The 115,343-nt window shown below is 62.5% G+C and carries 102 protein-coding genes, 3 tRNA genes and 9 pseudogenes (2 of these 114 cut by a window edge); 72 read left to right on the plus strand and 42 right to left on the minus strand.

All coding sequences use genetic code 11. From position 1 onward, the window contains the following. On the minus strand, positions 1-759 hold the start of the coding sequence (gene glgB / locus BBBF_RS03665) for a 1,4-alpha-glucan branching protein GlgB (protein ID WP_003812706.1). It extends 1,497 nt beyond the left edge of the window; only the first 759 of its 2,256 coding nucleotides appear in the window; the start codon lies at positions 757-759; the stop codon falls past the left edge of the window. Between the two features lie 127 nt (positions 760-886). On the opposite strand from glgB, the gene BBBF_RS03670 reads away from it, so the two are divergent. Together BBBF_RS03670 and ispF are read left to right on the plus strand one after the other, a co-directional pair. Further along, positions 887-1,483, plus strand: a complete 597-nt coding sequence (locus tag BBBF_RS03670) for a CarD family transcriptional regulator (protein ID WP_003812708.1) — start codon at positions 887-889, stop codon at positions 1,481-1,483. Positions 1,484-1,501: 18 nt separating this feature from the next. After that, on the plus strand, positions 1,502-1,978 hold the full coding sequence (gene ispF / locus BBBF_RS03675; protein ID WP_013363366.1) for a 2-C-methyl-D-erythritol 2,4-cyclodiphosphate synthase: 477 nt from the start codon (positions 1,502-1,504) through the stop codon (positions 1,976-1,978). 93 nt (positions 1,979-2,071) lie between these two features. Here ispF and BBBF_RS03680 read toward each other — a convergent pair whose 3' ends face one another. From BBBF_RS03680 to BBBF_RS03690, 3 genes are all read right to left on the minus strand, one after another. Beyond that, the gene (locus BBBF_RS03680; RefSeq protein WP_003812712.1) at positions 2,072-2,908 is read right to left on the minus strand and encodes a metal ABC transporter permease; all 837 of its coding nucleotides are present in this window, start codon (positions 2,906-2,908) and stop codon (positions 2,072-2,074) included. Next, positions 2,905-3,795: an ABC transporter ATP-binding protein gene (locus tag BBBF_RS03685; RefSeq protein ID WP_013363367.1), complete on the minus strand. Its 891-nt coding sequence runs from the start codon at positions 3,793-3,795 to the stop codon at positions 2,905-2,907. Before BBBF_RS03685 ends, BBBF_RS03680 begins: the two co-directional genes overlap by 4 nt. Before the next feature lie 167 nt (positions 3,796-3,962). Beyond that, positions 3,963-5,006 (minus strand): metal ABC transporter solute-binding protein, Zn/Mn family, encoded by a 1,044-nt coding sequence (locus BBBF_RS03690; protein ID WP_033509424.1) that lies wholly within the window; start codon positions 5,004-5,006, stop codon positions 3,963-3,965. 113 nt (positions 5,007-5,119) lie between these two features. Between BBBF_RS03690 and BBBF_RS03695 the strand changes: the two genes are divergently transcribed. The 6 genes and pseudogenes from BBBF_RS03695 to pyk all read left to right on the plus strand — a co-directional run bounded on the left by BBBF_RS03695 (position 5,120) and on the right by pyk (position 13,460). Further along, complete coding sequence (locus BBBF_RS03695; RefSeq protein ID WP_021647438.1) at positions 5,120-5,995, plus strand: bifunctional methylenetetrahydrofolate dehydrogenase/methenyltetrahydrofolate cyclohydrolase; 876 nt, start codon at positions 5,120-5,122, stop codon at positions 5,993-5,995. Positions 5,996-6,142: 147 nt separating this feature from the next. Beyond that, on the plus strand, positions 6,143-7,615 hold the full coding sequence (gene rpsA, locus BBBF_RS03700; protein WP_021647437.1) for a 30S ribosomal protein S1: 1,473 nt from the start codon (positions 6,143-6,145) through the stop codon (positions 7,613-7,615). Positions 7,616-7,939: 324 nt separating this feature from the next. Continuing rightward, positions 7,940-8,548 (plus strand): dephospho-CoA kinase, encoded by a 609-nt coding sequence (gene coaE, locus BBBF_RS03705; RefSeq protein WP_003819783.1) that lies wholly within the window; start codon positions 7,940-7,942, stop codon positions 8,546-8,548. Positions 8,549-8,726: 178 nt separating this feature from the next. Further along, positions 8,727-10,838, plus strand: coding sequence for an excinuclease ABC subunit UvrB (gene uvrB / locus BBBF_RS03710; RefSeq protein WP_021647435.1), 2,112 nt, complete (start codon positions 8,727-8,729; stop codon positions 10,836-10,838). 47 nt (positions 10,839-10,885) lie between these two features. Further along, positions 10,886-11,876, plus strand: a pseudogene (locus BBBF_RS03715) (TerC family protein). A gap of 141 nt (positions 11,877-12,017) precedes the next feature. Continuing rightward, complete coding sequence (pyk, locus tag BBBF_RS03720; protein WP_021647432.1) at positions 12,018-13,460, plus strand: pyruvate kinase; 1,443 nt, start codon at positions 12,018-12,020, stop codon at positions 13,458-13,460. A 208-nt stretch (positions 13,461-13,668) separates the two neighbouring features. Here the strand turns inward: pyk and BBBF_RS03725 are convergent, their stop codons facing one another. Beyond that, complete coding sequence (locus BBBF_RS03725; protein ID WP_033509494.1) at positions 13,669-14,268, minus strand: NUDIX domain-containing protein; 600 nt, start codon at positions 14,266-14,268, stop codon at positions 13,669-13,671. A gap of 224 nt (positions 14,269-14,492) precedes the next feature. On the opposite strand from BBBF_RS03725, the gene BBBF_RS03730 reads away from it, so the two are divergent. From BBBF_RS03730 to glgX, 6 genes are all read left to right on the plus strand, one after another. After that, positions 14,493-14,566 (plus strand) — tRNA-Leu (locus BBBF_RS03730). 109 nt (positions 14,567-14,675) lie between these two features. Then, the gene (locus BBBF_RS03735; RefSeq protein WP_003812733.1) at positions 14,676-15,452 is read left to right on the plus strand and encodes an ANTAR domain-containing response regulator; all 777 of its coding nucleotides are present in this window, start codon (positions 14,676-14,678) and stop codon (positions 15,450-15,452) included. Continuing rightward, a complete protein-coding gene (gene polA / locus BBBF_RS03740; RefSeq protein ID WP_021647430.1) occupies positions 15,449-18,280 on the plus strand; it encodes a DNA polymerase I in 2,832 nt (943 codons plus the stop codon). Before BBBF_RS03735 ends, polA begins: the two co-directional genes overlap by 4 nt. Before the next feature lie 52 nt (positions 18,281-18,332). Beyond that, on the plus strand, positions 18,333-19,250 hold the full coding sequence (locus BBBF_RS03745; RefSeq protein ID WP_003812738.1) for a Nif3-like dinuclear metal center hexameric protein: 918 nt from the start codon (positions 18,333-18,335) through the stop codon (positions 19,248-19,250). A gap of 53 nt (positions 19,251-19,303) precedes the next feature. After that, positions 19,304-20,002, plus strand: a complete 699-nt coding sequence (locus tag BBBF_RS03750; protein WP_021647429.1) for an NUDIX hydrolase — start codon at positions 19,304-19,306, stop codon at positions 20,000-20,002. A 64-nt stretch (positions 20,003-20,066) separates the two neighbouring features. Beyond that, positions 20,067-22,238: a glycogen debranching protein GlgX gene (gene glgX, locus BBBF_RS03755; RefSeq protein WP_021647428.1), complete on the plus strand. Its 2,172-nt coding sequence runs from the start codon at positions 20,067-20,069 to the stop codon at positions 22,236-22,238. A 75-nt stretch (positions 22,239-22,313) separates the two neighbouring features. Here the strand turns inward: glgX and BBBF_RS03760 are convergent, their stop codons facing one another. Continuing rightward, positions 22,314-23,531 (minus strand): hypothetical protein, encoded by a 1,218-nt coding sequence (locus BBBF_RS03760; protein WP_021647427.1) that lies wholly within the window; start codon positions 23,529-23,531, stop codon positions 22,314-22,316. A gap of 489 nt (positions 23,532-24,020) precedes the next feature. On the opposite strand from BBBF_RS03760, the gene BBBF_RS03765 reads away from it, so the two are divergent. The 3 genes and pseudogenes from BBBF_RS03765 to BBBF_RS09810 all read left to right on the plus strand — a co-directional run. Further along, positions 24,021-24,094 (plus strand) — tRNA-Pro (locus BBBF_RS03765). 231 nt (positions 24,095-24,325) lie between these two features. Then, positions 24,326-24,493, plus strand: a complete 168-nt coding sequence (locus BBBF_RS10585; RefSeq protein ID WP_003812746.1) for a hypothetical protein — start codon at positions 24,326-24,328, stop codon at positions 24,491-24,493. A 132-nt stretch (positions 24,494-24,625) separates the two neighbouring features. Further along, positions 24,626-24,929, plus strand: a pseudogene (locus BBBF_RS09810) (transposase); the annotation flags it as partial. A 44-nt stretch (positions 24,930-24,973) separates the two neighbouring features. On the opposite strand, the pseudogene BBBF_RS10705 reads toward BBBF_RS09810, so the two are convergent. The 5 genes and pseudogenes from BBBF_RS10705 to BBBF_RS03790 form a co-directional block, all read right to left on the minus strand. Then, positions 24,974-25,081, minus strand: a pseudogene (locus BBBF_RS10705) (GNAT family N-acetyltransferase); the annotation flags it as partial. Between the two features lie 48 nt (positions 25,082-25,129). Then, the gene (locus tag BBBF_RS03775) at positions 25,130-25,360 is read right to left on the minus strand and encodes a GNAT family protein (protein ID WP_017143347.1); all 231 of its coding nucleotides are present in this window, start codon (positions 25,358-25,360) and stop codon (positions 25,130-25,132) included. A gap of 236 nt (positions 25,361-25,596) precedes the next feature. Beyond that, positions 25,597-25,794: a hypothetical protein gene (locus BBBF_RS03780; RefSeq protein WP_230306890.1), complete on the minus strand. Its 198-nt coding sequence runs from the start codon at positions 25,792-25,794 to the stop codon at positions 25,597-25,599. Between the two features lie 134 nt (positions 25,795-25,928). Further along, complete coding sequence (locus tag BBBF_RS03785; protein WP_003812752.1) at positions 25,929-26,366, minus strand: MarR family winged helix-turn-helix transcriptional regulator; 438 nt, start codon at positions 26,364-26,366, stop codon at positions 25,929-25,931. 113 nt (positions 26,367-26,479) lie between these two features. Further along, entirely contained in the window at positions 26,480-26,881 is a 402-nt protein-coding gene (locus BBBF_RS03790; protein WP_021648374.1) for a MerR family transcriptional regulator, read from the minus strand. A gap of 165 nt (positions 26,882-27,046) precedes the next feature. Here BBBF_RS03790 and BBBF_RS03795 point away from each other — a divergent pair, with 165 nt between their 5' ends. Both BBBF_RS03795 and BBBF_RS03800 read left to right on the plus strand, forming a co-directional pair. Then, entirely contained in the window at positions 27,047-27,907 is an 861-nt protein-coding gene (locus BBBF_RS03795) for an aldo/keto reductase (RefSeq protein WP_021648373.1), read from the plus strand. Between the two features lie 125 nt (positions 27,908-28,032). After that, entirely contained in the window at positions 28,033-28,581 is a 549-nt protein-coding gene (locus BBBF_RS03800) for a DJ-1/PfpI/YhbO family deglycase/protease (RefSeq protein WP_003812758.1), read from the plus strand. 94 nt (positions 28,582-28,675) lie between these two features. Here BBBF_RS03800 and BBBF_RS03805 read toward each other — a convergent pair whose 3' ends face one another. From BBBF_RS03805 to BBBF_RS03815, 3 genes are all read right to left on the minus strand, one after another. Then, entirely contained in the window at positions 28,676-29,383 is a 708-nt protein-coding gene (locus BBBF_RS03805; protein ID WP_021648372.1) for a PP2C family serine/threonine-protein phosphatase, read from the minus strand. A gap of 141 nt (positions 29,384-29,524) precedes the next feature. Continuing rightward, positions 29,525-30,337: a hypothetical protein gene (locus BBBF_RS03810; protein WP_003812763.1), complete on the minus strand. Its 813-nt coding sequence runs from the start codon at positions 30,335-30,337 to the stop codon at positions 29,525-29,527. 478 nt (positions 30,338-30,815) lie between these two features. Next, entirely contained in the window at positions 30,816-31,433 is a 618-nt protein-coding gene (locus BBBF_RS03815; RefSeq protein ID WP_003821085.1) for a Type 1 glutamine amidotransferase-like domain-containing protein, read from the minus strand. Positions 31,434-31,626: 193 nt separating this feature from the next. Between BBBF_RS03815 and aroA the strand changes: the two genes are divergently transcribed. Beyond that, positions 31,627-32,985 (plus strand): 3-phosphoshikimate 1-carboxyvinyltransferase, encoded by a 1,359-nt coding sequence (aroA, locus tag BBBF_RS03820; protein WP_179664896.1) that lies wholly within the window; start codon positions 31,627-31,629, stop codon positions 32,983-32,985. A 113-nt stretch (positions 32,986-33,098) separates the two neighbouring features. Here the strand turns inward: aroA and BBBF_RS03825 are convergent, their stop codons facing one another. The 7 genes and pseudogenes from BBBF_RS03825 to guaA all read right to left on the minus strand — a co-directional run bounded on the left by BBBF_RS03825 (position 33,099) and on the right by guaA (position 40,720). Then, entirely contained in the window at positions 33,099-34,328 is a 1,230-nt protein-coding gene (locus BBBF_RS03825; protein WP_003812773.1) for an acetate/propionate family kinase, read from the minus strand. A 281-nt stretch (positions 34,329-34,609) separates the two neighbouring features. Further along, on the minus strand, positions 34,610-36,280 hold the full coding sequence (gene pta / locus BBBF_RS03830; protein ID WP_003812775.1) for a phosphate acetyltransferase: 1,671 nt from the start codon (positions 36,278-36,280) through the stop codon (positions 34,610-34,612). 125 nt (positions 36,281-36,405) lie between these two features. Further along, a pseudogene (locus BBBF_RS03835) lies at positions 36,406-36,914 on the minus strand (DUF1846 domain-containing protein); the annotation flags it as partial. 502 nt (positions 36,915-37,416) lie between these two features. Then, complete coding sequence (locus BBBF_RS09815) at positions 37,417-38,124, minus strand: hypothetical protein (protein ID WP_126436134.1); 708 nt, start codon at positions 38,122-38,124, stop codon at positions 37,417-37,419. Positions 38,125-38,126: 2 nt separating this feature from the next. Further along, entirely contained in the window at positions 38,127-38,261 is a 135-nt protein-coding gene (locus BBBF_RS10065; protein WP_196488164.1) for a DUF4339 domain-containing protein, read from the minus strand. A gap of 19 nt (positions 38,262-38,280) precedes the next feature. Further along, a complete protein-coding gene (locus BBBF_RS10070) occupies positions 38,281-38,826 on the minus strand; it encodes a zinc-ribbon domain-containing protein (RefSeq protein WP_196488165.1) in 546 nt (181 codons plus the stop codon). Between the two features lie 331 nt (positions 38,827-39,157). Further along, the gene (gene guaA, locus BBBF_RS03840) at positions 39,158-40,720 is read right to left on the minus strand and encodes a glutamine-hydrolyzing GMP synthase (RefSeq protein WP_021648365.1); all 1,563 of its coding nucleotides are present in this window, start codon (positions 40,718-40,720) and stop codon (positions 39,158-39,160) included. 528 nt (positions 40,721-41,248) lie between these two features. Here guaA and BBBF_RS03845 point away from each other — a divergent pair. The 3 genes from BBBF_RS03845 to BBBF_RS03855 all read left to right on the plus strand — a co-directional run bounded on the left by BBBF_RS03845 (position 41,249) and on the right by BBBF_RS03855 (position 45,700). After that, positions 41,249-43,726, plus strand: a complete 2,478-nt coding sequence (locus tag BBBF_RS03845; RefSeq protein ID WP_003817358.1) for a phosphoketolase — start codon at positions 41,249-41,251, stop codon at positions 43,724-43,726. 247 nt (positions 43,727-43,973) lie between these two features. Beyond that, positions 43,974-45,026 carry an inorganic phosphate transporter gene (locus BBBF_RS03850; RefSeq protein WP_003817356.1) on the plus strand — a complete coding sequence of 351 codons (1,053 nt, stop codon included), beginning with the start codon at positions 43,974-43,976 and terminating at the stop codon, positions 45,024-45,026. A 50-nt stretch (positions 45,027-45,076) separates the two neighbouring features. After that, complete coding sequence (locus BBBF_RS03855; RefSeq protein ID WP_003812798.1) at positions 45,077-45,700, plus strand: DUF47 domain-containing protein; 624 nt, start codon at positions 45,077-45,079, stop codon at positions 45,698-45,700. A gap of 50 nt (positions 45,701-45,750) precedes the next feature. On the opposite strand, the gene BBBF_RS03860 is transcribed toward BBBF_RS03855, so the two are convergent. Further along, positions 45,751-46,443 carry a response regulator transcription factor gene (locus tag BBBF_RS03860; protein WP_021648363.1) on the minus strand — a complete coding sequence of 231 codons (693 nt, stop codon included), beginning with the start codon at positions 46,441-46,443 and terminating at the stop codon, positions 45,751-45,753. Beyond that, a complete protein-coding gene (locus BBBF_RS03865) occupies positions 46,440-47,723 on the minus strand; it encodes a sensor histidine kinase (protein ID WP_021648362.1) in 1,284 nt (427 codons plus the stop codon). Before BBBF_RS03865 ends, BBBF_RS03860 begins: the two co-directional genes overlap by 4 nt. A 62-nt stretch (positions 47,724-47,785) precedes the next feature. On the opposite strand from BBBF_RS03865, the gene BBBF_RS03870 reads away from it, so the two are divergent. The 4 genes from BBBF_RS03870 (at position 47,786) to BBBF_RS03885 (ending at position 51,970) form a co-directional block, all read left to right on the plus strand. Further along, positions 47,786-48,049, plus strand: a complete 264-nt coding sequence (locus BBBF_RS03870; RefSeq protein WP_003818979.1) for a cation transporting ATPase C-terminal domain-containing protein — start codon at positions 47,786-47,788, stop codon at positions 48,047-48,049. Between the two features lie 147 nt (positions 48,050-48,196). Further along, the gene (locus BBBF_RS03875; protein ID WP_013363387.1) at positions 48,197-49,180 is read left to right on the plus strand and encodes an ABC transporter ATP-binding protein; all 984 of its coding nucleotides are present in this window, start codon (positions 48,197-48,199) and stop codon (positions 49,178-49,180) included. A 116-nt stretch (positions 49,181-49,296) separates the two neighbouring features. Then, positions 49,297-50,544 (plus strand): ABC transporter permease, encoded by a 1,248-nt coding sequence (locus BBBF_RS03880; protein ID WP_003818976.1) that lies wholly within the window; start codon positions 49,297-49,299, stop codon positions 50,542-50,544. Continuing rightward, on the plus strand, positions 50,531-51,970 hold the full coding sequence (locus BBBF_RS03885; protein WP_003818975.1) for an ABC transporter permease: 1,440 nt from the start codon (positions 50,531-50,533) through the stop codon (positions 51,968-51,970). Before BBBF_RS03880 ends, BBBF_RS03885 begins: the two co-directional genes overlap by 14 nt. Before the next feature lie 5 nt (positions 51,971-51,975). Here BBBF_RS03885 and BBBF_RS03890 read toward each other — a convergent pair whose 3' ends face one another. Continuing rightward, entirely contained in the window at positions 51,976-53,454 is a 1,479-nt protein-coding gene (locus BBBF_RS03890; RefSeq protein WP_003812813.1) for an ATP-binding protein, read from the minus strand. Positions 53,455-53,626: 172 nt separating this feature from the next. Then, entirely contained in the window at positions 53,627-54,679 is a 1,053-nt protein-coding gene (locus BBBF_RS03895) for an IS30 family transposase (RefSeq protein WP_035139463.1), read from the minus strand. A gap of 150 nt (positions 54,680-54,829) precedes the next feature. Here BBBF_RS03895 and BBBF_RS03900 point away from each other — a divergent pair, with 150 nt between their 5' ends. Continuing rightward, positions 54,830-55,309, plus strand: coding sequence for a hypothetical protein (locus tag BBBF_RS03900; RefSeq protein ID WP_003818719.1), 480 nt, complete (start codon positions 54,830-54,832; stop codon positions 55,307-55,309). Between the two features lie 81 nt (positions 55,310-55,390). Here the strand turns inward: BBBF_RS03900 and BBBF_RS03905 are convergent, their stop codons facing one another. Together BBBF_RS03905 and BBBF_RS03910 are read right to left on the minus strand one after the other, a co-directional pair. Next, positions 55,391-55,843 (minus strand): hypothetical protein, encoded by a 453-nt coding sequence (locus BBBF_RS03905; protein ID WP_021647867.1) that lies wholly within the window; start codon positions 55,841-55,843, stop codon positions 55,391-55,393. A gap of 134 nt (positions 55,844-55,977) precedes the next feature. Next, positions 55,978-56,454, minus strand: a complete 477-nt coding sequence (locus tag BBBF_RS03910; protein WP_074740912.1) for a MobA/MobL family protein — start codon at positions 56,452-56,454, stop codon at positions 55,978-55,980. A 44-nt stretch (positions 56,455-56,498) separates the two neighbouring features. Between BBBF_RS03910 and BBBF_RS03920 the strand changes: the two are divergent. Beyond that, a pseudogene (locus tag BBBF_RS03920) lies at positions 56,499-57,774 on the plus strand (IS3 family transposase); the annotation flags it as partial. Between the two features lie 14 nt (positions 57,775-57,788). Then, positions 57,789-58,229 (plus strand): annotated as a pseudogene (locus BBBF_RS10250) (adenine-specific methyltransferase EcoRI family protein); the annotation flags it as partial. On the opposite strand, the gene BBBF_RS10255 reads toward BBBF_RS10250, so the two are convergent. Continuing rightward, positions 58,211-58,351 (minus strand): hypothetical protein, encoded by a 141-nt coding sequence (locus BBBF_RS10255; protein ID WP_101357251.1) that lies wholly within the window; start codon positions 58,349-58,351, stop codon positions 58,211-58,213. The pseudogene BBBF_RS10250 and the gene BBBF_RS10255 sit on opposite strands and share 19 nt — an antisense overlap. A gap of 231 nt (positions 58,352-58,582) precedes the next feature. On the opposite strand from BBBF_RS10255, the gene BBBF_RS03930 reads away from it, so the two are divergent. Then, complete coding sequence (locus BBBF_RS03930) at positions 58,583-58,837, plus strand: hypothetical protein (RefSeq protein WP_013363392.1); 255 nt, start codon at positions 58,583-58,585, stop codon at positions 58,835-58,837. A gap of 88 nt (positions 58,838-58,925) precedes the next feature. Here the strand turns inward: BBBF_RS03930 and BBBF_RS03935 are convergent, their stop codons facing one another. Both BBBF_RS03935 and BBBF_RS03940 read right to left on the minus strand, forming a co-directional pair. Continuing rightward, positions 58,926-59,540 carry an isochorismatase family protein gene (locus BBBF_RS03935; RefSeq protein ID WP_013363393.1) on the minus strand — a complete coding sequence of 205 codons (615 nt, stop codon included), beginning with the start codon at positions 59,538-59,540 and terminating at the stop codon, positions 58,926-58,928. Between the two features lie 107 nt (positions 59,541-59,647). Continuing rightward, entirely contained in the window at positions 59,648-59,929 is a 282-nt protein-coding gene (locus BBBF_RS03940; protein WP_003819638.1) for a hypothetical protein, read from the minus strand. A 571-nt stretch (positions 59,930-60,500) separates the two neighbouring features. Between BBBF_RS03940 and BBBF_RS10260 the strand changes: the two are divergent. Both BBBF_RS10260 and BBBF_RS03955 read left to right on the plus strand, forming a co-directional pair. Beyond that, positions 60,501-61,334 (plus strand): annotated as a pseudogene (locus BBBF_RS10260) (SIS domain-containing protein). Between the two features lie 21 nt (positions 61,335-61,355). Further along, the gene (locus BBBF_RS03955; protein WP_003816911.1) at positions 61,356-61,571 is read left to right on the plus strand and encodes a hypothetical protein; all 216 of its coding nucleotides are present in this window, start codon (positions 61,356-61,358) and stop codon (positions 61,569-61,571) included. A gap of 96 nt (positions 61,572-61,667) precedes the next feature. Here BBBF_RS03955 and BBBF_RS03960 read toward each other — a convergent pair whose 3' ends face one another. Together BBBF_RS03960 and BBBF_RS03965 are read right to left on the minus strand one after the other, a co-directional pair. After that, positions 61,668-63,023, minus strand: a complete 1,356-nt coding sequence (locus BBBF_RS03960) for a nucleobase:cation symporter-2 family protein (protein WP_021647876.1) — start codon at positions 63,021-63,023, stop codon at positions 61,668-61,670. 39 nt (positions 63,024-63,062) lie between these two features. After that, positions 63,063-63,644, minus strand: coding sequence for a xanthine phosphoribosyltransferase (locus BBBF_RS03965; RefSeq protein WP_003816915.1), 582 nt, complete (start codon positions 63,642-63,644; stop codon positions 63,063-63,065). 191 nt (positions 63,645-63,835) lie between these two features. Here BBBF_RS03965 and BBBF_RS03970 point away from each other — a divergent pair, with 191 nt between their 5' ends. The 6 genes from BBBF_RS03970 to rpsD all read left to right on the plus strand — a co-directional run bounded on the left by BBBF_RS03970 (position 63,836) and on the right by rpsD (position 71,997). Next, complete coding sequence (locus BBBF_RS03970) at positions 63,836-65,839, plus strand: acyltransferase family protein (RefSeq protein WP_021647877.1); 2,004 nt, start codon at positions 63,836-63,838, stop codon at positions 65,837-65,839. Between the two features lie 63 nt (positions 65,840-65,902). Next, complete coding sequence (locus tag BBBF_RS03975; RefSeq protein ID WP_021647878.1) at positions 65,903-68,560, plus strand: ATP-dependent helicase; 2,658 nt, start codon at positions 65,903-65,905, stop codon at positions 68,558-68,560. Between the two features lie 175 nt (positions 68,561-68,735). Beyond that, entirely contained in the window at positions 68,736-69,134 is a 399-nt protein-coding gene (locus BBBF_RS03980) for a DUF4418 family protein (protein ID WP_003816922.1), read from the plus strand. Beyond that, positions 69,131-70,345: an ABC transporter permease gene (locus BBBF_RS03985; protein WP_021647880.1), complete on the plus strand. Its 1,215-nt coding sequence runs from the start codon at positions 69,131-69,133 to the stop codon at positions 70,343-70,345. Before BBBF_RS03980 ends, BBBF_RS03985 begins: the two co-directional genes overlap by 4 nt. A 12-nt stretch (positions 70,346-70,357) precedes the next feature. Beyond that, entirely contained in the window at positions 70,358-71,167 is an 810-nt protein-coding gene (locus BBBF_RS03990) for an ABC transporter ATP-binding protein (protein WP_370622762.1), read from the plus strand. Between the two features lie 203 nt (positions 71,168-71,370). Further along, positions 71,371-71,997, plus strand: a complete 627-nt coding sequence (gene rpsD / locus BBBF_RS03995) for a 30S ribosomal protein S4 (RefSeq protein WP_003812853.1) — start codon at positions 71,371-71,373, stop codon at positions 71,995-71,997. Positions 71,998-72,131: 134 nt separating this feature from the next. Here the strand turns inward: rpsD and BBBF_RS04000 are convergent, their stop codons facing one another. Continuing rightward, on the minus strand, positions 72,132-74,117 hold the full coding sequence (locus tag BBBF_RS04000; RefSeq protein ID WP_021647881.1) for an acyltransferase family protein: 1,986 nt from the start codon (positions 74,115-74,117) through the stop codon (positions 72,132-72,134). 621 nt (positions 74,118-74,738) lie between these two features. Here BBBF_RS04000 and BBBF_RS04005 point away from each other — a divergent pair. From BBBF_RS04005 to mltG, 6 genes are all read left to right on the plus strand, one after another. Beyond that, a complete protein-coding gene (locus BBBF_RS04005; protein ID WP_003816928.1) occupies positions 74,739-75,413 on the plus strand; it encodes a histidine phosphatase family protein in 675 nt (224 codons plus the stop codon). A 120-nt stretch (positions 75,414-75,533) separates the two neighbouring features. Further along, positions 75,534-75,944: a DUF948 domain-containing protein gene (locus tag BBBF_RS04010; RefSeq protein ID WP_003812859.1), complete on the plus strand. Its 411-nt coding sequence runs from the start codon at positions 75,534-75,536 to the stop codon at positions 75,942-75,944. Continuing rightward, entirely contained in the window at positions 75,944-76,183 is a 240-nt protein-coding gene (locus BBBF_RS04015; RefSeq protein WP_003812861.1) for a hypothetical protein, read from the plus strand. Before BBBF_RS04010 ends, BBBF_RS04015 begins: the two co-directional genes overlap by 1 nt. Positions 76,184-76,296: 113 nt before the next feature. Further along, a complete protein-coding gene (alaS, locus tag BBBF_RS04020) occupies positions 76,297-78,975 on the plus strand; it encodes an alanine--tRNA ligase (protein WP_014760148.1) in 2,679 nt (892 codons plus the stop codon). 8 nt (positions 78,976-78,983) lie between these two features. After that, on the plus strand, positions 78,984-79,442 hold the full coding sequence (gene ruvX, locus BBBF_RS04025; RefSeq protein WP_003812865.1) for a Holliday junction resolvase RuvX: 459 nt from the start codon (positions 78,984-78,986) through the stop codon (positions 79,440-79,442). A gap of 11 nt (positions 79,443-79,453) precedes the next feature. Then, positions 79,454-80,641, plus strand: coding sequence for an endolytic transglycosylase MltG (gene mltG / locus BBBF_RS04030; RefSeq protein WP_014760149.1), 1,188 nt, complete (start codon positions 79,454-79,456; stop codon positions 80,639-80,641). On the opposite strand, the gene BBBF_RS04035 is transcribed toward mltG, so the two are convergent. Next, positions 80,638-81,108, minus strand: a complete 471-nt coding sequence (locus BBBF_RS04035) for a prepilin peptidase (protein ID WP_021648709.1) — start codon at positions 81,106-81,108, stop codon at positions 80,638-80,640. The two genes, mltG and BBBF_RS04035, sit on opposite strands and share 4 nt — an antisense overlap. Before the next feature lie 46 nt (positions 81,109-81,154). Here BBBF_RS04035 and aroC point away from each other — a divergent pair, with 46 nt between their 5' ends. The 4 genes from aroC (at position 81,155) to BBBF_RS04055 (ending at position 85,426) form a co-directional block, all read left to right on the plus strand. Then, positions 81,155-82,348, plus strand: coding sequence for a chorismate synthase (gene aroC / locus BBBF_RS04040; protein ID WP_003816938.1), 1,194 nt, complete (start codon positions 81,155-81,157; stop codon positions 82,346-82,348). A gap of 57 nt (positions 82,349-82,405) precedes the next feature. Then, entirely contained in the window at positions 82,406-84,028 is a 1,623-nt protein-coding gene (locus BBBF_RS04045) for a bifunctional shikimate kinase/3-dehydroquinate synthase (RefSeq protein WP_003819294.1), read from the plus strand. A gap of 89 nt (positions 84,029-84,117) precedes the next feature. Next, positions 84,118-84,561 (plus strand): type II 3-dehydroquinate dehydratase, encoded by a 444-nt coding sequence (aroQ, locus tag BBBF_RS04050; RefSeq protein ID WP_003816942.1) that lies wholly within the window; start codon positions 84,118-84,120, stop codon positions 84,559-84,561. Between the two features lie 85 nt (positions 84,562-84,646). Further along, on the plus strand, positions 84,647-85,426 hold the full coding sequence (locus BBBF_RS04055; RefSeq protein WP_003819295.1) for a hypothetical protein: 780 nt from the start codon (positions 84,647-84,649) through the stop codon (positions 85,424-85,426). 74 nt (positions 85,427-85,500) lie between these two features. On the opposite strand, the gene BBBF_RS04060 is transcribed toward BBBF_RS04055, so the two are convergent. Then, entirely contained in the window at positions 85,501-86,145 is a 645-nt protein-coding gene (locus BBBF_RS04060; protein WP_225840992.1) for a response regulator, read from the minus strand. A gap of 270 nt (positions 86,146-86,415) precedes the next feature. Next, on the minus strand, positions 86,416-87,075 hold the full coding sequence (locus tag BBBF_RS04065) for a sortase family protein (RefSeq protein ID WP_231855242.1): 660 nt from the start codon (positions 87,073-87,075) through the stop codon (positions 86,416-86,418). 113 nt (positions 87,076-87,188) lie between these two features. Between BBBF_RS04065 and BBBF_RS04070 the strand changes: the two genes are divergently transcribed. The 7 genes from BBBF_RS04070 (at position 87,189) to BBBF_RS04100 (ending at position 95,463) form a co-directional block, all read left to right on the plus strand. Further along, positions 87,189-88,856: a CTP synthase gene (locus tag BBBF_RS04070; RefSeq protein ID WP_021648706.1), complete on the plus strand. Its 1,668-nt coding sequence runs from the start codon at positions 87,189-87,191 to the stop codon at positions 88,854-88,856. A gap of 266 nt (positions 88,857-89,122) precedes the next feature. Then, positions 89,123-90,577 (plus strand): Fe-S cluster assembly protein SufB, encoded by a 1,455-nt coding sequence (gene sufB, locus BBBF_RS04075; protein ID WP_171023362.1) that lies wholly within the window; start codon positions 89,123-89,125, stop codon positions 90,575-90,577. 5 nt (positions 90,578-90,582) lie between these two features. Then, on the plus strand, positions 90,583-91,812 hold the full coding sequence (sufD, locus tag BBBF_RS04080) for a Fe-S cluster assembly protein SufD (RefSeq protein WP_003812883.1): 1,230 nt from the start codon (positions 90,583-90,585) through the stop codon (positions 91,810-91,812). A 2-nt stretch (positions 91,813-91,814) separates the two neighbouring features. Beyond that, positions 91,815-92,603: a Fe-S cluster assembly ATPase SufC gene (gene sufC, locus BBBF_RS04085; RefSeq protein ID WP_021648705.1), complete on the plus strand. Its 789-nt coding sequence runs from the start codon at positions 91,815-91,817 to the stop codon at positions 92,601-92,603. Between the two features lie 221 nt (positions 92,604-92,824). Next, the gene (locus tag BBBF_RS04090) at positions 92,825-94,096 is read left to right on the plus strand and encodes a cysteine desulfurase (protein WP_021648704.1); all 1,272 of its coding nucleotides are present in this window, start codon (positions 92,825-92,827) and stop codon (positions 94,094-94,096) included. Between the two features lie 155 nt (positions 94,097-94,251). Then, positions 94,252-94,800: a Fe-S cluster assembly sulfur transfer protein SufU gene (gene sufU, locus BBBF_RS04095; protein WP_021648703.1), complete on the plus strand. Its 549-nt coding sequence runs from the start codon at positions 94,252-94,254 to the stop codon at positions 94,798-94,800. Positions 94,801-94,878: 78 nt separating this feature from the next. Continuing rightward, positions 94,879-95,463 (plus strand): metal-sulfur cluster assembly factor, encoded by a 585-nt coding sequence (locus BBBF_RS04100; protein ID WP_003812893.1) that lies wholly within the window; start codon positions 94,879-94,881, stop codon positions 95,461-95,463. Positions 95,464-95,568: 105 nt separating this feature from the next. Here the strand turns inward: BBBF_RS04100 and glgC are convergent, their stop codons facing one another. The 3 genes from glgC to BBBF_RS04115 all read right to left on the minus strand — a co-directional run bounded on the left by glgC (position 95,569) and on the right by BBBF_RS04115 (position 98,065). Beyond that, the gene (gene glgC / locus BBBF_RS04105) at positions 95,569-96,840 is read right to left on the minus strand and encodes a glucose-1-phosphate adenylyltransferase (protein WP_256211209.1); all 1,272 of its coding nucleotides are present in this window, start codon (positions 96,838-96,840) and stop codon (positions 95,569-95,571) included. A gap of 141 nt (positions 96,841-96,981) precedes the next feature. Further along, a complete protein-coding gene (locus tag BBBF_RS04110; RefSeq protein ID WP_003812896.1) occupies positions 96,982-97,860 on the minus strand; it encodes a TrmH family RNA methyltransferase in 879 nt (292 codons plus the stop codon). Between the two features lie 114 nt (positions 97,861-97,974). Continuing rightward, positions 97,975-98,065: transfer RNA gene (locus tag BBBF_RS04115), tRNA-Leu, on the minus strand. 105 nt (positions 98,066-98,170) lie between these two features. On the opposite strand from BBBF_RS04115, the pseudogene BBBF_RS04120 reads away from it, so the two are divergent. The 6 genes and pseudogenes from BBBF_RS04120 to era all read left to right on the plus strand — a co-directional run bounded on the left by BBBF_RS04120 (position 98,171) and on the right by era (position 103,566). Continuing rightward, positions 98,171-98,964 (plus strand): annotated as a pseudogene (locus tag BBBF_RS04120) (16S rRNA (uracil(1498)-N(3))-methyltransferase). Positions 98,965-99,037: 73 nt separating this feature from the next. After that, on the plus strand, positions 99,038-99,376 hold the full coding sequence (locus BBBF_RS04125; protein ID WP_003812900.1) for a histidine triad nucleotide-binding protein: 339 nt from the start codon (positions 99,038-99,040) through the stop codon (positions 99,374-99,376). Between the two features lie 8 nt (positions 99,377-99,384). Continuing rightward, a complete protein-coding gene (locus tag BBBF_RS04130; RefSeq protein ID WP_003812902.1) occupies positions 99,385-100,470 on the plus strand; it encodes a PhoH family protein in 1,086 nt (361 codons plus the stop codon). Beyond that, complete coding sequence (gene ybeY / locus BBBF_RS04135; protein ID WP_003812903.1) at positions 100,467-101,012, plus strand: rRNA maturation RNase YbeY; 546 nt, start codon at positions 100,467-100,469, stop codon at positions 101,010-101,012. The genes BBBF_RS04130 and ybeY overlap by 4 nt, the downstream gene beginning before the upstream one ends. Before the next feature lie 76 nt (positions 101,013-101,088). After that, a complete protein-coding gene (locus BBBF_RS04140) occupies positions 101,089-102,507 on the plus strand; it encodes a hemolysin family protein (protein WP_003816896.1) in 1,419 nt (472 codons plus the stop codon). 87 nt (positions 102,508-102,594) lie between these two features. Next, positions 102,595-103,566 carry a GTPase Era gene (era, locus tag BBBF_RS04145; RefSeq protein ID WP_229026594.1) on the plus strand — a complete coding sequence of 324 codons (972 nt, stop codon included), beginning with the start codon at positions 102,595-102,597 and terminating at the stop codon, positions 103,564-103,566. Between the two features lie 100 nt (positions 103,567-103,666). Here era and BBBF_RS04150 read toward each other — a convergent pair whose 3' ends face one another. Beyond that, the gene (locus BBBF_RS04150; protein WP_014760159.1) at positions 103,667-105,703 is read right to left on the minus strand and encodes an AMP-dependent synthetase/ligase; all 2,037 of its coding nucleotides are present in this window, start codon (positions 105,701-105,703) and stop codon (positions 103,667-103,669) included. 219 nt (positions 105,704-105,922) lie between these two features. On the opposite strand from BBBF_RS04150, the gene BBBF_RS04155 reads away from it, so the two are divergent. Genes BBBF_RS04155 through BBBF_RS04165 form a run of 3 tightly spaced genes read left to right on the plus strand, consistent with a single transcriptional unit; the run spans position 105,923 to position 108,825 of the window. Next, a complete protein-coding gene (locus BBBF_RS04155; RefSeq protein WP_003816824.1) occupies positions 105,923-107,062 on the plus strand; it encodes an NAD(P) transhydrogenase subunit alpha in 1,140 nt (379 codons plus the stop codon). A 3-nt stretch (positions 107,063-107,065) separates the two neighbouring features. Beyond that, on the plus strand, positions 107,066-107,380 hold the full coding sequence (locus BBBF_RS04160; RefSeq protein WP_003816822.1) for an NAD(P) transhydrogenase subunit alpha part 2: 315 nt from the start codon (positions 107,066-107,068) through the stop codon (positions 107,378-107,380). Next, positions 107,380-108,825 carry an NAD(P)(+) transhydrogenase (Re/Si-specific) subunit beta gene (locus BBBF_RS04165; RefSeq protein WP_021648697.1) on the plus strand — a complete coding sequence of 482 codons (1,446 nt, stop codon included), beginning with the start codon at positions 107,380-107,382 and terminating at the stop codon, positions 108,823-108,825. Before BBBF_RS04160 ends, BBBF_RS04165 begins: the two co-directional genes overlap by 1 nt. 138 nt (positions 108,826-108,963) lie before the next feature. Here BBBF_RS04165 and BBBF_RS04170 read toward each other — a convergent pair whose 3' ends face one another. Beyond that, entirely contained in the window at positions 108,964-109,956 is a 993-nt protein-coding gene (locus tag BBBF_RS04170; RefSeq protein WP_021648696.1) for an alpha/beta hydrolase, read from the minus strand. A gap of 314 nt (positions 109,957-110,270) precedes the next feature. Between BBBF_RS04170 and BBBF_RS04175 the strand changes: the two genes are divergently transcribed. The 6 genes and pseudogenes from BBBF_RS04175 (at position 110,271) to BBBF_RS04200 (ending at position 114,177) form a co-directional block, all read left to right on the plus strand. Continuing rightward, positions 110,271-110,897, plus strand: a complete 627-nt coding sequence (locus BBBF_RS04175; RefSeq protein WP_021648694.1) for a 50S ribosomal protein L25/general stress protein Ctc — start codon at positions 110,271-110,273, stop codon at positions 110,895-110,897. 215 nt (positions 110,898-111,112) lie between these two features. Continuing rightward, entirely contained in the window at positions 111,113-112,240 is a 1,128-nt protein-coding gene (locus tag BBBF_RS04180) for a branched-chain amino acid aminotransferase (protein ID WP_003816817.1), read from the plus strand. 133 nt (positions 112,241-112,373) lie between these two features. Then, positions 112,374-112,715: pseudogene (locus BBBF_RS04185) on the plus strand (metallophosphoesterase family protein); the annotation flags it as partial. Positions 112,716-112,737: 22 nt separating this feature from the next. After that, entirely contained in the window at positions 112,738-113,181 is a 444-nt protein-coding gene (locus BBBF_RS04190) for an AAA family ATPase (RefSeq protein ID WP_003821036.1), read from the plus strand. Between the two features lie 11 nt (positions 113,182-113,192). After that, a complete protein-coding gene (locus BBBF_RS10515) occupies positions 113,193-113,327 on the plus strand; it encodes a hypothetical protein (RefSeq protein ID WP_003821038.1) in 135 nt (44 codons plus the stop codon). Positions 113,328-113,454: 127 nt separating this feature from the next. Further along, positions 113,455-114,177, plus strand: coding sequence for a trimeric intracellular cation channel family protein (locus BBBF_RS04200; protein WP_013389822.1), 723 nt, complete (start codon positions 113,455-113,457; stop codon positions 114,175-114,177). 137 nt (positions 114,178-114,314) lie between these two features. Here the strand turns inward: BBBF_RS04200 and rpsT are convergent, their stop codons facing one another. Beyond that, positions 114,315-114,575: a 30S ribosomal protein S20 gene (gene rpsT / locus BBBF_RS04205; protein ID WP_003812925.1), complete on the minus strand. Its 261-nt coding sequence runs from the start codon at positions 114,573-114,575 to the stop codon at positions 114,315-114,317. Positions 114,576-114,783: 208 nt separating this feature from the next. On the opposite strand from rpsT, the gene lepA reads away from it, so the two are divergent. After that, on the plus strand, positions 114,784-115,343 hold the beginning of the coding sequence (gene lepA, locus BBBF_RS04210) for a translation elongation factor 4 (protein WP_003812926.1). The gene runs 1,321 nt beyond the window's last position; 560 of the gene's 1,881 nt are visible here — the first part of the coding sequence; its start codon is at positions 114,784-114,786; its stop codon lies beyond the right edge, outside the window.

Below are 115,343 nucleotides of genomic sequence, written 5' to 3' on the forward strand. Positions count from 1 at the left end.
GTCCGATTCGACGACGATGGAGCCGGTCGCCGGCGGAATCTCGTGGGAGCGTTCCATCGGGTCGGCCTTCATCTTCCACTCGTGGTTCGCGTTGAGCAGCTCGTACTTGTAGACCTCGCCCGCCTTGACGCCGGGGATGAAGATCTCCCAGATGCCCGAGGAACCGAGCTCGCGCATGGCGTGGCGGCGGCCGTCCCAGGAGTTGAAGTTGCCGACCACGCGGACCGCGTGCGCGTTGGGCGCCCAGACGGTGAACGAGGTGCCCACGACCTGGTGGCCGGGAGCACCGTCGGCGCCGCCCATCGGGTCGTCGTAGCGGCGAACGCGCGCGCCCAGGGCCTCCCACAGGCGTTCGTGGCGGCCTTCCCCGAACAGGTAGGCGTCCATGTCGCCGATGGAGGGCAGGTAACGGTACGGGTCGTCCTCCATGACGGACTTGCCGCCCTCGTAGGTGGTGCATACACGGTAGTCGGGCACGGCCCAGCCGTCCGCGGTCTTTTCGGCCGCGATGACGGCCACGAAGACGCCGTTGAATTCGTGCCGGGCCTCGGCCGTTCCCTTCTGGGTGTATATGGTGACGCTCTTGGCCAGTGGCCTGAGCACTCGGATGGTGACGGTTCCGGCGTGGTCTCCGGAACCGAGGTGACCGCCCAGCACTTCGTGCGGGTTGTAGAACGTTGCATTGCTCACCGCGCTCAAATCACTTTGATTCACTGGCACGGGAGCGATATCTTCATTGATGTTCGTGTAAGTAGCCATAACACAGAGGGTAATACCTTCGGGGCACTATTGCGAGATTTTGGCGAGCCGTGTCCGGAGTGTTCCCATCGTCCCGGCTGTATGGCACAATACGTAAGGTTAAGTATATTGTTGTCACGGAGGATTCATGGGGTACAAGGTCGGCGATATGGTCGTCTATCCGCGTCATGGAGCGGCAAGGGTCGAGGCCATTACCGAACGGGTGGTCAAGGGCGTGAAGCGGGAATACTTGCAACTCACCGTGCTGTCTTCCGACGGTCTGGTCATCAATGTTCCCGTCGAGAACGCGCAGAAGGTCGGAGTGCGTGACATCGTCGACGCCAATGAGGTCGCCAAGGTCTTCGAGATCCTGCGTACGCCCATCGTCGAGAAGGAGATGAACTGGTCCCGCCGGTACAAGCTGAACGTCGAGAAGCTGGCGACCGGTGACGTCAACAAGATCGCCGAGGTCGTCCGCGACCTCGCCCAGCGCGACGTGGACGAGCACGGCCTGTCCGCCGGCGAGAAGCGGATGCTCACCCGCGCCCGCAGCATCCTGACCTCCGAGATCGCCCTGTCCGAAGACCTTGACGAGGCCGAGATCCAGCGTCTGCTCGACGTCAACCTCGGTTTCTCCGAGCCGAAGCCGGGCGACGAGAAGCATCACAGCGAGGCACCCGCCGAGCCTGCCGACCGGACCCTGGCCCGCATCGAATCCGAAAGCAAGAAGTCCCGGCGCAAGTAGCCGGCGACGAGCATGTCCATGAACGCTGTTCCAGCGATTGGTCAAGGGTTTGACGCGCATCGTTTCGCCGAGGATCCAGCCCGGCAGCTATGGCTCGCCGGGCTTTTATGGGATGGCGTCGGTATCGAGGGGGATTCGGACGGCGATGTGGCCGCCCACGCCCTGATCGATGCGCTGTTGTCCGCCGCTGGGCTGGGAGACATCGGCGGACTGTTCGGCGTGGGAGCCGATGCTCCGGGAGCCGGCATGCACGGCTGCGATATGTTGCGAAGAACCGTCGATGTATTGCGATCGCATGGAAGGATGCCATCCAGCGCCAGCGTGGTCATCATCGGCAATCGTCCGAAGATCGGGCGACGCCGGGAGGAAGCCGAGCGCGCACTGTCGGATGCCGTCGGATGCCGGGTGACGGTGACCGCCACGACCACCGACCATATGGGATTCACCGGCCGGGGCGAGGGAATCGCCGCCATCGCCAATGCGCTGGTGCTGTAATCGAGCGGAATCATGCGAATCTCAGCGGGGATTCGCATGATTCCGCTGGACAACGCCCGCATTCGCCCGATTCGCGGGCGTCGTCCAGAGTAATCAGCGATGACGCAGCGACGTCACGCCCTTGGCGATCGCCCAGAACAGCGTCGACAACGTGACGATGATGAAGCTCGGGGGAGCGGGGAACATCGCGGACAGCACCAGACCGCCCCAGATCGACACCAGGCACAGCACCGTCGCGATCACCATCGCCTTGAACGGCGAGGCGACGATGGCGTTCGCCGTGGCGGCCGGGGTGATGACCAGCGCAAAGATCAGCAGCGTACCCACCGCGGGGACCGCGATGGTGATGACGCCGGCCATGATCGCCATGAACGCAACGTTCATCAGCCCGATAGGCACACCCTTGGCCTGCGCCACCTGTTCGTCGACGGAGCTGAACAGCAGTGGCCGGTACACGATGGCCAGCACGGCGAGCAGGATCACGTCGAACACGGCGAAGCCAAGGATCTGATCGGTGGTTATAGTCAGGATCGAGCCGAACAGAATGGACTGCATCTGCTGTGACGCGGACGACGAGAGTCGGGCGAAGAACAGTCCGAGGCCGGTGGCGAAGGCGAGCACGGTGCCGGTGGCGATCTCCCGCTGCGTGGCGCGCTTGCCCAACGCTCCGATGACCAGCGCGCCGCCCAGCGCGAACACTCCCATGCCGAGCGAGACCGGCAGCCCCAGCAGCACCGCGCCGGTGGCGCCGGGCAGTCCGATATGGGCCAGCGCGTGCGCGGCGAACGTCGAATGGCGTGCGATGGTGAAATATCCCATCACGCCCGCGGCGAGCGAGATGCACAGGCCCGCGAGGAAGGCGTTGGTCATGAACGGGGCGGACAGGGTGTACATCCAGTCGGGATCGAAGGAGAAACTGATGCCGGTCATTGTGCCCGCCCTTTCCGCTCGTGGTATTCGTGATGGTGGAATTGTGCGACCTCGCTGGTGTCATGCGTGTCGGGAACGACGTCATCCGCCTCGTCGGGGGTGGGGGTGACGAACATGTCCCCCTGCGGCGTGGTGACGACCTGAACTTTGGTGCCGTACAGGTGCGTGAGCAGCTTGGAATCCAGCACGTCGTTCATCGCCGCGTAGTGAGGATGCCCGTCCAGCAGATAGACGGCGCCGGTCAGGATCGGCAGCAGCATATTGAGATCGTGCGCGACGACCTGGATCGTCATGCCGAGCTCCTTGTTGAGCCGTGCCAGCACATGCACCACGGCGCGCTGGCTGGCCAGGTCGAGATTCGCGAGCGGCTCGTCGAGCATGAGCAGTTTCGGGTCGCATACCAAGGCCTGCGCGATGGCGACGCGCTGGCGCAGACCGCCCGAAAGCTCGGACAGCCGGTAGTGGGCCTTGTCGGCGATGCCGGTGAAGGTCATGGCCTCCTTCACCTTCGCGCGTTGCGCCTTGGTGACGAAGTGGACGCCGAAACGGGTGCCGGTCAGGCCGAGCAGCACCGACTGCTCGGCGGTGAGATTGGAGTCGATATCCGAAGTGTAGCTTTGCGGTACGTACCCGATCTGGCGGTTCATCTCGCCTGCCGGGCGTCCGAGCACGTGCACGGTGCCCCCGGCGAGTGGGAGGAGGCCGAGCTCCGTTTTCATCATCGTGGTTTTGCCGGTGCCGTTCGTGCCGACTATGGCGGTGACCGAACCCGCCGGTATGGAGAAGTCGCCGTGTTGCCAGATCAGCCGTTCGCCGCGTTTCACCGAGGCGTTGCTGAACACGATGCAGTCGGGCCGTTGTTCCCGGTCGCCGCTGTTGCTGTGCATATGATTCATCGTCCTGTCTGTACGGGACCGGCATCACGTCCGCCGGTGCGACATGTACGGCAACGCATTATCGCAAAGGACTATGACAATCATTCTCATTAGCGGTGGCGGACTCATTAGCGGCGGAAGAGACGGCAATGGTAACGGTCTGGAGCGGGCGGGCGAACTCAGTTGCTGCTGCCGGCGCCGGTATCGCTTTTGTCGTCAGCACTGTTGCCGGCATCGTTCTTGGCGCTGGCGCCGTCTTTGCCGTCGGAACTGCCGCTTTCGTCGCTGTCGTCGATGATGGCGGGGGAGACGGTCTTGTCAAGCCGGGCCACCAGATCGGCGATCCAATCAGTCAGCGTCGTGTACGCCTGCGGCATCTGCTCACTGACGTCGAACACGGGGACGCCTGCCCGTCCGGCCGTCCCTGTCAGCATGTTGGTGGCGCCGCTGGATTCCTGCGTGTTGTTGACCAGCACGCTGATGCCTTGTGATTCGATCAGCGACTGGAATTCCTGCAGGTCGGCCGGGGCAGGTTCGCCGCCCGAGGCCGCGGATCGGGCGAACCCCTTGGGAGTGTCGTCCTGGAAGCCCATGTCCGACATCAGGTAGTACGCCACGGCCTCCGTCGCACCGTACGTGGCGTTCTTGTGGTTGGCGGCGAACTCGCCCATCGACTTCTCGATGGCCTTTTCCTCCTTTTGCCATGCCTTGAGGCGCGACTGGAACGCCTTCTTCTTGGCGGGGAGCGCCTTGGAAAATGCCTCCGTCAGTTCGGTCGCCATGCCGTTGCGGGCGTCCTTGGAGAACCATAGGTGGGGGTTGTCGCCTTCCATAGCTCCGACCGTCTCGGCGGCCGAGACTATGGTCGAGTTGCGGCCTACGGACTTGGTCGCCCATGAGTCGTATCCGGCGCCGTTCGACACGATGATCTGCGCTTTCTGCAGCTTGGCGACATCGGATGTTTTCGGTTCGAAATCATGCGCGTCCACATTCGTGGAGCTGAGGATGGAGGTGACGTTCACGTCGGTGCCGCCGATCTGCTCGGCGAGGGAGCCCCACTGGTTGATGGACGCGACGACGGTGATCGGTCCGGTCGGCTCCTTCGCGGAGGGCCGCTCGGATTGCGAGCCGCCGCCGGTGCCGCAGGCGCTCGACACCATCAGCATGCCTGTGGCGAGGATGGCGGCAATGCCGGTGACCAGACGATGCGGGTGAATGTTCATATCGCTGCCTTCTTCGAATATGCCGTCGACGGTCCGCCGTCGGATTGTCATTGACCTGAGTCCACGATAGCCTAACGCTACGAAGAATGAACGAACTCTAGGGAAGGACGCACATGACCATCAAACTCGATGGCAAGCGGGTCGCGGCCGAGGTCAAGGCGAACCTGGCGGAACGTGTTTCGACACTGAAGGAGCACGGCATCGTCCCCGGTCTGGGAACGTTGCTGGTCGGGGAGGATCCCGGTTCGATGAAATACGTCGCGGGCAAGCATGCCGACTGTGCGGAGGTCGGCATCCGTTCCATCCGGCGCGACCTTCCCGCCGACGCGAGTTTCGATGACATCGCCGCTGCGGTGCGCGACCTGAACGAGGATCCGGCCTGCACCGGCTACATCGTGCAGCTGCCGCTGCCGCGCGGCGTCGACGAGAACGCGATCATCGGTCTGATCGATCCCTCGAAGGATGCCGATGGCATGCACCCATACAATCTCGGCGAACTCGTGCTGCATGTGCAGGGCGACATCACGACCCCGCTGCCGTGCACGCCGCGCGGCGTCATCGAACTGCTCGATGCCTACGACATCGACCTGAACGGCAAGGAGGTGTGCGTGCTCGGGCGCGGCATCACCATCGGCCGCACGATCGGTCTGCTGCTGACGCGCAAGGCGGTCAACGCCACGGTCACCCTGTGCCACACCGGCACGCGCGACATCGCCGACCACATGCGTCGCGCCGATGTCATCATCGCGGCCATGGGGTCAGCCGGGTTCGTCAAGCCCGAAAACGTCAAGGACGGCGCCGTGCTGATGGACGTCGGCGTCTCCCGCGTGTTCGATGAGCAGGCTGGCCGTTTCCGCATCAAGGGAGACGTCGACAAGGCCTGTTATGACAAGGTTTCCGCATACTCTCCAAACCCCGGCGGCGTCGGTCCGATGACCCGCGCCATGCTGCTCGCCAACGTCGTGGAGATGGCCGAGAGGAAAATGTAGCCGAATTCGGGCGTGTCGCGCTGGTTTTTCCGCCCATTTTGGGCATGGCTGTAGGTATCCTGATAACTTGTGTGTGCTCATATGAGTGCACATGTATAACTGAATATCGAGTAATTATTCATCCACTATTAGAAACCATATATTTACATGGCAGAGAACAACACTGAAGTCACCAAGGTCGCCATCAACGACATTGGCACCGAAGAGGACTTCATCAAGGCAGTCGATTCCACCATCAAGAACTTCGACGATGGTGATCTGGTCGAAGGTACCGTCGTCAAGATCGATCACGACGAGGTCCTCCTGGATATCGGCTACAAGACCGAGGGCGTCATCCCCTCCCGCGAACTTTCCATCAAGAAGGACGTCGATCCTGACGAGGTCGTCGAGGTCGGCGACACCATCGAGGCCCTTGTCGTCACCAAGGAAGACAAGGAAGGTCGTCTGATCCTGTCCAAGAAGCGTGCCCAGTACGAGCGCGCCTGGGGCGACATCGAGAAGATCAAGGAAGCTGACGGCGTCGTCGAGGGCACCGTCATCGAAGCCGTCAAGGGCGGCCTCATCGTCGACATCGGTCTGCGTGGCTTCCTGCCCGCGTCCCTCGTCGAAATGCGTCGCGTTCGCGACCTCTCCCCGTACATCGGCCAGAAGATCAAGGCCAAGATCCTGGAGCTCGACAAGAACCGCAACAACGTGGTTCTGTCCCGCCGCCAGTACCTGGAGGAGACTCAGTCCGAAGTGCGCGAGACCTTCCTGTCCCAGCTCAAGAAGGGCCAGATCCGCGAGGGTGTCGTGTCCTCCATCGTCAACTTCGGCGCGTTCGTCGATCTGGGCGGCGTTGACGGCCTGATCCACGTCTCCGAGCTGTCTTGGAAGCACATCGACCATCCGTCCGAGGTCGTCAAGGTCGGCGACAAGGTCACCGTCGAGGTGCTCGACGTCGATCTCGACCGTGAGCGCATCTCCCTGTCCCTCAAGGCGACCCAGGAGGATCCGTGGCAGCGCTTCGCTCGCACCCACGTTCCCGGCCAGATTGTCAAGGGCAAGGTCACCAAGATTGTCCAGTTCGGTGTCTTCATCTCCGTCGAGGATGGCATCGAGGGCCTGGTGCACATCTCCGAGCTGGCGAACCGCCACGTGGAGAACCCGGAGACCGTCGTCAAGTCCGGCGAAGAGGTCTTCGTCAAGGTGATTGACGTCGATCTCGATCGTCGCCGCATCTCCCTGTCCCTCAAGCAGGCCAACGACTCCGTCGACCCGGCTTCCGAGGACTTCGATCCGGCTCTGTACGGCATGCCGGCAGAGTACGACGAGCAGGGCAACTACAAGTACCCCGAAGGCTTCGACCCGAACACCAACGAGTGGATCGCCGGTTACGAGAAGCAGCGCGAGGAATGGGAATCCCAGTACGCCGCCGCCCACGAACTGTGGGAGGAGCACAAGGCGTTCGTCGCCAAGGAGCTGGAGAACGCCGCGGCTTCCGCTGCCGAGGATGGCCAGGCTCCGAAGGAAGAGAAGGTCGAGGAGACCTCCACCTACTCTTCCGACAACTCCTCCACGGGTACTCTCGCCGACTCCGACCAGCTCGCCGCTCTGCGCGATCAGCTGCTCGGCAAGTGAGTCATCTCATCCCGAGAAGAAGTAGAATGCTGGTAGGATTTGCCGGCAGATAGAAAAACGGGAATCGCCCCATACGGGTGGTTCCCGTTTTTTCATATCCCGCTCCCGCCGGCGGGAGCGGTCGAGCATAGCGAGACTGAGGGTTGTCTTTGCGCGATGCCGGTCATCCTCACTTCCCGGCTGCCCTGAACAACCGCGACACGCCCGGATATCCAGCAAGCCTGCCATGCGCGAATCAGTGAAATGGCGGAATGCTGCGAGAGTCCAAAAAATCGCCTTCCATCTCTGCCACGAAACCGGGCGTGTCGCGAATAGCATGATGTCATGAGCATTCGTATCGGACTGACCGGAGGCATCGCCGCGGGCAAGAGCACCGTCGCCGCCCGGATGCGGGAACTCGGCGCGCTGGTCATCGACTATGACGGACTTGCGCATGAGATCGTTGCGCCCGGGGGAGTGGCGTTGCCACGGATCGCCGCCGTGTTCGGCCCGGACGCGCTGCTGGCCGACGGATCGCTCAATCGGGCGTGGCTCGCCGAGCGCGTGTTCGGCCGTGACGCCGCTCCCGGCGCACGCGAACGGTTGGACGACATCGAGCATCCTCTGATATATGCCGAAGCCGCACGGATGGAGCGACGGAATCCCGGCGCGAAGGTCATCGTCCATGACGTGCCGCTTCTCACAGAGGTGATCCGGTCGATTCCGTTCCAATTCGATCACATCGTCACGGTGGAGGCGCCGGAACAGATGCGCATCAGGCGCATGGTCGCGACGCGCGGCATGACCGAACGGCAGGCCGCAGACCGTATCCGCAGCCAATCGAGCACAGCCGAGCGCCGGGAGCTTGCCGACATCGTCATCGATTCCACCCGCCCGATCCCCGACATGCTGGCGCAGGTCGATGGGCTGTATCGCCGGTGGAAGGCTCACTGAATCATCCGCCCGTGAAAAGGTGTGAGCCCGGCAGCGCCGCAAAACGCACATGAAACCCGCCAAATCCCTGTATTTCCAAGGCATGCATGTTTTGTGCGATTGTGCTGTTTTGTGCGTTATCCTCGCACTTTTCTTATTGAGAACCGTTCGCTGAACGGATGGCGGTAAGCTGGAAGCCATGGGATTCAACATCGAGCGCGCCGACAAGCCATTCGTCGTCAAATCACCGTACAAGCCGTCCGGCGACCAGCCGCAGGCCATTGAGGAGCTGGCCACCCGCATCGAGAACGGCGAGAACGACGTGGTGCTCATGGGAGCCACCGGTACGGGCAAGACCGCGACGACCGCATGGCTCATCGAACGGCTGCAGCGGCCGACGCTCATCATCGAGCCGAACAAGACACTCGCCGCGCAGCTATGCGCCGAATTCCGCGAACTCATGCCCGACAACGCGGTCAGCTACTTCGTCAGCTACTACGACTACTACCAGCCCGAGGCGTATATACCGCAGACCGACACGTACATCGAGAAGGACTCCAACATCAACGACGATGTGGAGCGGTTGCGCCATCAGGCCACCGCGAACCTGCTCACGCGGCGTGACTGCGTGGTCGTCGCCACCGTTTCGTGCATCTACGGCCTCGGTACGCCGGAGGAGTACGCCGGCCGCATGCTGTTCCTCCAGGAAGGCCAGCAGATTGACCGCGATCAGCTGCTTCGCAAGTTCGTCGACATGCAGTACAAGCGCAACGACATCGCGTTCACGCGCGGCACGTTCCGCGTGCGTGGCGACACCGTCGAGATCATCCCGGTATATGAGGAGCTGGCTATCCGCATCGAGTTCTTCGGCGACGAGATCGACCGCATCTCCACGTTGCATCCGCTCACCGGTGACGTGATCGACCACGAGACCTCCGTGCACATCTTCCCCGCCTCGCATTACGTCGCAGGCCCCGAGCGCATGGAGCATGCGTTGAAGACCATCAAGGAGGAGCTGGACCAGCGCGTGGCCGAACTCAAGAAGCAGGGCAAGGAGCTGGAGGCGCAGCGCCTGACCATGCGCACCACATACGACCTGGAGATGCTGACACAGGTCGGCGTGTGCTCAGGCGTGGAGAACTATTCGCGGCATTTTGACAACCGCGCACCCGGTACGCCGCCGCACACGCTGCTCGACTTCTTCCCGGATGACTTCCTGCTGGTCATCGACGAGTCGCATGTCACCGTGCCGCAGATCGGCGCGATGTACGAGGGCGACGCGTCCCGCAAGCGCACGCTGGTCGAACATGGGTTCCGTCTGCCGTCCGCGATGGACAACCGCCCGCTCAAATGGCCGGAGTTCCTGGACCGCGTCGGGCAGACCGTATACCTGTCGGCGACACCCGGCGACTATGAGCTCGGTCTGTCGGACGGCGTGGTCGAGCAGATCATCCGACCGACCGGTCTGGTCGACCCGAAGATCGACGTGCGCCCGACCAAGGGGCAGATCGACGACCTGCTCGCCGAGATCAAGGACCGCGTCGACAAAAACGAGCGCACGCTGGTGACGACACTGACCAAGAAGATGGCCGAGGATCTGACCGACTACCTGCTGGAACGCGGCATCAAGGTCGAATACCTGCATTCCGACGTCGACACGCTGCGGCGCGTCGAACTGCTGCGCGAACTGCGCGAAGGCAAGATCGACGTCATCGTAGGCATCAACCTGCTGCGAGAGGGACTGGACCTGCCCGAGGTATCGCTGGTGGCCATCCTCGACGCCGACAAGGAGGGGTTCCTGCGCTCGTACCGCTCGCTGATCCAGACCATCGGTCGCGCGGCCCGCAACGTATCGGGCACGGTCATCATGTACGCCGACGAGACCACCGACGCGATGCGCAAGGCCATCGACGAGACCGACCGTCGCCGTGTGCGGCAGATCTCCTACAACAAGGAGCACGGCATCGACCCGAAGCCGCTCATCAAGAAGATCAGCGACGTCAACGACATGCTCGCCAAGGAGGACGTGGACACGGCCACGCTGCTCGAAGGCGGCTACCGCAACGCGGGCAAGGCCGGCAACACCCATCTGGGTGTGCCCTCCCTCGACGCCGCGGAGGCCGACAAGCGACATGAGGAGATACTCAAGGCGGGGCTTCCCGCGCAGGATCTCGCCGACCTTATCCGTCAGCTGAGCGAGCAGATGCACACCGCCGCCGAACAGCTCCAGTTCGAGCTCGCAGCACGCCTGCGCGACGAGATCCGCGACCTCAAGAAGGAACTGCGCCAGATGACGGAAGCGAACAAGTGAGCATTTCGTGACAGAGAGCGTCACAGCCCTTTCCTATGCTGGTAGACATGTCTGAAACCCCTGTCGCTTTTATGATCGCCACCTTTGCGGTGCTGATCGCGTTTTTCGTTGTGGATCTGTTCGTCATCGGCCGCAAGCCGCATGTGCCCAGCACCAAGGAGTGCGTGCAGCACATCGCCTTTTTCGTGGTCATGGCGCTGATTTTCGGCGGACTGGTATGGTGCTTTGCCGGTTCGAAGCCCGCGATCGAATTCTATTCGAGATGGCTCACCGAGTACTCGCTGAGCATCGACAACCTGTTCGTCTTCGTCATCATCATGTCGAACTTCGCCGTGCCGAAAGTGCTCCAGAAGTACGTGCTGTCCGTCGGCATCACCCGTCGCGCTGATTCTGCGCGGCTGCTTCATCCTGGTCGGCGCGGCCATTATTCAGCGGTTCACGTGGGTGTTCTTCCTGTTCGGCGCCTTCCTGATCTATACGGCGATCAAGCTGGTCGTCGGAGGCGATGATGATGAGGAATACCATGAGAACGGCCTGATCCGCATGCTGCGCAAGGTGATTCGCATCACCGATGATTATGACGGCGAGAAGCTGCGCACCGAGAAGGACGGCAAGTCGTACTGGACTCCGATGCTGATCGTGTTCCTGACCATCGGCACGACGGACGTCATGTTCGCGTTTGATTCCATTCCCGCGATCTTCGGCCTGACGAAGGATCCGTTCATCGTCTTCACGTCGAACGTGTTCGCTCTGCTGGGCCTGCAGCAGCTGTACTTCCTGCTGGGCGCACTGCTCGACAAGCTCGTCTACCTGCCGGTCGGGCTCGCGTTCGTGCTCGGCTTCATCGGCATCAAACTGGTGATGGAGGCGCTGAGCGGCAATACGCTGCCGTTCATCAACGGCGGTCACCCGGTCTCTTGGGTGCCCGAGGTACCGACGTGGGTGTCGCTGGTCGTGATCGTCGTCGCCATCGGATCGTCGGCCATCGCGAGCGTCATGAAGATGAAGTCGGTCGAGGCTGCGAAGAGCGAAGCCTGAGCCGCCCAAAAAATGTGAGCGCTCACAACACGCCCGTGAAAACAGTGGCTCACGTCGCCCAAACCTAGTACACTTGCCTGTGGCAGTGGAAGTCGCAAGACTTCTTCCTAGAAGAAATCACATAAGAATAGGTAGGCATTCATGCGTAAAGCCAAGATCGTAGACACCATCGGTCCTTCCACCGAGTCTCCCGAAGGCATCACCAAGCTGGTTGAGGCCGGTATGGACGTGGCCCGTCTGAACCGTTCCCACGGCACTCCGGAGGATCACCTCAAGGTCTACAACAACGTGCGCGCGGCCTCCAAGGCAACCGGTCGTAACGTCGCCGCCATGGTCGATCTCCAGGGCCCGAAGATCCGCTGCGGCTGGTTCAAGAAGAACGCCGAGGGCGAGGACAAGGTCCAGCTTGAGGAAGGCCAGGAGTTCATCATCACCGCCGACGATGTCGAGGGCGACGAGCACATCACCTCCACCACCTTCAAGGGCCTGCCCGGCGACTGCCACCCCGGCGACCCGATCCTGATCGACGACGGCAAGGTCCGTCTGGAGGTCACCAAGGTCGAGGGCAACAACGTGCACACCAAGGTCGTCGTTGCCGGCCCGGTCTCCTCCCACAAGGGCATCAACCTGCCCGGCGTGGCCGTGAGCCTGCCCGCCCTGACCGAGAAGGATGAGGCCGACCTGCGTTGGGCCATCCGCACCGGCGCCGACATCATCGCCATGTCCTTCGTGCGTTTCGCCACCGACATCGACCGCGCCCACGAGATCATGGACGAGGAAGGCCGTCGTATCCCGATCGTCGCCAAGATTGAGAAGCCGCAGGCTCTGGAGAACCTTGAGGACATCGTCAAGACGTTCGACGGCGTCATGGCCGCCCGTGGCGACATGGCCGTCGAGTGCCCGCTGGAAGAGGTCCCGCTGGCCACCAAGCGCATCATCGAGCTGGCCCGTCAGTACGCCAAGCCCGTCATCGTCGCCACCGAGGTCCTGGGCTCCATGGTCCACTCCCCGGTTCCGTCCCGTGCAGAGGCTTCCGACTGCGCCAACGCCGTGCTTGACGGCGCCGACGCCACGATGACCTCCAACGAGACCGCCGTCGGCGAGTACCCGACCGAGACCGTCGCCACGATGAGCCGCATCTCCGGCTTCGCCACCGAGCACGGCTTCGACCGCATCCCCGAGCTGAAGAACCTCGACATGTCCTCCACCGGCGCCGTTTCCTCCGCCGCCGTCGACCTGGCCGAGAAGCTCAACGCCAAGGCCATCGTCGCCTACACCCAGACCGGCAACACCGTGCACCGTGTGTCCCGCGAGCGTCCGGCCGCCCCGATCTACGGCCTGACCACCAACGAGCACACCTACCACTGGCTGGCCCTCTCCTGGGGCACCGAGGCCTTCCTGCTCGATGAGGACTACCACGACAAGACCCGCAAGGATCTCATGGCCTTCACCGACAAGGTCCTCAAGAACGCCGGCAAGGTCTCCGACGGCGACAAGATCGTCGTGCTGAGCTCCGCTCAGGGCGAGCACGCCGCTGGCAGCACCGACACCATCTACGTGCACACCGTCGGTGCCAACGACTGATTTCAGCCGATAGCAGATTCGGCTTCCGCTGTGTGACGACGGAAGCCGAATACTCATGCGTGAGCCCCCGCTCCGAAACGAGCGGGGGCTCACGCGCTTTCGCCAGGGAATCGCATCGGCTCAAGGACGATGCGGAAGGTCGTCGCGCGGATGCGGGGCAGATGCGCGACTGTCTCGTGCGGAAGGCGAACCGCACAATCTCACATGCTCACATGCCGATGTGCTCCAGCAGTCCCTCATGCAGGCGAAGGATCGCGATAATCGTCTTCGCATCAACGATGGTGCCGTTGGTCACCATCTCCATGGCCTCCTGTTGCGTGTACAGGCGTACCGCGGAACGTGGCGTCTCCGGGCCGATCGCGGAACGGTCCACCTCCTTGAGTCCTGTCGCCAGATACAGCGCGGTGTACTGCGAGGAGAAGCTGGGCGTGTTGATGAAGCGCGTGAACTGGGTGAGCTTCGAAGCCTCGTAGCCGACCTCCTCGCGCAGCTTGCGGCTTGCAACGTCCAGATACTGCTCGCTTGGCGCGTTGGCATGGCCTGCCGGAATCTCCAACGTCCAGCGATGGGTCGGGATGCGGTACTGCTCGACGAACGGAATCTTCCCGTCAGCGGTCACCGCAAGGACGCCGACGGTGTCCCCGTTGTTCTCATGCAGGATGAACCGTTCGAACTGGCCGACCTGCGCCGAACTGAACGCGACCCTGTCCACGTTGAAATAATGGGTCTCGACGATTTGCTTGCGGGACTCCTCCTTGACCGGTGTCGGACGCCACGGATCGAAGGGTCTGTAAGTGTCACTGTCCATGCTCATAAGCCTCACCTTTGATAGTTCTCTTATGTGTTTCCATTGTAGGTCCGCGCTGGTGAGTTGCGGGGATATTCGGCGCGGCGTTGATGCTACCGGCGTAAATCGCGTGCTGGGGCGTATGGTGTCCACGGAACCGGCGTGACTCGCTGGAATGATGCGCGGCACGCCTGCAATGGACGAATGACGTAGCGATATGCTAAACTATCGCGAGTGCCAGAAACGCCCTCGTATCCCAATTGGTAGAGGAAGCAGCCTCAAAATCTGCGCAGTGTGGGTTCGAGTCCCACCGAGGGCACGTTGCATTATCGGGTGAGCCACAGTGCCGCATCGCCGAATCTCTATGTTATCGTTATACATGAAGTTCTGTCGATGAATCACTGTGTCGTGGAAAAGAGGTTGTGAGCATGGTGGCAAGAAAGAAGACCTCAACGCAAGAGCAAGAGGGTCAGGTAGAGGAGGTGCTTTCCGCCGACGAGCTGAAGGCAGTCTCCGAAGGCGAGCCCGTCGAGAGCGCCGTGCACAAGAAGCGCACGGTCGTTGTCGCCGAGGACGAGTCGGTGAACCGCATGGATCTGGTGGCCATGCTGGAGGATAACGGGTATGAGGTCGTCGGCGAGGCGGCCAATGGTGAGGAGGCCGTCGATTTGACGCGCAAGTTCCGCCCGGATATCGTGTGCATGGACGTGAAGATGCCCCGTATGGACGGCATCGCCGCCGCCGGTGTCATCTGCGACGAGAACATCGCTCCCGTGGTGATGCTCACCGCGTTCTCGCAGCCCGACCTGGTCCGTCAGGCGACCGGTGCAGGTGCCATGGCCTACGTCACCAAGCCGTATGAGGAATCCAAGCTGCTGCCCGCCCTGGAAGTCGCGATGGGCCGTTTCTCCGAGATCAACGACCTGCTCGACAACGTCGAGACCAGCGAGAACAAGCTCAAGGAGACCGAAGAGCAGCTCAAGAAGGCCGAGGAGAAACTCAAGAAGGCCGAAGACACGCTGGAGGAGCGCAAGCTCGTCGACCGCGCCAAGGGCCTGCTCATGGACAAGGCGGACTTCTCCGAGCAGGGAGCCTTCCGCTGGATCCAGAAGACCTCGATGGATCAGCGCATCCCGAAGAAGCGTCTGGCCATGGCGATCATCGCCAAGTATGGCGATCCCAAGCCGTCGGAAGTAGGGGAATGAGCGAATCGCGCGACGACGCCCAGACGAAAACGCGTGGAACGTTGCTGGTGGTCGATGGCCACTCGCTTGCGTTCCGCGCGTTTTTCGCTTTACCGGCGGAAAATTTCAGTACTCAGGCCGGTCAGGCCACGAACGCGGTATGGGGTTTCGCCACGATGCTGTCCCAGGTGCTGGACAGCGAGAAGCCCGACCATCTCGCGGTCGCGTTCGACATGAAGGGCGGCACCTTCCGCAACGAGATGCTGCCGCAATACAAGGGCACCCGCGAAGCGGCGCCGGAGGATCTGCTCACCCAGCTGCCGCTCATCCAGAAGATGCTCACGGCGCTGGGCGTCACCTACGTCGAAAAGCAGGGGTATGAGGGCGACGACATCATCGCCACGCTCGCCGCGATGGGGGAGCGGTCCGGATACGACACGCTGGTGCTGTCCGGCGACCGCGACGCCTTCCAGCTGATCGACGAGCGCGTCACCGTGCTGTATCCCGGGCATCACTTCAAGGACCTCAAGCACATGACGCCGCAGGCGGTGGAGGACAAGTACCATGTCGGCCCCGCGCAATACCCGGATCTTGCGGCGTTGCGCGGCGAGACTGCCGACAACATCCCCGGCGTGCCCGGCGTCGGCGACGGGTTCGCGGCGAAGTGGATCAACCAGTACGGCGGACTTGAGGGTATCATCGAGCACGCCGACGAGATAGGCGGCAAGAAGGGCGAGTCGCTGCGCGAGAACATCGAGCAGGTCAAGCTCAACCGCAAGGTCAACGCTCTGCGGCGCGACGTGGACCTCGGTATCGGCATCGAGGACCTGACATTCGGCGAGGTGGACGCCGACGCGCTTTCGGAACTGTTCACCAGCCTCGAATTCGGCCCGCGCACCCGCAGCAAGGTGCTCAAGTCGTTCAACGCCGGCAAGCAGGCCAGCGACGCAGCTGACAAGCACGCAGACGACGAGGACACCTCCGACGACCTGAGGATTCCCGAGGCCGTGACCATCGCGGATGAGGCGGCGTTGGCGGCATGGATCGACTCCGCACGAGACGGTCTCGGCTCGCCTGCCGACAATTCGGATGATGAGCCGCGCAACCGGGCGCACTGCGCCGACGTCATGGCATCGACCTGCGCGCTGTATGCCGAAGGCTCATCCAAACCCGGGAACCCGGGATGCAGCGTGCTGATGCTGGAGGTCGGCGGCAAGGCGGCCGTGCTGGAAGCCGGCGTGATCGCCGGCGTCCGTCCCGCGTTGCAGCGGTTCCTTGACGGGCACGCCGACCGGATAGTCGTGCACGGGTACAAGGAGCAGTCGCACATCCTCGCGTCGCTCGGACTGGACCTCGCCGAGCCGTGGTTCGATACGAAACTCGCCGGATACCTGGTCCAGCCGGACTATCATGCCGATTCGCTGGAACAGGCGGCATCCCATTTCCTGCAGCTGCAATTGGACAATGCCGATGACGTCGCGCAGGGGCAGCTGGACTTGAGCGGCGACGTCGATCCGGCCGACCAGCGCAAGGATCTGCTTCATATGGCCATGGTTCGCGCCCTCGCCGACATGCTGGCCGCGAAGATCGACGAACGAGAGCAGTTCAGGCTGCTGCAGTCCATCGAGCTGCCGGTGTCCCACGTGCTGTTCGGCATGGAGCAGGTCGGTGCCAGCGTGGACTTCATGCGCCTGACCGAGATGCGCGACCGGTTCGCCGTCGACGCTCGCGACGCGCAGGAGACCGCCTGGCAGTTCGCCGGGAGCCGCGTCAACCTGCAAAGCCCCAAGCAGTTGCAGGCCGTGCTGTTCGACGACATGGGCCTCAAGCCGACCAAGAAAACAAAATCGGGTTCGTACACGACCAATGCGTCCGCGCTGCAGGATCTCGCGGTCCGATCCGTCGGCAACGAGCGCGCCAACGGATTCCTGACCGCGCTGCTGCGCCATCGCGAGACGAACAAGCTCAAGCAGATCGTCCAAAGCCTGATCGATGCGGTGAACCCTGATGACGGGAGAATCCACACCACGTTCGAGCAGACCGTGGCCGCCACCGGACGGCTCAGTTCCGTCGACCCGAACCTGCAGAACATCCCCAACCGCAATGCCGAGGGCCGCGAGATTCGCTCCGCGTTCGTGCCCGGAGAGGGCTATGAGTCGCTGTTGAGCTCCGACTACTCGCAGGTCGAGCTGCGCATCATGGCCGACCTGTCGGGCGATGACGCGCTGATCGAGGCGTTCCGCTCCGGAGCTGACTTCCACAAGTACGTGGCGAGCCTCGTGTACGGCATCCCCGTTGACGACATCACCCCCGACCAGCGCACCCACGTAAAGGCGATGAGCTACGGGCTGGCGTACGGATTGAGCACCTACGGTCTCGCCCAGCAGCTCAAAATCAGCCCCGGCGAGGCTGACCGGCTGAAATCGCAGTATTTCGCGACGTTCGGCAAGGTCCACGAGTATCTGGAATCCCTGGTCGCCGGCGCCCGCGAGAAGGGCTACACCGAGACGATGTTCGGCAGGTGTCGGTACTTCCCCGGACTGCAGTCGCCGAACCGCAACATACGCGACGCCGCCGAGCGGGGAGCACTCAACGCGCCCATCCAGGGCTCGGCCGCAGACATCATGAAGATCGCCATGATCCACGCGTCCGACGCGCTCGCCAAGGCCAAGGTCCGTAGCCGTATCATCCTGCAGATCCACGACGAACTCGTGGTGGAGATAGCCCCCGGCGAAGCCGAGCAGGTGACGGGCCTGGTGCGCGACGCCATGGAGCACGCGGGCGATCTCGCCGTGCCGTTGGACGTGTCCACCGGCATCGGCTCCGACTGGCAGCTCGCCGCCCACTGACGGCGACGGCACGGCGACGGCACGACGGCAAGAAAAGAAAAGAGGACAAGCCATGACCACGCTTCGACAGGTCGTCAACGTAGTGGAAACCCTGTATCCGCTGCGCTATGCGGAATCCTGGGACGCGCCCGGCCTGATCGTCGGTGAGCCCGGTGCCGACGTCGGACTGGTCGCATTCGCCGCGGACCCCACCATGGCGGTGATCGATGAGGCCATCGAACGCGGCGCCGACCTGCTGATATGCCATCACCCGCTGCTGTTCCGTTCCGTGCACGCCGTCTCCGGACAGGACGTGCACGGCGCCATCGTCGGCAAACTGTACAGCCATCACTGCGCTCTGTGGGTGGGTCACACCAACGCCGATTCCGCGTGGCGCGGTGTAGGGCAGGCTGCGGCCGACGCGTTCGGCCTGGTCGATCAGCGGCCTCTGGTGCCCATCGACGACCCGGGGTCTGCGCACGCCGTGGGCCTGGGTCGTGTCGGCCTGCTGGAGGAGCCGATGACCTTGGAGCGTTTCGCGCATCGCGTGGCGCAGGCGCTGCCGGCCACGAATCTTGGTATTCAGGTCGCCGGCGACCTCCAGTCGCTCGTGCGGCGCGTCGCGGTGCTGCCGGGATCGGGGGACTCGCTGTTCGACGAGGTGCGGGCCAGCGGAGCCGATGTGTATGTGACCAGCGACCTGCGCCATCATCCGGCGACGGACGCCTTGGAACAGGCGCGGTACGAGGCGTCGCTGCTCTCGCGCGGACTGGCCGCCCCCTCGGCCGGGAATACGGGAACGGCAGGGAACGCCGTCGCGCGTCCGGCGCTGATTAACACGCCGCATTCCGCCATCGAGTCGCTGTGGTTCCGATACGCCCCGGACGACATCGCCGCGGCGGTCGAGCGGGCGACGGGGGAGACCATACGCACCACCCATATCACGATGAACACCGATCCGTGGACGCTGAACATCCCCTGCCGGGGCTAGCCGGTTGCCGCTGCACATCGCTGACAACTTCTTTCGAAAAAGGACCATTCATCATGCCTGACCGTTCAACCGCTGACACCGCTGGCACTGCCGAAACCGTGGGTACCGCCGCCGCAAGCGACATCACCCGGCAGGTCGACGCGCTGCTCGACCGCTCCACCGACGGCATCGTCATGGACAGCCGGGATCGCAGGGCCGTCGTGCTGTCACGACAGACCGTGTACCAAGGGGCGGTGTTCGACGTGGAGGACATGCGCATCGCGCTGCCGGCCGGTGGCGGGGACTGCGTCACCGTGCGTCGCCAGGTGTGCCGTCACGCGCCATGCGTCGTCATGCTCGTCCATGACGAGGCCCGGGACCTGTACCTGCTGGAGCGCGAGTACCGCGTAGGCTCCGACCTGTTCGCCTACGGTCTGCCAGCGGGACTGATGGACGACGGAGAGGACGTGGAGCAGGCGGCGCTGCGCGAGCTCGCCGAGGAGACCGGCGTGGTGCCGGTCGGAGAGGACGACGTCATATTCGACCATGTGGGGGCATTCTACTCATCGGAAGGCATGAGCGACGAGCTCGCCAACATCATGGTCATGCACCTGCGACGCTGGGAAAGCCGACCGCGCCGGTTCGATCCCGACGAACACGTGGAATCTGCGTGGGTGACCTGGCGCCAACTCGCCGGAGTGCCGGTCACCGCGTCGAACTCCGTCATCGCCATACAGCATGAGACGATTCAGCGAATCCTGAAAAAACAATAAGTATTCATGGTAAAACAAACATAGTTCGCTGAGAATTTTTCTTTATATCGGTTTGAAGTTAACTATGTTCACGTTGGCGTGCGATAATATGACCATGCAGCAAATACGACCCGGCTCCATGTACCCGTTGGGTGCGAACTACGACGGTTCTGGCGTGAATTTCGCCTTGTTCTCGCAGGTGGCGGACAAGGTCGAGTTATGTCTGTTCGACGAGGACGACAAAGAGACGCGCATCGAGATGACCGAGCAGAACTCGTACGTCTGGCATAACTATATTTCCGGAATCCAACCCGGGCAACGCTACGGTTACCGCGTGTACGGCCCGTACGATCCCGCCAAGGGCATGCGGTGCAACCCGAACAAGCTGCTGCTCGACCCCTACGCCAAAGCCATCGAAGGCAACATCGACGGCGACGAAAGCCTGTTCTCCTACCGTTTCTCCGACCCGGACGGCCCAATGAACGACCTCGACTCAGCCGATCACACCATGAAGTCCGCAGTCGTCAACCCCTATTTTGACTGGGGCAACGACCAGCATCCGAACACGCCATACCATGATTCGGTCATCTACGAAGCCCACGTGCGCGGCATGACCAACCTCAACAAGGACGTGCCGCCGCAGATTCGCGGAACCTACGCCGGCCTCGCGCACCCCTCGGTGATCGAATACCTGAAAAAGCTCGGCATCACCGCACTGGAGCTCATGCCCATCCACCAGTTCGTCAACGACTCGTTCCTGCAGGAAAAGGGACTGAGCAACTACTGGGGATACAACACCATCGGGTTCTTCGCGCCGCACAACGCCTACGCATGCTCAGGCCAGCGCGGCGAGCAGGTCAACGAGTTCAAGGCGATGGTCAAGGCATACCACCGCGCTGGCATCGAGATCATCCTCGACGTGGTTTACAACCACACCGCCGAAGGCAACGACATGGGCCCGACCCTGAGCTTCAGGGGCATCGACAACCAGTCGTACTATCGTCTGGTAGATGGCGATCCGCGGCATTACTTCGACACCACCGGCACCGGCAACTCGCTGCTCATGCGCTCTCCCCACGCGCTGCAGCTCATCACCGACTCGCTGCGTTATTGGGTCACCGAAATGCACGTCGACGGCTTCCGCTTTGATCTGGCCGCCACGCTGGCACGCCAGTTCCAGGAGGTCGACAAGCTGTCCGCATTCTTCGACATCGTCGAACAGGACCCGGTCATCTCACGTGTCAAACTCATCGCCGAACCGTGGGATCTCGGCTCCGGCGGCTACCAGGTGGGCGGGTTCCCGTCGAGCTGGTCCGAATGGAACGGCCGTTACCGCGACTGCGTGCGCGACTTCTGGCGCTCGCAGCCGTCCACGCTTCCCGAGTTCGCCAGCCGTCTGCTCGGCAGCTCCGACCTGTATCAGGTCAACGGCCGCAGGCCGGTCGCTTCGGTGAACTTCATCACCGCGCACGACGGCTTCACCATGAACGATCTGGTCACGTACAACAACAAGCACAACATGGCCAACGGCGAAGACAACCGCGACGGCGAAAGCAACAATCGTTCATGGAACTGCGGCGTGGAAGGCCCCACAACCATTAGCGATGTCAACAACCTGCGCCAGCGGCAGCTGCGCAACCTGTTCTCCACGCTGCTGGTCAGCCAGGGCATCCCGATGATCTGCGGCGGCGACGAGGTGGAACGCACCCAGCAGGGCAACAACAATGCCTACTGCCAGGACAACGAGATATCGTGGCGCAGCTGGGACTCCACGCCCGAGCAGGAGGACCTGCTGCAGTTCGTGTCCAAGCTGATTCATCTGCGGCTGGAGCATCCCGTGCTGCACAGGCGCCGCTTCTTCTCCGGGCGTGAGCCGGGCGAGGACGTCTCGACGATCCCGCAGATCGAATGGTTCGACCACACCGGATCAATCATGGACATGGATGACTGGTCGAACACGCACGCGTTCTCGATGATGGTGTTCCTCAACGGCTCGCGCATCCCCGAGACTGACTGGTACGGTTCGCCGATGATCGACAACGATTTCATCCTGATCTTCAACGCGCATTACGAGCCGATCATGTTCACGCTGCCCAGTGAGCGGTATGGCAAGAAGTGGCAGCTGCTCATCGACACATACAACCCCAAGGGGCCGGAGCTGAGCTATGAGGCGGGATTCGCCATCACCGCTCAGGCGCGCAGCTTCCTGCTGCTCAAGAGTTCTGATTGCCCGGCGGTACGTCGCGAGGACAGCTGAGATCTCGTGGCAGGTGCTTCGCATCTGCGCGCTGTGTGCGCTACGCTAGGCAGGCGCCGACCGGTGACTTGCGTGTTACCGGTCGTTCGACAGGCGGGATTGCAGTTCCGCGACCTGCTCGTTGGGGCCGGAGCCGTCCGCGTCTCGGGCTGGATTGCCGGGGCCGGCACCGGTGCTGTCACCAGTGCCGGGCTGCAGCATCATCAGCTGATCCTGCAGACGATCGGCCTCGATTGCGGCGATTTGCCTTGAGAAGACGATGAACCATCCCAGAAACAGCAGTCCGGCGAGCGCTTCGAGATTGGTGAGCGTTCCCTGGCCCATCAGCATCCTGATACCGATGGCAGAGCAGATCAGAATCGCCAAGGCGGAAATCACCGACATCACCTTCGGTATCCGCGGGGCGAGCCACGGCAGGGAGAGCATCAACACGCCCATGATGACCGTCAGTCCCTTGGCGCACACGTTGTGCATGATCGGGTGCGGCGTATAGCGGAACGCGCCGATGCCTATGAACATGAGCCCGGATATGGTCAGCAGCAGCGACAGGATGGCGATACGCAACGTGAAATGCGTGATGTCGCGGTCATCGGCGGCGGTGCCGGTGCTTTTGTTCATCTGATGGCGTGCTCGATGTATGCGTTCGGTGGTGATCAGCTCCGAGATGGCGAAGTAGCTGACGATGATGATGCACGTTCCGGCGAGCATCAGCGTCGAGTTGAACATGCGGGCCGCGAACGTGGTGCGGTCGCCGAGCTGCGAGAAATTGTTGTGGTACCAGTACGGGTCGTCGGTGGTCAGGCCGGCGGTGCACACGCCGGAAATCACGAAGAACGGCAGCAGCGAGGCCAACGTCTTCGCGTTCATCATCTCCGCCTGCACGAACGTCATATAACCGACGACGCCCGCGAAGCCGGCGCAGATGGGGGTGAGGTATCCGCTGAACGTCGCCGACCCCATCATGCCGTTGATTGCGCCGAGTAGGGCGAATGACGAGAGGAACACGGTCGCCGCGTACACGATCGACAATGCGAGGATTTCGAACACGCGACGAATCGGGGCGAACCAGCCGCGATGCAGGTTGAGCGAATGGGAGTGGCTGGCGTAACCGACGCAGAATGACAGGGCGGCGCAACCGGCCAGAATGCCCGCGCACACCATGAAACGTCGTTGGGTGATCTGCCAGATCGCCGGGGCGAACTGCATGTACAGCGACATCATTATCGCGCCGACCATCGCGCAGATCAGGAATGAGATCAGACCAAGGGTCTCCGCTCGCTGATGACGTCCCATGACACCCCTTTCGCCGTCCGGATATCCATTGTACTCGTGCGGTTTCGCGGCTGTGTTGCGTTGGTGGCCGGGGAGGGGGGCGGTGCGGGACGAGATTGTGACGCGACGGTACGGGGTTATGACGGGGCGGCGTGGGACGATGACCGGTATGCGGCGTGGTGCCTGTTCGTGCGTGGGATGTGTCGTCCGGATTTGCGTTCCTAAGTGCGCGCCGAAACGACGACCGTGCGCACATAGGTACGCAAACAGGGCCATTTGCGTACCTATGTTCGCGCACTCGTCGTTTCGGCGCGCACTTAGGAACGCAATGGGAGGGGCCTACATTGCGCCGATTATTTGGACCATCGGCGGGGTGGAAGATGCGGGTCGAGTCCAATGGCCCCGGATTCGGTTGCCAAGGTCTACGGAACCCGGTGATAATTGAAAAACGGGCTCAGTCTCGGCCTATGGTATACTCAACATTTGTGCTTTGCCTTGGGCTGGGCACATCGGGCTGTAGCGCAGTTTGGTAGCGCGCCTGCTTTGGGAGCAGGATGTCGCAGGTTCAAATCCTGTCAGCCCGACCGGAGCCCTACTCCCGCTTGGGGAGTGGGAGTAGAGCTTGAAATCGTGTTGACGGACGTTGTCGCTGCAGTGGCCTTCGGTGCGGTGGCGGAGGCCGCCTACATCGTCTAAGGAGCATCATGCGGATATCGGCACCGTGATCACGCTCGGGTCCGGGTTCGTGGCGTTGATCGTGCCCGCGTTCGTTCGGGTATTCAAGAAGTATATTCCCCAGCGGATACGTCGGATCCGTGTTCCTCGCCGCATCCATCCGGTTCGGCGTCATCGCCATCGCCGCCACCGGCGGATTCGACGGTACTTATATATGGGGCATCGTGCTCGCGGGCGTAGTGGGCGTCGCTCAGACCGTGTACGCACTCGTCAACCAAGCCTTTGACGGAAGACTGTCTAAAGCGTAGAACAGTGCCGGGTAAGGCCCGAAATCCTGCGCACTTTGTGATTTGAGTTTCCTGGAAGAGGATATGGCCCGTGCCGGGTACGATTTTCAGTCGCTAACACTAGAAAACCGCGATTGGAAAGAGGCAGAGGCCATGTCCAAGGAAATCATACAGTTCGATGACGCCATGTTCGAGACAAAGCTCGACGCCATGGTGCGTGACAAGGTAGAACAAATAGTCAACGCGATGCCCGACGCTTCAGGCCGACGAGATCGCCAACGCCGCGAGATACGAACGAACCGGCGAACGCAAGGCGTACCGTGCCGGCCACTACGAACGCAGCCTGACCGCCAAGGCCGGCAGGCCGGAGCCGAAGGTGCCCAAGCTCAAAGGTGCCCTGTTCGAGTCGGCGGTGGTCGAACGCTGCCGGCGGCGCGAGTCCGGCGTCGGGGAGGCGCGGAAACCGCACTGCATGAAGAACAGCCGCGCGGTGATGCTGGCATGGACGGTGAGCCGATCGATGCCGGCTGCGTCGGCGAACCGCTCGACTTGTCCGAGCAATAGCGAGGCCACGCCCTGCCGGGAGCATGAGGAATCCACGAACAGCATGTCGATATACCCGGCTTTGTCGACGTCAATGAACCCGACCGGAACGTTCTAGGTTTCGGAAGATTCCCGTATGGGGTCTTCGAGCGGATATTTCGCGGTTTCGGCGACCCATGTGTGCACCGTTATCCGGCGTTCGTTCCATTGCCCAGGTGTGCCGGTATGCCCGGCCCATGCGCGAATCTGTTCGCTGTTGTAATCCCGGGAGGCGATGCCGGTCGCGGGCCGACGGAACACCGCCATCGTGGCCTCCGCGGCATCGGGCCGATACCTGCGAATCATGAAACGCATACCTGAAAGTGTAAGGGAAATCAGGCATACGGCGCGGAGAACGATGTCGTCGCAATCCCTCGCAGTCTGTGAGCCAACTCGTGAGCCAACCGACCAACACGACATTCAGGTCACGATAATTCTGATGCGCCCGGTCGCATCTCACTGCCACATCACATTGTCGAGATCCGCACCGAATCTTGTCGCGTTGGCTTCAATCAACCAACCAGTTCTGGCGCAAACGCGATTCAATGGTTCTCCTGCTTGCCGCGCAGGAACACGATCGGGATGATGATCAGCGGCGCCGCGCATGCGCCCATGGCCAGTGAATAACCGCTGGTGAGCCACTGGCCGGTCTGCATGCTGACGCCCAAATCCTTGGTGATGGGCGGCAGAGCCGTGGTGAGCGCCGTGGCCATGACGGTGGTGGCGATGCACGAGAGCATGATGTTGATGAAGATCAACGTGCGACGGTGGTTGCTAAGAGGTGCTGTTCGGTGGTGGTTGTTGTGACGTGTGTAGTGGTGTTTGGCATGATTCCGTTTCGATTTTTGGCTCTCTGCGGAGGCTCAAGTTCCAACTAAAGGTTTTGCTTATCGAGCTCTTGGTAGTGCTCTTTGATCACGGTGAGGATTTCGGCGAATTGTTCGCGCTGCTGAGCGGTGAGCACTTCGAGCAGTTTACCGGTGGCTCCGTTATCGGCCGCACGTCGGCGCATCGCCTCGGCCTTGCCCTCCTCGGTGAGCGCGACCAGATAGGTGCGCCCGTCTTCGGGATGGGGAGTGCGCGCGACCCATCCGCGCGCCTCCATTTTGCCGAGCAATTCGCTCAGCGATGCCGACCGTATACCGAGGATCGCGGCGAGCCGGCGCTGGCTGACCGGCCCGAGACCACTGACGGTCAGCAGGCAGCGCGACTGGCCGCTGCCGTATATCAGCGAATGGTCGCGTCGTGTTTCGCGTTGATGGCTGATACGCGCCGCATCATAGAACAGCTCCGCCAGCGCTTTGTCGTTCATTGTCGTGTTCGTCCGCCTCCATCGTTTTTGCAAGGTACCTAATGAGTAATACAAGGTACCTTGACAAATGAGTTCAGGTTACGGCGCATTCGGGCGAGGCTATTCGTCCTCGCCTAGCGCGGCGGATGGGGGGTGAGCACGCTGGTATAGGGGATGTCGCCGGACAGGACGCCGTCGTAGAAGCGCTGTTTGGCGTCGATGAAGTCGATGGAATCCCGAATCTCCGCGAGCTGCTCGACCAGCCGCGCCCGCTTGTCGGCGAGCATCTGCTTGCGCTCGGGGATGCTCGGCTCGCCTTCAAAGCACAGTTCAGTGTATCGGCGCATTTCTTCGATGCTCAGACCGCAACGGTGTAGGCACAGCAGACCTTTGATCCATGTGATGTTGCGGTCGTCGAAGACGCGGCGGTTGTTGGCATCCCGTTTGAGGTTCGGCACCAGACCGGCGTTGCAGTAGAACTTCAACGTCTCGTAGGCGAGACCGGTCGCTTCGCAGGTCTGCTTCATCGTGTACATGGTGCCCCTCCTTACGTTCTTTTATTATCCGGCAGTGCTTACCGGTAGTTTCTACCGGTGTGTCGTGATTTGACCGGTAGCTACTACCGGAAAATATAGTGGCAGTCATAACACGGCTCCCGTTAGAGGGAACACCAACCCTGACATCAACGAAAGGCAATACCCATGGAGATCATCACCCTGCGCAATGGCGTCGACATGCCCAAGCTCGGCTACGGCGTCTTCCAGATCGCCAAGGACGACACCGCGTGCTGCGTCGCCGACGCCATCGAAACCGGCTACCGCCACATCGACACCGCACAGTCCTACTTCAACGAATCCGAGGTGGGCGACGGCATCAAGGCCAGCGGCATCGACCGAAAGGAGTTGTTCGTCACCACCAAGGTCTGGCTGGAACACTACGGCTACGAGCAGACGCTCAAATCGGTCGAGGTCTCGCTCAGGAAGCTCAAGACCGACTACATCGACCTGCTGCTGCTCCACCAGCCGTTCTCCGACGTGTACGGCTCATGGCACGCGCTCGAGAAGCTCTACAAGGACGGCGTGGTGCGCGCCGTCGGCGTGAGCAACTTCTTCCCGTACCGTCTCGCGGACCTCATCGCGTTCAACGAGATCGCGCCGATGGTCAACCAGATCGAGACCAATCCGTTCAACCAGCAGGTTGACGCGCACGCCTACATGGCAGAACACGGTGTGGTGCAGGAGGCGTGGGCGCCGTTCGGCGAAGGCAAGTCCGGCATGTTCACCAATCCGACGCTCGTCGCCATCGGCGAGCGGCACGGCAAGTCACCCGCCCAGGTGATTCTGCGCTGGCTCATGCAGCGCGACATCGTCGCATTGCCGAAGTCGACGCACAAGGAACGCATGGCGCAGAACATCGATATCTTCGACTTCACGCTGACGGACGACGACATGGCGTCGATCGCCGCGCTCGACACCCGCACCAGCCTGTTCTTCGACCACGCCACGCCCGCGGCTGTCGAACGAATGGCCACGCTGGTCAAAGAGCGCGCCGGACGGGAATGACCTGCCGGAGGCGGTGCATATAGCTCTTCGCCGACGGCCTGAAACGTAGCGACGGACAGGCAAGCGGGCATGATGGAAGCGATATTTCGCCGCATCGCGGAAACGCAAACAAACAAGGAGGAGCCATGGCCGTCGAGAACGCCAAGGTACTGATCATCGTGAACAATTGGGGCATCGAGGAAACCGAGCTGACCCGCCCGTTGCGTGACCTCAAGGCCGCAGGAGCCGCAGTGACGCTCGCCGCCGCGACGCTCGACCCGTGCGAAACAGTCAGCCACGACCGGTACGAGGGCGAGACGCTCACCCCGGACGCGCTGCTGTCAGACGTCAACGCCGGTGATTACGACCTGCTGGTGGTGCCCGGCGGCACCTGCAACGTCGACCGCATCCGCGTGAACGAGGACGCCATCGCAATCGCGCAGGAATTCGCCCACGAAGGCAAGCCGATCGCCGCGATCTGCCACGGCGCATGGCTGCTGGTCAATGCCGGACTCATCGCAGGGAAGACCGCCGCCCCCTGCCGCTACATTCGTGCCGATATCGAGAACGCGGGCGGCCATTACGTGGACGAGCAGCTGCACATCGATGACGCCAACGGCTGGCGCCTCATCACTTCCCGCAAGCCCGCCGACCTCGACTACTTCGTCGACGCCATCAAAAAGACCCTGGCCTGACTCATCCGACTCGGGACGGGCGGCGGCGAAGTCGGATGGGCCATCGTTCCAGCCGGCCTCGCCGCGCGGCCAGGCGAGCGACAGCCTAAGCCGCTCAGGCGATGAAACGCAGATATGTGAGATCGTCGAAAGTCGCGCGACCCTGAAACCCCTTGGTCGACCGATACCGGTCAATCAGATCCGGATCTTCGCTGCGAAGCCGCTGCAGCTCGCGTTCCGATTCGTCGAGCGTGGGCCGCAGCAGCGGATAGCCATCAGACGCGAGCACCACCTCATCGCCGGGAGAGACGGGCACAGTGCGGATGGGGTACGTCATGTCGGTGAACCCGTCGAACACGAAGTAGCCGAACGGCCCTCGTTTGTTCGCGAACTGCGATTGCAACCGCAGGAACGGCAGTATCATCGCGCGCGACGGGTCCTTCGGCGCCGCATCGGAAGCCGGTGCGCCGAACGAGCCGGATATCGGGACGTCGGGCGTGCCGTCCTGCATCTCTCGCAGCGCAAGCACCGTGAACGCGCGCAGATCACCGAGCAACACATCGACATCCTTGGTCGTCGGCGTCTGCACGCCATTGACCATGATCTGGCAGTCCCCGAACAGCCACGCCTCATGCCGCCGGGCGCTGTATACCACTGCGTTGACCTGCAGACGTTCCACTGGCTCATCCGCGAACACCCGAATTCCGGCCTCATGCGAGCGGTAGCGGGCCTGGAAACATTCGTCAACCGCCCGCTGCATCTGTCGCATCGATGCATCCGCAGGCATGCCACCGATGATGCCGAGCATCAGATCCTTCGCCACGACGCCGCCACAGATGCCGCACGCTTTTGCTTGTCACCCCATCCACGACGGCCGCGAAGTCATCCGTGACCAGCATCCCGTCCTCGTTGAGCGACTGGTCGTTCCGCTTGCCCCGGCAATACCGCTCTATGATACGCATCATCAGGCCCGTGCGCATTGGGCGAACGCGCGGTAGAGGATGTTCCGCGTCGCGTCGCCGACCGACCCGTCCACCAGTATGATGTGGTGGTTGCCGTCGTCGCGCTCCGTGACATCGCGTTCGCCGGTCGATGCCACGGCCTGGCGCAAGGCGGCCATGTCCGCATCCCATTGCGGTACGGGCGTGCCGAACGAGCACATGTCGAACACGAATGCGCAAGGGGTCGGGTTGAAGGATGACGTCGTGCGCTCGCTGTATCGATATGTGTACGCGCTCGGTGTTCCATACGGTCGGCCTACGCGCATGTAATCGTCGATGGCGCGGTTGACGCAGAAGTCGAATTGCCGGAAGCCTGACGGCAAGTACACGTTGTAGTTGTTCGCCGCACGGTCGAGTTTGTCTCGCCATTGGCCGTCGAACATCTCTCGGCGACTGTCCTCATGAGCGCCGGGGCCGAGCGTGTATGATCCGAGTCGAGACAGGTATTCCGCCTGCACCGAGGCGGCGAGCTCCTGCAACGACCCTGCGCCCAAGCCGCCCGCCGTCGTGGTGCTGGTGCTACTGTCGTCCGGCATCGTGCGGGTCACCGTCGTCGTGCCGTCCTTCAGCGTGACCACGGTGGTGGCGATGCCGGTGTCCCCGTCGCGCGAACTGGTGCGGGACACGACCTTGCCGTCGGCATCGCGCCGCGACGGTGAAGTTGCGGATGCCGATGCGTCGGGCGCCGCGCCGGCACCGCCCTGATGCGAGGTGGCGGCCCATATCGCGATGGCGACCGCCGCGATGATGATGACGGCTCCGATGACGAATTCCATGCTGGTTCCTTTAATGGCGCCGGTGGTGATTGCGGTGCTGGCCGCTGTTGACCATCCTATCGTCGCCAGTGGGCCGCCGCCTGAATAATTCCGAATGGAAACGCGGTCCCGGGCTGCGCTAATCGCCGTTTGAGGTGTGAAATCGGGATTAGTGTGGGCGAAATTGGTGGTATCTACATTTCGAGGGGTTGATCTGATGGATCAGGAACATCTATCTGCATTTCAGGGGGTTGCCCAAACGCGATATCCGAAGTATTAAGCGCTTTTTGCTGCTGGGATTGCACGGTTTTGGGAGCGTTCATACTTGGCTGGCACCCCCTCGAAACGTAGATAGATGTCCGGCGAGACCGAAATCAACCCCTCGAAACGTAGATACGGTTCAATGACGATGTGATTCCGGGCTTTTCGCCCATGACCGGGGGGAGAGAAGATGGCGAATCGCGCCGGAAAGGGGTCGTGCCCGAACCGTGATGCCCCGTCATGACTGCAACATGGTGGTGCCGCCGTCCCTGACGAGCAGTGATTGACGGTCAGTGAGCGCGCGTAGGTCGAGCTCCGTGGAATACCGTTCGACGATGAGCCGTGCCGCCTGACCCATCGTGGGATTGCCCAGATGCGGCACCACATGGAAATCCGTCAGACCGAGTCCTTTGTAGTCGCGCAGACCCGGGGCGCGATCCGTGCGGTCCATGATGGAGCAGTAGCCGATGTCCGGCGACATGATGACCGAACCGGCTGATTCGCCGATATACGGGATCCCGTCGGCTATCCGTTCGGCGAGCAGCGCATCCGCGCCGGTCCGCCGCAGTTCCTGCAGCAGAAAGAACGAATTGCCGCCGCCGACATATATGCAGTCGGCGTCCGAGAGGGTGCTCCGCACGTCGGGGGCAGCGGCCGTTGAAACATCCAGTTCAGTGACGCGGAATCCCAGTTGACGCAGTTGGCGGCGGGTCAGCATCGTATGCGCGAACCCCCATGGCTCTACAGCCGCGGCGGTCGTGATGTACGCCAGTCGACCGCCGTGCAGCCCGGGCAGTGCATGCGGGATCATCCCTGTGGCTCCGCGCAGCGTCGATGTGAGCATCATGGTCGCCATCCTGGCCTCCTTTCGTATCGCCCAGTATAGGACCGCGTTCATGAGAGCGCTGACAGATGAAAGATCGAATGCGCGCGGTGGCGTTTGGCGCTCGCCTGGCCCGGTTGCCGGAAATGACGACATGGGCGCGAACGATTCCGCCGATGCGGACGGAAAATGCCATAACTCGAACGAAGACGATACGATTGGACGCATGAGCGAAACGAACAATGACAACCTGTGGCCGGCCCCGACCGCTGACGGCCCGCTGAACGCGACCGTGACCATCCCCGGCAGCAAATCCCTGTCGAATCGGTACCTGATCCTCGCCGTGCTTGGCGCGAAGCCCGTCACGCTTGTCGGGCTGTTGCGCTCGCGCGACACCGAACTGATGATGGGAGCGCTGTCGGCGCTTGGTGTGCGCTGCGACATCGACCCGGAAAACGACACCACGGTCACGGTGACGCCGCCGGAATCCGGCCGATTCAGCGGCAATGTGGGCGTGTACTGCGGGCTCGCCGGCACGGTGATGCGTTTCGTGCCGGGGCTGGCGCTGTTCGCGGACGCCCCGGTGCGGTTCGATGGAGACGATCAGGCATACGCGAGGCCGATGCAGCCGGTTCTCGACGGGCTCGAACAGCTTGGCGCCCGCGTCGAATACCACGGCGAGCACGGCCGGCTGCCGTTCACCATCACGCCACCGCGTCATGATGGTGAACAGGCCGATGACGGTTCCGCTGCCGCCAAGGTGAGCATCGACTCGTCCGGCTCTTCACAGTTCATCTCCGGTCTGCTGCTGATCGGGTCGCGCCTGCCCGGTGGGCTGGAGTTGCGGCATACGGGGGAGAAGATGCCGAGCCTGCCGCATATCCGCATGACCGTCGCTGATGTGAACGGCGCGGGCGGCAATGCGACCGCTGATGAGGAGTCTCGCGTCTGGCGAGTCGGCCATGCCGCGTTGCAGCTGCCGGAACGCGTGGTCGTCGAACCTGACCTGTCGAATGCGGCGCCGTTCCTCGGTGCGGCTTTGATTGCCGGAGGCACGGTGCGCGTGCCGCACTGGCCTGTTGAGACCACCCAGCCCGGTGGACTGCTGCCGGGATATCTGGAACGCATGGGCGCGCGCGTCTCGTTCCCCGAAGAGGACGGCGTGCGGTATTGCGAGGTGAGTGGCGACGGCCATGTGCATGGTCTTGGTGATTTCGACCTGACCGCGGCAGGGGAGATCGCGCCGTCGCTCGCGGCGATACTGGCGTTTGCCGATGCTCCGACCCGTATGCTCGGCATCGGTCATCTGCGTGGTCATGAGACAAACCGTCTGGAGGCGCTGGTCACGGAGATCACGCGCATCGGGGGAGAGGCCCGCGAACTGGAGGATGGCATCGAGATCACTCCTGTGCCGGTTGAGCGTCTGCACGGTGAGGTGATGGAATCCTACGCTGATCACCGCATGGCGACGTTCGCCGCGATGATCGGGCTGGCCGTGCCGGGCGTCCGAATCGTCAATGTGGAGACCACGCGCAAGACACTGCCCGATTTCGTGGGCATGTGGACCGGCATGTTGGAGCGGTGACCGCGACGAATATCACGGATATACGATGAGGGGCTGATTCCCAGCGGAATCAGCCCCTCATTTATGTTCGTCCGTTTGCGTTAGACGGACTGCGGCCTGCTAACGGCAGTTCGTCACTTGGTGAACGTGTTGCCGTAAGTGTCCGCGCCGTTCTCGGCGATTTCGGCGGACTTGCGGGCGATGGCCAGCTCCTCGTTCGTCGGGATGACGGCGATGATCACGGAGGAGTCCGGGGTGGAGATGATGCGCGGCTCCTTGGAGCGCTTCGCGTTCTTCTCCTCGTCCAGCTTGACGCCGAACGGGGCGAGCTTGTCGCACACCATCTTGCGCACGATGTCGTCGTTCTCGCCGACGCCGGCGGTGAAGGTGATTACGTCGCAGCCGCCCATCTGGTAGGTGTAGTTGCCGATGTAGCTGACGATGCGGTGCACGTACACGTCGAGGGCCAGCTTGGCGTCCTCGTTGCCTTCGGCCACCAGACGGTGAACCTCGCGCAGGTCGCCGAAGCCGGTCATGCCCATCATGCCGGAGCGCTTGTTGAACAGGGTGTCGAGCTCGTCCACGTTCATGTGGGCGTTGCGGATGAGGTGGAAGACCACGGCCGGGTCGATGTCGCCGGTGCGGCCGCCCATCATCAGGCCTTCAAGCGGGGTCAGACCCATGGAGGTCTCGACCGGCTTGCCGGAAACCTCGGCGGAGGCGGAGGCTCCGTTGCCGATGTGCAGCACGATCTGCTTGAGGCCTTCGGCCGGCTTGCCGATGACGCCGGGGACCACGGAGGAGATGAACTCGTGCGAGGTGCCGTGGGCGCCGTAACGGCGGATGTGGTACTGGTCGGCAATCTCCTTGTTCAGCGCGTAGGTGCTGGCCGCCTTCGGCAGCTGGAAGAAGAAGGAGGAATCGAACACGAAGATCTGCGGAACGTCGGGCAGCAGCGCGCGCATGACTTCGGCGCCCTTGGCCTCCGGGCCGTTGTGCAGCGGGGCGAGCACGGCCAGGTCCTTGACGGCGTTGATGGTCTTGTCGGTCACGAGGGCCGGCTTCGGGAAGAGGGATCCGCCCTGAACCACACGGTGACCGACGGCGACGATGCCTGCTTCGGACAGGTCCGGTCCGTACTCCTTGAAGAAGCCGAGCACGCGCCTGAGGCCCTGCTCGTGGTCGTGGATCGGCTCTTCGAGCTCGTGCTTCTCGCCGTTGTACTCGTGCTTGTAGTGACCGTCGACCGGTTCGCCGATCTTCTCGACGAGACCGGAGGCCAGACCTTCGCCGGACTCAAGATCGACCAGCTGATACTTGATAGAGCTGGAACCGGAATTGATGACAAGGACGGTTTTCGCCATTGTGGGCATCCTCCATGATTGATACGTACCGCGAAACACGGCTTTCCACCTGATAGATTACTCGCTGCTTGCTACAAATCAGCGCCGCAGGTTTCGCCGAGAGCCACCAAAGAGAAAAGCCCCGCTGACGGGCTGAGCCGTGAAGTAAACAGCGGGGCTGGTTATAGGTGAAGAGCGAACGACAGATTGCACGTGCCCCCGCTGGCGGGGGCTGTCGCGAAGCGACTGGGGGTGGTCGTAAAGAGCGGCTGTATCGCGTGGAGACCGCTAAAACACCCGCGTCACTGGGCCTCGATGGCGGTCAATGCGATGGTGTTGATGATGTCCTGCACCGTCGCACCGCGTGAGAGGTCGTTGACGGGCTTGTTGAGGCCCTGCAGCACGGGGCCGATGGCGAGCGCCCCGGAGGAACGCTGCACGGCCTTGTAGCCGATGTTGCCGGAGCACAGGTCGGGGAACACGAACACGTTGACGTGTCCGGCCACGTCGTTGCCCTTGGCCTTGGTGGCTGCCACGTCGGGCGACCATGCGGCGTCGAACTGGATGGAGCCGACGACGGGCAGGTCCGGAGCCTTCTCCTTGACGATTCGCGTGGCCTCTTCGACGATGTCCACGTCCGGCCCCTTGCCGGAGCCGAGGGTGGAGTAGGAGAGCATGCCGACCTTGGGCTCGATGCCGAACGCCTTGGCGGTCACGGCGGACTGCAGCGCGATCTCCGCGAGCTGTTCGGCGTCCGGGTTGAGGTTGATGGCGCAGTCGGAGAACACGGTCACGTGGTCCTTGAAGCACATCAGGAAGGCGCCGGAGACGAGCCTCTGCCCGGGCTTGGTCTTGATGACCTGCAGCGCCGGACGCACGGTGTTTGCGGTGGAGTTGACCGCGCCGGACACCAGACCGTCGGCGTAACCGAGCACGACGAGCATCGTGCCGAAATAGCTCGCGTCGGTCAGCTGCTTGCGGGCCTGCTCTTCGGTCATGCCCTTCTTGGCGCGCAGCTCGCACAGCTTGGCGACCATGGGCTTGAGGATGTTCTCGTCGTCCATGGCCTGGAAGCGCGCCTTGCCCAGATGGGTCAGACCGAGTTCCGCGCCCCGGGCGAGGATCGCGCCCTTGTCGCCCACGATGATGAGGTTCGCGATCTCGCGCTCCAGCAGGTAGTCGGCCGCCTTGATGATGCGGTCCTCTTCGCCTTCGGGCAGCACGATCGTTTTCTTGTTCGCCTTGGCGCGGCCGAGCAGGCTGTACTGGAAGGCGTACGAGGTGATCGGGAAGTCGATCTCGACGTTGATGGCCCGCAGGACCTCTTCGGTCGGCACGTTCGCCTGGAAGGCGGCGAGCGCCGCATCGGCCTGTGACGCTTCGGTGAACGGGATCTGGGGGATCGTCCACACCGGCAGCCCGAAGTCCGCGAGCGTGTCCTTGACCGAGACGGAGTGGCGCGGCTCGCAGCCCGTCACGAAGATGCCCAGCACCTTGTTGCCGGCGGCCTCCATGCCTTCGATGGAGAGACGGACGGTGTCCTTGAGCTCGTCAGGCCAACGATCGATGGTGCACACGGCGAGGAAGACGCCGGCCTGCAGGTCGGCGGCGATGTTCGCGTTGAACTCGTAGGCGGTCGGGTCGTTGACGTGCGACTTGTCGGTGCCGACGATGAGCGCCGCGTCCGCGCGGGACACGTTCATCGCGTCGTTGAACGCCGCGACGATGTCGCCGCGGGAGCCTTCCTTGTCCTTGCGCACCTGGTGAATGTCCAGTCCGGTGGACAGCGCGACGCCGAGGCCGGCGTTGGAGGCGTTCAGCAGGATGGGGGTGAAGTGGTCGTGATTGGAGACCGCGGGGCGGAACACGGTGGTCTTGAATTTGGTGGTCAGCGCCTTGAGCACGCCGTATGCCACGACGTTGCGTCCGTTTGCGCCTTCAGGACTTGCGATGTAGATGTTCGTTGTTGTCACGTTTGTCTCCTCGTCGGGGATGGTACTGCTCGTGTGACCGCCTTGTTTCACACTTACTGACATTGTAGTACCCGATCGTTCGTTGCCGGGCGTTGACATGGCGGTAAATGCGGCCGGGACGGTTCGACCGGGCGCGTGGTGACGATGTAGTCGTTGCGCCCGTATCCGTCGTCGGAGACGATGTGCTCGATGTCGTGGGGTAGCCTGCGATGGGGTAGTGCAGGTAGCAGGTGATGCCGAGCTGGTCGAGGCGCCGGCGATAGGCGTCCGCGTCCGGCTGCCCCGCGTGCTGGGTGAGCACGACGGAGCAGCCGTGGAATCCGCGCGAGCGGAAGATGTCGATGAGTCGCAGCACGTCCTCGTCGTACGTGATGCCGAGGTCGCCGCGCATCTTGGCCTTCTCGATGTGGTTGGCGTTGATGGCGATGACGATCTCCACGTCGTCGGCGAGGCTTTTGAGCATGCGGAATTTGGAATCCGGCTCGAAGCCGGGCAGCACGCGTGACGCGTGATAGTCATCGAACAGCTTGCCGCCGAACTCCAGATAGAGCTTGCCGCCGAACTGCGCGATGCGCTTTCGAATGTTGGCGGCCTGCAGCTCGATATATTTCTTGTTGTCGAATCCCTGTCGCATGTGCAGTGAGAGTCCCGTCCGAACGGAGCGCTGTACCTGCAGATTATACCGGGTTCTTTACGAGGACCACCCCCTCCCAGTCGCGAAGCGGCTGGGGTCTTACAAGAATCTACGAGTGAAATTCGGCGATGTGTGCGGTAGCATGGCGCGGGAAGCGAAAGCGTACAAGGGTACGTCGAGCTTCCCGTAACGCAGCTAACGCACACATCGTCGAAGTCCACCGGTGAATTGGAATAACGTGTGTGGCCTCTAGGCGCACCGAAGGAAGCTGTACAAAGGTACCGCGACTGAGGAGCAACGACGAGGACACTCCGTTATTCCAAATTCGCTCCCATTCGCCCTCTGAAACCGTGACCTAAACGATTTTGTATAGACCGTTTAGCTCCGATTATCAGGATTACTTAGATTATCCAAGAATTACGGTGTATCATAATTCCTGTTGTCATTTTGTTGTCACGCTGACAAGGATATTATACTTAATTACACCACATAAATCAAGTGGTTATTGCCATTCTGTATCTGTCATTGTTAATTCGCCCTCAGCGGTCATTCTGCCAATCGTAGCGAGTGACAAACTTTCATCTTGGGTGAGTGAATGCTTTTCGGTAATTTTCGCTTGCGTATCATAATACAAACAGAAACGATGAGAAATAACATACACAAAATCAAATAAGTTTGCAGACTCGTCAAGCAGTTCGGTAATCCACTCAGATAAGTGATTTTCTGCATAAGAGGTTGGAATTTCGGGCAAAAGTATGGCAAGTCCCATCCTCTTAAAATTTGATCGGTACTGCTGAATTTTTTTCGTCTTTCTTCGTATGCTTTCTTGAAAAAAGCGTTTCTCTCCGTCGGTAGTTCCGGAGGTAGATATCGCAACCTTTTCATCTTTAAGAGGGACAAAGAAATATCCGCTTGATTTGATGATATTTTTGCGTTTTTCTATATCCTTAGGTTTACCCTGATTTAATTCGGAAAAGGCGCGAGATACTTTCATATCATCTTCTTTTACAGCGGCGGTAACCTCAATTCCCGTACTATTTGCACTGTCTTGAAGATCGGGAGCTTCGCCTGTAATCATTGTATCAAACTTTGAAGGATACAAGTAACGCAAAGTGGCAAGCACCCTATATTCCTGAGAATGTTTAAGAGTGTTTGGTTTAACCGCAGAGGAATATTTTTTACCTTTAACTAAGTCTGTATTTATCTTCATAATTATTCAACCGGAGGAATAGGTGGCATAACAACAAACATTGATTTTAATTCATCAATAGTGCCTGCCTTACCCCACTCAGACATTCCATTTTTCCATACCAAACTATCAGCATTGAACTGACCTGAAGTAGCCATTTGTTGCAATACATTTAAATCAAAAAGGTCCGGTTGCTTGCCCGTTCACCGCAATGTGATATGCAACAACAGGAACGGGTGGAGGTGTTGCTCCGCTCGGTGTGGTTTGATTAATACCAGCCATTGAGTTGTTCATAATTCCGGCAATATTATGACTGACAGCACCGCCGAGAGCCATTCCCGCCATCATAGCGGCAGGATTAAGCCCTGCGCTGCCGTTTCCTAAATCAACTCCACCTGCACCGTTTTCACCCATATGTCCCAGGGCCTCAGCACCGGCAATACCGACTTCAGCCTGTTTTTCAACCCGAAACGCACCAATATTGGCAGATTGAGTTTGCTTATGCATAGCATATTGTCCCTCTTCACGCTGAATACGTAATCTTCCTACATAGTCAGCGGTTTCGGCCTTAACTTTAGTTGTGCATTTATGTAATTCTCCGTCATAAACGGTTTTTCTTTGTTCTTTTGCACCATTTTGCGATGCATCTACCGCATTACCACAACTGGCGCAGAATTTTGCTCCCTCCGCAAGTTCTTGCCCGCAGTTAATGCAAAAAGCCATATTGCACACCTCCACAGAATAATTTCAAAACGCAAAAACTGTCATTTTTTCAAATGAGGGCATTCTAGACAAGCGGATTTGTTTTCATCCCATAAGCTACATTTCTTCCTGATCCTACCACAGAATCTCAGCGATGCGCTGGTAGAGGCGTTCAAGGACCGGCTGAAGAACGACTAAATCCGAGAAAACAAAAAGAGCTATCTGACTTTTCTAACAGAAATCAGATAGCTCTTTATTCTTGAATAATCTAAAATGTTGTCATTTTGTTGTCACGGGGCAATTCCGTAACCCAAAAGTCCAGCCTTTTCAAGGCTTTTTGGCCTTTCGGGCATTATTCCCACTCGATCGTTGCCGGCGGCTTGGACGTGCAGTCGAGGACGACGCGGTTGATCTGGCGGCACTCGTTGGTGATGCGGGTGGAGATGGTGGCGAGCACGTCGTAGGGCACGCGCGACCAGTCGGCGGTCATGGCGTCCTCCGAGCTGACCGGGCGCAGGACGATGGGGGAGCCGTAGGTGCGCTCGTCGCCTTGGACGCCCACCGAGTGAACGTCGGCGAGTAGCACGACCGGGCACTGCCAGATGTCGCGGTCGAGGCCGGCGCGGGAGAGCTCTTCGCGGGCGATGGCGTCGGCCTCGCGCAGCAGGTCGAGGCGTTCCCTGGTGATTTCGCCGATGATGCGGATGCCCAGGCCCGGACCGGGGAAGGGCTGGCGCCAGACGATCTCGTCAGGCAGGCCGAGCTCGGTGCCGATGGCGCGCACCTCGTCCTTGAAGAGGGTGCGCAGCGGTTCGATGAGCTGGAACTTGATGTCCTTGGGGAGCCCGCCGACGTTGTGGTGGGACTTGATGTTGGCCGCGCCGTCGCCGCCGCCGGATTCGACGACGTCGGGGTAGAGGGTGCCCTGCACGAGGAACTTGACTTCCTTGCCGCGGGCGCCGGCTTCTTCGAGGACCTGACGCTGGGCTTTCTCGAAGGTGCGGATGAACTTCTCGCCGATGATCTTGCGCTTGCGCTCGGGCTCGGAGACGCCCTTGAGCGCTTCGAGGAAGTCGTCGGCGGCGTCGACGGTGATCAGTCGGATGCCGGTGGCGGCGACGAAGTCGTGCTTGACCTGCTCGACCTCGCCTTTGCGCAGCAGGCCGTGGTCGACGAACACGCAGGTGAGCTGGTCGCCGATGGCCTTGTGGACGAGGGCGGCGGCGACTGCGGAGTCGACACCGCCGGACAGGCCGCAGATCACTTCGGCGTCGCCGACCTTCTCGCGGATCTTGGCGACCTGGTCCTCGATGATGGAGGAGGCGTCCCAGTTGTCGGGCAGGCCGGCGCACTGGTGGAGGAACGTCTCGATGAGCTTCTGGCCGAAGGGGGTGTGCTTGACCTCGGGGTGCCACTGCACGCCGTAGAGCTTGCGGGACTCGTCTTGCATGGCGGCGACGGGCGCGCCCTCGGTGTGGGCGAGCACTTCGAAGCCGGCGGGCGCGGTCTTGACGGCGACGCCGTGGCTCATCCACGTGTCCTGCTCGGCCGGGGAGCCGGCGAGCAGCCCGTCCGTCTTGTCGATGGTCGTGTCGGTCTTGCCGTATTCGCCGAGCGCGGCCTTGTCGACGTCGGCGCCGAGCGCGTACGCCATGGCCTGGAAGCCGTAGCAGATGCCGAGCACGGGCACGCCGGCGTCGAACAGCTTGGGGTCGACGCGCGGGGCGCCGGGCTCGAATACGGATGCGGGGCCGCCGGACAGGATGATGGCCTGCGGGTCCTTGGCGAGCATCTCGTCTACCGGCATGGAATGGGGGACAAGCTCCGAATACACGTTCGCCTCGCGCACGCGACGGGCGATGAGCTGCGCGTATTGGGCGCCGAAATCGACGACAAGCACCGGGCCGTTAGCCATGGGACTCCCTTCATGCGGCCGCGCGCGATAGCGGATACATAGGTATGGGCGATATCGTTGATTGCGGCCATTGGTATTGTGTGGACTTCTTACAGTATGTCACATCAATTGTGGCGATTCGAGCCGACATTGGCGTGTGCGATGGGCGGGTGTCGTCCGGGAACGACGCACCGTTTCACAAAACCGAACAATTAACGCTGTTAATATGAACAACACGCCGCATGTTCTGTTGCCTGCATGAACACGCGGCGTGCCGGTAGATCGCTGAAATCGTTGGAAAATAAGAGTTTCTCACTGGATGGAGCCGTAATATAACCTGTGAGGGCACCGGTTATTCACTCATAATTCATACAATTAATCTAACATTTTCGAACACACATGCAAAAAAGCTGCCAAAAGTCTTGCTCTCAACGTACCATGATGAACGATTGGGATTGGGCAACCGCGAAATCGCAAGGCTTCGCGAGAGCCCATGACCGAACGATAATGATCAATTGCACATCACTGTGCAGGAGTACAGGAGTACACATGACGAGTCCTGTTATTGGCACCCCTTGGAAGAAGCTGAACGCTCCGGTTTCCGAGGAAGCTCTTGAAGGCGTGGACAAGTACTGGCGCGTTGCCAACTACCTTTCCATCGGCCAGATCTATCTGCGGAGCAACCCGCTGATGAAGGAACCCTTCACCCGTGAAGACGTGAAGCACCGTCTGGTGGGGCACTGGGGCACCACCCCTGGCCTGAACTTCCTCATCGGCCACATCAACCGCTTCATCGCTGACCACGGCCAGAACACCGTGTTCATCATGGGCCCGGGCCACGGTGGCCCCGCCGGTACCTCCCAGTCCTACCTGGACGGCACCTACACCGAGACGTACCCCAACATTACCAAGGATGAGGCTGGCCTGCAGAAGTTCTTCCGCCAGTTCTCCTACCCGGGCGGCATCCCCTCCCACTTCGCTCCGGAAACCCCGGGCTCCATCCACGAGGGTGGCGAGCTGGGTTACGCCCTGTCCCACGCCTATGGCGCGATCATGGACAACCCGAGCCTGTTCGTTCCCTGCATCGTCGGCGATGGTGAGGCCGAGACCGGCCCGCTGGCCACCGGCTGGCAGTCCAACAAGCTCGTGAACCCGCGCACCGACGGTATCGTGCTGCCGATCTTGCACCTTAACGGCTACAAGATCGCCAACCCGACCATCCTGTCGCGCATCTCCGACGAAGAGCTCCACGAGTTCTTCCACGGCATGGGCTACGAGCCCTACGAGTTCGTCGCCGGCTTCGACGATGAGGACCACATGTCCATCCACCGTCGCTTCGCCGAGCTGTTCGAGTCCGTGTGGGACGAGATCTGCGACATCAAGGCCGCGGCGAACACGGACAACATGCACCGTCCGTTCTACCCGATGATCATCTTCCGCACCCCGAAGGGCTGGACCTGCCCGAAGTACATCGACGGCAAGAAGACCGAGGGCTCCTGGCGCGCCCACCAGGTGCCGCTGGCTTCCGCTCGCGACACCGAGGCCCACTTCGAGGTCCTCAAGAACTGGCTGGAGTCCTACAAGCCGGAAGAGCTGTTCGACGCCAACGGCGCCGTCAAGGACGACGTCCTGGCCTTCATGCCGAAGGGCGAGCTGCGCATCGGCGCCAACCCGAACGCCAACGGTGGCGTGATCCGCAAGGATCTCGTGCTGCCGGCGCTCGAGGACTACGAGGTCAAGGAAGTCAAGGAGTTCGGACACGGCTGGGGCCAGCTCGAGGCCACCCGTCGTCTGGGCGTCTACACCCGCGACATCATCAAGAACAACATGCACGACTTCCGCATCTTCGGACCGGATGAGACCGCTTCCAACCGTCTGCAGGCTTCTTACGAGGTCACCAACAAGCAGTGGGACGCCGGCTACATCTCCGACGAGGTTGACGAGCACATGCACGTCTCCGGCCAGGTCGTCGAGCAGCTGTCCGAGCACCAGATGGAAGGCTTCCTCGAGGCCTACCTGCTGACCGGCCGTCACGGCATCTGGAGCTCCTACGAGTCCTTTGTGCACGTGATCGACTCCATGCTGAACCAGCACGCCAAGTGGCTTGAGGCTACCGTCCGCGAGATTCCGTGGCGCAAGCCGATCGCCTCCATGAACCTGCTGGTCTCCTCGCACGTGTGGCGTCAGGATCACAACGGTTTCTCGCACCAGGACCCGGGTGTCACCTCCGTCCTGCTGAACAAGTGCTTCCACAACGATCACGTCATCGGCATCTACTTCGCGACCGACGCGAACATGCTGCTGGCCATCGCCGAGAAGTGCTACAAGTCCACCAACAAGATCAACGCCATCATCGCCGGCAAGCAGCCGGCCGCCACCTGGCTGACCCTGGACGAGGCTCGTGCCGAGCTCGCCAAGGGTGCCGCCGCTTGGGATTGGGCTTCCACCGCGAAGACCAACGATGAGGCTCAGGTCGTGCTCGCCGCCGCCGGCGACGTCCCGACCCAGGAGATCATGGCCGCTTCCGACAAGTTGAAGGCCCTGGGCATCAAGTTCAAGGTCGTCAACGTGGCTGATCTGCTCTCCCTGCAGTCCGCCAAGGAGAACGACGAAGCGCTGACCGACGAGGAGTTCGCCGACATCTTCACCGCCGACAAGCCGGTGCTGTTCGCGTACCACTCCTACGCCCACGACGTGCGTGGCCTGATCTACGATCGCCCGAACCACGACAACTTCAACGTCCACGGCTACGAGGAGGAGGGCTCCACCACCACCCCGTACGACATGGTTCGCGTGAACGAGCTGGATCGCTACGAGCTGACCGCCGAAGCCCTGCGCATGATCGACGCCGACAAGTACGCCGACGAGATCCAGAAGCTGGAGGACTTCCGTCAGGAAGCGTTCCAGTTCGCGGTCGACAAGGGCTACGACCACCCGGACTACACCGACTGGGTGTACTCGGGCGTCAAGACCGACAAGAAGGGCGCCGTCACCGCCACCGCCGCCACCGCTGGCGACAACGAGTGATGATCGCCTGATTCTTATCAGGATCTGAGCTGAAAGGGCTTCCGGAGCAATCCGGAAGCCCTTTTTTCGTCAGGCTCCACCAAGCGACAATATCGCTCGTGAGAATGGTCATCGCCTACAAACCGACAAGTCGTCATGACACGACGGGTAAATCCACACTACGTAGTCATCTCCATATATAATCAAGACGTCCGCTGAATGCGACCCACCGCATGACGGTCCCTCGAAGAAGAAGGTGATGACTCTCTTGGATGTATCATTCTCATATTTCATCCAACAGGTATGTTCGAATCCGGCGCTGGCCATCACCACGTTGCTGACGCTCGGCGTCATTTTCGTGAACGGCTGGACCGACGCCCCCAACGCCATCGCCACCTGCGTCACCACCAGATGCCTACGTATCCGTCCGGCGGTGATCATGGCCGCGGTGCTCAATTTCTTCGGTGTGTTCATCATGACGCAGCTGAACGCCTCGGTGGCGTCCACCATCAGCAACATGGTCGATTTCGGCGGCGACACGAACGCCGCGCTGATCGCGTTGTGCGCGGCGCTGTTCTCCATCGTTGTCTACAGTGTGGGCGCGTCGCTGCTGGGCATCCCCACGTCCGAGAGCCACAGCCTAATCGCCGGCCTTTCCGGCGCCGCCATCGCCATCCAGGATGGCATCGGCGGCATCAACATGGGGGAGTGGGTCAAAGTGCTGTATGGTCTCGCGGCCAGCCTCCTGCTCGGATTTGGCATCGGCTGGATCGTGTGCAAGCTGGTGACGCTGATCTGCGCGGGGCTTGACCGCAGGCGCGCCAACGTATTCTTCACGTATGCGCAGATCGTCGGGGCCGCGGCCATGAGTTTCATGCACGGCGCGCAGGATGGCCAGAAATTCATCGGCGTCCTGTTCCTCGGCATGGCGTTCTGCAGTGGGCAGACCGGTGTCGCAGGCGTGATCATCCCAGTGTGGCTGATGATCCTGTGCAGCACGATCATGGGTGTCGGCACCAGCGTGGGAGGGGAGCGCATCATCAAATCCGTCGGGCAGGACATGGTCCGGCTGGAGAAATACCAAGGCTTTTCCGCGGACCTGTCCAGTGCGCTGTGCCTGCTGGTGATGACCGTGCTCGGCATCCCCGTTTCCACCACGCACACCAAGACCAGCGCCATCATGGGCGTCGGAGCGGTGCGCAGGCTGTCCGCGATTAACTTCGGCGTCGTGCGCGACATGATGCTCACCTGGGTGTTCACGTTCCCCGGCTGCGGCATCATCAGCTACGTCATGGCAAAACTGTTCATGCTGGTGTTCTGACACCGCTCCGGCACACGGCATCAGTCATCGTTTCAAGAAAGGATCAGCATATGGCGAGGAAAAACGATTCGTTCTATTTCGACGGATTCAAGCAGAGCGCCGATTATGCATGCCAGGCGGCACATCTGCTGTCGGAAGTCATGCACCATTACGAACCGGATCGTCTGCTGGAACGATTCGACGAGATGCATCGCATCGAACAGGCGGCGGACGAGGTCCGTCACGGCATGATGGACGAGCTGGTCACCGCATTCATCACTCCGTTCGACCGGGACGACATCGCGCGGCTGAGCAGCGTGCTCGATGACGTCACCGACCGCATCGAAGGCGCCCTGCACCGCATGTATTACGACAACGTGCTGGAGATCCGACCCGATGCGCTGGACTTGGTCGACATGGTCGAGCGCTCATGCGGGAAGATGGCGGAGCTGATCGGCGAGCTGCCCCGGTTCAAGCGGTCGAAGACCCTGCGCGAGCAGGTGTTCTTCATCAACAAGATCGAGCAGGACGCGGACCGCCTGTTCGTAGAGGCGATGCGCCGCCTGCACACCACCTGCACCGACCCGCTGCAGGTGCTCGCCTGGCACGAGGTGTACGTGCATCTGGAGCTGTGCACCGACGATTGCGAGCATGTCGCCGATGTCGTCGACAACATCGTCATGGAGAACAGCTGAGAGCGGTTCCCCCGTCCCGTCCCGGCCACGGCGTTGGACGGGAATGCCGCCTAACGGTGGGTGTTGAGCCACGCGATGGCGAGCTGGGTGCGGTTGGTCAGAGCAAGCTTGTCGAGCATCGCGCTGATGCGGTTGCGCACGGTGCCCTCGCTCAGATACAGTCTGGCGGCGATGTCGCGGTTGTCGAGTCCCTCGGCGACGAGCGCCGCGATGTCACGCTCCCGTTCGTTCAGCAGCTGATCGATGCCATCAGACGTACGACGGCCGTGCGGGATGCCGTCGCCGGCCGTGTCCGAGGCGTCGTCCGGCCCCTTGCATCCGGCACCGGCCGTCGGCCCGGTGAGTTTGCCGATCACGTCGGCGCCGAGCACCACCTGACCGGCCATCACCGCATGCAGGGCGGGTGCGATCGCCGCCACATCCTGCTTGATGAGATAGCCTTTTGTCCCGAGCCGCATCGCCTGCTCGATATAGGCCTGGTCAGAGAACGTGGTCAGGAACAGGATACGTGCCGCCGGATCCTTCGTCAGGATCTCCCGCGCGGCGTCCAGCCCGTTCATGCCGGGCATCTGTATGTCGATGAGCAGGATATCCGGATGATTCTCCGGCGACTCGAAATACCTGCGAATCGCCGCGCCGCCGTCGTTGGCGCTCCATAGCACGTCGGCGGTGTCGGTGGCGGTCAGGATCGTCTCCAGCGACTGACAGACGATCGGGTCGTCGTCCACGATCGCGATTCTCATAGCTTCCCCCTGTTCCCTAATGTGCCGGCAGTCGTCTTCATGAATGCCGGCTGGTCTGTTTTCGCGCAAGATTCCGGGGATGCATGCCAACGTTGCTTCGGCACGGACACGAACACGCGCCATCCGCCATCATACGGGCCGCACAGGGCGGTTCCGCCGATTGAGCGCACGCGCGATTCGATGTCGGTGAGTCCCATGCCGCGAGGCGGCTCCCCGTCCGTCCGGCACCGCCCGCGGGCATCACGGGCGCGGATCGCGGGCCCTGGATCCTGGACGACCAACTGCCACAATGTCGGAAAATCACGCAGCGTCACGCTCGCCTCATGGGCCTCGCTATGATGCGCGACGTTTGCCAGCGCCTCGCGAATCACCGTCGCGAAGCAGCGTGACACCGGGGCCGGGGCCGTGTCGATGTCGTTCGCCAACGACACCGAGAAGTCCGGGGAGATACCGTCGAATGAGGCGACGGCGGCTTCGATCTGCGCGGCGAAATCGGTGCCATCATCCTCAAGGTCATGTACCGAGCGGCGCACCATCGTCATCGCATCGTCCAAGGTCTCGCCCAGCGTGGTGAATCCACGGGCCGCGACCTCGTCATCGGTCGCCTCGGCCACGGCCCTGCCGGCCTGCGCCTGCATGATCGCACGAGTCAGCAGGTGCCCCACATTGTCGTGGATCTCGCGGGCGATACGCGTGCGTTCGCCGAGCGTCGCCATGCGGACCGACTGCGCGCGCTCCTCATCGATATCGGCGATGCGCGAGCGGACGGAACGGGAGGCTTCACGGGCCATATCCTGAGCGTGCAGCAGCGCACGTCGATTCCCATCCGAAGCCTCGCGGGACCGTCCCGCGACGAATCCGAGCAACGCGGTCAACGTAAGAGCCAGCGCCTGCATATGGCTGTTGGCATCTGCGGCTTCGGCCGCGACACCGGCATGTGACACGCGGACGAACCACAGCGCCGCAAACGGCAACACCCATAGCCAGCGCACGGCCGTTACCAGCCGCGAAGGGCGCCCTGCGGCAGCCAGACGCGCCATATCGTAGGCGACAAGCGGCATGAACGAGCACCATGCGGGCACTGCCGCGGCGACGATCAGATACGCCACGCAAGGCAACCACGGCCATCGTTCATCGGCATGCAGCCATTCGACCAGTCCGGTGACGGAGACGGCCAGCAGAAGCCCCGCGATGAACACGGCATCGGTGCGGATCCCGGTCATCACGGCGAGCACGGTGCCCAACGCGAGCAGAACACCCTCCTCGGCCAACACGCGCATGGCACCTCCCGGATCGTCATTCGTTTCAATACCAGTCTAGCGGTGGAAGGAACTCCACGAACATGCCGATCGTGGCGGATAATCCGCGTGGCGGCTCCCTGACGGTGGGTCTGTTCTCCAACCGAACCATCAACATCGGCATCGTGACCGAGATCGTGCTGCTCGTGCTCATCACCGAAGTGCCGGTATTGCAGACCGTGTTCCACACCGCGCCCCTGGGCTGGGACGACTGCGTATACCTGTGCTGCATCCCGTTCGTGATCCTCGGCATAGAGGAACTGCGCAAACTCATCTGGCGGCATTCTTTCCCAACCGAGCGGGTATAGCGTGCTCCGCCCCCCCCGCTGGCGGGGGCAAGTGGCGCCGCGAGATGATGACAAATGTCACGGGTGCGCGGCCAAGTCGTGACGTTTGCAGGTGGCGATCGCCGACACTTTCTTGGGATGATGTAATCATCAAAGAAAGGAGCGGCTATGGCAACCGACAACACAGCCCCCGGACGCGATGTGGCACCCGACGCAGTACCGGCCGTGCATGTCAGTCAACTGGTCAAACGCTACGGTGACATGGTGGCGCTCGACTATTTCGACCTCGACGTGACGCAAGGCGAGATCTTCGGCCTGCTCGGGCCGAACGGCTCCGGCAAGACCACGGCGATCAACTGCATCCTCGCGCTGCTCACCTACGATTCGGGCACGATCCGCGTACTCGGCCAGCCGATGACGCCGACCTCATACGCGCTGAAACGGCGCATCGGCATCGTGCCGCAGAACGTGGCCGTATTCAACGAACTGACCGTCACGGAAAACATCGACTACTTCTGCTCGCTGTACGTGCCGAAGAAAACTGACCGCGCGCCGCTGGTCGAGGAGTCCATCGAATTCGTCGGACTCCAGGACTTCCGCAAGTTCCGGCCCGGCAAACTGTCCGGCGGTCTGCTGCGACGCCTGAACATCGCCTGCGGCATCGCGCACAAGCCTGACCTGATCTTCTTCGACGAACCCACGGTCGCTGTCGACCCGCAAAGCCGCAATTCGATTCTGGAAGGCATCCAGCGGCTCAACCAGGCCGGCGCCACAGTGATCTACACCAGCCATTACATGGAGGAGGTCGAGCAGATCTGCGACCGCATCCTCATCATGGACCACGGCCGGCACCTGGCGCTCGGCACCTCCGACGAACTTAAGAGCATGATCGATACCGGCGAGCGCATCACCATCGAAACGCTCGATCTGGCGGATTCGGCGATGGCTGAGGTCCGTGCGCTGCCGTGCGTAATCGAAGCCACCTACGACGGCAAGGAACTCGACGTGCGATGCCGGCGCGGCGAACACAACCTGACCGACGTGCTCGACGCGGTGAAACGCTCCGGCGCCAACATCGGCCACCTGACCAGTCGCCCGCCCACCCTCAACGACGTGTTCCTCGAACTCACCGGCAAGGCACTGAGGGACTGACCATCTTGCCCCTGCTGGCGGGGCTCCCGCGAAGCGAGTGGGGGTGGCCTTGCAACAACCACCCTCAGTCGGCTTCGCCGACAGCTCCCGCCAGCGGGAGCAGGTAAGGAGACATCATGTGGACCACATTTTTGGTCGCATTGAAAGCGAACCTGCGCAATCGTCAGGCACTGTTCTGGATGATTGTGTTTCCGATCGTGCTGGCAACCATGTTCAACGGGTTCTTCGGCGGACTGTCCGAGGGATACGAGCTCAGACCGATACCAATGGCCGTCGTCGAAGATAGCCGCTGGCAGCAGGCGGACGGAGCGCGTACGTTTGTGGATGCCTTGTCTGGAGAGACGGCCTCATCGTCGGAGTCTTTGGACGGCACGGCATACGCCGATATCAATCAGCAATTGCTGACCATCACCGCAGCCGACACCGTGCGGAAAGCCGAACAGCTGCTCGCCGATGGCACAGTCCGCGGCTACCTGGCTGCTGACGGCAACGGGCGTTTGGCGATAACCATCAGTCGGGAAACGGTGACCGCGGCCAATGACACCACAGGAAGCGTCGGACTGGATATCAGCCTATCGGCATTGCGCAGCGCCATCGACCTGTACAACCGCACCGACGCCGTCACCCGACAAACCATCGCCGACAATCCACAGGCTGCGCTCAGCCGCAACTTCTGGAATAGCATCGGGCAAAGCGTCGATGTGACTCACGAAACAACGCTCACGCATTTCCAGCCCAATGCCATCGCCAGATACTATTACGCGTTGCTGGCCATGTCCTGCATGATTGCCATGGGGTACTCAATCAGCACGGTCTCCACAGCACAAGCCAACCTGTCCGCATTGGGCATTCGCCGCACCGTGGCGCCATTGAGCCATGCCAGACAGCTTATTGCCGGTTTCCTTGCCTGCTGGTTGTGCGCATCGGTCGCATTGCTTATCGCATTGGCCTATATTCGCTTCATCTGCGACATTTCGTTTGGAGGGCGAGAACCGGTGACGGTGGTCGCGGTAATCATCGCCGCATTCATGACCAGTTCAGCCGGTACTTTGCTCGGCGCGGTACCGAAGCTTTCCTACGACACGAAATACGGTTTGTCGAGCGGAATCGCCTGCACATTGTCGCTGTTCACCGGACTGTACGGCGGCTTCGCCATGCAGATCAGTGACTGGATAGCACGCAACGCGCCCATCCTCGGCACCATCAACCCCGCGCAACAGGTGACGAACCTGTTTTACGACATTTTGTACTACGACAGCTACCAGCCGTTCATCACCACTTGTGCCATTTTGCTGGCGATGAGCGCGGTATTCCTCTTGGCCGGCATCGCAATGCTGAGGAGGCAACGCTATGAACACCTGTAAAGCCACATTGCGTGTACTGTTCTCGCACAGGGCCTACCTGTTGATTTACCTCGTGTTCGTGGGCATCATGATGCTGTCTATCAGCTGGTCGATGCTGTCTGGCACATCCGATTCCGCAGCCGCGGCATTCGAGCCGGCCAAAATGCGTGTCGCCGTCATCGATCGAGACTCGGACAGGGGCGGCATCGCGTCATCGATGCGCACATACCTGTCGGATTCCAGCGAACTGGTGAACGTTGACGATGCTAGTGAAACTCTGCAACAAGCCGTCGCCTCGAACTGGGTGGATCTGATCGTCATCATCCCCGATGGTTTCGCCGACGATTTCATTGATGCCGCGGCGACAGGCGAGAATCCACCAAGCGTGGACACGGTCACCAGCTATACGTCCGGCGCAGGCTCGATGGCCCGGATGAACGTCATCGGGTTCCTTTCACTCACGCGTACGGCACTGATTGGCTCGCATACGACGGTCGATAGTGCGGCGCTCGCAGCTATGGCCGGTATCGACATTGGAGACACTGCGGGTGATTCGTCTGAAGATGGCATGGGCGGGTTTGGTGAATTCTCGAATCAGGACATGCTTGATATGCTGCCGGCCGGTCAGATTGAGAAACCCAGCGTCGGCGATCTGTTCGAGGCATCGAAAGCGGCTGCCGCATCGGCGAGTGACATGGACGCGAACCATAAGGTCGCTGTGATCGACACGGCGAGCGCGGACGCGGAAAGTGCTTCGGACATGGCGGCCAGCAGATTTGGCAACACCATGAAAACCGCGCTGTATCCGCTGTTTTTGGCGATGACCGTCTGCGGGTCAATGATTCTGGGCATATTCACCACCGGGGAAGTTCGCCGTCGTCTCACCGCATCCCCACAACGCATGTCGTCGATGGGACTCCAGCGGTTGCTGACGCTCAGCGGATTCGCGCTCGTCGTATGCGTCGGTTATCTGGTGCTGGCGGTCGGTCTGATGGTCGCGGCAGGACTTGATCCGTTGACATTGAGCGCCGAAGGAGTGCTGATGACGTTCTGCGCAACCTGCGTATATGCGCTGATGACCGTCGCCTGTGGATTCATGCTCAGCGAATTCGGGTTTTCGGAGGCGGCTGCCAACGGATTCGCCAATATCTTCGGCCTGCTCATCATGTTCACGTCGGGCGTCGCATTGCCGGTTGACATGATGCCCGGCGTGATGGTGACCATAGCCAAGTTCCTGCCCGGCTGGTGGTATTGCACCGCGATCGACAACGCGCTCGGCTCCGGCACGGCGGAGGAAACCGGCATAAGCGTCGCCGGCTGGGCCGGCTCGCTGGGATTGGTCGCACTGTTCGGCGTGATGTTCATCTGCATCGGCCTGGCCGCCGGCCGCTTCCGCCGATCCCGTCCCACCCTGGCCGCGCCCGCCACCACGCAGCTGGCCGAGTGAGAAAATCAGCCTTTCAACCGATACCGCTGTACCGAGTCGTCGGCGAACTTGACTCGGGCGACCCGCCCTTCCTTCATCAGCTCGCGCATACCGGATGTGGCGGCCAGCGGCGTCAACTGCAGTTCGCGCATGATCTCCTTGACGCTCATCGCCGAATGCCGCTCCAGTACGGTCATAATCGCCTTGACCACGTCGCCCGGCGAACTGTTCGCCATCGTGCGTTGCTTGGTGATGGTCATCGTGAACGTGTTGATGTCGTTGCGCGTGGTCGCCGGCTCGATGCCGGCCTCGCGCAACGCGGCGGCGATGCGCTGGTAGCCGTCGCCGCCTTCTGGGTTCACAAACCCGCCGCCCGGATACGGCGTGGACTCCAGCAGCGTGAACAGGAACTGGTTTCGGGTGGAGACGAACGGCGCGCCCGTCACCGGATGCGGGCTCGCCAGCACATCATGTGTCACCATGCCGTACAGGCCACCCGGATTGGTGATCTCGATGCGATCGGTGAACACGCTGATATGCACCTGCGTGCCGCGCGCATCGGGCGAATAATCACGGTGGGTGAGCGCGTTCGCAATCGCCTCGCGCAACACGAGTGGCGGATAATCGGGCTTCTTCGCGCCAATCCAACGCATCAACGAGTCGACCGCATCGTCGATCATCACCGGAATCGAACCGACCACCGACTTCGAGGCGACCAATCGTTCGTCGCCCCGGAACACATCGTCCCGGCTCGTCCCCGGAAACACGGCTATCGAAATGCCGAGCCGCGGATAGAACTTCTGCGGATAGCGGCCCAACGCCAGCAGTCCGGCCAAGGTGGGACGCAGTATTCCGCCGACCTCCGACTCGTCGGAATCATCATGGCGCAACACCTGTAGATCCAGCAGCACATCGATGCCGTCCCGGTCGGCGAACACGCGCGGATGCTGTTCGCGCACGCGTGCCAACAATCCGGCAACAAGCTGCGGGTCGAGGTCATCGGTCGTGGCGCCGGGCACGATATCCAGATCGTATGTGGGCTGCAGATGCTCCTCGATGAGCCGGTCGACCTCATAGGAGGTCATGCGCCGGTCGCCGTCGCCGGTGCGGATGAACGAGCCGCCGTGCGGTCCGAGCGCGGTGGTGAAGCAGGGCTTGTCGCGCGGCAGCATTTCGTCGATGCGCGCGAACACCAGATTCGCGCCTTCGAACGGGCAGGTGACGATCACGGGCCGCACCACCGGCGTCATCTTCTCGCACGCCTGGCTCAGCGCCTCCTGCATGGCGCGCGCGTCGAATCCCTCGACCGGCGTGAACCCGTTCTTTTCGGACAGGCCAAGGATGATCCAGCCGCCGGAGCCGTTGGAGAACGCGGACAGCGTATCGGTGATGGTCGAGGAGATCTTGCGCTTGCATTCCTTGACCTCGCACTGCTGCGTATCGTTGCCGATCATGCGCATCAGCTCGATCAGCTCGGTCATCTTCGCGGTGTAGTCGTCAACCATGGCGGTCCTCCTTGACACCATTGTCCCGCGGCCGGCTGTCTGCCGAAGCCTCCCGCGCCCACGTCCTCCGTCAATTCATTGAAAATTCACGCGGTTGGGGTGCGCATAAGACTGTTGTTTTCATTGGTGCAGTACGAGGTCCCGTTGTCTATTTGTAAGTGCAACGCCTTCGTCAGAGTTGTAAGTCTGGCAGCTCGTCGGCAAACGCCTCGGCGGGTGTGCGGTAGCCGAGCGCTCGCATGGGCCGGTTGTCGGTCTCGTCGACGATCTCCTGGAGCTCCCTCGCCATGCCCGGTTCGATGATCGTGCGTTTGGGCAGGTAACGGCGGATCATGCCGTTGCGGTTCTCGTTGCCGCCCCGCTGCCAGCTGGAATAGGGGTCGGCGAAGCACGTGGCCATGCCCGGCTCGTCGCGCAGCCGCGCGTGGCGGGCGAACCCGGTGCCGTTGCCGTGCGTGACGCTGAGCCTGGCGGCCGCCGGCAGCGGGGCGAACATCGCCAGCCGCGCCCCGACGCTCCGCTCGGCGGTCTTGTCGGGGATAACACGGGCCATGAGGAAGCGGGTCCTCCTTTCGACCTCGGTGTGCAGGTCGCATCCCATGCCGATGACGCTGTCGGCCTCCCAATGGCCGAACCCGCTGCGAGCGTCCGCCTCCGGCGGACGACCGGCGATGGAGACCCTTCCGGGGATAGGGAACCTCGACACCCGACGGCCCGCATGCTTGCGCCGCCGCCGGTGGCCGCGCGGCAGGCATCGGGCCCGGCGTTCGCGGCGCGGCTTGCTGGAATAGATCCATCGGTAGACGGTCTCCGGGCACACGCGCATGGCATCGTCGCCGGGGAACAGGACGCGCAGCCTGCCGCTGACGGGCGGCGGCGACCAGCCGCAGCCCAGTCTCTCCGCCACCCACGCCCACAGCCGGTCAGGCGACAGGCGATGCGGCTTGCGCGCTTTGGCGCACCTCCGGGCGGCCTTGCGCCGGGCCGGCCCGGCGATGTAATAACGGCTCATCCAAGGCCCGGTCTTGAGCCGCCTGGGCCGATAGGGACGGTAGGATTCGCTCTCGTTGGACGGGAACCACGTGTTGCGTTTGATCTCACGGCTGACGGTGGACGGGCTGCGCCCGATCATCGCGCCGATCGCCCGTATGCCGGCCCCGTTGCCGATCTCGATCTGGATGACCTGGCGTTCCTCTTCCGACAGGTGCGAATACACTTCCCCCATAGGTGCAACATCCCTTCCGGACTGGTTTTCTAGACAATCTCCAATCTAACGGGGTGTTGCACTTTCAATTAGACAACGGGGCGTTTGTCAAGCAACCGGTAGGGGAGATACAATTATCTTGTAGCGTTGATCGATTCCAAGGAGGGAATTATGAGCTATATGAAAAAGATTGCTTCAACGCTCGCGGCGGCAGTCGCGTCCGTTGCTTTTGCCCTTGTTCCCAGCGTTGCACTGGCCAACGGCACCGATAGCGTTCCCTATGAGGCGAACGCCACCGTTGTCGTTGCCCCCAACGCTCCTGAAGGGTCAGAGTTGATCTTTGACCTTGAGACGAAGACGTTCACTGACATTGTTCTCCCGAACGGACGCACGCTTAAGCCAAGCCGTGGTTGCACCAACAATACTTCCGCTTGCTGGGCAGGCGGCGGAGCGCTCGGCGACATGGAGTTTACGGGTACTGGCGCGGTTAATGGCAATTGGCCCAGCCGGAGCAGCTTCTACTCCAATAACAAGTCAGCGGACATCGGTTTCACCTGGAAAGGAGAACGGGTGTACGTAAGCCAGATTGCTGCAAACCGCAAATTCACGCCAAACGGTTCTGTCGACGGCTTCTACGTCACCCGTTACTAAAACCTATGGGAGAGCACATCCTTTCCCTACAACACCTTTAGACGGAGGGCCGGTGTCTTCGGGCACCGGCCCTCCGCGTTCCTAGCGGCTGTGCCGGTGATGTGGCTGCGGAATCGGTTCGTGTGTTGTCTTTGCTTTTTCGATGTTCTCAGCCAGTCTTTGTTTGATTCGTTCGTTGAAGCGGCTGCGGTTGAGTCTGCGCACGCGATCCTCGTAGGGTTTACGCATGTGGTCGAGCGTGGCCTTGGATGCGTTGGTGCGGAAGGCGTTGGCCTCGGCGTAGGTAGCCGGGATGGTCGTGTTCTCAAGCCACGGCGCCGTTTGCTTCAGAAGCTGGGATTGCTCGGCGGCGGTCCTCTCGGCCGCGTGTCGGAGCCATCCGCGCGTGAACGGGTTCGCGTGCTCGGCCTTTTCGCTGGCCTCGCGCGCCACGTCGATGATCCGTTGCACGTCCCTGACTTCCCGTGGAGGCTCGGTCTTCCACCATTCGGTGAGGTCGGCGAGCTCACGCCTGGCCTCGTCCAGTTCGTCCACCGGTTCCGGCTCGGGACGCCGCGGTTCGCGTCCGATCTCCCGCGGCACGGGATCAGGCTTGGATTCCAAGCTCCTGCCGGACGTGCTCCTGGGGGGGGGCGTGGGCGCTTCGACCAGTTGCCGGCCACGCGACGCTATGGGCTGGCGATCGAACACAGTGATTCCCGGAACCGGCTCATCGCCGTGTCGAGTTCCTTCCTGGCCTGCTCCTTGAATTGTCCGAGCAGGCCGGTCGGGTCGCCCATCTGTTTGCGGATGGCCGTCAGGTACCGGTTGGCCGTGGCGATGCGCCGGTTGATCGCATTGAGGATGCTGTGCCCACCTCGTTTGGTGATCTCGCGGCTGGCGTGGCCCTCGTGGATGGTGGGGATACGTTCGATGCCCTGCGCCTCAAGGCTGCGGTGGTCGATGCGCACGCCCTCGGGCAGCATGAGGTTGCACTGTTTGGCCCAGTCGGCGCGCAGCCGTTCGAGGAATTCCGTGGAGTCCAAGGGGTTGTTCGACACGTCCACGCGCTTCCAGACCTTACGGTTCTTGGCCCCGGTCTTCTGCTCGCCGGTGGCGGGGTCTATGACCGGTATCCGCTCGCCGTTCTGGTGATATGAACTGATTTTTGTTCCGCATTTCCTCTAACTCGATGGGGGATGATGGAACCATGGCAAAGGGCACTCGATATACGCCGGAGTTCAAGGCGAAGGCGGTCAGGCTGCTGGCGGAATCGCGTTCCTCGTATTCGTCGGAGACGAACGCGATCTCCGCGGTGGCGAAGGATCTGGGGATAGCGCCGGAATCACTGCGGCGTTGGCGCAACCAGTCGGACGCGACGGTCGCGGAGGAGACGAGGCAGTCGGCCGAGGACGCGATGGCGGAGCTGAAGAAGCTGCGGGCCGAGAACGCGCAATTGCGTCGGGCGAACGAGATCTTGACGACGGCGTCGGCTTTTTTCGCGGCCAGGCTCGACCCGACACGGCGTTGATGGCCGCGTACATCGACGAGCACAGAAGCCGTTTCAGGGTCGGGCCGATCTGCAGGGTCCTTTCCGAATCGTTGGACTGCGGGTTTCTCACGCCGCGCGGCTGCCGCATGTTCAGAACACGTCCCGTCAGCCGCATGCGGGCGGGGCGTGAGGCGCTGGCCCGCGCCGTCCTCCAGATCCGCTCGGATTTCTTCATGGCCGTGTACGGCTGCGGGAAGATGCACGCGCAGCTGGTCGCCCAGGGCTGGGATCCGGCCGGGGTCGGCCGCGACCGGGTGATGAACATCATGCGCGGGCTTGGCATCCGGGGCGTGCGCCGCGGCAGAACCCCGGTGACGACGAAACCCGCCAAGGGCACGGGCGGCAGGCCGGATCTGGTGGACGGGAGGTTCGAGGCTTGTGCGCCGAACCGCCTGCACGTGGCCGGCATCACCTACGTGCGCATGGCCAACGGCTCGTTCGGCTGCACGGCGTTCGCCGACGGCGTGTACGCCCGTCGGATCGTGGGATGGGCGTGCGCCATGACCATGAACACGCAGGAGCTGCCGTTGCAGGCGTTGGGGCAGGCGATCTCATGGGCCGCGTCCCGCGGCGGCGCGGATGGTCTTATCCGCCACGGCGACCATGGCACGCAGTGCACCGGCACGGTGTACGCCACCGGGGTTATGGAATATGGGGTGCTGCCGTCGACCGGCACCGTCGGCGACTCGTGTGACAACGCCATGGCCGAAAGCGCCGACGGCGCGTACAGGACCGAGCTGGTATGGCGGCGCAGACCCTTCGCGGATCTGAAGGACCTGGAATTGGCGACGTTCCGGTGGGTCTCGTGGTGGAACTCGAAGCGCCTGCACCAGTCCCTGGGCTACAGGACACCCGAAGCGGTGGAAACCGAGTATCATCAACATCAAGCGGCACAAGCCGCCCCACTATAAGGACGGAACAAAAATCAGGCCACTTCACATTGCATGCCTTGAGGGTAATGGGGACTTCCGCTCACCCGAGTGCGTGGAGTTGCTGGACGAAGCGGACATCGTGGTCACTAACCCACCGTTTAGCCTCTTCCGTGAGTACATTGCTCAACTCATGGAGCATGATAAGAAGTTCGTCGTCATCGGCAATCAGAACGCTGTTACCTATAAGGAAGTGTTCCCACTCATCAAAGAGAACCGAATCTGGCTTGGCTGCTACTCGGGGAACATGGAGTTTCGGGTGCCGGGCGATTATGAGGCTCACAGCGAGAATGACAAGTGATTCTGGACGGACGAATCGGGGCAGAACTGGCGAAGCATCGGCGCTGCCTCGTGGTTCACGAATCTGGACATCAGAAAACGTCACGACGAACTTATCCTCGTGAAACGCTATAAGCCCGAGGATTACCCCAAGTACGACAATTACGACGCAATCAACGTGATTTGCCTGATGGAGGAATCACGGCGGCTGCGGGAAGCCCGTTCGTATTCCAGCAAGTCTGTCAGGCGGATTCTGCGATGACGTGATGGGCGGGAAAAAGGAATGAGTCCTTTATCTAACATTCTGACCAGCGTCTGTCGCGATACTCCCAGTGTGCGCGGCTTGTTCCGTCGTGAGTTCCTGTTCCGTGGCGCTGATCGTCACGCTCTTCCCCTCGGAGAGCATATGGCCGTCTGTTGAACCGCATCGCGAAGTTGCTTCGGCAGCGCCAATGAGTAGCGTTCTTCCAGCTTGGCTTGATACATTGCGTACGTGACCATAAGGCCACAACGGCCAAATGAATCGGGAACATCATGAGTGATTACAACGAACACATACCGGACGGCGCCGGCGACAACGGCGACGCCGACGAGCTGGTGTACCAATCCGAGGGCTGCGGCAAGGCCGCGCATTGCCCACTGAAACGACTCGGCAAGGGCGACACCGCGGTCAACATCATCGGTGTGGCCGTCTCGGCCGTCATCGTCGCGGCGAGCATCTACGCGCAATACGCGCTGACCAAATGGGCCGTCAAATCCGCGCTCAAGGAAACACGACCGCACGATTGATCCGGTGATACCACTACACCGACTTGCCGTTGACATGCGCCCCGTCGTGTGGCCTCCCTTTCATACCGGGAGGCCACACGACGAAAGCTCAGCGAGCCTCCGCCAATATGATGCCGGCATCGGCCATCTGTTTGCGGGCCGCGACACCCAACTCCTCGCTGACCGGAACGGTCAGATCCTCGAACACGGTGACATCAAAGCCGAGACGTTTCGCGTCAAGCGCGGTGTCCTTGACGCAATGCGATTCGGCGATGCCCACCACATCCACCTGCGTGACGCCTGCGGCCTTCAGCGCATTGGCCAGCGTCTTGCCGGCGGACTGTTCGGCCGTGACCTCCTCGCGCGTCTGGATACGGTCGGTATTGTCTTCGATGCCTTCAAAACCGGAGTATGCCGCCGAATACTGGCCCTTCTTGAAATGATGGGCGATGCCCAGAACCGCGATGGCCGGATGAAGCTCGGCGTTCGGCGTGCCCGCCGCGCCATGCTTGGGCCACGTATCCACGAAATCCGGATTGCCCGACCAGTGTGCGCCCGGCTCGATATGCCAATCCTGCGTGGTGGCGGTATACGCATACTCGCCGCGATGCGCGTTCACATAGTCGGCGATCCTCCCGGCGACCGCGTTGCCGCCTTCGACCCCCAGCTCGCCGCCTTCGCAGAATGTCGGCTGCACATCCACCACAATCAGCGCCTTGGCCATGTCATGCTCCCATCATCGTTCGATTCGACTGACGTTTCCCATCATAAGCGACCGATGCCAACCGCATAAGCCCCTATAAACGGCGCGCCCGACAGCCGGATCGGGACTCACCGGGGCAGCTCATTGTCATCGTATCGGGGCACGGCGTTTCTGGTTTCCGCCTCCGCCTTCGCCTTGCTCTTGGCGTACATCAGCTGACATGCCCAGACGACGGCGAGCACAACGGAAAATGCGAGTCCCGATACCACGTCACCGTATTTGACAGCGGTGAATATCGGCATGGCGACGGCCGCGACGATGCAGAAGGGCAACGCGATCCATGTCCTGCGCAGTTTGGCCCGGTAACTCGAATCCCAGTAGCCGAACGGACGGCTGCCCCTGTTTTCCATAAGCGTTCCTCCGGTCATCACGAATCTGCGATTGCGTCGATGCCTACGATGATACGGCACCCGGCGAATCGTTATCTTTCCACCGTCGCTGCCGAAGTCGGCTGATCATTCCATCGCTAAGCTGTAATGATGGGATTCAATCGGTAATAGGCCGATATGGAATCTTTGCTGATGATTGCATTGCACGGGGCAGTATTGGGCATACCATTTCGAGCGTTGAGCCACGGTGATTCACTGTGGGTACGCGCACTAAGCCGGTTCCCGGTTTGCCCTCCCAGAGCCGTACATACATCATTGATGATGCTCCGCTCTGCGTCATCCAACGCGATATATTGATTCTTCCCCTGTAGAACGATTGAATGATGCGCTTCGCCGATATGACGATGTGGAACGGCGCATCGAGGATATTTCAGCAAAGTCGGGTTATGGAAGCGATCTCATATATGACAATGCCGTGCCGGTGTATGCCCGGAATGCTGAACAGCTTGAGATGACTTATTATTCGTACTTGTCCTACATGGCGGATTGCGATGTTGGCGGCTTGGTGGCGTCTGGGCTAAGCTTTGAGACCATGTGCGGAATCGTCGGATATGCAGGTAATGTTTCGGCCACGTGCGGCAAGCCCCCTCAGGTGTGTCTTCAGGGATTGCAACGCCTGGAATACCGCGGGTACGACTCTGCGGGAGTGGCGCTCGTCGCTTCGGGCATGGGGCATGCAGTGGTGCGCAAGAAGGCCGGAAGGCTCGCCAATCTCGTCGAAAGCGTGGAACGTAACCCGATGCCGCCCGCGACGGCCGCCACCGGACACACCAGCTGGGCCACGAACGGGGCGCCCTCCGACGTGAACGCCCATCCCCACCCCCCCCGCGTACGCTGGTCGTGGCGATATCGCAGTCCGGAGAGACTATGGACACGCTGATGGCCCTGCGCCACGTGTGCGAGCAGGGATCCATGGTGCTGTCGATCTGCAACACGCAGGTGGCGTCGATACCGCGCGAATCCGATGCCGTCAGATCATCGACTCGCTCAAGGGCATGCCGGCCAAGATCCAATGGGTGCTCGACACGCAGGCAGGCACGGCCCGATAGCGCTGGTCGATGAGGGAGAGCTGGTGGTGTTCATCATGCCGCTCGAGCGCGGCCGTGACGTGCTGCACGCCAAGGTGCGGTCCGGCATCGAGGAGGTCAAGAGCAGAGGCGCGTTCATCATCGCCGTCGCCGAACAGGGCGACCGGGATGATGAACGTTATGCGGATGTCATGTTCCGGCGTCCCGAATGCCCGACGTTGATGAGCCCGCTCGTCGACGTGGTCCCATTGCAGCTGTTCGCCATGGATATGGCCGAGATCAAGGGGTATGACGTGGACAAGCCGCGCAATCTCGCCAGATCCGTCACGGTTGAGTGACGCGATGGCGAAGGACGAGAGATGACGAACAACAAAGACAAGTGGCTGCGCGCATTGCAGGCCAAGGGGATCCGCACGACGCAGGATGAGGTCGGGCGTGCCGGCAGGCACCGTCATGACGACCCGGAGGCAAACCCGCCGAAAGATCGGGCCGGTTTTCGCCCGGTGAGGGGAAGATCCGCCAAACCGTTCAAGGCGACCGGTCACAAGGGCGGAATCAGCCGGCAAGGTGCATGACGCGGAATGTTTCGGCGAGGTCGTGATTTGATTGCCAATGACCATCTCCAGTCGCTTCGCGACTGGAGATGGCAGATGCTCTGCAGCTTAGTTTTTTTAGTCCTCGTTCTTGGCGGGGGCGGAGAGGAATCGTTCTTCGCCGGGCAGCACGGCGTTGAGGATCACGGCCACCACGAAAGCCACGGCGATGCAGTTCGAGGCAAAGATCTGGCGGAACAGGGCCGGGAACTGCGCGAAGATGTCGCTCACCTGCGTGAAGCCGATGCCGATGGTCAGGCTCAACGCGGCGATGGTGATGTTGCGCTGGGTGAAGCCGGCTTCGGCGATCATCTGGAATCCGGAAAGAATGATGTTGCCGAACATCATGATCGTGCAGCCGCCGAGCACCGCTTGCGGCAGCGAGTTGAACACCTCCGCCACGGCAGGCACGAAGCTCGCCAGAATCAGGATCAGTCCGCCGGACAGGATCACCTTGCGGTTGACGACCTTCGTCATCGCCACCAGTCCGATGTTCTGGGCGAAACTGGTCAGCGGCAGGCATCCGAACAGTCCGGAGACCGAGGAGATCAGGCCGTCGCCGGCGATCGCTCCGGCCGTCTCACGCTCGGTCGGCGTACGGTTCAGACCCACCTTGGTCAGCGCGGCGGTGTCTCCCAGAACCTCGACGGACGAGACCACGTACAGCAGTCCGATGGAGATGATCGCGCCCCAATCGAACTCGGGCTTGAACGGCATGAACTGCGGCAGCGAAACGACGGAAAGCTCCTGGAACCCGGAAAAATCGACCTTGCCCATGCAAATCGCCACCACATAGCCGACCACCAGGCCGAACAGCACGGACAGCTGTTTGGCGGTGCCCTTCATCAGCAATTGGAACGCCAGACAGGCGACCAGCGAAATGAGACCCAGCGTCAGGTTCTGCCAGGATCCGAAGTCCGCGGCGGACGCGTCACCGCCGCCGAAACTCGTGGCGCCCACGGTCAGCAGCGAGAAGCCGATGGACGTCACCACGATGGCGGAGACGATCGGAGGCACGAAACGGCGCCAGTACCGGGCGGTCAGGCCCAGCACCAGCTCAAGCAGACCGCCGACGATCACCGCGCCGACCACGGCTCCGTAACCCTTGTCGGCGCAGATCGCGGCCGCGGCGGCCACATAGGTGAACGAGATGCCCGTCACCATCGGCAGCCGCGAGCCGATCAGCCACGCGCTATACAACTGCAGGCAGGTGCCGAGACCCGCCACCAGCAGACCCGACTGAATCACGGCCGCCGATTGCGCGGACGTCATCTTCGCCGCGTTGGCGACGATGAATATCGGGGCTAGATTGGCGACGAACATCGCCATCACATGCTGCAGGCCGAACGGAATGCCCTTCCAGAACGACACGGGCGCGTCCAGCGAGGACAGCGCCTCGAACGATACGGAATTCTTCGTTTTCTTCTGCGACATGGTTTCCTTTTCTCTCCTCTGCTCTCTGCTGTTCCGGACTCAGTCCCTGAACGTGATCTCGCCGGTCTCGGGATTCATGGACTCGACGATGGACAGCGAATCCACGTCATAGCCCTGCGCGCGCAGTTTGTCACCGCCGCCCTGGAACCCCTTCTCGACCGCGATGCCGATTCCCTCGACACTCGCCCCCGCCGCATGGCACAGCTCGATGAGCCCGTGCAACGCCTTGCCGTTCGCCAGGAAATCATCGATGAGCAGCACGTGGTCGTCGGCGTCCAAATACTTCTTGGACACGATGACGGGAAACTCCTTGCGCTTGGTGAACGAGTACACCGTGGTGGTGTACTGGTCGCCGTCGAGGTTGATGGATTGGGCCTTCTTGGCGAACACCACCGGAACATCGCCGAAGTGGCGCGCGGCGCAACAGGCGATGCCAATGCCCGACGCCTCGATGGTCAGGATCTTGGTGATGGTCTTGCCGGCGAAATGCCGGGCCCACTCCTGCCCCATATGGTCGAACAGACGCACGTCACACTGATGGTTCAAGAACGCGTCCACCTTGAGCACGTCACCGGTCTTGACCGTTCCATCACGCCGAATGCGCTCTTCCAGCTCCTTCATAAGTCCCCTTTGCCTGTACCGTCAATGAATAGGACAGAGGGACAGCATACGCCATGCAGATGACCGCGGCGACCTGTATGAATCCGCCACGAGTCCTTGACGAACACTTTGTGATTCCAAAATGTTTTTTTGGGAGGGGGATGCTCTAGCATAACCTCGACGGAACGGGAAGTCGTGTAAGGAGTGTCAGCATGCGCAATGACCGCTATGAGAGCCTGGACGGCATCAAGGGATTCGCCCTGATCGGCATCATCTGGTATCACCTGTCGCAACGCTCGCTGCCCGGCGGTTTCATTGGCGTGGACGTGTTCTTCACCGTATCCGGCTTCCTGCTCGCCCTGAGCGTCCTTCGTGAGATCGACCGTACCGGCAGACTGCGTCTTGGCAATTTCTATCTGCGCAGGTTGTCTCGACTGTGGCCGGCGATGGCGTTCATGATCGCCGGCTCGGTGTCGCTCGGCCTGTTCGTCAACCATGACATTCTGGTGGGTGTGCCGGGCAAAAGCGTCTCCGCGCTGACATTCACGTCGAATTGGGGGGAGATCTTCTCCGGAGACAGCTATTTCGCGGCGACGTCGCCGCAATTGCTGCGGCACTTATGGTTCGTGGCGCTGCTGGGCCAAGCGACGCTGGTGCTGCCGCTTTTGACGGCCATGCTGCACAGAATCGGCTCCACGTTCGTGCAGGCGTTGGTGCCGGTGCTGCTCGCCGCGCTGTCCGCGTGTGGCATGTGGGTGCTGTACAACCCGTCCGCCGACCCCACACGCGTGTATTTCGGCACGGACACGCACTGTTTTGGCATGCTGTTGGGTGTCGCGCTGGCGTTCGTCGTGCGGCACAGCGAGGAGTCTGACGCCGAGCCGCGCCGCCTGTTCACCATGGTTATGCCCTGGCTGGCCACTGGCGCACTGGTCGTGTTGATCATGATGATGCCGCGCGTCGGGCAGGATGCGTCAGCGTTCCGCGGCGGTCTGATTCTGGCCTCTGTGCTCACCGTAGTGCTGATCGGCGGCAGCATTTCCAAGGATTCATGGATGATCGGCCTGTTCGGCTGGCGTCCGCTCGCGCTGCTGGGCAAATACTCGTATGGCATGTACCTGTGGCATTGGCCGTTGTACCTGCTGCTGCAGCTCATGCTTCCCGGTTATCGTGGCAGCGGATTGTGGGTGGTCCAGGCGCTCACGTTGCTGCTGAGCCTCGTGATGACCGCGGTGTCATGGTGGATGGTGGAGAATCCGGTCGCGGAATGGATCAAGTCCAAGCGCGACAAGTCGGCTCCCCGCCGCACGGTGGCGCAACGTTCGGCTCCGCGACGGGTCGGCAGCGCGCGGGCACGTGGCGTGTATGGGACGCACCTCAACAACGTCGAGTTCACTCAGCCGTACTCTCAGGCTGCGCCCCTGCCCTCGCCGCAAGACGCGCCGGTCGTCGCATCCCGCAGCTCCCGTACCGCGAAGACGATGCGCATGGTCGTCACCGTGTCGGTTGTGGTACTGATCGTCATCGGGTTCTTCATGGGTGTGGCCCAGGCCCCGGCGAAGACGCAGACACAGATCATGCTGGAGAAGAACCAGAGCGCGCTCGCCAAGAAGGAACGTCAGCGCAAGATGGACGCCAAGGCCGCGGCCGAGGCGAAGAAACGCGCCGAGGAGGAGCGCAAGCGCCGCGAGGAGGCCAAGGCAGCCATCGAGAAGACCCTGAACGGCGAGGACGTCTCCGTGATCGGCGACTCCGTCACCGTGGGCGCGTCGGCGGCATTGCAGAAGTCACTGCCCGGCATCGCCGTGGACGCCCAGGTGTCGCGGTCCATCCTGACCGCGCCCGGTATCGTCGCGCAGATGAAGGCGGAAGGCCGTCTGCGCAAGTACGTGGTGATCTCGCTGAACACGAACAGCGCGACCACGGTCGGCGAATACGAGCGGATTGCGGCCGCGGCGGGTGATGGGCATGTGCTGGTCATCATCAATGCGTATGGCGACCGCGAGTGGATTCCCGTGGCCAATCAGGCGGCCTCCGACTATGTGCGCAAGCATCCCACCGATTCGATTCTGGTCGACTGGAACAGTGCTATCGCGGCACACACCGATTGGCTCGGACCGGACGGCATCCACCCGCAGGCCGGACAAGGCGAAGACCTGTATGCCTCCGGTCTGAGGAACGCGTTGGCGGAATGGGAGGTCGCCCATATCGAGTGACACTGACCGAACCATGTGGTAAACAGGAAAGCCGAATCATCGTCAACCGTCAGGGGGAACAGCGTGCAGCAGGATCCGGATCTCATCGCAAGAAGCGCCGAGGAACTCGTCGGCGACCTCAACCCGCAGCAAGCCGAGGCGGTGCAGTACCGGGGGCCCGCACTGCTGATCGGCGCCGGCGCAGGATCTGGCAAGACACGCGTGCTCACCCGGCGCATCGCGTGGATCCTCACGCAATTCGGAGCATGGCCGAGCCAGATCCTCGCCATCACCTTCACCAACAAGGCGGCCGCTGAAATGCGCGAACGCCTCGAAGGTCTGATCGGACCGGTCGCCCAGCGCATGTGGGTGTCGACGTTCCATTCCGCATGCGTGCGCATCCTCAGGCGTGACGGCCAGTCGATAGGGCTGGCGTCGGGCTTCTCCATCTATGACACCGCCGACTGCGAGCGCCTCGTCAAGCTGATCGGCGCCGATCTCAACATCGACCTCAAGCGCTACACGCCGCGCGCGATCCTCTCGCGCATCTCCGACTACAAGAACTCACTGATCGGCTGGCAGGAGCAGCTCAAGCGCTACGCGCCCGACTACCGGCCCGGCCAGCGCGGTTATCAGATCGGCAATTTCGGCGACATCGAGGTGCTGTATTCCGTCATCTACGCCGAATACCAGCATCGTCTGGCCATGGCGAACGCCGTCGACTTCGACGATCTGATCGGCCGGACGGTCGAACTGCTGCGCACCCAACCGCAGGTGGCCGACTATTACCGTCATAAGTTCCGTTATATCCTCGTCGACGAATACCAGGACACGAACCATGCCCAATACGAGCTGATCCGCGAGCTGGCGGGCGTGGACGCGGCCGGGCAGGTCGTGCCGGACGCCCCCTCGGCGGGGCGGGCCGGCCCGGCATGGATCACCGTCGTCGGCGACTCCGACCAGTCGATCTATGCGTTCCGCGGCGCGGACATCCGCAACATCCAGGATTTCGAGCAGGATTTCCCCAACGCGAAGACCATCATGCTCGAACAGAACTACCGTTCCACGCAGACCATCCTCGACGCGGCCAACGCGGTCATCGCCAACAACCAGGGTCGCAAGCCCAAAAAGCTGTGGACCGCATTGGGCAGCGGGGACCCGATCGTCGGCTATGCCGCGGACAACGCCGAGCAGGAGGCCGCGTGGATAGCGGGGGAGATCGCTCGCGTCCGCGCCGAGGAGGGCACGCCGTATTCGGACATGGCCATCATGTACCGTGCCAACGCGCAGTCGCGTGCGCTTGAAGGCGCGCTCGTGCATGCCGGACTGCCGTATCAGCTGGTCGGCGGCACGCGGTTCTACGAGCGGCGGGAGGTCAAGGACGCCATCGCGTATCTGCAGGCCATCGTCAATCCGGCCGACAACGTCAACATGCGGCGCATCCTCAACGTGCCCAAGCGCGGTCTCGGACCTCGTGCCGAATCGATCATCGTCTCATATGCCGATGCTCATGCGACCACGTTCTGGGACGGCATCGAACATCTTGACCAGATCGACGGCGTGCCCACCCGCACCGGCAAGCAGCTCGCCGCATTCAGGGACCTGATGCGCTCCCTGAGCGCGTTCGCGGCCGAACATGACGGCAAGCCGTCCGAAGTGGTGGGGGAGGTGCTCTCGCAGTCCGGTCTGCTCGAAGAACTGCAGCGGTCCGAGGATCCACAGGATGCCTCCCGCGTGGAGAACCTGTCGCAGTTGCAGTCCGTCGCCGCCGAATTCGAGCAGAACACGCCGGACGCCACACTCGCGGGATTCCTGGAGACCACGGCGCTGGTGGCGGACTCCGACCAGCTGCCCTCCGAGGGCGAGGACTCCGGCAAGGTCACGCTGATGACTCTGCACACCGCCAAGGGCCTGGAATACCCCGTCGTGTTCCTCACCGGCATGGAGCAGGGCACGTTCCCGCACTCGCGGGCGATGGAGGACGCCGACGAGCTTTCCGAGGAGCGTCGTCTGGCATATGTGGGCATCACGCGTGCCAAGCGTCGTTTGTACGTCACCCGTGCCGCCGTGCGCGCGCAGTGGGGGCAGGCCAACGAGATGATGCCCAGCCAGTTCCTCGATGAGATCCCCGACCGGCTCATCGACTGGAAACGGCGCGAAACCGGCATGGAGGGCATGCGCTCCGGCTGGTCGCGCCGCGGCTTCGACGACGAGTTCGGCGGATGGGACGATGACGACTTCGGCGGCACCACATACGGCGGGTCGTCCTCGTACGGTGGTTCCTCGTCATACGGTTCTCGTGGACATTCCTCGTACGGTGGTTCCTCGTCGTTCGGCTCCGGTTCGCGCGGTGGATCGGGCTCGTCATATGGCGGGGCCAGGGGATTCGGCTCATCTTCGCGCCACGGCGGTTCCGGCCGTCAGGGCTCCGGACAGCAGTACGGGTCGGGCAGCCGGTTCGGCTCATCCACGGGATTGTCGCGTGGCGGCAAGGTCACGACGCGCCGCACCGCTCCCAAGTCATCTCTCTCGTCGGCCAGACCGGCCTCGTCGCTCAGCAAGGACAACAACCTCAACATCGCCGACTTCCATGCCGGTGACAAGGTCACGCATGACCAGTACGGGCTGGGCACCGTCGTCGACACGCAGGACAAGGGCCGCAACTCCGTAATCACGGTCGATTTCGGCTCGTCGGGCGTCAAGCGGCTGATGCTGCGCGTGGCGCCGCTGGAGAAGCTCTGAGGTAACCACCCACCGGCGGCTTCGCGCCACCTCCCGCCAGCGGGAGGATGGTGGTGGGACCTTACCGGCGGATGACCGGCGCATATATGAAAAGCGTTGAAAAGTCAAGGCTTGTGTTTCCCGGAAACGGTTGACATAATCGTCGATGTCCATCTTCAACCGAGAGGAGACAACAATGTTCCGTAGACTATTCGCATCGCTGCCGGCCATCGTGTTCGGCGTGCTTATCGCCGTCGCCCCGCAGGCATTCGCCCATGTGTGCGAGGTCAAGGATAATATGCCCATGGCGTGCCATTACACCGCGCAGGCGGAGCTTGGCATCGGCGTGGTCATCGCCCTGCTGGGTATCATCGCTTTGTTCTGCAGCCCGAAGATACGTACAGGTCTCAATATCGCTGTCGCTTTGAACGCACTGCTGTCGCTGGCCGTGCCGACGGTGCTGATCGGCGTGTGCAAGGGCGCCATGATGCATTGCCATATGGTCACCAGGCCGACGCTCATCGTGATCGGCATTCTGGCACTGCTGTTCGCCGTCGTCGCCATCTACCTCGACTCCAAGCCCGTCAAGCGATGATCACACGAATCACTCTCAAACGACTGCCACTGGAGAACCTGAAGCGCAAGCCGTTTCGCACGGCTGCGCTCGTCATCGTCGTCATGATGCTGACGCTCGCGTTCTTCGGCGGCTCGCTGCTGTCCATGAACCTGCGCAACGGATTGCGCAGCATGCAGGAACGCATGGGAGCCGACCTCATGGTGGTGCCGCAGGATACCGGCGCCAAAGCCGAGGCCCTGCTCACTAACGGCGGATCCAACACGTTCTATTTCACCAACGACATCGAGAACCTGGTCTCCAAGGCCGATGGCATCTCCCGAGTTACGGCCCAGACGTACATATCATCGCTCGCGGCCGCATGCTGCGACGAGAAGGTGCAGATCATAGGCTTCAACCCCGCGACCGACTTCGTCATCACCCCCTGGATCACATCGCAGTTCGACGGGACGCTGAAAGACGGAGAAGTCGTAGCCGGCTCGAACATCAGCGTATCCGGCAACAACACGATCAAGCTGTACGGGCATGAGTTCCCGGTCGCCGCCCAGCTCGGCTCGACCGGCACCAGCCTGGACAATTCGGTGTTCGTCAATATGTCCACCATCCCCTCGATCATCTCGTACTCGTCGTCGGTGGGACACGCGGCCATCCCCGCCGAATACGCCGACAAGGCGGTCTCCGCGATCCTCATCAAGGTCAAGGACGGGTATGACGCCAAGCAGGTCTCGCTCAACATCACCAAGGAATCCGGTCTCGAAGGGCTCGGATTCGTGTATCCGGGCGGCGTGACAGCCACCACCAAGACCAACCTCGACGCGCTGGTCGGGTACGTCACGCTGTTCGTCGCAGTGTTCTGGATCATGGGCCTCATCGTGCTGCTGGCAGTGTTCGCATCCGCGATGAACGAGCGGAAGAAGGAATTCGCGGCCTACCGCATCATGGGCGCCACGCGCGGCACACTGATTGCGCTCATCGTCAAGGAATCGGCGCTGATCGGACTGGTCGGTGGCGTCATCGGCATCGCGGGCGCGTCTCTGGCGGTGTTCCCGTTCAACACGTTGATCAGCAGGCAGCTGCAGCTGCCATACCTGCAGACCGACGCGCTCAAGGTCGTCGCGCTCGTCGCCATAAGCCTCGTGTTCGCCGTCGCGACCGGACTGCTGGCATCAATCGTCACCGCGGTCAAGCTGTCCGCGCCCGAAACCTATCTCACGTTGCGCGAGGGGGAGTGATTCATCATGGCGATGCTTGAGATCAATGATCTGACCCGTGAATTCACCCGGCGCGGCGCGCGTTTCGCCGCCGTCGACCACGTGAGCTTCTCCATGGACCAGGGCGAACTGGTCGCCATCATCGGACGTTCCGGCAACGGCAAAAGCACGCTGCTCAATCTGATCGCTGGCCTGCTCAAGCCGACGTCCGGCACCGTCGAGATCGACGGCCGAAACGTCTCCAAGCTGTCGGACAAGGAGCTCTCGCAGCTGCGCAACGCGACGCTCGGGTTCGTCACGCAGGGACAGACGCTGCTCGGCAACCTCACCGTGCTCGACAACGTCATTCTTCCGGCCGTGCTGTTTGGCCCGGCGAAGAAAACGGTGGTGCCGGATGATGTTGCGGCGCCCGGCGAAGCCGATGCCGCCGGCGCGGCCGATTCCGCACGTGAGCAGGACGATGCCGACATGCCCGACGTCATCGACGATGATCTCACGGCGGAGCACGAGCCCGACGCCCTGGAGCGACGGGCGACGATGCTGCTGGATCGACTCGGCGTGGCTGACCTGTCCGACAGCTATCCCAAGGAGCTGTCGGGTGGCGAGATGCGCCGTGTCTCCATCGCCCGGGCGCTCATGAACGGGCCGAAGCTGCTGATCCTCGACGAGCCGACCGGCGATCTCGACGCGACGAGCACCACGATGGTCATGCGTCTGCTGCGCAACGTCGCCGATGAGACGGCGGCGGTGCTTATCGTGACCCATGACGGCGACACGTTGCCATACGCTGACCGCGTGTATGCCATGGACGCGGGGCGGCTCACCCCGGCCGGCGGAGCCTGACACGCAGGGTCGTCCATAGGGTATGCGATTATAAACGATTGTGTCTGCCATAAGGCGGATGCTATCTGGAGTCTTAGCCCATCAGTGGGTCGGCGGCGGTTTTCCGCCGTTCGTGCACGTCACGACGAAGCACTGGGGAGGCCGACTCAGCGCGGGGACAGCCTCGCGTTCCGTTCAGATAACGACAGAATAAAGGAACAAGAATGACCAACGTTCAGCGTTCTCGCCGTCAGGTGCGCCTTTCCCGCGCCCTCGGCATCGCACTGACCCCCAAGGCTCAGCGCATCTTCGAAAAGCGCCCGTACGCTCCCGGTGAGCACGGCCGCACCCGTCGTCGCACCGAATCCGATTACGCGGTTCGTCTGCGCGAGAAGCAGCGCCTGCGCGCCCAGTACGGCGTCTCCGAGAAGCAGCTTCGCTCCGCTTACGAGAAGGCGACCCGCACCGCCGGCCAGACCGGTAACGCGATGCTCACCGATCTCGAAGTCCGTCTTGACAACCTCGTGCTGCGTGCCGGCATCGCCCGTACCACCGCTCAGGCCCGTCAGTTCGTGGTGCACCGTCACATCCTCGTCGACGGCAACATCGTGGATCGTCCGTCCTACCGTGTCAAGCCCGGCCAGACCATTCAGGTGAGGGCTAAGAGCCAGACCATGGTTCCGTTCCAGATCGCCGCCGAAGGCGTGCACCGCGATGTGCTGCCGCCCGTCCCCGGCTACCTCGACGTGAACCTGGCTTCCCTGAAGGCCACCCTGACCCGCAAGCCTGAAGTCGAGGAGATCCCGGTTCAGGTCAACATCCAGTACGTCGTCGAGTTCTACGCTCGCTGATCTGGATCCACCACCTGTAATTTACAGCGTAAGGACATACATACACACGAACGCCCCGTGGCATTGCGCCCGGGGCGTTCGTGTATTCCGGTCCTGTTCTCACGGGTTCGGCCGGCCATCGGCTGCGTTCATCGTCACTGGCCGCACACCGCCTGCCGCAGCATCGTCGCATACGCATAAGCGCCGGTCATGTTGGGATGGATGCCGTCGTCGTACAGGTATTCGCCGTGGCCCTCGCTGTACTTGTACCAGTCGATGATGCCCACATTGCCGTTGTGGCTGGCTGCGGCACGCATCATCGAGTTGTTGTTCTTCTCCTGGTTCGGATAGGGCATACGGATCGTCACGAAATACACCGGCTTGCCGCCCGCAAGGTCGATCAGCTGCTGGACCACCTGTTCGTTGCGGATGATGCCGTTCGTTCCGAGCCCGTAAATGATGACGCTGCCGCTGTGCCCGGCAGTGGTCGCCTGCTGGAACACGCTGACGGCCTGAGGCATCTGACGGTTCGGCTTGCCATTGATGTATCCGTTCGGGAACGCCGCCTGGATCGCATCCTTCGTGCCGGAGGTGACGGAATCGCCGATCATCATGATGTCGGCGTTGCAGCTTCCTGTATTGGGGTCATAGTGGTATTCCGAAACATCCAGGTTGTCGGGCACCTTCTCTGCAATGGGCGTGACAGATGGAGACGTCGGCTTTGCGCTGTCTCCGTTCCGCTCGGAGCCGTCGTCATTCGTCTGATTCGCCGTGGCATTGTTGCTCGCCGTGCCGTCGTCCGAGGGCTTTTCGATGCTCTTCGGCTTGGGCAGGGCGAGAGGCTTCGCCGGCTCGGCGAGTTCGGGCCGGAGTTGGATCATGCGGTCGTGGGCGATCTGCTCCCAATTCACCGGCGCCCAGGTGAGCGCGGCCACGGTGACGATGCCGAGAGCCGCCATCACCCATGACCCCGGCCTCAGCCGTCCGCTCGGCTCCACCGATGCCCTCGCATGCCTGCTGCGCGGCGTCGGCTCGTACATGCGAGTGGCCTCGACCAGCTGGTAGAACGCCTCCGTCGCCGTCCATATCACGGCTGCCTCAATCAGCCATCCCCACCACGGCAGTGCTTCGGTGCGGGTGGCGGGATTCATGAACTGCAGCAGCGGGTAATGCATGAGATACAGCGAATACGAGCGCGACCCTAGGTAACGCAGCGGAGCGCAGCCGAGCACACGCGGTAGGCTCACTCCTCTGATGGCGCCGGCGAGGGCCAAGGCGCCCAATATGGCGGCGACAAGGTACCCGCCGTGATACATCGTGTCGTCATAGCCGTTCATGAACCAGAAACCGGCGCATAGGGCCAGCAACGACAGCCAGCCGAACACGTCCAGGATGATAGCGGACGCGCCGCGACCGTCGTCTGTCTGTTTGCGATCGTCAGCGGTCCGGTCGGCACGCTGCATCAGCATCGCCAGCATCGCCCCCATCGCCAGCTCCGCGAGCCTCGTATCCGTACCGTAATACACGCGCGACGTGTCGTCGGGATCGAACAGCAGCCACATCGCCGCGCTCGACGCAAGCACGATTATCACCATCACGACGGTCCGAGCCCATTTGGCGCGAACGAGACGGCCGATCGCCATGATCAGCAGCGGCCATACGAGATAGAACTGCATGACCAGCGCAAGGAACCACAGGTGCGTCAGAGGGGAGGGGAGTCCGGCCGCCGCGAAATAGGGAAGTTTGCGGAAGATGTTCACCCAGTTGCTGGCGAACAGCGCGCCTGGAAGCGCGTCGGTGCGCACCTTGTCGAGAAGGCTCGGGGCGAACAGCCATGCGAACGGAGCGGTCAGGGCGATTGTGGCCAGTGTTGCCGGCCACAGCCTCTTGATCCGGCGCCCCAGATACCTTCCATACTGGAACGTGCCATGGCTGTCCACTGCGCGAATCACCGAACGAGTCGCTAGGAAGCCGGTGATCACGAAGAACATGGTGACACCGATGAAACCACCCTCAAGCAGCGATGGGCGGGTGTGGAATGCGACCACGCCGAGTATCGCCACGGCACGCAGGCCGTCGATGCCGTCGAAACGGATTTGCCGCTGGCTGTCAGGCAGCCCCTTCTGTTCTTGCTCTCTCATGTGGCCTAGTCTACTTCACCGCGGGTTTCATGGCTATAGTTGTGACCTGAACCCGCGTTCGCGATCATTGGTGTTCTTGCACTTGTGTTTACCTGTGTTCATATGTGTTCATATGTGTTCATCCGGCGAAAGTCCCGTTTGCGCGTCGCCTGATGGAACTTTCGCGGGAAAGGCGTGGGGATGATTCCCTGCCGACCGCCATCCGGCTATCGCCTGTACCACACCATGCGATTTTTGACGGTTTTGGGGCTGGTGTGGCCAAGGGCGATTCCGGGCCCATTCACCGGTCATTGGAAAATGGCGGTTTCCGCGACCCGTGCTTTGCCACACCACGTGATGTGAAGGCTCACATCGCATGGTGTGGCTCTCTGCTGTGCCACACCATGCGATTTTGGGGTGTTTTTCGCCTGGTGTGGCACACGGGATGGGAGCGAATCAGCCGGACGGATGGGTAGGGACTGAGTATGGGCTGTTCCATTGAGCTGAGAACCACCCCCCCCCCAGTCATGCCGCGCATGCCAGCCCCCCCCCGCCAGCGGGGGCGTTAGCAGACTGGAGGGGTCTGTGGCGATGGGCGCGGCGGGTTTTGTGGCATGCGGGAAGCATGGAATAATCGTCAGTATGATTCTCCATCTGCATCTTGTCCGCCACGGACAGACCACGTTCAACAGGTATAACCGACTTCAGGGATGGTGCAATGCGCCGCTGACCGAAGCGGGGTTGGCGGACGCCGACAAGGCGGCGGAAAAACTCAAGTACGTGCGGTTCGCTGCCGCGTACTGCTCCGATACGTCGCGTGCGCAGATCACCGCGAAGCGCATCCTCGACGTGAACGAGGAGGTCGGCAACGCCCGGCCGGTGCTCGTGTCGGACATGCATTTCCGCGAGCAGTGCTACGGCTATTTCGAAGGTCAGGACATGTCGCTCGCCTGGACGGCCGCGGGAGGGCCCCACGGCGCGAAGGACTACAACGACATCGTCGCCAAGTACGGCCTCGCCGCGACCCGCGACTTCCTCAAGGAGGCCGACCCGTTCCACGACGCGGAATCCGACGCCGAATACTGGGCCCGCGTGCACGGGGCGTTTTCCCTGATCGCGTCCAACCCGGATCTCAAGGACGGCGACGACGTGCTGCAGATATCCCATGGCAATACGCTGCTCAGCCTCATGCACCGCTTCGCGCCGGAAGGGTATGACCTGAGCGAGAGGCCGGCTAACGGGTCGGTTACGTGCCTTGATTTCGATACGACCAAGCCGTTCGAAGTGGCTCTCACCGTCGTGTCATACAATCAGTGAGACGCGCGACCGGGCCGGCCGACCCGCATGCCGCCGGCAGCGTCGGTCTCGGGTGACGGCTAGTGTGTTGCGGGTATTGTGTGCACGGGCGTATGCCTGTGGGACGGAAAAGAGGTACACATGGGTGTTGGCCAGATCGCCGGCCTTATCGCGGCAATAGCATTCGCCGTGCTTGCAGGCTTCATGATCTATCCGTTGATTCGCCTCGGCAAGCTGTTCGACCAGATCGCGGACACCGTGCGCGAGTCGGGGGAGCACGCCATCCCGGCCCTCGATGAGGGCGTCACCACCGTCAAGCAGGTCAACAAATCGCTTGAGGATGTCAACAGGATCTCCGCGGCCGCGTCGTCCACTGCCAACAACGTAGGCGCCCTGACCGATCTTTACGGTTCGTTCCTCGGCAAGCCCGTCATCAAGATCGCGTCGTTCTTCTATGCGCTGAAATCCACCGCGCAGTCGTTCGTCGCCAAGAAGAGCACCGGCCGTGACTCCGTCGAAGGCTCCGGACAGCAGGAAAGCAAGGCTCAGTGATGTTCAAACGATTGTTCTGGATCGGTGTCGGCGTGACCGTCGGCGCCCTAGCCGTCATCAAAGCCCAGGCCTACGTCAAGGCCAACACCCCTGACGCCGCACGAGCGTTCGTGTTCGGCCCGGATCAGGACCATGTGGGCATGAGGACGCTGGAAGGCCTGGTCAACGAGTTCAACGCCACCCGCCGAGCCCGCGAGGCTGAGCTCAACCAACATTACATCGACCGCGCCGCGCGGTAGCGAATCCGGGGCATGCCCCCCACTTTCACACGCATAACAGCTGTTCAAATTTTTATCTATCATTTTGCATGCGGGCCAGCACGGCCCCAACCCACAAGGGAGCTCACCAACTCATGCGCACTTCAGAAATCGCGAAGCGCTATCTGGATTACTTCTCCAAGCACGACCATCTGGTCATGCCTTCGGCGTCACTGATCTCGCCGAACCCGACCACGCTGTTCACCATCGCCGGCATGGTGCCGTTCATCCCGTACCTGCTCGGCGAGCAGACCCCTCCCCACAAGCGCATGGCCTCCAACCAGAAGTGCGTGCGCACGCTCGACATCGACGAGGTCGGCAAGACCACCCGTCACGGCACCTTCTTCCAGATGCTCGGCAACTTCTCCTTCGGCGACTACTTCAAGGAGGAGGCGATCCACTACGCCTGGGAGCTGCTGACCACGCCGCAGCCCGAAGGTGGTTACGGCTTCGATCCCGAGAAGCTGTGGGTCACCACGTACACCGATGATGAGGAAGCCCGCTCGATCTGGAAGAACGAGGGCTTCGACCCCGAGCACATGCAGATCTTCGGCATGGAAGACAACTTCTGGACCACCGGCGGCCCCGGCCCCGGCGGCCCCTGCTCCGAGATCTACGTGGACCGCGGACCCGAATACGGCAAGGACGGCGGCCCCGCGGCCGACGAGACCCGTTTCATCGAGATCTGGGATCTCGTGTTCGAGAACTACGAGGTCGACAACGTCAAGTCCAAGACCGACCTGCACATCGTCGGCGAGCTCAACCAGAAGAACATCGATACCGGTGCCGGTCTGGAGCGTCTGGCCTACCTGATGCAGGGCAAGCAGAACATCTACGAGACCGACGAGGTCTACCCGGTCATCGAAGCGGCTGAGCAGCTTTCCGGCCGCAAGTACGGCGAGGACGCGGCCGCGGACGTCAAGTTCCGCGTCGTGGCCGACCACGTGCGTTCCGCGCTGATGATCATGTCCGACGGCGTGCGCCCGTCCAACGTCGGCCGCGGCTACGTGCTGCGCCGACTGCTGCGCCGCACCATCCAGGCCATGCGCGTGCTGGGCGTCACCGAGCCGGTGATCCCGCACCTGCTTCCCGTCTCCAAGGACGCGATGGTCGCCAGCTACCCGGAGCTCGAAAAGACGTTCCATGACGTCTCCGAATCCGCCTACGGCGAGGAGGACGCGTTCCGCCGCACGCTCGACAACGGCATCGAAATCCTCGACGTCGCCGTCAACAAGGCGAAGAAGACCTCCGACCCGGTCGTCTCCGGCGACGATGCGTTCACGCTGCACGACACCTACGGCTTCCCGATCGAGCTGACGCTGGAGATGGCGGCCGACCAGGGCGTCAAGGTCGATGAGGCCAAGTTCCGCGAGCTGATGAGCGAGCAGAAGTCCCGCGCCCGTGCCGATGCGCTGAAGAAGCGCCACAACGTTGACCTGAGCGTGTACGACGACTTCAAGAAGACGCTCGTGCAGCCCATCGACTTCCTCGGCTACACCGACATGTCCGCTCGCGGCCGCGTCCTCGGCATCATGCAGGAGGGCAAGGGGTCGGTTCCGGCCGTCAGCGCCCCCGCGAACGTCGAGGTCATCCTCGACCGTACGCCGTTCTACGCCGAGGCCGGCGGCCAGCTCGCCGATCAGGGCGAGATCCTGTCCGACGATGGCGCGGTGCTCGAAGTCGACGACGTGCAGAAGCCGATCAAGGATCTCATCGTCCACCAGTGCCGTCTGACCGAAGGCACGCTGGCCGTCGGCACCGAGGTGAGCGCGAGCATCGATCTCGCCCGCCGCGGCGCCATCGCCCGCTCGCACACCGCCACGCACATGGTCCACAAGGCCCTGCGCGAGGAGCTCGGCCCCCAGGCTACGCAGCGTGGATCCGAGGATGCGCCGAACCGCCTGCGCTTCGACTTCCAGTGGTCGTCGGCACCGAGCAAGGACGTGATGAACACCGTCGAGGCGCGAGTCAACGACCGTCTGCGCGACAACCTGATCGTCACCACCACCGAAATGAAGTTCGACGACGCGATCGCGCTCGGCGCGATGCACCTGTTCGGTGAGAAGTACGGCGACGTCGTGCGCGTGGTCTCCATCGGCGAGGACGGCTGGAGCCGCGAGCTGTGCGGCGGCACCCACGTCGACCACGTCGGCAAGATCGGCTCGATCAACATCATGTCCGAAGCCTCGATCGGCTCCGGCGTGCGCCGTGTGGATGCCGTCGTCGGCCAGGGCGCCTACGAGTTCAACGCCCGCGAGCACGCCCTGGTCTCCCAGCTGTCCGACAAGCTCAACGCACGCCCGGACGAGCTGGCGGAGCGCGTCAACACGCTGCTGGCCAAGCTCAAGGAATCCGACCGCCGTCTGGCCGCCATGTACGAAGGCCAGCTGGCCGCGTCCGTGCCCCAGCTCGTCGCGGCCGCGAAGACGTCCGCGGCGCGTGTCAAGGTCGCTGCGAAGAACGTCGGCCACTTCGGCTCGTTCGACGCGCTGCGCAAGACCGTGATGGACGTCCGCGCCCAGCTCGGCGAGGACGCGCCGGTCGTCGTCGCGCTTGCCGGCGTCTCCGAGGACGACAAGCCGATGGTCGCCGTGGCCACGAACGAGGTCGCCCGCAAGAACGGCATCAAGGCCGGCGACCTGGTTCGCGGGGCATCCAAGATGCTCGGCGGCGGTGGCGGCGGCAAGCCGGACTTCGCCCAGGGCGGCGGCTCCGACGCGAGCCGCATCGACGAGGCGCTGAAGGCACTTGAGGCCGAGGCGCTGAAGGGCTGAACCATCCGGTGGTATGGCTAGGCGTTGATTTGGGCGACGCCAGGGTCGGGCTCGCATTGTCCGACCCTGAGCTCACCTTTGCCCATCCCTATGGCAACATCCAGGCATACGGCGATTCGTTCCGTGCGCTGGATGACGTCATTACCGTCATCGAGGACGAAGCGGTGGACCACATTGTGGTGGGACTGCCGCTTCAACTTGACGGCACCGAAGGAAAAAGCGCGAAGAAGGCTCGCCGTTGGAGCGCGAACCTGGAAAAGCGCATGCGCAACTTGATGGATGAACACGATTTCGCGTTGTACCACATTCCTCAGGTAACATTATTGGATGAACGGCTGACCACGGTCAGCGCGCATCGGCAATTGCTGGAAGCACAACTCGGGTCCCGCCGTCATCGTCCGGTGGTCGATCAGCAATCAGCTGTCGTGATATTGCAGACCGCGCTGGACGGCGCCATGAAAGTGTGAGGAGAGAGCTAGTGTCAGATGACCTCGCCGATTTTTTCGAGGAGAACACCCATTGGGTCGACTCCAAAGGCAACACCACGTCGGTAAAGCCCCCCAAACCGCCGAAATCACGGCGTGAAATGCGCCGTCGGCGCAATGTCCGCCGCCGCAAGACCATCATCGTGCTGACCATGGTCGTCGCGGTGCTCGTCGTGGTCATAGCCGGCGGGTTCTTCGGAGTCAGGGCGTTGCGCGCCATCAGGGACCGCAACGACGGCGACACCTACTCCGTGCAGGACTACAGCGGTCAGGGATACGGGTCCGTGGAGTTCACCGTCTCGCAGGGCGAGAGCCCGTCCAGCATCGCCAAGCGTCTCGTCGAGGCCGAAGTGGTCAAGTCCGCGGACGCGTTCACCGGTGTCTCATCGGGTATGACGCTGTACCCGGGCACCTATCAGCTGCGCAAGCACATGCCCGCGTCGTCCGTGGCGGCGATCCTGTCCGATCAGAGCAAGGCGGAGGGCTTCCTCGACGTCAACGCGGGGGAGCGGGTGTCCGACGTCATCAAGAAGGCCGCGGCGCTCAGCGAGATCGACGAATCCGAATTCCAGAAGATCATCGACGCCAAAGGCGAGGGAATACTGCCCGCGGAAGCCGGCGGCAACTTCGAGGGATGGCTGGAACCCGGCAAGTACGACGTCAAGGGACTCGGCTCCGCGCAGAAGATCCTGAAGACCATCGTCGACAAGCGCGTCTCCAAGCTCAACGAGATGCACGTGCCCACCGGCAACGAGCGGCAGCGGCTGCTGATCATCGCCTCCATCGCGGAGGCCGAGGTCAATTCGTCCGATTACTACGGCAAGGTGACCCGCGTCATCCTCAACCGTCTCGACCGCGACATGACGCTGGGCATGGATTCGACCACCGCGTACGGTCTGGGCATCAACGGCACACAGCTGACCAACGCGCAGCTCAACGACTCGTCGAACAAATACAACACGCGCGTCAACAAGGGACTCACCCCCACGCCCATCAGCAATCCGGGAGACAGCGCCATCCAGGCGGCGATGAACCCGGAGCAGGGCGACTGGCTGTATTTCGTCACCGTGAACCTGAGTACCGGCGAGACGAAATTCACCACCGGCTCCGTCGAGGAGCAGAACGCGCAGTTCGAGCAGTACGTCAAGGAATACAAGGACAACAACAAGAGCGCGAACTAAAGCAGCGTCGTCGCGATGACCGCGACCACCGCCGCGCAGACGATCGCGGGTGCGAACGGGACCTTGCCCGCATGGTCGGATCGGCGCTGGGGATCGAACCTTAGCCACAGCGCCATCCATGCCAATCCCAGCAGACCCATGGCCAGCCACCAGACCACCACGGCGGTCAGCCCGGCCATCCCCACGGCCAGGCCCATGGCCAGCGTGCAGGTCACGTCGCCGAACCCCATCGATCCGGGCTTGACCATCGCCAGCCCGGCCTGCAGCACGGCACTGAGCACGGCGAACAGAGGGGCCTGCACCAGCAGGAACATCGTGTTCGCCATGACGGCGACGATGATGACCGCCACCAGCTGTGCCAGGCACCCGATGGCGATCCACAGGCGCGGCACGCGCCGGCGCCGAATGTCCTCGACACTCACGGCGATACCACATATCAAGCTGGGAAGGTATGCAAGGTAGGTCATGACATAAGATATAGCGAAGTTACCGATTGAATCAAAGGAGCATGGCATGTTGCGCTGGCAGACGGCGGGGGAATCACACGGCGAGGCGCTGGTCGCGATGATCGAGGGGTTGCCTGCGGGCGTTCGGGTCACCAGCGATGACGTCGTCGATGCATTGGCGAGACGGCGCCTGGGATACGGGCGCGGCGCGCGCATGAAGTTCGAGCAGGATAAGGTGCGTCTGCTCACCGGCGTGCGTTTCGGCGAGACCCTGGGATCACCGGTGGCCATCGAGATCGCGAACACCGAATGGCCGAAATGGACCGAGGTGATGAGCGCGGATCCACTCGACCACGATCTGCCGCGTGAGGGGCGCAACGCCCCGCTGAGCAGGCCGCGGCCGGGACACGCCGACCTCACCGGCATGCGCAAATACGGGTTCGACGACGCGAGACCCGTGCTGGAGCGCTCCAGCGCGCGCGAGACCGCGTCCCGCGTGGCGCTGGGCGCGGTCGCCGCGCGGTTCCTTGAGCAGGCGTTCGGCATTCGCACCGTGTCGCATGTGATCTCCATCGGAGGGGCGGGCGTCGAGGACGCCGATGACGCAGCGTTGCCGACCCCCGACGACGTCGAAGCGCTGGACGCATCCCCGGTGCGTACGCTGGACAAGGCGGCCGAGGAGAGGATGATCGCGCGCATCGACGAGATCAAGTCCACCGCCGATACCGTCGGCGGCGTGATCGAAGTGCTCGCATACGGCGTGCCCGCCGGCATCGGCACCTACGTCGAATCGGATCGCCGGCTCGACGCTGCCTTGGCCTCGGCGGTCATGGGCATCCAGGCCATCAAGGGCGTGGAGATCGGCGACGGGTTCCTGGAGGCCGTGCGCCCCGGATCGCAGGCGCATGACGAGATGGTCCCCGGCGCAGATGGGCGCATCACGCGACTGACCAACCGTGCGGGCGGCATCGAAGGCGGCATGTCGAACGGCCAGCCGATTCGCGTACGGGCCGCGATGAAGCCGATCCCCTCGATTCCGCGCGCCCTTCGCACGGTCGACGTCACCGACGGCGAGGCCGCATCCGCCATCAACCAGCGTTCCGACACCACGGCCGTGCCTGCGGCCTCCGTCGTGGCCGAGGCCATGGTCCGACTCACCTTGGCGCGATACGCCCTTGACAAGTTCGGCGGAGACAGCGTAGCGGAGACGCGCCGCAACTTCGAGCAGTACGTCGCCTCCTGGCCGGAGCACATGCGCTGACGGCGCGGTAACGTCATCCGCAACGAACCGTACGTCCTGAACCAAGGGAGAGAAACCATGCCCACTCGACCAGTCGCCGTCATCATCGGTATGATGGGCGCCGGGAAGACCCGTGTCGGCAAGGAGGTCGCGCAGCTGATGTCGCTGCCGTTCGCGGATGCCGACGTCGAAATCGAGCACGAGGTCGGCATGCGCATCCCCGAATATTTCGAGCGTCACGGCGAACCCGCGTTCCGCGAGGTCGAATCCGAGGTCATCGCCGGGATGCTGCACGGGTTCGGAGGCGTCTTCGCCCTGGGCGGCGGCGCTCCGATGACGCCCGCGGTGCAGGACGATCTCAAGGAATACATCGAGGACGGCGGCAAGGTCGTGTATCTCATGGCCGACCCGCGCGAGGCCATGGAACGGGCCCATCGCGGTGGTGGCCGGCCGATGCTGCAGGGGGACGCCGATGCCCGCTGGAAGAAGCTGTACCGCCAGCGCGACCCGGTGTACTACCGGGTGGCGAACGTCCATGTCGAAACATACGGGCAGACGCCGCTCGCCGCGGCGAGGAAGATGATGGATATGATTACCGAACGAACGGTTCATGTGACCGGCGCGACCATCGAGGATTATGACGTGAGCATCGGGGAAGGGGCGATGAACCACCTCTCCGAGGTGCTGGGGCCGAAGCCGGTCCGGATAGCCCTGATCCACACGCAGCCGGTGCAGCGTCATTCCGACCGTGCCCGCACGCTGCTGCGACAAGGCGGCTACCAGGTGTCGGACATCGTGATCCCCGACGCCGAAGCGGGCAAGACGATCGAGGTCGCCAACGGCATCTGGCAGCGGCTCGGCGACGAGGGCTTCACACGCTCCGACGCCGTGGTGGGCGTCGGCGGAGGCGCCGCCACGGATCTGGCCGGTTTCGTGGCCGCCACATGGATGCGCGGCGTGCGGTACGTCAATTGCCCCACGTCGCTGCTCGCCATGGTGGACGCCTCCACGGGCGGCAAGACCGGCATCAACACGCCGCAGGGCAAGAACCTCGTCGGGTCGTTCTACACGCCTGCCGGCGTGCTCGCCGACCTCAAGACACTCGTCTCGCTGCCCAACGACATCTTCATCGAAGGGCTGGGCGAGGTCGCCAAATCGGGATTCATCAAGGACCCCGAAATCCTGCACATCCTTGAAGAGCATGCGGCCGAACTTCGCGCATTCGACGGGGCTACGTTCCTTGGCAGCGGTCTGGAGAACGTGGTCGCCGAGCTGATCGAGCGCACGGTCCGGGTCAAGGCGTACCACGTCTCCGCGGACCTCAAGGAAGCGGGCCTGCGTGAATTCCTCAACTACGGCCATACACTCGCCCACGCCATCGAAAAACTTGAGCATTTCCGCTGGCGCCACGGCAACGCGGTCGCGGTCGGATGCGTGTATGCGGCGGAATTGGGTCATCTGCTGGGCTATATCGACCAGGATCTGGTCGATTATCACCGCTCTCTGCTTGGCTCGCTCGGTCTGCCGACCTCATGGAACGGCGGCACGTTCGACGAAGTGCTGGCGCTGATGCACCGCGACAAGAAGGCTCGTGGCAACAAGCTGCGGTTCGTCGTGCTCGATTCGATCGGCCATCCGGTGCATCTGGACGATCCGCCGGCGGACGCGGTCGAGGAGGCGTTCAGACGTATCCAGGCGTGACGACGCCGGACCGGTCTCCACATGACCGGTCCGAGTCGTGTTTTCGCCCACCCCAGCAATATCAATCATCAGCCAAAGGAAAGTGCATCATGACCAAGGTGATAGTCGTCAACGGACCGAATCTGGGCCGCCTCGGAGTGCGTCAGCCGGACGTCTACGGCAGGCAGGATCTTGAGACGCTGCGCACGCAATGCTCCCAGTGGGGCGCCGCGCTCGGGCTGAAGGTCGAGGTGCGCCAGACCGACGACGAGGCCGAGATGGTGCGCTGGATGCATCAGGCCGTCGACGAGCAGACCCCGGTGGTGATGAACCCGGCCGCATTCACGCATTACTCGTACGCGCTGGCCGACGCCGCGCACATGGTGGGCGATGCCGGACTGCCGCTGATAGAGGTGCACATCTCCAATCCCTCCGCCCGTGATGAGTTCCGCAAGCGTTCGGTCATCAGCCCGGTCGCCACCGGCACCATCACGGGAATGGGATTCTACGGGTACAAGCTCGCGCTGGACGCCATCGCGCATCTTATCGGCTGATCCGCAGTCGCAGAACCGTTTCAACGGGTGGTCATCATTGCTGGTGCGCTTGCGCGTCGGGCTTGCTGCGCCTAGTGTGGTGTCCATGAACGATGAAGCGAATCAGGGGTACCCGCAAGGTCCGGCCAATGGCGGTTATCCGAACGGTGCATCGCTTTACGGGGTTCAGGGCGATGCACACAACGGCAACAACGATTATCCGCAGTATGGAGCTGCTTCGCAGCCCGGGGAGCATCAGCCCGGTTACGCGCAGCCCGGTTACCCGCAACATGACTCCTGGCAGGGTCAGGGCGGCTACGCCGGCGGCCAGCGTCCGCCGGCAGGCGGGCAGCCCGTCTATCCTCCGGTGGGAGCAGGCCAACGGCAGCAGCCATACGCCGGCGGCTATCCGCAGCAGGGTGCGTATCAGCGTACTCCGTACCAGCCGTACGGTCAGCCTCCGAAGAAGAACAACACGGGCAAGATCATCGCCATCGTCGTCTCCATCGTCGTCGCGTTGGCCCTGATCGGCGTGCTGGTTTGGGCGTTGACGTCCAAGGGAGGCGACGGCAAGGACGGCAAGGGCACCGAAACGTCGCAGACGACGAACGGCGGTTCGAACAACAAGAACAAAGATGGCTACATCGAGGTTCCGCGCGGCGACTCGAACGGAAACTCCGACGACGACTCCTACGACTCCATCAACAAGGACTACCAGCAGAAGAAGCAGGAGCTGGACAAAAAGAAGCAGGAGCTGCAGCAGGAACTCGACAACTACAAGAAGAAGTACGGCGGCTCAAGCTCGTATGACAACCAGAATTCGTACGATTCGTATGGCGACTCCTATGATTCGTACGGTGATTCCTACGATTCGACGGGCTACTGATCCGCGTCGAACGAGGTGTCGGCCGGCTCGACGCGGCTGACCGCGTTCGACCGGTAGATTGTGTGACGCGGGCATCATCCCTGACGGCGCATGCCGTCTTCGGTATGATGCCCGGTCCATTTGAGCACCGCCTGGACGCGGTTTTCGGCGTTGAGCTTCTGCATGGATGACTGCGCGTGCTTGCGCACGGTGGCCGCTTTAATGCCGAGTCGTTTCGCTATCGATAGGTCGGTCAGCCCACGCGACATAAGATCGAGCACCTGCACTTCGCGGTTGGAGACCAGGTCAGCCCGTTTCGGCGTCTCATGCGCGAGCTGGTCGAATGAGGCACGGGCGTCAACGAACCCGAAATCACCGTAAACGCCTCCGCCAAGTACCGTCGCCAAGCCTTCGAGTATTTCCTGCTCGTCGTTCTTGCTGACCAGTCCTTGGGCGCCGGCCTGCGCCACGTCGAATCCGAACGTCTCCTTGGCGAACGAGGTCATGGCCAGAAGCTTCACCATGCTGTCGCGTCGGCGGATACGACGGCATACCATGACGCCCGACATGGATTCCATCGACAGGTCGACCAGGACCAGATCTGGTCTCGTCCGGGCGTCCAGCGTCAGGCTCACGGCGCGCGGCCCGTCGATGACCGACCAGGCTATGCGCAGTCCAGGTGTCATTTCGAGAACGAGACGCTCCAGCGAATCCAATGACCGCCTGTCATCATCAACCATGCCGATTGTCCCAGTCAGGTCATCGAAAATCCCCATACAATCACATACCTCATCATATGCTTTCAGGTTTCCCCCCATAGTAACCCCCTTATATACCCCCGTCAAAATCAACGGGTGTTGCATCCATGCCCCCATGTTTGATGCCAGGATATGAGGGTGCATTGTTGCTGTAAGCCTCATCCTGCCAAAGTCCCATTTGATGGTGTCGGGATGGGGCTTTGGCGGGATGAGGCAGAGGCCGTTGTTCGTGTGGCATGGCGGGATATGAGGCTATTGGTACGATTCCGTAACAGCCTTTGAAGTTCCGTGCCGATTGCGTGTGTGAACGTCACGAGGGGAATCGTCGTTGCCGGGATCGTCGGCATGAAGCCCATATATCGGGATCGATCGTCTTGCGGTGCATCCTGCGGTTCCGGGGCCTCCGACGGGCAGACTGGTGTCGTGTAGCAGGCCGGCACCGCGCCGCAGCGTCTCTGCGTCAGAGCTCTGGCGGATGGGCAAGTCAGTCGATATGGTCGGGATCAGTATCCTGCCGATGACCGTGCCCGAATCTCCGGAGCCGTTCTGTTGCTCGGCATCCGGTTGCCCGAGATCGTATTGTCCTGAATCAATGAGCCTCCGGTTGTATGCCTGTGCTTCGTCAACCGTCATTCCGGTTTCGTTCGTCATGCCGGTTTCGTTTCGAGGCGACGATTGCATGGAGGACGCGGTTCTCCATGCCGTGTCGCCGACGACATCGAATCCGGTCACTGTACCGCCGGCATGCCTGACATCGTCATATCGGCCGATGCGCGTCACCGTGAACGCATGACCCGCAAGCGTGAGATTCTCCCCGGCGCGAAGCGTGATGCCGCTCGTCGCTGCATGCGCGGGCTCCGAGCGCAACGCGCTGATGGACATGACCTGCGGCAACATGGCCAACGTCGCCATGACCGCGACCGCCGCAGCCCGCAGTCCGAGACGGCCGGCGAGCCGTTGCGCTGGCGGCGGCCCGATCATGCCGCACAGGAATCCGTCATAGGCAGATGATACAGTGAAATTCCATGGTTAGAAGACAACATGGCAATTCTCAAGAACACATCACCAAGCACATTTTCGTTACCGGTGGCGTGGTCTCATCCCTCGGAAAAGGCCTGACCGCCTCCTCGCTCGGTCGTCTGCTGCGCAGCCGCGGCATCCATGTGCTGCAGCAGAAGCTCGACCCGTACATCAACGTCGACCCGGGCACCATGAACCCGTTCCAGCACGGCGAGGTCTATGTGACCGAAGACGGTGCCGAGACCGATCTCGACATCGGCCACTACGAGCGCTTCCTCGACGTGTTCCTCTCCCAGAAGGCCAACGTCACCACCGGGCAGATTTATCAGGAGGTGCTGCGCAAGGAACGCGCGGGGGAGTACCTCGGCCAGTGCGTGCAGGTCATCCCGCACATCACCAACGAGATCAAGTCCCGCATGCGCGCCCAGGCGAGCGATGATGTCGACGTGATCATCACCGAAATCGGCGGCACGGTCGGCGACATCGAATCCCAGCCGTTCCTGGAGGCGGCCCGTGAGGTGCGTCGCGACCTCGGCGCCGAGAACTGCATGTTCGTGCACGTCTCCCTGGTGCCCTACATCTCCGCCGCGCACGAGCTCAAGACCAAGCCGACCCAGCACTCCGTGATGATGCTGCGCCAGTTCGGCATTTCCCCGGATGCGCTGGTGCTGCGTTCCGACCGCCCGCTCAACAAGTCCATCAAGGACAAGATCTCCCTGATGTGCGACGTGGATGAGGAGGGCGTGGTCAACTGCGTGGACGCGCCGAGCATCTACGACGTGCCGCGCATCCTGTTCGACGAGGGCCTTGACGCCTACGTGGTGCGCGAGCTGGGGCTGCCGTTCCACGACGTCGACTGGGACGAGTGGGCTGACCTGCTGGAGCGCGTGCACCACCCCAAGCACGAGGTCAACGTGGCGATCGTCGGCAAGTACATCGACCTGCCGGACGCCTACCTGTCCGTCACCGAGGCCATCAAGGCCGGCGGCTTCGCCAACTGGGCCAAGGTCAACGTCAAGTGGGTCGCCGCCGACAAGTGCGAGACCGAGGAGGGCGCGGCCGCCGCGCTTGACCAGGTCGACGGCATCGTCATCCCCGGCGGTTTCGGCATCCGCGGCATCGACGGCAAGATCGGCGCGCTCAAGTACGCGCGCGAAAACAAGCTGCCTGCTCTCGGCCTGTGCCTCGGCCTGCAGTCCATGGTCATCGAATACTCTCGCCACGTGCTGGGCATCGAGGACGCGAACTCCTCCGAGTTCGAGCCCGACTGCTCCAACCCGGTCATCGCCACGATGGAGGAGCAGAAGGACATCGTCGCCGGCCACGGCGACATGGGCCACACCATGCGTCTGGGCAGCTACCCGGCCGAGCTGGAGGAGGACTCCCTCGTTGCGCAGCTGTACGGCACCACGCATGTCACCGAGCGTCACCGCCACCGCTATGAGGTGAACGTGGCCTACAAGGATCTCCTGCGCGAGGGGGGCCTGCGCATTTCCGGTCAGAGCCCGGACGGCGAGCTCACCGAGTTCGTTGAGCTGCCGCAGGATGTGCACCCGTTCTATGTCGGCACCCAGGCTCACCCGGAGTTCAAGTCCCGCCCGACCAAGCCCCACCCCCTGTTCGCGGGGCTCGTCAAGGCCGCGCTGGATCACCAGGAAGCCCGTCAGGCCTGAGCGTGTGGCTTTAAGAGTAGACTGATACGTGACGATGGGGATGCTCGAAAGGGCATCCCCATCGTTGTTTAGTGCGGGTCCGGCGATCATTGCGGAGAAATCGCAATATAAGCAAGCTCACGTTTTGCGCTAAGCCAACATGCGGGTCTGCTGTGGAGTTCGCCGTGAGGTTCTGCTAACTTAACGTAGGAACTATGTGATGAATAGGAGGCAGCGTCAAGGTGAGCGACACCCAGCAGGCGCCCAACGCCGCGTCCGACGTGGAGATGAGCCAGTATGTGGCCGATCGCCAGCGTGTGGACGAAGAGAAACTCAAAAAGGATGACGAGATCATCCAGCAATTCGGTGATTACACCTACGGCTGGCATGATTCCGACGCGGCCGGCGAGGCCGCGAAGCGCGGCATCGATGAACAGGTCGTGCGTGACATCAGCGCGGACAAGGGCGAGCCGCAGTGGATGCTCGACATGCGTCTGCGCGGATTCAAGGCGTTCCTTGAGAAGCCGATGCCCGATTGGGGCGTGGACCTGAGCGGATTCAACGCCGACGACTTCAAGTACTACGTCAAGCCGATCGACAAGCAGGCCAAGACGTGGGAGGAGCTGCCGGACGACATCCGCTCCACCTACGACCGACTGGGCATCCCCGAGGCCGAGAAAAGCCGTCTGGTCTCCGGCGTGGCCGCGCAGTACGAGTCCGAAGTGATTTACAACTCCATCCAGAAGGACCTCGCCGACCAGGGCGTGATCTTCGTGGACACCGACACCGCCGTGCGCGAATACCCCGACCTGGTGAAGAAGTACTTCGGCACCGTCGTGAGCCCCGAAGACAACAAGTTCGGCGCCCTCAACACTGCCGCATGGTCCGGTGGCTCGTTCGTGTACGTGCCGAAGGGCGTGCACGTGGACATCCCGCTACAGGCCTACTTCCGCATCAACACGCCGGCCATGGGCCAGTTCGAGCGTACGCTGATCATCGCCGACGAAGGCTCCTACGTGCACTACGTCGAGGGATGCACCGCCCCGATCTGGTCCGAGGACTCGCTGCACGCCGCCATCGTCGAGATCATCGTCGAGAAGCATGCGCGCGTGCGCTACACCACCGTGCAGAACTGGTCGAACAACGTCTACAACCTCGTCACCCAGCGCGCCTACGTGCGCGAGGGCGGCACGATGGAATGGGTTGACGGCAACATCGGCTCCAAGGCCACGATGAAGTACCCGGCGTGCATTCTTGCCGAGCCGTACGCCAAGGCCGAGACCATGTCCCTCGGCTTCGCCGGTAAGGGCCAGTATCAGGATACCGGCGCGAAGATGATTCATCTCGCTCCGCACACCAGCTCCACGATCGTCGCCAAGTCGATCTCGCGCGGCGGTGGCCGCTCCGCGTACCGCGGACTGGTCAAGATCGTCGACGGAGCCGAAGGCTCGTCGAACTCCACCGTGTGCGACGCCCTGCTGGTGGACGACTTCAGCCGTTCCGACACGTACCCGCATGTGGACGTGCGTGAGGACGACGTGACGATGGCCCACGAGGCCACGGTCTCCAAGGTCTCCGAGGATCAGCTGTTCTATCTGATGAGCCGCGGCCTTGAGGAGAAGGAGGCCATGGGCATGATCGTGCGTGGCTTCGTCGAGCCGATCAGCCGCGAGCTGCCGATGGAGTACGCGCTCGAACTGAACCGTTTGGTCGAACTGCAGATGGAAGGATCGGTGGGCTGATTCCCATGGCATCGAACAATACTGAAATCACCATTCCCGTCGCGGATCCGAACGACCCGTACGCGGTGCCGGCGGCCATGCCGTCGAGCGCCGACAGGGAGCCGCGCTCGTTCGACGTGAACGATTTCGCCGTGCCGGAGCGCAAGCAGGACGATTGGCGCTACACGCCGCTCGATCGCATCGGAGAGTTCTTCGACGTGTTCAAGCCGAGCGGGGAGACGATCATCGCGATCAGTTACGCCGATGGCACCGCGGTCGACGAAAAGCACGTGGCCGTCAGCCAGTGCGCCCTCGGCGAAGGAGTCTCCGGCACGGTCTCCAAGCCCAGCGATCGGGCGGCCGCCGTCGAGTGGAATTCCGGGCGTACCGCAACGGTGATCGAGCTGTCGGGCGAGATCGCCCAGCCGGTGCTGGTCAACGTGATCGGCAGCGGCGACGACCTCGATGCCCTGCATCTGGTCATCTCGACGGCCGATGAGGCCCACGCCGACGTCATCGTCGAGCACCACGGTCTGGCCCGTCTCGCCGAAGGCGTGGAAATCGTCACCGGCAAGAACTCCCACGTCTCCACCACCTTCGTGCAGGAGTGGGAGAAGGGCTCCAAGCACGTCGGCAACCAGCGCATCCACGTCGGCGAGGGCGCATCCCTGCGCCACTCCGTCGTCACACTCGGCGGCGACGTGGTCCGTATCCGCATGGATCAGGACTTCGGCGGCGAGCAGGGCGACCTCAACATGCTCGGCATCTACTTCGTCGACCCCGGCGAGCACATCGAGCACCGCACGATGGTGGTGCACAACCATCCCGAGTGCAAGTCCCGTGTGGTCTACAAGGGCGCGCTCGACGGCAAGGACGCGCACTCCACCTGGGTGGGCAATGCGCTGATCGCGCCGACCGCGCCGGGCACCGACTCGTATGAGCTCAACCGCAACCTCGTGCTCACCCCGGGCGCGATCGCCGATTCGGAGCCGAACCTCGAAATCGAGAACGGCAACATCATCGGCGCCGGACACGCGAGCTCCGTGGGCCGTTTCGACGACGAGGAACTGTTCTATCTGCAGTCGCGAGGTATCCCCGAAACGGAGGCCCGCAAGCTCGTCGTACGCGGGTTCTTCGGAGAACTCGTCGAAGAGATCGGCGTGCCATTCATCGCCGAACACCTGATGAACGTAATCGACCGCCGCCTCGCCCGCGGCGAAAGCGACGCCATGAAAGCCGTATTGGAGGATAAGTAACGATGGCCGAACAGCACACTCTCGAAATCAAGGACCTCTACGCATCCGTGGAGACCAAGGAGGGTCGCAAGCAGATTCTCAAAGGCGTGAACCTCACCGTGCATTCCGGCGAGACCCACGCGATCATGGGCCCCAACGGCTCCGGCAAGTCCACGCTCGCCTACACGCTGGCCGGCCACCCCAAGTACGAGGTCGACTCGGGCGAGGCGCTGCTCGACGGCGTCGACATCCTCAAGCAGACCCCCGACCTGCGCGCCAAGGAAGGGCTCTTCCTCGCCATGCAGTACCCGGTCGAGGTTCCTGGCGTGTCGATGACCAACTTCCTGCGCACCGCCAAGACCGAGGTCGACGGCAAGGCTCCCGCCATCCGCACCTGGACCAAAGAGCTCGGCGTCGCGATGAAGAAGCTGCGCATGGACCCGAAGTTCGCGTCGCGTTCCGTCAACGAAGGTTTCTCCGGCGGCGAGAAGAAGCGCGCCGAAGTGCTCCAGCTCGAACTGCTCAAGCCGAAGTTCGCCATCATGGACGAGACCGATTCCGGCCTCGACGTGGACGCCCTGCGCATCGTGTCCGAAGGCGTGAACCGCGCCAAGGAGAGCACCGGACTGGGCATCCTGATGGTCACGCACTACACGCGCATCCTCAAGTACATCAAGCCCGACATCGTGCATGTGTTCGCAGACGGCCACTTCGTCAAGACCGGCGGTCCCGAGCTTGCCGACGAACTCGAAGAGACCGGCTACGACAAGTACCTGCCCGAAGGCTCCGACTCCGAATCGGCTCTGGCCTGATTTCTTCGTTTCGTTGCGTTTGAGGTGTGGTCGCATTGCCGGGGGGTGTACTATTCCCGACCGTAAACTTGGCCCGAGCGGCCTGGAGCGATCCCGGGAACAGGACATCCCTGCACCCCGCGGCCACCGCCGGAAGCATGATCCACCGCTGGAAGCGGCGAGCGAATAAGCGGATAACTGAAAAACGACATATCGGCAGGACATTGAATCTAAGGGAAACAATGGTTGATTTTACGGCGATTCGGGCGCAGTTCCCGATTCTGGATCAGCAGATCCACGGGCATCCGCTCGTCTATCTGGATTCCGCGGCCACCTCGCAGAAGCCGCAGTGCGTGATCGATGCGGAGAGCGAGTTCTACCGCACGATCAACGCCGGCGTGCACCGCGGGGCGCATGAGCTGGCGGCCCGCAGCACCATGGCGTTCGAGGACGCCCGCGCGAAGGTCGCCCGCCTGGTCGGAGCCAACGCCGAGGAGGGCAACGAGGAGATCGTCGTCACCGCCGGGGCCACCGCGGGACTGAATCTTCTTGCCACCGCGTTCGGCAACGCGAGTCTGGGCCGTGGGGGAGAGGCGGCGAAACGGTTCGCTCTCAAGCCCGGCGACGAGATCGTCGTATCCAAGGCCGAGCACCATTCCGTGCTGCTGCCGTTCCAGGAGCTGGCATACCGCACCGGTGCCACGCTCAAATGGTTCGATCTGACCGAAGACGGCCGCATCCGCTCGGATACCGCCGATGAGGTGATCACGGAACACACCAAGGTCGTCGCCATCACGCACGTGGGCAACACCACGGGTGCCATCACCGACATCGCGCCCATCATCCGCCGTGCCCATGAGGTCGGCGCGATCTTCATCCTTGACGCATGCCAGTCGGTGCCTCACCTCAAGGTCGACTTCCACGCGCTTGACGTCGATTTCGCCGCGTGGAGCGCCCACAAGATGTACGGTCCCACCGGGGTGGGATTCCTGTACGGGCGCCGTGAGCTGTTGGAGGCCCTGCCGCCGGCGAACTTCGGCGGTTCCATGGTCGAGCTCGCGTGGATGGACCAGCCCGCGCAGTACATGGTGCCTCCGGCCCGTTTCGAGGCCGGTACGCAGCCGGTCGCCCAGGTGGTCGCAGCCGGTGTGGCCGCCGAATGGATGATGAACGTGGGGCTTGAGAACATCGAGGCGCATGAGCGCACGATCGCCGCCGAACTGCTCAAGATGGGCGACATCGACGGCGTGCGGATTCTCGGGCCGCGCGAGAACGTGAACCGCATCGGCACGGTGGCGTTCGACGTTGCGGGCGTACACCCGCATGACGTCGGGCAGTTCATCGACGCGCAAGGCATCGCCATCCGCGTCGGCCATCACTGCGCCCAGCCGGTGCACCGCCACTTCGGTCTGTATGCGTCGAACCGCGCATCCTCCGGCGTGTACAACAGCGTCGACGACGCTCACGCCCTGGTCGAGGCCGTGGCGAAGGTTCGTCCGTTCTTCGGACTGTGATACGTGTCGCGTTTACGCCGTTCGCGTATGACTCCCACGGGATACTGTCACGGCATGTGGCATAATATCCACGGAATCTCACGCGGACGGCGTTTCGCGTGTTCGTGAATGATATCGAGCGCTATCGAGCGCTATGCATGGGAAGGGATTGACCGATGGGTGATTTCGGCATGAGCGGCGACGATCTTGAGCAGATGTATCAGGAAGTGATTCTTGAGGCCGCGCGTGACCCGCATGGTCGTGAGCATTTCGCGGCGGACGTGTCCAAGGAACAGGGCTCCGCACCGGTCGACACGACCGTGCGCGCCAGCCACGAATACTGCACGCCGGGCGAATCCCACCAGTTCAACCCCACTTGCGGTGACGAGGCGACGGTTCACGCCGAGGTCTCCGACAGCGAGCCGCACACCATCGAGCGTCTGGTGTGGGACGGCCACGGCTGCTCGATCTCGCAGGCGAGCCTGTCCGTCATGGTTGACCTGTGCGCCGGCAAGACCGTCGACGAGGCGATGGAGCTGTTCCGCGACTTCCATGAGCTCATGGAGTCGCGCGGTGCTGGATTGCAGGACGAGGCCAAGGAGGAGAAGCTGGAGGACGCCGTGGTGTTCCAGGGCGTGTCCAAGTACCCGATGCGCATCAAGTGCGCGCTGCTTGGCTGGGAGGGCATGCGCGACTCCGTCGCCAAGGCGCTGGCGGCGAAATAAACGGTCACCGCACTGCCATGAGAGCGGTCCGAGTTGTACTCTTGATTTAACGGTTTCGCGATTAACGACTGGAGAGATATGAGCGACAATCTGGTTCCTGAGCCGCAGGCTTCCGTGTTCGATTCGGTGAGCAAGGTTCTGGGCGACGAGGAGGCGGCGCGCCGCGTGATGGCGAACCCGCAGCTTGCGGCTGGGTTCCCCAACGGCCATCCTGCCCCCAAAAGCGATGGCGGCGTCGAGATGTGCGCGTGCGGCCGCCATCCGAAGAGCGAGTGCGAGGATGGCGAGCACAGCAGCGAGGATGACATTCCGCTCAAGGCCATCGACGATATCGGCCGTGCCACCGCCGAGGATGTGAAGGAGGCCCTGCATCAGGTTATCGACCCGGAGCTGGGCATCGACGTCATCGACCTCGGTCTGGTCTACGGCATCGAGATCGATGAGCTTGGACGCGCGATCATCACGATGACGCTGACGACGCCCGCATGCCCGCTGACCGACCTCATCGAGGACGAGTGCGCGAGCACGCTGGCGGGTCTTGTGGAGGAGTTCCGCATTGACTGGACGTGGCAGCCTCGCTGGACGATGGACAAGATCACGCCCGAGGGGCGCGAGCAGCTGGCCGCGCTCGGTTTCAATTTCGACAACATGCCGAAGTACTGACCTCATCCGTGTCTGCGGCTTCTCTGTACGGTCGAAGACACGTGAATATAGTCGAGGGGGTTTGCCGTGAATCCGGCAAACCCCCTCAACGTATATCCGAGCCGATCAGTCGTCCACGATGGTGCCCTTCGGCACGACGGTGATGCCTTCCGGCGTCACGGTGAAGCCGCGGGCGAGGTCCTTCTCGGTGTCGATGCCGACCGTGGAGTTCTCGGTCAGCACAACGTTCTTGTCGAGAATCGCCTTGTACACGCGGGCGCGACGGTTGACGATGACGCCGTCGAACAGCACGGAGTCGACCACCTGGGCCCACGAATGGATGCGCACGTTCGGCGACAGCACGGAATGATGCACCTCACCGCCCGAGACGATGACGCCGGGGGAGACGATGGAGTCGGTCGCGTGGCCGAGACGATCGCGGCCGGCATGCACGAACTTCGCGGGGGGCAGCGTGCCCGAGTTCGTGTAGATGGGCCATGCCTGGTTGTAGAGGTTGAACTCCGGCACGTAGGCGATCAGGTCCATGTGAGCGTCATAGAACTGCTTGATCGTACCCACGTCGCGCCAGTAGGCGTGGTCGGTCGGCGTGGAGCCGGGAATGACGTTGGAGTTGAAGTCGTACACGCCGGCCTCGCCGCGCGAGGCGAAGTACGGCGCGATGTCGCCGCCCATGTCGTGCTTGGTGTCCGCGGCCTTCTCGTCCTTGGCGAGCGCATCGAACAGCGCGTCCGTGTTGGCGACGTAGTTGCCCATCGAAGCGAGGAACGAATTCGGGTCGTCGGGCAGGCCTTCGGTCGTCGCCGGCTTCTCCTGGAATTCGCGGATCATGTTGGGGTGGTTCGGGTCAACGTTGATCACGCCGAACTGGTTGGACTCCTCAAGCGGCTGGCGGATGCCTGCCACGGTGAACTCCGCACCCGATTCGATGTGCTGCTCGACCATCTGGCCGAAGTCCATGCGGTAGACGTGGTCGGCGCCGACGATGACCACGATGTCGGGCTGGACGTCCTCGATGATGTTGATGGTCTGATAGATCGCGTCGGCCGACCCGAGATACCAGTGCTTGCCCAGACGCTGCTGTGCGGGCACAGGGGAGACATAGTTGCCGAGCAACGACGAGAAACGCCACATCTGCGAGATGTGACGGTCAAGGGAATGCGACTTGTACTGGGTCAGCACAATGATATGGCGGTAATCCGAATTCACCAGGTTGCTCAAGGGGAAGTCGATCAGTCTGAATACGCCGCCGAACGGTACGGCCGGCTTCGCACGGTCACGTGTCAGCGGCATGAGGCGCGTGCCTTCGCCACCTGCCAGGACGATGGAGAGAATCTTCTGCTTGTTCTTCGCCATCTGAGTGCTCCTCTCGTTGTTCACAGCGTCTGATGACACCGTCTGCCTGTCCGCCCCTGCTTCGTTGCCGGAGCCTACAGAAACAATAATTGCACATTTCCCCGTGAGCGCAAGGAAATGGCGTTGCGCGTCATGAAAAAGTCATGAAAAATATCCGATCTGTTCTTATTGTTCCGCGCGCTTCGGGGATGTCGCGTAGAAGGCGACGGCGCTGGACGCGGCGACGTTGAGGCTGTCGACGCCGTGGGACATCGGGATTTTCACGGTCAGGTCTGCGCCCGCGATGGTGTGACGTGACAGGCCGTCGCCTTCCGTGCCGAAGATCAGCGCCAGTTTGTCGATGTGGTCCGCGGATTCGGGACTGTTGTTCAGCCGGCGTGTCAGCTCGTCCAGCGATATCGAGTCGTCGCTCAGCGCCATCGCCACCGTGGTGAATCCCAGCGAGCGCAGTTCCTCCAGTCCTCGGCGCGGCCAGAAATGCTTGTCGTCGCCTCCGATGCGCGTCCACGGTATCTGGAAGACGGTGCCCATGGACACGCGCGCGGCGCGCCGGTACAGCGGGTCGCCGCACGACGGGGTGACCAGCACCGCGTCGACATCCAACGCGGCCGCCGAGCGCATCAGTGCGCCCACGTTGGTGTGGTCGACGATGTTCTCCATGACCGCCACGCGGCGAGCGTCGCGGCATGTCTCCTCGACGCTCGGCAGCGGCCAGCGCCGCATCGCCGAAAGCGCCCCTCGGTGGAGGCGGTATCCGGTGAGCTGGCGCAGTTGTTCGGGGGAGGCCACGTATACGGGGATGTCCGTTCCCCACCGTTTGTCGACGACGTCGAAGGTCTGTGACATGCCCTCGATCCACGGCTCTTCGACCAGCAGCGAGATCGGTTCGCGGCCCGCGGCGAGCGCGCGGTCGATGACCTTGGGCGATTCGGCGATGAACAGGCCACGCTCGGGTTCGAGCCGGTTGCGCAGCTGGATTTCGGTGAGGTTCGTGTATGCGGCAACCCGCTCGTCGTCGATGGAGTCGATGGTGATGAATTGCATGGGCGTGCCTCGGGTTCTCATGTCGTCGTACCGTCGTCGGCCCGATTGCGCGCGGCCGTCTGCGCATACGGTATGTATATATGGAAAGACCCCTTGTTTCCAAGGGGTCTTCGCTGGTGTCCGGGATGGGACTTGAACCCACACGCCTGTATAAAATAGGCACAAGCACCTCAAGCTTGCGCGTCTACCATTCCGCCACCCGGACAGGTGTCGTTTTCAGACAACGAATAAACACTATATCGGTATTTTCGGATGATGCCAAATCATGGCGTGTCGCCTGTGTTTGCGGGGATGTTGTAGCCTTGTATCCATGACTGATCCTGTATTCCTTTTCGACCCTGACACCGATGATGTGCCGGTGAACGGCGATGGTCTCAACGCGGGGTGGACGATCACGCTGCCGGCCTCGGTGAAGCGCCATGCCTTGGGGGCCATGCGCCTCGCCGAGGGCGACGGGCTGTCGCTGACCGACGGTCGGGGGCTGTGCGTCAAGACCACGCTCGTCGACGCGCAGGCCGGTCTCGTCAGCGTCGAGCGCGTCGGGCGGCAGCCGCAGCCGGTCACGCGGCTCGTGCTCATCCAGGCGCTGGCGAAGACCGGTCACGACGAGGCGGCCATCGACATGGCGACCCAGATCGGCGTCGACGAGGTAATCCCCTGGCAGGCCAATCGTTCCATCGCCAAGTGGAAGGCGGGCCGTACTGATCGCAAATGGCGGCAGGTCCTCGACGCGGCGACCGAGCAGTCGCGCCGCGTGTGGTCGCCGGAACTGGCGCAGTGCGTCTCAAGCAAGCAGGTCGTCGCCATCTGCAGGCGTGCGTGCATGGCGATCTGGTGATCGTGCTGCACCAGGACGCCACCATGTCATGGTCGTCCGTGGAGGACGAGGTCTCGCGGCTCGCCGACCGTTGTCTCGCCGACGGGCGGCCGCGCAGCATCAATGTCGTCGTGGGGCCTGAGGGCGGCATCAGCGAGCAGGAGGTGTCCGATTTCGTCGGGGCCGGCGCCCAGAGCGTGGTGCTCGGCTCGAACATCCTGCGCGCATCGACGGCGGGCCCGGTGGCGCTGTCGCTGCTGTCGAGGGCGTTGGGGCGTTTCGCGTGAAGCCGAGAATATCCTCAATACGCAATAGCATGGAAGCAGATTTCCATCACGGCCAGCAAGGAGCGGCGAGCATATGAGCAAGTCCGAGGACTGCCTGTTCTGCAAGATCATCGACGGGCGTATTCCCAGCGAGAAGGTATATGAGGACGACACCACATACGCGTTCAAGGACATCAATCCCAAGGCGAAGGTGCATGTGCTGATCGTGCCCAAGGACCACTACGCGAACGTCGCCGAGCTGGCCGCCGCCGATCCCGCGGAACTGGCCCATATCGTCGGGCTCGCTCAGGGCATCGCCGACAAGGAGTTCTCGGGCGCGTACCGTCTGGTGTTCAACACTGGCCTCGACGCCGGGCAGACCGTGTTCCACGTGCACGCGCATGTGCTCACCGGCGAGAAGCTCGACGAGTAGGGCGATTCGTGACAACGACGACCCGTACCATCACCATCCCGTCGCAGCTTGACCCGGTGGCCGTCTTCGGCCCGGTCGACGAGGTCATCCGGCAGGTCGAGCACGCGTTCCCTGACCTGACCATCATCGTACGCGGCGACAGGGTGGCCATCGTCTCCCATTCGAAGTCCACCGAATCGCAGGCCTCTCGCGCCGAAGACGTCATCCATACGATTATCCAGGCCGCGTACAGCGCCCCGATGGACGCCGACACCGTGCGCAGGCTGCTCGACCAGGACGTGCTGCCCAACAAGGTCCGCGCCGAACACCCCGGATACGGCAGGTCCGCCGAGCGGGGCCGTGCGTCGCTCGGTGCAGCGCGTTCAGGGGATGCGCGCAAGCCTCGCATACCCGGCGTCATCACTTTCGCGGCCGGGCAGCCCGTGCGTGCCAAGACGGCGGGGCAGATCGCCTACGTCAACGCCGTGGACGCCCACACCATCACCTTCGCGATCGGCCCGGCCGGCACGGGCAAGACCTACCTCGCCGTGGCCAAGGCGGTGCGCGCGTTCCAGGACAGGCGTATTCGCCGCATCATCCTGACGCGCCCGGCGGTCGAGGCGGGGGAGAGCCTCGGTTTCCTCCCCGGCACGCTCAACGACAAAGTCGACCCTTATCTGCGCCCGCTGTATGACGCGCTGTCCGACATGCTCGGCCCCGACCAGCTGCACCGCTATCTCGACGACGGCACCATCGAGGTCGCGCCGCTCGCGTACATGCGCGGACGCACGCTCAACGACGCCTACGTGATTCTCGACGAGGCGCAGAACACGACGGAACAGCAGATGAAGATGTTCCTCACCCGTCTCGGATTCAACACGACGATGATCATCACCGGAGACGTCACGCAGGTCGACCTCGCCGTGCCACGATCCGGTCTGGCCACCATCGAGGGCATTCTGGGCGGCATCGACGACATAGCATTCGCCCATCTCGACGCCGGGGACGTGGTCCGCCATGAGCTGGTCGGGCGCATCGTCGAGGCATACGACCGTCATGACGCCACCCGTGTCAGGCGCAACCGAGGCAAGGAATCGCGGGAGGACGCACGATGAGCGTGGAAGTGACCAACGAGACCATCTGGGACATCGACGCAAAGGCGTTCTCCGACCTGGGCCTGTGGGTGATGGACCAGATGCGCGTGAGTACCCAGTCCGATCTGACCATCCTGTTCGTGGATCCCGATCCCATAGCCGAGCTGCATGAGCGGTGGATGTCGCTGGAAGGCCCGACCGACGTGATGAGCTTCCCGATGGACGAGCTGAGGCCCGGCGACGGCAAGACCACGATGGAGGGCGTGCTCGGCGACCTCGTCATATGCCCCTGGGTCGCGGCCCAGCAGGCGGCCGCGGCAGGTCACAGCACCATGCAGGAGATGATGCTGCTCACCATTCACGGCATCCTCCACCTGCTCGGCTACGACCATGTCACGCCGGAGCAGGAAAGGCAGATGTTCGGTCTGCAGCGGCAGCTGCTGCTCACGTTCCTGGCCGTGCGCCGCATCACCATCGAACCGGCCACATTGCCGAAGGGCGCGGCCGACGCGCTTGCCGAATACGACGCGTCGCACGGCGGCGGACGGCAGATAACGGAATGACGCGTCTTTTCCCGTCGCCGTTCGGCGGCAATGCCGTCACCGGCGCTGAACACATGAACTCAAACGAAGGATTCCTATGCCGTTGACCGATACGTCCACGATTATCCTGGTTGTCGCGTTGGTCGTCGTCGCCGCACTGCTGGTCTGGCTGTCGTTGAGCATGGCCGCCGCGGAAAGTGCGGTCGGGCGCGTCACACGGGCAGGACTGAACAACAAGATCCTCGAAGTGCAGACCGACACCGAGACGAGCCAGTTCATCCGGATGAAGAAGATCGGCAAGATCCATACCGTGCAGCGGCTCATCGCCAACCGGTATGCCACCTCGGGCAGCTGCGCGTTCTTCCGCATCACATGCAACGTGTTCGACGGCGTGCTGGTGGCGTGCGTGGCGTCGCTGCTTGATGCGCCGATCTGGCTGCAGCTGCTGTGCGGCTTCCTGTTCGCGCTGATCGTCGGCATCGTCTCGGTGCTGGTCCGCCCGCGGTCCGCGGGAGCCAGCAAGCCGATCGACATCATGCTCAATTTGGCGGGACTGGTCAGGTTCGCCACCGCGATCACGCCGTTTGCGAAGGCGGGCGAGCAGAAGGGTCAGAAGCGTCGCTCCAAGGAATCGGACCTGTCCGACGACGAGGAGCTGGAGAAGATTCAGCTCGAACAGGGGCGTGCCACCATCGACCGCCTGGTGGAGGCCAATGATTTCGATCCGGAAGTCTCCGAGATGCTGCGCAACGTGCTGACGTTGTCGGAGACGCTGACCCGCGAGATCATGGTGCCGCGCACCGACATGATCTGCATGGACCGCACGGCCACACTTGCCGACATGCTGCGTCTGTGCTCCCGGTCCGGTTTCTCCCGCGTGCCGGTGATCGGCGACGACGTCGACGATCTGATCGGCGTGGCGTATCTCAAGGACGCCGTGCGCGCCACGGCGTTCAATCCCGCCGCCTCGCAGCGCGATGTCGCCTCCATTGTCAGGCAGCCGATGCTGGTTCCCGAGTCGAAGCCGGTGGATGACCTGTTCCACGCCATGCAGCAGACCCGGCAGCATGTGGCGATCGTCGTCGACGAATACGGCGGCATCGCCGGACTGGTCACCATCGAGGACACCATCGAGCAGATCGTCGGCGAACTTGAGGACGAGCACGACCGCACGCAGCATTCCGAGCCCGAGAAGATCGGCGAACGCAAGTGGAAGATGCCGGCGAGGACTCCCATCGCCACCCTTGAGGAGATGTTCGAGATCGACATCGACGAGGACGACGTCGACACCGTATATGGCCTGCTCACCAAGCTGCTGGGCCGCGTCCCGATCGTCGGCTCCAGCGCGGTGACGCGCGGCCTGCGCCTCACCGCCGTCGACACCGCAGGCCGACGCAAGAGGGTGTCGATGATCGTCGTGGAGCCGGCCGCCGGGTCGCAGGGTCCCGCAGCCGACGACGATGAGCCCCGCAGCGACGAACAGGACGGCGAGTCCGCCTCCCCGCAAGGGAAATGACGGAGCCGTCCGCCCAATGACAAGGTGAACCGCTACCGTAGAGAAACAATGACCAAACCGAACGCGAAGAAAAGGCATGACACGAATATGACCAATACTGACGAGCAGGAATCCCAGCCGGCGTACCGTTCCGGATTCATAGCGGTTGTCGGCAGACCGAACGTCGGCAAGTCGACGCTGATCAACGCGCTGATCGGCAAGCAGGTGGCCATCGCCTCATCGCGCCCGGAGACCACGCGAAAGGCGATTCGCGGCATCCTCACCACCGACCACGCGCAGCTCGTGCTGGTTGATACGCCCGGCATCCACCGCCCTCGCACACTGCTCGGCCAGCGTCTCAACGACATCGTCGAGGAATCGCTGTCGGATATCGACGCCATCGCGTTCCTGCTGCCCGCCGACCAGGAGATCGGCCCCGGCGACAAGCGCATCCTAAGCCGTCTGCGCACCGATTTCGCCACCAAGGGCGAGGACGGGACGTTCGCGTGGAAGGTTCCGCTGATCGCCATCGTCACCAAAATCGACCAGCTGGGCCGCCAGCAGCTCATCGACAAACTGATCGAGATCAACGAGTTCGCCGACTTCTCCGACATCGTGCCCGTCAGCGCCCTGGAACACGACAATCTCGACGAGGTCCGCCAGGTGCTGATCGACAACACCCCTGAGGGGCCGCAGATGTACCCGGACGACCAGGTCAGTGAGGAGCGTCCGGAAGACACCATCGCCGAGCTGATCCGCGGCGCGTTCCTCGAAGAGCTTGATGACGAGCTGCCCCATTCGCTGGCCGTCGTCGTGGACTCCATCGAACGGCCCGAAGACAACGAGAGCGGGCAGTCATACGAAGGCAAGATCCAGGTCATGGTCTCCGTGTACGTGGAGCGCGACTCGCAGAAGCCGATCATCATCGGACGCGGCGCCGAGCATCTGGTGCGCGTCAAGAAGAAGCTGCGCACCCCGGTCAACCGCATCGTCGGAGGCAAGGCCAAGCTCGATCTGCATGTCAAGGTCGCCAAGGGCTGGCAGTCCGACCCCAAGCAGCTGGAGAGGCTCGGCTTCTGATTGCGCGCCGCGCGGGCGTTGGCACCGATAAAACGGCGTGAGGCGGGTGGTTCAACAATCGTGTTGAACCACCCGCCTCACGCGTGAAGGATGTCGAGCGTCACTTCTTCTTGGTGTACATCTGCGTGTTCAGCAGTGTGGCGTAACGCCGGATGACCTTGGGTCGGATCACCTTCATCGATGCGGTCAGCAGGCCGTTCGCCTGGCTGAACTCCTCGGGCAGGATGATGAACTTACGCACCGATTCGGCGCGGGACACACCCTCGTTCGCCTGATCCACCCACTTCTGCACTTCGGCGCGCACCGCGGCGTTGGAGGCGGCCTCCTCCATCGTCATATCGCGGTTGAGGCCCTTGGATTCCAGCCAGGGGCGCAGCGACTCCTCGTCAAGCGTCACCAGCGCGGAGATGAACGGGCGCTTGTCGCCGAGCACCAGCACCTGCGAGACGAACTCGCAGCGCTGGATGACCTCTTCGATCGGGCCGGGAGCGACGTTCTTGCCGCCGGCGGTGATGATCAGATCCTTCTTGCGGCCGGTGATGTACAGGAAGCCGTCGTTGTCGAGCCTGCCCAGGTCGCCGGTGCGGTACCATCCGTCATCGGTGAACGAGCCTTCGGTCGCCTCCTCGTTCTTGTGGTACTTCGGGAACACCGCGGTGCCCTTGACCTGAATCTCCTCGTCCTCGGCGACACGCAGCTCGAACCCGGGGAAGGCGATGCCGACGGAACCCTGATGGTACGGCACGCCGAGCGGGTTGAACGCGCACGGCGCGGTCGTCTCCGTCAGTCCGTAGCCCTCGTACACGGGCACGTTCGCGCCGCGGAAGAACGCGAGCAGTTCGGGGTCCAGCGGGGCGCCGCCGGCGACGATCCACTGGGCGCGGCCGCCGAGCACGTCGCGCAGCGTCTTGTAGACGATCGGGTCGAAGGCGGCGCGGCGGGTCTTGGCCAGCACACCGACCTTGCCCTTGGCACCCAGCTCCTTCATGTAGTTCTGCGCGGCGACCACCGCGGCGGCGAACGCCACGCCCTTCGGCCCGTGGCCGGCCTTCTGGGACGCCGCGTTGTACACCTTCTCCAGCACGCGCGGCACGACGATCATCACGGACGGCCGGGCGACCTGAAGGTCGGCGATCAGCGTCTTGATACCCTGGGCGATGTAGATCCTGATGTTGCTCGCCACGCAGATGTAGTTGATCGCGCGGGCGAACGAGTGCGCCTGCGGCAGGAACAGCAGCACGGAGTTCTTCTTGTTGTGCAGCAGGTCCGGCATGTAGACGGGCAGGTTCAGCGCGGTCGTGCAGTAGTGCTCGTGCGTCATCTCCACGCCCTTGGGTGCCGCCGTGGAACCCGACGTGTACACGATGGAGCACAGGTCGGTCTTCTTGATCGAGTCGATGCGCTCGTCGAGCTCCTCGTCGCTCACCGCGGCCCCGTACGCCTTGATCTCCTCCAGGCCGCCGGTCTCGATGCACAGGATGGTCTCCAGCGACGGGCATTCCTCGATCGCGCCCTCTGCCTTGTCGCGCATGTCGGCGGTCTCGACGATCAGCAGCCGCGCGTCCGAATTGTTGACGATGTTGCGGATCTGCTCGGCGGAGTCGGTGTCGTAGATGGTGGCGAGCACGCCGCCGCAAGCCATGATCGCGGCGTCCGTGACATCCCACGCGTAGGAGGTGCGGCACATGAACGCCACGCCGTCGCCCTTCTTCAGCCCGTAGTGCAGCAGGCCCTTGGCGACGCTGCGGATGTCGGCGAGCGTCTCGTTCGCTGTGCTGGTGACCCACTTGCCGGAGTCGTCCTTGTAGGTGTACAGCGGCTCGTCGCCCATGCGTTCGGCGCGGTCCGCATAGATGTCGTAGATGGACATGCCCTCGTCAAGCGGCGGGTTGCCCTCGGTCTTCGTGGTGAGCAGGCCCGTCGTGCTGTCGATCAGCGTCGTGGTCGGGTATCCTGGCCCCCATTCGGCGGTGTTCGGGAGGCTGATCTCGCCGTTCGCGGCAAGAGCGTTGTTCTCCGCGTAATCCGGGCCGTTGGAGGAATCGTCGCTGACCGGGTGCGCGAAGTCACCTCCCAAACGAAGTGCCTTCTGCGTGATATTCGCAGCTTGCTGTCTTACTGAGGTGAACAATGACACGTGACGCTCCTTGGAGACCTGATAACGCTTAACACATGAATATTACCCGTAGAAACGCCTTTTTTCACCTTACGGTAGCGTAGGAAACAGCGTCGTGCGGGTCGCCCGCTCGCCCGCGGCCATTCGTCAGGTGAAATGGAACGCGCCAAAAGTCGATTCCTTCGGTACACTTGCAACGGTAAGCAAAGAACGCTTGAGTTCGACGAAGAAAGGGCTCTCATGGCTGAAACCCAGAAAGCCACCGTGGTGTTCGGTGTCCTCAACGAGACATCGCAGGACGAAACCCGCGTCGCATTGACGCCGGATATCGTCACACGGTTGAAGAAAGCAGGTGTGTCCTGCCTGGTGCAGAGCGGCGCCGGAATCGCCGCACAATATACCGACGATGATTACGCCAAGGCGGGGGCCGAGGTCGTCGCCGCGGACGATGTGATCGCGCGCGCCGACGTGCTCGGATTCGTGGACCGTCCGTCTGCCGAGACGGTCGCGCGGCTCAAGGCCGGCACATGGGTGATCGGCATGCTCGGCTCGTTCACCGATGCCGCGTATGTGGACGCCCTCCAGGCGGCCGGTCTTGTCGGTGTCGCGATGGAGAAGCTGCCTCGCCAGCTCAGCTCCGCGCAGTCCATGGACGAGATGACGTCCCAGAATTCGGTCATGGGGTACAAAGCCGCGCTGGTGGCGGCGAACGCCTATGGCTCGTTCTTCCCGATGATGACGACCGCCGCCGGCACGATCCGCCCGGCCAAGGTGCTGATCCTGGGCGCGGGCATCGCCGGCCTGCAGGCCATCGGCACCGCCCGCCGTCTGGGCGCCGTGGTCACCGCGTACGACGTGCGTCCCGCTTCGCGCGGCGAAGTAGAGTCGCTGGGCGCGAAGTTCCTCGATCTCGGTCTCGACTTCTCCAAGGGGCAGGGCGAGGGCGGATACGCCCGCCAGCTCAGCGCCGAGGAGCAGGCCGCCCAGCAGACGGCCGTCGACCAGAAGGCAGCCGGGTTCGACGTCATCATCACCACGGCCAAGGTTCCCGGCCGCAAGCCTCCGATGCTGCTGACCAAGGCCGGCGTGGACGGCCTCAAGCGCGGTGCCGTCATCGTCGACTGTGCGGCCAGCGACCTGGGCGGCAACGTCGAGGGATCCCGCGTCGGCACGCAGGTGACCGATGGGGGAGTGACCATCATCGGTGCCCCGTATCTCGCCAGCGAGGTTTCCAACACCGCCTCGAACCTGCTCGCCCGCAACGTGGGCGACGTGCTCGCCCACTTCGTGCATGACGGTCGTCTGAGCATCGACCTGAACGAGGAACTTGACGACGCCCTCATCGTAGCCGGACGTCCCGCCGCAGAAAGCAAGGAATAATCCATGGACATCATCGTTGCCATCACACTGTTCATACTCGCGCTGCTCATCGGCGTCGAGGTCATCGGCAAGGTGCCCGCCACCCTGCATACGCCGCTGATGTCGGGAGCCAACTCCATCCACGGCATCGTCATCGTCGGTGTCGTCATCGTCGCCGCGCACGCCACCTCGCTCCTGGCCTGGGTGTTCATCTTCCTCGCCGCCGTGCTCGGCACGATGAACGTCGTCGGCGGTTACGTGGTCACCGACCGCATGCTGGAGATGTTCAAGTCCGACAAATCGAAGAAGTCCGCCGACAAGAATGAGGAGGCCAAGTAATGGGTACCCTTGCTGAAGTGCTGAGCAACCCGCTTGGCGTCGTTGAATGGTTCGTGTATCTGCTGGCCGCCGTGTTGTTCGTCGTCGGCCTGCACATGATGAACTCGCCGAAGACCGCGCGCAAGGGCAACCTGATCTCCGCGGCCGGCATGGTCATGGCGGTGGCTATGGCGTTCATCGTGCTGTTCGTCACCGAGATCGGCAACGGCTTCGAGCATCTCGTCGCCGTCGTGCTGCTGATCGTCGGCATCCTCATCGGCACGATCGTCGGCGTGTGGAGCGCGAAGAAGGTCAAGATGACCGACATGCCGCAGCTCGTCTCCGTGTTCAACACGGTCGGCGGCGGCGCGGCGGCCCTCGTCGCGCTCAACGACATCCTCACCTCCGAGGAGCTGCCGACGCTGGTCGTGCTGATCACCGCCGGACTTGGCATCATGATCGGTTCCGTCACGTTCACCGGCTCGCTGATCGCCGCCGGCAAGCTGCAGGGCGTCAAGTTCCTGCGCAAGCTCACCCTCCCCGCGAAGGGCGTGTGGAACATCGGCTTCATTGTGCTCACCGTCGTCTCGTTCGTCATGCTGTGCGTGCAGCCCGAGCAGCGTCTGCTGTGGTGTGTGCTGACCACGGTGTTCGCGCTGTGCTACGGTCTGGTGTTCGTCATCCCGATCGGCGGCGCTGACATGCCCGTCGTCATCTCGGTGCTTAACGCCTGCACTGGCACCGCCGTCGCCATGAGCGGTCTGGCGATCAACAACATCGCGCTGATCGTCGCCGGCGCACTCGTCGGCGCGGCCGGGGTCACGCTCTCCCTGGCGATGTCCAAGGCCATGAACCGTCCGCTGATGAGCGTGCTCGCCGGCGGCTTCGGCGGTGGCGCCTCGGCCGGCGGCGACGCCGACGGCCCCGAGGGCACGATGAAGGAGACCAGCGCCGATGACGTCGCCGTGCAGCTGGTGTACGCCGACAAGGTCATCTTCGTGCCGGGTTTCGGTCTGGCGCAGGCCCAGGCGCAGCGCGAGCTGGCCGATCTGGGCGACCTGCTCAAAGGTCATGGCATCGAGGTGTCGTACGCGATCCACCCGGTCGCGGGACGTATGCCCGGTCACATGAACGTGCTGCTCGCCGAGGCCAACGTGCCGTACGAGGAGCTGATCGACCTCGACGATATCAACCCGCAGTTCCCGTCCGCCAACGTGGCCCTGGTCGTCGGCGCCAACGACGTGACCAACCCGGCCGCGCGTCGCCCCGGCACCCCGGTCTCCGGCATGCCGATTCTCGACGTCGACAAGGCGCAGAACGTGGTCGTCATGAAGCGCGGTCGCGGCAAGGGCTATGCCGGCATCGAGAACGAGCTGTACTTCGAGCCCAACACGCAGATGCTGTTCGGCGACGCCAAGGCCGGCCTGCAGTCCGTCATCGCCGCCGTGAAGGAGCTCATCTCGTAACCGTCACCGCGCCGGCTCACCGGTGCGGACGGAGCGAAACGATACGGGAGTGGCCCGCTGGATGGATTTCCAGCGGGCCACTCCCAATTCATATTCAGCTCGACGGAGTGCATGGCGGCTTCGGCCGGGAAGCTGCCGTCAGAGTCCGAACACGCGGGTGACGAAATTCGTCACCGTCTTCCAGTACACCACCGGTGCCGTGCTGGCGCTCATGGAATGACCTGCCGAGGGAATCAGCAGTTTCTGCCGGTCGATGCTCGCGCAGGCGTCGAAGTTCTCGTCCAAAGCCCTGGATGGCACGAAATCGTCCGCGCCGCCGTGGATGAACAGCATCGGAATCGTGGCATGCTTCAGCTGTTCCACGCACGAGGCTTCCTGGAAACCGTACCCGGCACGCCGCCGCGCGATCGCCCCCATCGTCGTCACGATCGGCTTGGCGAGGAACTTCGGCAGGTGAAACATCGATCGCGCGCAGTCGATGAACTGCTGGCCGACCGACGCATAGCCGCAATCCTCGACCGCCGCCACGACGTTCCTGGGCAGGTCCGGCTCGCCGACGGTCATCATGACCGCGGCCGCGCCCATGGACTTGCCCTGCAGCAGGATGCGGGCGTCCGCGTCGCTGTCGATGATCAGCGATATCCACCGCATCAGGTCACGGCGGTCCAGCCATCCCATGCCCGCATAGCGGCCTTCGCTGAGCCCGTGGCCGCGCAGCGCCGGAACCAGCACGGTGAACCCGAGACGGGCGAAACGATGCGCGTACTTCGCCATATCCTGCGGTTGCCCCGAATACCCGTGGCAGCATATCGCATACAGGTGGGGCTTCGCACCGGCGCAATCGGGATCGAACAGCCAGCCATGAAGCTGGATGCCGTCCTCCGCCGAGATGACCACCGGCTGCTTGGACTGGTCGAACCAATCCGCCGCCTCGACCTCTTCGGCCGCGTCGAGCCGGGGTCCCTTGTCCGCGACTTTGCCGTCATCCCTGCCGGATCTGAGCATCGAGTGCTTCGCCTGTGCATTCAGCGCATACGAGAACATGAGATTCGCCAGCCCGTAAGTGGCGCCGGCTACCACGGAGGCCGCGATTCCGCCTCCCACTACTATCCGTGATGTGTTACGCGCCATTGCAAACCTCCCAGCCGATTCGGTGCATGTCCCATTGCGTCCATTGTAGGGCCTCGCCGGGGTCGATGACGGCATGACGACGAAACAGCCGGGCGGATCGGGCGTTCGATTCGTTTGCCGGGATAGACGTTCCATCGAATGTCCCGCGCGGCCGTATAATTGTTTCTCGTTGCTTTGGCGAGGGCATTCCGATTCGCGAGAACGGGTCTGCCGTAATCGACTCGGCGTTGAATACCACCCCTCCTTGGGGAGTTCTGCGGCGCGTCGTGGCGTCAAATAGACAGAACGACAAGTAACACTCAAGGAGAACCATTATGGCAAACACCATCAAGATCGCCGGTGACATCCGTGACGAATTCGGCAAGGGTGCTGCGCGCCGCATGCGCGTGGCCAAGCTCATCCCCGCCACCTTGTACGCGGGCGGCGACCAGCCGACGTTCGTGAAGCTCCCGATGAAGGAGACCACGCTGGCCCTGCGCCACACGAACGCGCTGTTCTCGATCTCCTTCGGTGGCCAGACCAAGCTGGCCGTCGTCAAGGATGTGCAGCGCAACCCCGTCAAGCGCATCGTTGAACACATCGACTTCTACGAGGTCAAGGCCGGCGAGAAGATCGACATCGAGGTGCCGGTGTTCGTCGAGGGCACGCCGAAGGGTGCCGCCGTCGCGTTCGTCGACCTGCAGGAGCTCAAGGTCCGCGCCGATGTCACCAACCTGCCCGAGCGCATCGTGGTCAACGTTGACGGCCTGACCGACGGCACCAAGGTGCTGCTCAAGGACGTCGTGCTGCCGGAAGGCGCCGAGCTCGACATGGACGATCCGGAGACCTCCGTCGTCAGCGTCGAGGTGCCTGAGGACACCACCGAGTCCGCTGCTGCCGCTCCGGCCGCTGACGCCGATGCCGCTGCTGCCGCTCCGGCCGCCGATGCGGACGCCAAGTGATCCGTCTCGCACAGCACATCGGATTCCCGCGTGACACACGGGAGTGACGCTTGAGAAAAGCCCACCACAAGCGTGGGCTTTTTTCATAATGTGAACGAGCTCACGCCGAATGCGTCATCGGTGTGAGAAAGTATCTCTCAGAGCCGGTGCCAGAAGCGCCGACTGCCCCATCTGGCCGCCGTGACGCAAACGGCGACGTTATCAAAGAAGTGGTTATGACAGAAAACAATCATCACGATTCCGCCGCGCTGGACAAGCTCACCGAGCCGTTCACCGTGCTGCCGAACGACAATCCCGCATCCGACGCGAAGCGCCAGGAGCTCATCGACAAGCCGGCATTCGGTCAGGTCTTCTCCGACAACATGGCCCACATGAGCTGGACCAAGGGCGAGGGCTGGGGCGACCGTCGCATCGAGCCGTACGCGCCGCTGAAGCTGGATCCGGGCGCATCCGTGCTGCACTACGCCCAGGAGGTCTTCGAAGGTCTGAAGGCATACCGCCACGCCGACGGCTCCACCTGGCTGTTCCGCCCGGACGCGAACGCCGAGCGTTTCCAGAACTCCGCCAAGCGCCTGTACCTGCCCGAGCTGTCCGTGGACGACTTCCTCGGCTCCGTGGCGGCCCTCGTCAAGCGCGACGTCAACTGGGTGCCCACCCGCCGCGAGTACACGCTGTACATGCGTCCGTTCATGTTCGCCTCCGAGCCGTTCCTCGGCGTGCGTGCCCCGCACGAGGTCGACTACTGCGTGATCGCCTCCCCGTCCGGCCCGTACTTCCCGGGCGGCGTCAAGCCGGTGAGCATCTGGGTGGAAGACAAGTGGTTCCGCACCGGCCCCGGCGGCACCGGCTTCGCCAAGTGCGGCGGCAACTACGCCGCCTCGCTGCTCGGCGAATACACCGGCATCGACAACGGCTGCGAGCAGGTGTGCTTCGTGGACGCCGCCACCAAGACCTACCTTGAGGAGCTCGGCGGCATGAACATGATGGTCGTGCACAAGGACGGCCACGTGGAGACCCCGTCCCTGACCGGCAACATCCTGCCGGGCGTGACCCGCCGTTCCCTGATCCAGCTCATGCAGGATCGCGGCATCGACGTGGTCGAGACGATGATCAAGCTCACCGACCTGCTCGACGACATCAAGTCCGGCGAGGTCACCGAGGTGTTCGCCTGCGGTACCGCCGCCATCATCACCCCGATCGGCCGCTTCAAGTCCAAGGAGTTCGACGTGACCGTGGCCAACGGCGAATCCGGCAAGCTCACGATCGACCTGCGCGACCAGCTGCTCGGCATCCAGCTCGGCGAGGTCGAAGACCCGCACAACTGGATGTGGAAGGTCTGCTGAGCGCAGTCCAGTTCTACGTGAAGCCCCGCCCATCGGCTCGATCGAGCCCGGCGGGGCTTTTCGTATAGAACCCGCTCCCGCTGGCGGGAGCTGTCGAGCGTAGCGAGACTGAGGGTGGTTTTTATATGCCCATAAGGATTGCCTGCGGCAGCTGCGTTGCCGTCATCTGCACGCGGCCATCGGCAACCATGATGACTGGTGGATGGACAACAAGCCGGCGCTGAACCTGTTCGAGAGCATCGAACCGAACGGCACCGTTGAACTGGAAGGACTTGGAACGGTCAACCTGTCGCACTTCCCATATCGCGAAGACCTCGCGTACGGATGGCCCGATGACGCGGTCCGATTCCACGATCAGGCGCTGCCGTTCGACGGACGCAAGCTGCTGTACGGTCACACGCATCAGCTGTCTGCCGCGGGTGCGCGGCCGGAATCGCTCAACGTCAATTCTGCGCGGACTGCCGGGCTCCGGTAAGTCGACATGGGCGCAGAACTGGGTGTCCGACCCCGCCAACACGTGGCCGCATTGCGTGATCTCGCTCGACGCCGGCTGGGATGTGGTCGCCGACGCGCAGCATGCGAACCCGGAGTATGCGAATGAGCTGGCGCGGCTCGCCACACGGCACGGGGCAATCTGGCGGACGGAGGATTTCGACGTGCCCCTGGACGAGCTGCTGCGCCGCAACGAGGCCCGGCCGCGCGCCGACCATGTGCCGGAGGAGTACATCCGCTCGTCGTGGAAGCGGTTCCACCACGTGATGTTCCGCCCGCTCAATCCCGAAGACCCGAACGGCAACCTGCTTAAACGCATGATCGCCGACCCGTACGTCCGGGTCACACCGGTGCGCGGCGAGAGCGACGTATTCGCCTGCAATTTCACTCGAGAGGCGTTCCTCGAAGGACGTTGGAACACGCGCACGATCAACGCCCGCGGGCTCTGAAGTATGACACGGTGGTCGCGCACGGCGACACATCCCCGGGATCGTTCCCCGTGCGCGTGGAGCGCAAGGAGAACGGCATCGACCTGACCTATGAGCGACAGACGTTCAAGGAACGCGACATCGGATCAAGGTCGGCGAGATCCTGACCCGGATCGGAGCCGATTCTAGTTTCGGGTAGCCGGCTTGCGGTAGGCTCATGTACGGCCGGATGGTTGTGATGTTGGCGAGGAGTGGCACGTGGAGGAACTGGCACTGGAAAGCAATGCCTTTTTCATGGGCATCGAATATCTTGCGGTGTTCTGCAGCGGGCTGATGGGCGGTCTATGCGCGGTTCGCAAGAACTATGACCTGTTCGCCATGCTGATCACCGCGTGGCTGACCGCGTTGGGCGGCGGCATCATCCGTGACGTGATGCTCGGCTCCCTGCCGCCGGTGGGCATCTCCGACCGCGGGTTCGTGCTGACCGCACTGGTGTCGGGCCTGGCTATCGCCGTGATCCATCCGGAAGTGGACAAGCTCAGATGGTCGATGCTGACCATCGACGCCTTGGCGGTCGGCTTGTTCGCGGTGAACGGCACCTCGAAGGCGCTCGATTTGGGAACCTCCGGCATGACGGCGGTGTTCATGGGCATGTTCACCGCGCTGGGCGGCGGTCTGGTCCGGGACATGCTCCTGAACGACGTGCCGATGATCATCCGCGACAAGCACCTGTACGCGGTTCCTTCCGCGGTCGGATGCGTGCTCACCGTGTTCGTGTGCAGGGGAGTGCAATGGAAGATGCTGGATTTCACGGCCGAGGTGGTGCTCGACTGCGCGATCGTCGTGCTGGTCGTGGTCATGCGTCTGCTGTCGGTCAAGTTCAGCATCATGCTTCCCGGTGCGGTCAAGCGGCACAACACGTATCTTCCCAGCGAGTCGCGGTATCTGAAACGCCCGGTCATCCATCCCGATGCCCACGATGGCGGCGATGACGACAAAGACCAGTCTCGGGCTTGACGCTTTCGGACCACCCCCACCCGCTTCGCGGGAGCCCCCGCTGGCGGGTGGGGGTGGCCGGCTAACACGAAAGAACCCCCGGGAACCTTGCGGTTCCGCGGGGGTCTTATGCTGTGACGACCGTCAGACGGTCATGCTCACATGTTGTTGATGGCGACTGCCATGCCCGACTTGCGGTTGGCGGCCTGGTTCTTGTGAATCACGCCAGCGCCAGCGGCCTTGTCGAGCTTCTGGGAAGCGACCTTGTAGGCGGCTTCGGCAGCGGCCTTATCGCCGGCGGCGATGGCCTCACGGGTTGCGCGGATGGCGGTCTTCAGGCTGGACTTGACGGCCACGTTACGCTTGTGCGCCTTCTCATTGGTGAGCACGCGCTTCTTCTGCGACTTAATGTTTGCCACGTTTTCTCCAAACGACGTTTGCTATAAGGACATACAGGGAGTCATGCTACCACGATGTTCGGATAAAACCGACCCCGTGTTCCGTGTGTCGTCGGGAAATTGCCGACGGTGACCGGTAAACTTGGTGACTTGCGGCACATGGCGTCACATTTACGATGCCAAAGGCCCGCGACGAACGAGCACCACGGACGAAAGGAACCGGATCAGGGTGATTGAGCCGAAGAACAAGCCAGGGTTTACCGATCAGTCGCTAATCCGGAATTTCTGCATCATCGCACACATCGACCACGGCAAGTCCACGGTGGCCGACCGCATCCTGCAACTGAGCGGCATCGTTCCTGAGCGCGAGATGCGTGACCGCTTCCTCGACCGCATGGACATCGAGCAGGAGCGCGGCATCACCATCAAATCGCAGGCCGTGCGCGTGCCGTGGACCTTCGAGGGCACCGAGTACACGCTCGGCATGATCGACACCCCCGGCCACGTGGATTTCACGTATGAGGTGTCGCGCGCGCTGGCCGCATGCGAGGGCGCGGTGCTGCTCGTCGACGCGACGCAGGGCATCGAGGCGCAGACGCTGTCCAACCTGTACATGGCCATCGACCATGATCTGGCCATCATCCCCGTGCTCAACAAGATCGACCTGCCCAGTGCCGAGCCGGACAAGCACGCGGAGGAGATCGCGGGACTGATCGGATGCAAGCCGAGTGACGTGCTGCGCGTGTCGGGCAAGACCGGCGAAGGCGTCGCCGATCTGCTCGACCACAT

Origin of the sequence: Bifidobacterium bifidum ATCC 29521 = JCM 1255 = DSM 20456, from assembly GCF_001025135.1 — a bacterium.
Lineage (GTDB): Bacteria > Actinomycetota > Actinomycetes > Actinomycetales > Bifidobacteriaceae > Bifidobacterium > Bifidobacterium bifidum.

Excerpts from the sequence above, each read along its gene's own strand:
- BBBF_RS03670 (WP_003812708.1), top strand. The coding sequence starts at position 887 with ATGGGGTACAAGGTCGGCGATATGGTCGTCTATCCGCGTCATGGAGCG.
- ispF (WP_013363366.1), top strand. The coding sequence starts at position 1,502 with ATGAACGCTGTTCCAGCGATTGGTCAAGGGTTTGACGCGCATCGTTTC.
- BBBF_RS03680 (WP_003812712.1), bottom strand. The coding sequence starts at position 2,908 with ATGACCGGCATCAGTTTCTCCTTCGATCCCGACTGGATGTACACCCTG.
- BBBF_RS03685 (WP_013363367.1), bottom strand. The coding sequence starts at position 3,795 with ATGCACAGCAACAGCGGCGACCGGGAACAACGGCCCGACTGCATCGTG.
- BBBF_RS03690 (WP_033509424.1), bottom strand. The coding sequence starts at position 5,006 with ATGAACATTCACCCGCATCGTCTGGTCACCGGCATTGCCGCCATCCTC.
- BBBF_RS03695 (WP_021647438.1), top strand. The coding sequence starts at position 5,120 with ATGACCATCAAACTCGATGGCAAGCGGGTCGCGGCCGAGGTCAAGGCG.
- rpsA (WP_021647437.1), top strand. The coding sequence starts at position 6,143 with ATGGCAGAGAACAACACTGAAGTCACCAAGGTCGCCATCAACGACATT.
- coaE (WP_003819783.1), top strand. The coding sequence starts at position 7,940 with ATGAGCATTCGTATCGGACTGACCGGAGGCATCGCCGCGGGCAAGAGC.
- uvrB (WP_021647435.1), top strand. The coding sequence starts at position 8,727 with ATGGGATTCAACATCGAGCGCGCCGACAAGCCATTCGTCGTCAAATCA.
- pyk (WP_021647432.1), top strand. The coding sequence starts at position 12,018 with ATGCGTAAAGCCAAGATCGTAGACACCATCGGTCCTTCCACCGAGTCT.
- BBBF_RS03725 (WP_033509494.1), bottom strand. The coding sequence starts at position 14,268 with ATGGACAGTGACACTTACAGACCCTTCGATCCGTGGCGTCCGACACCG.
- BBBF_RS03735 (WP_003812733.1), top strand. The coding sequence starts at position 14,676 with ATGGTGGCAAGAAAGAAGACCTCAACGCAAGAGCAAGAGGGTCAGGTA.
- polA (WP_021647430.1), top strand. The coding sequence starts at position 15,449 with ATGAGCGAATCGCGCGACGACGCCCAGACGAAAACGCGTGGAACGTTG.
- BBBF_RS03745 (WP_003812738.1), top strand. The coding sequence starts at position 18,333 with ATGACCACGCTTCGACAGGTCGTCAACGTAGTGGAAACCCTGTATCCG.
- BBBF_RS03750 (WP_021647429.1), top strand. The coding sequence starts at position 19,304 with ATGCCTGACCGTTCAACCGCTGACACCGCTGGCACTGCCGAAACCGTG.
- glgX (WP_021647428.1), top strand. The coding sequence starts at position 20,067 with ATGTTCACGTTGGCGTGCGATAATATGACCATGCAGCAAATACGACCC.
- BBBF_RS03760 (WP_021647427.1), bottom strand. The coding sequence starts at position 23,531 with ATGGGACGTCATCAGCGAGCGGAGACCCTTGGTCTGATCTCATTCCTG.
- BBBF_RS03775 (WP_017143347.1), bottom strand. The coding sequence starts at position 25,360 with ATGATTCGCAGGTATCGGCCCGATGCCGCGGAGGCCACGATGGCGGTG.
- BBBF_RS03780 (WP_230306890.1), bottom strand. The coding sequence starts at position 25,794 with ATGCTCTCGTGCATCGCCACCACCGTCATGGCCACGGCGCTCACCACG.
- BBBF_RS03785 (WP_003812752.1), bottom strand. The coding sequence starts at position 26,366 with ATGAACGACAAAGCGCTGGCGGAGCTGTTCTATGATGCGGCGCGTATC.
- BBBF_RS03790 (WP_021648374.1), bottom strand. The coding sequence starts at position 26,881 with ATGTACACGATGAAGCAGACCTGCGAAGCGACCGGTCTCGCCTACGAG.
- BBBF_RS03795 (WP_021648373.1), top strand. The coding sequence starts at position 27,047 with ATGGAGATCATCACCCTGCGCAATGGCGTCGACATGCCCAAGCTCGGC.
- BBBF_RS03800 (WP_003812758.1), top strand. The coding sequence starts at position 28,033 with ATGGCCGTCGAGAACGCCAAGGTACTGATCATCGTGAACAATTGGGGC.
- BBBF_RS03810 (WP_003812763.1), bottom strand. The coding sequence starts at position 30,337 with ATGGAATTCGTCATCGGAGCCGTCATCATCATCGCGGCGGTCGCCATC.
- BBBF_RS03815 (WP_003821085.1), bottom strand. The coding sequence starts at position 31,433 with ATGGCGACCATGATGCTCACATCGACGCTGCGCGGAGCCACAGGGATG.
- aroA (WP_179664896.1), top strand. The coding sequence starts at position 31,627 with ATGAGCGAAACGAACAATGACAACCTGTGGCCGGCCCCGACCGCTGAC.
- BBBF_RS03825 (WP_003812773.1), bottom strand. The coding sequence starts at position 34,328 with ATGGCGAAAACCGTCCTTGTCATCAATTCCGGTTCCAGCTCTATCAAG.
- BBBF_RS09815 (WP_126436134.1), bottom strand. The coding sequence starts at position 38,124 with ATGAAGATAAATACAGACTTAGTTAAAGGTAAAAAATATTCCTCTGCG.
- BBBF_RS10065 (WP_196488164.1), bottom strand. The coding sequence starts at position 38,261 with ATGGCTACTTCAGGTCAGTTCAATGCTGATAGTTTGGTATGGAAAAAT.
- BBBF_RS10070 (WP_196488165.1), bottom strand. The coding sequence starts at position 38,826 with ATGGCTTTTTGCATTAACTGCGGGCAAGAACTTGCGGAGGGAGCAAAA.
- guaA (WP_021648365.1), bottom strand. The coding sequence starts at position 40,720 with ATGGCTAACGGCCCGGTGCTTGTCGTCGATTTCGGCGCCCAATACGCG.
- BBBF_RS03845 (WP_003817358.1), top strand. The coding sequence starts at position 41,249 with ATGACGAGTCCTGTTATTGGCACCCCTTGGAAGAAGCTGAACGCTCCG.
- BBBF_RS03855 (WP_003812798.1), top strand. The coding sequence starts at position 45,077 with ATGGCGAGGAAAAACGATTCGTTCTATTTCGACGGATTCAAGCAGAGC.
- BBBF_RS03860 (WP_021648363.1), bottom strand. The coding sequence starts at position 46,443 with ATGAGAATCGCGATCGTGGACGACGACCCGATCGTCTGTCAGTCGCTG.
- BBBF_RS03865 (WP_021648362.1), bottom strand. The coding sequence starts at position 47,723 with ATGCGCGTGTTGGCCGAGGAGGGTGTTCTGCTCGCGTTGGGCACCGTG.
- BBBF_RS03870 (WP_003818979.1), top strand. The coding sequence starts at position 47,786 with ATGCCGATCGTGGCGGATAATCCGCGTGGCGGCTCCCTGACGGTGGGT.
- BBBF_RS03875 (WP_013363387.1), top strand. The coding sequence starts at position 48,197 with ATGGCAACCGACAACACAGCCCCCGGACGCGATGTGGCACCCGACGCA.
- BBBF_RS03880 (WP_003818976.1), top strand. The coding sequence starts at position 49,297 with ATGTGGACCACATTTTTGGTCGCATTGAAAGCGAACCTGCGCAATCGT.
- BBBF_RS03885 (WP_003818975.1), top strand. The coding sequence starts at position 50,531 with ATGAACACCTGTAAAGCCACATTGCGTGTACTGTTCTCGCACAGGGCC.
- BBBF_RS03890 (WP_003812813.1), bottom strand. The coding sequence starts at position 53,454 with ATGGTTGACGACTACACCGCGAAGATGACCGAGCTGATCGAGCTGATG.
- BBBF_RS03895 (WP_035139463.1), bottom strand. The coding sequence starts at position 54,679 with ATGGGGGAAGTGTATTCGCACCTGTCGGAAGAGGAACGCCAGGTCATC.
- BBBF_RS03900 (WP_003818719.1), top strand. The coding sequence starts at position 54,830 with ATGAGCTATATGAAAAAGATTGCTTCAACGCTCGCGGCGGCAGTCGCG.
- BBBF_RS10255 (WP_101357251.1), bottom strand. The coding sequence starts at position 58,351 with ATGTTAGATAAAGGACTCATTCCTTTTTCCCGCCCATCACGTCATCGC.
- BBBF_RS03930 (WP_013363392.1), top strand. The coding sequence starts at position 58,583 with ATGAGTGATTACAACGAACACATACCGGACGGCGCCGGCGACAACGGC.
- BBBF_RS03935 (WP_013363393.1), bottom strand. The coding sequence starts at position 59,540 with ATGGCCAAGGCGCTGATTGTGGTGGATGTGCAGCCGACATTCTGCGAA.
- BBBF_RS03940 (WP_003819638.1), bottom strand. The coding sequence starts at position 59,929 with ATGGAAAACAGGGGCAGCCGTCCGTTCGGCTACTGGGATTCGAGTTAC.
- BBBF_RS03955 (WP_003816911.1), top strand. The coding sequence starts at position 61,356 with ATGACGAACAACAAAGACAAGTGGCTGCGCGCATTGCAGGCCAAGGGG.
- BBBF_RS03960 (WP_021647876.1), bottom strand. The coding sequence starts at position 63,023 with ATGTCGCAGAAGAAAACGAAGAATTCCGTATCGTTCGAGGCGCTGTCC.
- BBBF_RS03965 (WP_003816915.1), bottom strand. The coding sequence starts at position 63,644 with ATGAAGGAGCTGGAAGAGCGCATTCGGCGTGATGGAACGGTCAAGACC.
- BBBF_RS03970 (WP_021647877.1), top strand. The coding sequence starts at position 63,836 with ATGCGCAATGACCGCTATGAGAGCCTGGACGGCATCAAGGGATTCGCC.
- BBBF_RS03980 (WP_003816922.1), top strand. The coding sequence starts at position 68,736 with ATGTTCCGTAGACTATTCGCATCGCTGCCGGCCATCGTGTTCGGCGTG.
- BBBF_RS03985 (WP_021647880.1), top strand. The coding sequence starts at position 69,131 with ATGATCACACGAATCACTCTCAAACGACTGCCACTGGAGAACCTGAAG.
- BBBF_RS03990 (WP_370622762.1), top strand. The coding sequence starts at position 70,358 with ATGCTTGAGATCAATGATCTGACCCGTGAATTCACCCGGCGCGGCGCG.
- rpsD (WP_003812853.1), top strand. The coding sequence starts at position 71,371 with ATGACCAACGTTCAGCGTTCTCGCCGTCAGGTGCGCCTTTCCCGCGCC.
- BBBF_RS04000 (WP_021647881.1), bottom strand. The coding sequence starts at position 74,117 with ATGAGAGAGCAAGAACAGAAGGGGCTGCCTGACAGCCAGCGGCAAATC.
- BBBF_RS04005 (WP_003816928.1), top strand. The coding sequence starts at position 74,739 with ATGATTCTCCATCTGCATCTTGTCCGCCACGGACAGACCACGTTCAAC.
- BBBF_RS04010 (WP_003812859.1), top strand. The coding sequence starts at position 75,534 with ATGGGTGTTGGCCAGATCGCCGGCCTTATCGCGGCAATAGCATTCGCC.
- BBBF_RS04015 (WP_003812861.1), top strand. The coding sequence starts at position 75,944 with ATGTTCAAACGATTGTTCTGGATCGGTGTCGGCGTGACCGTCGGCGCC.
- alaS (WP_014760148.1), top strand. The coding sequence starts at position 76,297 with ATGCGCACTTCAGAAATCGCGAAGCGCTATCTGGATTACTTCTCCAAG.
- BBBF_RS04035 (WP_021648709.1), bottom strand. The coding sequence starts at position 81,108 with ATGACCTACCTTGCATACCTTCCCAGCTTGATATGTGGTATCGCCGTG.
- aroC (WP_003816938.1), top strand. The coding sequence starts at position 81,155 with ATGTTGCGCTGGCAGACGGCGGGGGAATCACACGGCGAGGCGCTGGTC.
- BBBF_RS04045 (WP_003819294.1), top strand. The coding sequence starts at position 82,406 with ATGCCCACTCGACCAGTCGCCGTCATCATCGGTATGATGGGCGCCGGG.
- aroQ (WP_003816942.1), top strand. The coding sequence starts at position 84,118 with ATGACCAAGGTGATAGTCGTCAACGGACCGAATCTGGGCCGCCTCGGA.
- BBBF_RS04055 (WP_003819295.1), top strand. The coding sequence starts at position 84,647 with ATGAACGATGAAGCGAATCAGGGGTACCCGCAAGGTCCGGCCAATGGC.
- BBBF_RS04060 (WP_225840992.1), bottom strand. The coding sequence starts at position 86,145 with ATGGTTGATGATGACAGGCGGTCATTGGATTCGCTGGAGCGTCTCGTT.
- BBBF_RS04065 (WP_231855242.1), bottom strand. The coding sequence starts at position 87,075 with ATGGCGACGTTGGCCATGTTGCCGCAGGTCATGTCCATCAGCGCGTTG.
- BBBF_RS04070 (WP_021648706.1), top strand. The coding sequence starts at position 87,189 with ATGGTTAGAAGACAACATGGCAATTCTCAAGAACACATCACCAAGCAC.
- sufB (WP_171023362.1), top strand. The coding sequence starts at position 89,123 with ATGAGCCAGTATGTGGCCGATCGCCAGCGTGTGGACGAAGAGAAACTC.
- sufD (WP_003812883.1), top strand. The coding sequence starts at position 90,583 with ATGGCATCGAACAATACTGAAATCACCATTCCCGTCGCGGATCCGAAC.
- sufC (WP_021648705.1), top strand. The coding sequence starts at position 91,815 with ATGGCCGAACAGCACACTCTCGAAATCAAGGACCTCTACGCATCCGTG.
- BBBF_RS04090 (WP_021648704.1), top strand. The coding sequence starts at position 92,825 with ATGGTTGATTTTACGGCGATTCGGGCGCAGTTCCCGATTCTGGATCAG.
- sufU (WP_021648703.1), top strand. The coding sequence starts at position 94,252 with ATGGGTGATTTCGGCATGAGCGGCGACGATCTTGAGCAGATGTATCAG.
- BBBF_RS04100 (WP_003812893.1), top strand. The coding sequence starts at position 94,879 with ATGAGCGACAATCTGGTTCCTGAGCCGCAGGCTTCCGTGTTCGATTCG.
- BBBF_RS04110 (WP_003812896.1), bottom strand. The coding sequence starts at position 97,860 with ATGCAATTCATCACCATCGACTCCATCGACGACGAGCGGGTTGCCGCA.
- BBBF_RS04125 (WP_003812900.1), top strand. The coding sequence starts at position 99,038 with ATGAGCAAGTCCGAGGACTGCCTGTTCTGCAAGATCATCGACGGGCGT.
- ybeY (WP_003812903.1), top strand. The coding sequence starts at position 100,467 with ATGAGCGTGGAAGTGACCAACGAGACCATCTGGGACATCGACGCAAAG.
- BBBF_RS04140 (WP_003816896.1), top strand. The coding sequence starts at position 101,089 with ATGCCGTTGACCGATACGTCCACGATTATCCTGGTTGTCGCGTTGGTC.
- era (WP_229026594.1), top strand. The coding sequence starts at position 102,595 with ATGACCAATACTGACGAGCAGGAATCCCAGCCGGCGTACCGTTCCGGA.
- BBBF_RS04155 (WP_003816824.1), top strand. The coding sequence starts at position 105,923 with ATGGCTGAAACCCAGAAAGCCACCGTGGTGTTCGGTGTCCTCAACGAG.
- BBBF_RS04160 (WP_003816822.1), top strand. The coding sequence starts at position 107,066 with ATGGACATCATCGTTGCCATCACACTGTTCATACTCGCGCTGCTCATC.
- BBBF_RS04165 (WP_021648697.1), top strand. The coding sequence starts at position 107,380 with ATGGGTACCCTTGCTGAAGTGCTGAGCAACCCGCTTGGCGTCGTTGAA.
- BBBF_RS04170 (WP_021648696.1), bottom strand. The coding sequence starts at position 109,956 with ATGGCGCGTAACACATCACGGATAGTAGTGGGAGGCGGAATCGCGGCC.
- BBBF_RS04175 (WP_021648694.1), top strand. The coding sequence starts at position 110,271 with ATGGCAAACACCATCAAGATCGCCGGTGACATCCGTGACGAATTCGGC.
- BBBF_RS04180 (WP_003816817.1), top strand. The coding sequence starts at position 111,113 with ATGACAGAAAACAATCATCACGATTCCGCCGCGCTGGACAAGCTCACC.
- BBBF_RS04200 (WP_013389822.1), top strand. The coding sequence starts at position 113,455 with ATGGGCATCGAATATCTTGCGGTGTTCTGCAGCGGGCTGATGGGCGGT.